We start from the raw sequence: 115,343 nt of genomic DNA on the forward strand, positions 1-115,343 counted from the left end.
GCGTGTTGACGTGCACGTGCATCGTGGCGGCGCAGCGCTGCCAGGACCCCGAGTGGGCCAGGAACTGCTCCAGGGTCCGCACCAGCTCCGAGCGGTGGTCGCGGTCGTAGGCCAGCAGCGGGCCCAGCAGCCGCTCGCGGTAGGAGGACTGCACCTCCTCGGGGACCGAGGCCAGCAGCAGTTCGTGGGAGTCGATCTCGGCTCCGGCGATCACCCGGGACCGGCCGCCGCGCAGCTCGGCCAGGCGGCGGGCGTGGCGGGCCTCCACGGCGGCGCCGCGCAGGTCGGGCACGCCCCGCACCGCCGAACTGAGGCCGATGGCCAGCCGGTGGTCGAGCAGGCCGCCCTCCAGGACGCGGGCGCGGTGCAGCAGCGCGGAGCGGACCTCCTCGGCGCGTGCGCGGGCGTCGGTCCCGGCCACCGGGACGACGGCCAGGGCGTCCTCGTCGCCGGTGACGACGGCGCCGGGGCGGTCGGCGACCAGTTCCAAGAGCACGCGCCGGGCCAGGTCGGGCACGCGCGGCTCGGGCAGCATGACGGCGCTGACCACGACGTGGCTGCCCTGGCCGCCGGTCGGGTCGGTGCCGCGCAGGAGTTCGGTGACCTCGTCGAAGCGCTGGGCGGCCAGCAGCCGGGGCAGTCCCTCCAGGTGGCGGGCGTCGGTCAGGGCGCGCTCCTCGGCGCGGCTGCGGGCGAGCCCGGCGATGGAGACGAGTTCGGCCACCGACTCGTGCTCCTCCTCGGTCCAGGAGGCGTGGTCGCCCTCGCAGACCACCAGCCAGGTGGCCAGGGGGTGGGACTCGCGGGCCTGGACGGGCAGGAGCGTGAGGGCGCGGTCCTCCCGCTGGGGGGTGCGGACGGTGTGGGGCAGGGCGGGGCCGGTCAGGGCGCGGGCGGCGATCCACCCGCGCTCGTCCTCGGGCAGGGGCCCGCCGGAGGCGGCGATGTGGCGGCCGGTGCAGGACAGGACCCAGGCGGCCCGCCCGGTCTGCGCGGCGGCCTCGGCGAAGGCCCGGGGGAAGTCGGCCCCGGCGGCGACGTCGGCCATGAGGCGGCGGTGGCGGTCGCGGGTCTCGGCGATGGTGGTGAAGCGGTGCTGGGTCAGGGAGCGCAGCACCTCCTCGGTGACCGCGCCGAAGGAGGTCTCCGGGGGCACCTCCACCAGGGGCAGGTCGTGCTCGCGGCAGGCCTCCACCAGATCGGCGGGGACCTCGCCCAGGGCGGTCCCGGCGCCGACGGCGACCGCCCCGGCCCCGGCGACGGAGGCCACGAAGGTGCGCGAGTCCTCGGGGCGGGTGCGCCACATCATCCCGGTGAGGACGAACTCGCCGCCGCGCAGGTAGCGTGCGGGTTCGAGCAGGTCGGTGGTGTAGGCCCACCGCAGGGTGCGGTGCGCGTGCTCGGCCCCCGACAGGAATCTCAGGTGCAGCCGTGTGACCGCGAGCAGCTCGCTGATCCGCATGAACGTCCCTCTGTCGCTCGTGTGGGCGGCGGGCGCCCGGGGTGGTGAGGCGGTGGATGTTACTCCGGTGACGCCACTTGTAGGAAACGCCCAACGATAACCGTTCGTTCCGCGGCCACTTCATGTCATCACTTGCTGGTAGTGACCGCGCTCCCAGTGGTGTACTTCACAGCATCGGCGATACCCACCAGGGAAGACGCGACCGACAGACCGCGCCGGGCCGCGAGCGAGCGGCGGCACGACCATGGCGACAAGAGGACCGAGCATGGAGTTCCTGAGCCCCTCCACACTGGAGGAGGCCCTTGAGGCGAAGAGCGCCCTGCCCGAGGCGGTGCCCATCATGGGCGGTACCGACGTGATGGTGGAGCTCAACTTCGACAAGAGGCGGCCGCCCGCCCTGATCGACCTGACCCGGATCCCGGAACTGGCCGACTTCGGACCGGACGGGGAGCACACCCGCCTGGGCGCGGGCGTGTCCTACACCAAGGTGATCGAGCACCTGTCGGAGCGGGCCCCCGCCCTGGCCAGGGCCTCGCGTTCGGTGGCCTCCCCGCAGATCCGCAACCGCGGCACCGTGGGCGGCAACCTGGGCGGCGCCTCTCCGGCCGGGGAGTCCCACCCGCCGCTGCTGGCCACCGACGCGGTCATCGAGCTGGCGTCGGTGCGGGGCAGGCGCCGGGTGCCCGCCCGCGAGTTCTACCTGTCGCTGCGCACGACCGCGCGCCGGGCCGACGAACTGATCACGGCGGTGCTGCTGCCCGAGCCGACCGGCCCCCAGCAGTTCGCCAAGATCGGCACGCGCAACGCGATGGTCATCGCGGTGACCTCCTTCTCCCTGGCCCTGGACACCGAGCGCCGGGTGGTGGGGACGGGCGTGGGCTCGGCCGGCCCCACGCCGCTGCGCGCGGAGGCCGCCGAGAAGTTCCTGGCGGCGGAGTTCGACTGGGAGGACGGCCGCCCGCTCGCGGAGCCGGTCGTGCGCGAGTTCGGCGCGCTGGTGGCCGCGGCCGCCCGCCCCATCGACGACCAGCGGGGCAGCGCCGAGTACCGCAGGCACGCGCTGTCGGTGATGGCGCGCCGCGCACTGAGCTGGTCGGTCACCGACTACCGGAAGGGAGCCACGCGATGCGCGTGAGTTTCAGGGTCAACGGCGAGGACGTCACCGCCGACGACGTGTGGGCGGGCGAGAGCCTGCTGTACGTGCTGCGTGAGCGGCTGGGGCTGCCGGGCAGCAAGAACGCCTGCGAGCAGGGCGAGTGCGGCTCGTGCACGGTCTACTTCGACGGCGTGACGGCGTGTTCGTGCATGATCGCCGCCGGGCAGGCGCAGGGGCGCGAGGTGCGCACCGTGGAGGGCCTGTCCGGGGGCGAGGGGGCCGAGCGCGAGCTGGGCACGGTGCAGGAGGCCTTCGTGGAGGCGGGCGCGGTGCAGTGCGGGTTCTGCACGCCGGGTCTGCTGGTGCAGACCGACGACCTGCTGGAGCGCACGGTGGGCGCGGGGCTGCCCGCTCCGGAGGACGCCGAGATCCGTGAGGCGCTGGCGGGCAACCTGTGCCGGTGCACCGGGTACGAGAAGATCCTCGACGCGGTGCGTCTGGCCGCCTCGCGGCGGATCGGGAGCGGCACGTGAACGCGGCGGAGGGCTTCGTCATCGAGGGCGCCCACGTGGTGACCGTGGACGGCGCGGAGTACGCCGACGGCCACGTGGCGGTGCGCGCGGGTCGCATCTCGGCGGTGGGCGCGGGACCGGCCCCCGGGGCCGAGGGGCTCCAGCGCGTGGACGGGCGCGGGTGCCTGGTCACGCCGGGTCTGGTCAACACGCACAACCACCTCTACCAGTGGGCGACGCAGGGGCTGTTCGCCGACGGCACGCTCTTCGAGTGGCTGGTGGGCTCCTACGAGATCTGGGGCCGTCTGGACGCCGACGTGGTGTCGGGGACGACCTCGGCCGGTCTGGCCCACCTGGCGCTGTCGGGGTGCACGACCGCCTCCGACCACCACTACGTCCATCCTTCGGGCCGCGGCGACGTCGTGGCCGCCGAGGTGGAGGCCGCCCGCGAGGTGGGCGTGCGCCTGGACCTGGCCCGCGGGTCGATGGACCGGGGGCGGAGCCAGGGCGGTCTGCCGCCGGACGCCGTGGTGGAGTCGCTGGATCAGGCCCTGGCGGGCACCGCCGAGGCCGTCGACGCCCACCACGACACCGCGCCCGACGCGATGACGCGGGTGGCGGTGGCCCCGTGCTCGCCGTTCTCGGTCTCGCGCGAGCTGATGGTGGAGAGCGCGGCGCTGGCCCGGGACCGGGGGGTGCGGCTGCACACCCACCTGGCCGAGACGCTCGACGAGGAGGAGCAGTGCCTGGAGGAGTTCGGGTGCACCCCCGTGGAGTACGCCGAGAAGCTCGGCTGGCTGGGCCCTGACGTGTGGTTCGCGCACGCCGTGCACCTGTCGGACGCGGCGATCGGGCGGATCGCGGCCACGGGCACCGGGGTGGCGCACTGCCCCACCTCCAACGCCCGCCTGGGCGCGGGGATCTGCCGGGTGCCCGAGCTGCTGGAGGCGGGCGTGCCGGTGGGTCTGGGCGTGGACGGCCCGGCCTCCAGCGAGCTGACGCCGCTGGCCGGTGAGATGCACCAGGCGCTGTTGATGGCCCGCGCCCGCAGGGGCCCCAAGGCGCTCAGCGCCCGCCAGGCGCTGGAGATGGCCACCCTGGGCGGCGCCCGGGTACTGGGCCGCGACGCCGAGCTGGGCTCCCTGGCGGTGGGCAAGCTGGCCGACATCGCCCTGTGGCGGGTGGACGGGTTCGGCTACGACGTGATCGGGGACCCGGTGGTGGCGGCGGTCTTCGGCCCCACCCCGCCCCTGGAGCGGCTCTGGGTCGGCGGGAACACCGTCGTCGACCGCGGTGAGCTGCGCACCCTGTCCGCGGAGACCGCCGCCGCGCGCGGCCGTGCGGCGCACCGCACCCTGACCCAGGAGGTGAGCCGCTGATGGCGGCGACGACCCGTACCGTGACGGAGCTGAGCAGCACGACCAGGGACGGGGTGGGCTCCAGCCCGCGCCGCCCCGACGGAACCCTGAAGGTCACCGGCGAGTTCGCCTACTCCTCGGACATGTGGATGGAGGACATGCTGTGGGGGGCGACCCTGCGCAGCCCCCACCCGCACGCCGAGATCCGCGGCATCGACGTCACCGAGGCGCTGAAGGTGCCCGGGGTGCACGCGGTGCTCACCCACGAGGACGTGCCCGGGAACAAGCGCTACGGGCTGGAGTACCAGGACCAGCCGGTGCTGGCCTTCGGCAAGGTGCGCTACAAGGGCGAGGCGGTGGCGATCGTGGCCGCCGACCACCCCGAGACCGCCCGGCGGGCGATGGAGCGCGTCCGCGTGGACTACGCGGTGCTGGAGCCGATCAGCGACCCCCGGCGGGCCGCGCTGGACCTCGACTGCCCGCCGGTGCACGAGCCGGGCACGGTCCCCGACCACCCCGAGTACAACCCGCGCGGCAACCGGCTGCGCTACCAGCCGGTGCGCACCGGCGCGTTCGCCGCCGTGGCGGGCTCGGCCGAGCGCGAGGGCGAGGTCCTGGAGCGGCTGCGCGCCGAGGCCCACGCGGTGGTGGCCTCCGAGTACGAGGTCGGTATGCAGGACCAGGCCTTCCTGGGCCCGGAGTCGGGTATGGCCGTTCCGGCCGAGGACGGCGGGGTGGACCTGTACGTGGCCACGCAGTGGCTGCACGTGGACCAGCGCCAGATCGCCCCGGCGCTGGGGCTGCCCGAGGACAAGGTGCGGCTGACCCTGGCCGGGGTGGGCGGGGCCTTCGGCGCCCGCGAGGACCTGTCGATGCAGATCCACGCGGCCCTGCTGGCGCTGCGCACGGGCAGGCCGGTCAAGTTCGTGTACAACCGCGAGGAGTCCTTCTACGGGCACGTGCACCGGCACCCGGCCAGGATGCGCTACGAGCACGGGGCGCGCGCGGACGGCACGCTGCTCTACGCCACGGCGGAGATCATCGTGGACGGCGGCGCGTACGCGTCGGCGACCCCCGCGGTGGTGGGTGTGGCCTCCTCCCTGGGCATCGGCCCCTACGAGGTGGAGAACGCGCTGGTGGACGCCTACGGGGTGTACACCAACAACCCGCCGTGCGGCGCGATGCGCGGGTTCGGCGCGGTGCAGGCCTGCTTCGCCTACGAGTCGCAGATGGACCGGCTCGCCGAGGAGCTGGGCATGCACCCGGTGGACCTGCGGATCAGGAACGCCATGTCGCAGGGCTCGCGGATCATCACGGGCCAGGAGATCGACATGCCGCTGCCGATGGCGGAGATGCTGGAGCGCTGCCGCGCCCTGCCGATGCCGCCCGAGCGCGACGCGCTGGCCGACCCCGCCGACCAGCGCACCCTGCCGGGCGGGGTGGCGGGCACCACGCGCGGCGAGGGCGTGGTGCGCGGTGTGGGCTACGGCCTGGGGCTGAAGAACCTGTGCTTCTCGGAGGGGTTCGACGACTACTCCACCGCGCGGGTGCGACTGGAGGTCGTGGGCGGCGAGCCGGTGGTGCTGGTGCACACGGCGGCGGCCGAGGTCGGCCAGGGCCTGGTGACGGTCAAGGGGCAGATCGCCCGGACCGAACTGGGCGTGGAGAGGGTGGTCATCGCCCCCGCCGACACCCGGGTCGGCTCGGCGGGCTCCTCCTCGGCCTCGCGGCAGTCGTACATGACCGGCGGCGCGGTCATGACGGCGTGCGCGTCGGTGCGCGCCGAGGTGTTCGCGCTGGCCCGCGAGCGCGGGATCGTGCCCGAGGCGCTGCCCGACACCGACCTGTCCCTGGACGGGGGCAAGCTGGTGTCGGCCACGGTCGGCGCGCTGGTGTCCCTGGCGGACCTGCTGGGGGAGTCGGCGCGCGGCGGCACGGTGGTCGAGCACACCCGCGAGTACCACCACCGGCCCACCGAGATGCTCGACCCCAAGCTGGGCCAGGGTTCCTCTCACAACCAGTTCGGGATGTGCGTGCACCGGGCCGTGGTGGACGTGGACGTGGAGCTGGGCCTGGTGAAGGTGGTCGCGCTCGACGCGGTGCAGGACGTGGGCCGGGTGCTGCACCCCCAGCAGCTGGCGGGGCAGATCCAGGGCGGCTCCACGCAGGGACTGGGCCTGGCGCTGATGGAGGAGGTACAGGTCAAGGACGGGGAGATCCGCAACCCCTCGTTCACCGACTACCTCATCCCCACCATCCTGGACACTCCGCCGATGCGCATCGACGTGCTGGAGCGGCCCGACCCGCACGCGCCCTACGGGCTGCGTGGCGCGGGTGAGCCGCCGACGCTGTCCTCGACCCCGGCCATCGTGGCCGCGGTGCGCGCGGCCACCGGCAGGGCCCTGACCCACGCTCCGGTGCGCCCGGAGGACATCGTGGGCATCGACCTGTAGCCGCGACCGGGCGACGCGGTCCCCCGCCGCGCCGCCCCCATGAACCGCCCGCCCCGGCCTCGTCGGCGCCCCGGCACCGGGGCGGGTGCCCTACGGCAGGACGGCGCCGTCCTGCGCACACCCTCGATTGAACACGAAGAGTTACAACCCCCCTACACATGGCGATGCCCGCCATGCTCATCTCCCTCCAGGAGGGGACATGACCCGACTCAAGGACTCCGGCCCGCACACGGGGGCGCGGAAGCCCACGGCTCGATCCTGGCTCGACCGCTTCTTCTTCGTCAGCGAGCGCGGATCCACCTTCGGGCGCGAGGTCCGCGGCGGACTGACCACCTTCATGGCGATGGCCTACATCATCGTCCTGAACCCGATCATCCTCAGCGGCGTCTCCGACGTGAACGGCGACGTCCTGTCGGCGGGCCAGCTGACCACCATGACCGCCCTGTCCGCCGGGCTGGTCACGATCATGATGGGGGTGGTCGGCCGGGCGCCGATCGCCTGCGCCGCGGCCCTGGGGGTGATGGCGGTCGTGGCCTACCAGGCCGCGCCCGTGATGGCCTGGCCCGAGGTGATGGGCCTGGTCGTGTGGCAGGGCGTGGCCATCATCCTCATGGTGGTGACCGGCGTGCGGACCGCGGTGATGAACGCGCTGCCGCACGACCTCAAGATGGCCATCGGCGTGGGCATCGGCCTGTTCGTGGCCCTCATCGGGCTGGACAACGCGGGCTTCGTCAGCGCCGGGGAGGGCGGCGGCCTGCTCCAGATCGGCGCGGCCGGGGCCGGCGGCCACCTCGACGGATGGCCGATCCTGGTCTTCGTGTGCGGCCTGGTGCTGGCCAGCGTCCTGCTGGTGCGCGGGGTGCCCGGCGCGATCTTCTACGGCATCGTCGGCGCGACGGTCCTGGCGATCGCCGTGCACTACGCGGCGGGCCTGGACGCCCGGGACTGGGGCGGGGCCAGCCCCGAGCTGCCCGGCAACCCGTTCGCGGCCCCCGACTTCGGCCTGCTGCTGCGGGTGGACATGTTCGGCGCCTGGACCTCGGCCGGTGCGACCACGGCGGGCGTCATCCTGTTCACCCTGGTGCTGGCCGGGTTCTTCGACGCCCTGGGCACCATCCTGGCCATCGGCACCAAGGCCGACATCGCCGACGCCGACGGGCACATGCCCCGGGTCAACCAGATCCTGGTGACCGACGGCGCGGGCGCCGTGGCCGGGGGTCTGACCAGCTCCTCGGCGACGCTGGTGTTCGTGGAGTCCACGGCGGGGGTGAGCGAGGGCGCCCGGACCGGTCTGGCGAGCGTGGTGACGGGGCTGTTCTTCCTCGCGGCGATCTTCCTGGCCCCGGTGTTCGGCGTGGTCCCGGCGCAGGCCGCGGCGGTGGCGATGGTGCTGGTGGGCGCCATGATGATGATGCACATCAGGGAGATCGACTGGTCGGACGTCGCCGTGGCGATCCCGGCCTTCCTGACCATCGCGATGATGCCGTTCACCTTCGACATCGCCAGCGGGATCGGCATCGGGATCATCTCCTACACGCTGGTCAGGTCGGCCCAGGGGCGCGTGCGCGACGTGGGCTGGCTGATGTGGGCGCTCTCGGCCGTGTTCGCGTTCCACTTCTCCATGCACGCGCTGGGGCTTTGAGCCGGATCCGCCACGGGGAGGCCGGGCCGCCGAGGGGCGGCCCGGCCTCCCCCTTTTTTCGCCGTGGACCGGCCGGGGCCGCGCGTGCCCGGAGCAGCCACGGAGCCGCCAGGGCCGCAAGTCGCGGCCGCGCGGGGCCCGGTGGCTCGTTGACAGCGTTCGGCGCCGCCCCTAAGTTGACAATGTCAACTTCACATCGAGGGAAGCCACCCCATGAATGTTCGAGTCAACGGCGTCTCCTCCCCCGCCCCCGACTCCCCCGACACCACGGCGGCCGAGCACATCCGCGACCGCCTCGGCCTGACCGGCACCAAGATCGCCTGCGGGACCGGGGTCTGCGGCGCCTGCACCGTCCTGGTGGAGGGCGCGCCCACCGCCTCGTGCCTGCTGCCCGCCGACCGGCTGGAGGGCCGCGAGGTCACCACCGTGGAGGGCCTGGGCGGCGACCACCCCGTACAGCGCGCCTTCGCCGCCCACGACGGGATGCAGTGCGGCTACTGCACGCCCGGGTTCGTGGTGGAGGCCTCCGCCTTCGTCGACTCCTGGCGCGCCGAGCACGGCGACGTCCGCCCCGGCCGCGACCGCGTGGCCGACGCCCTGGCCGGGCACCTGTGCCGCTGCGGCGCCTACGAGGGGATCTTCGCCGCCGTGGACGCCGCCTGCGCGGGTGAGTTCGACACCGAACCCGAGCAGGCGCCGCCGCGCGCGGACGCCCTGGCCAAGGTCACCGGCCGGGCCCGCTTCAGCGCCGACCTGGCCCCCGATGGCACCTGGGAGGGGGTGATCGTGCGCTCGGCACACGCCCACGCGCGGGTGCGCGCCGTCGACCCCGGCGGAGCGCGGAGCGCGGCCGCCCGCCGCCCCGGGCCCGGACAGCCCGTGGACCCGAACCCGGTCTTCACCGACCTGCTGGGCGAGGAGCGCACGGTGCGCTACGTCGGCCAGCCCATCGCCGCCGTGGCCGCGCCCACCGCGGCCCTGGCCCGCGCCGCCGCCCGTGCCGTGCGGGTGGACTACGAACCCCTGCCCTCCGTGCTCGGTGTCGAGGAGGCGCGCGCGCAGGACGCCCCGCGTGTCTACCCCACGCGCGCCGAGCGCCAGGCCGCCCCCTCCAACGCCGAGGGCCCCGGCCTCCCGGGCCGCTGGGACGGCAACACGCGCGGTCCCACCACCGTCGGCTGGCGCGGCGCGACCGCGGTGCGGCGCCTGCGCACGGCCGCCGAACGCCGGGATCCGCGCCTGGTGGCCCAGGAGTACACCACCGCCGTGCAGGTGCACAGCCCGCTGGAACCCCACGTGTGCGTGGCCTCCTGGGACCGCGACGGCTCGCTGACCCTGCGCGCGTCCACCCAGGCGGTGTCCAAGGTCGCCCAGAAGGCCGCCGAGCGCTGGAAGCTGTCGCCCGAGCGGGTGCACGTGCTCAGCGAGTACGTCGGCGGCGGATTCGGCGCCAAGGCCGGCCTGTCGGTCGACATGGTCGCCGCGACCGAACTGTCCCGGCTGGCCCACGCCCCGGTGCGCGTGTCCTTCGACCGCGCCGAGGAGCTCACCGACGCCGGGCACCGCCCCGGAACCCGCACCCGGGTGGCGCTGCTGGCCGACGACTCCGGGGACCTGGCGGCGCTGACCGTGGACTCCCACGGTGACGGCGGCGTCTCGGTGGGCTCCACCACGGCCGTCTTCGGGCTGTTGATGTACGGGCGCTCGCCGCGCCGGGCCCGCGACTTCGACGTGGTCACCCACCGCCCGCCGGGGGCGCCCATGCGCGCCCCCGGCGGCGCCCCGATGTCCTGGGCCGTGGAGCAGGCCGTGGACACGATGGCCCACCGGCTGGGCGAGGACCCCCTGTCCCTGCGCCGCCGGTGGGACGGCAACCACAGGCGCCGGGCGCTGTACGAACGGGCCGCCGCCCTGGAGCTGTGGCGCGAGCGCCCGCGCGGTGCCCGCACCGGCCGGTTCCGGCGCGGGGTCGGCGTCGCCGCCTCCAACTGGCTCTACCTCATGGGCCCGAGCGCGAAGGTCGAGTTGTCGGTCCGCGACGGCGCGGTGGTGGTGCGCTCCGCCACCCAGGACATCGGCACCGGGATCCGCACGGTCCTGGGCGAGGTGGTCGCCGAGCGGCTGGGGATGTCCGCCGCCGACGTGCGCGTGGAGATCGGTGACAGCTCCTCGGTGCACGGCACCGGTTCCTTCGGCAGCCGCACCACCACCTCGATGGGCCCCGCCGCCGCCGACGCAGCCGACCGGCTCCGCGCCGAGCTGCGCGAACGCGAGCCGGGGGTTCCCGCCTCGGGGCCCATCCCCGAGCACGCCCTCAAGGACGCCCTGGCCGCCGCCGAGGGGGTGCGGGTGGTCGGTGAGAGGGGCCGGGACCGCCGGGGCGCGCTCACCCCGAACATGGACGACCTGGCCGTGGGCCGGGGCATGACCGGCGCCGTGCACGTGATGGAGGTGGAGGTGGACACCCTGCTGGGCCGGGTGCGCCCCACCCGCTGCTGGGCGGGGCTGGCGGTGGGCCGCGTGTACGCCGAGCGGCTGGCCCGCAACCAGGCCGAGGGCGCCGTGGTGCAGGGCGTGGGGTACGCGCTCTTCGAGGAGCGCCGACACGACCCGGTCACCGGGGTGGTGCTCACCGACAACCTGGAGGACTACCGGCTCCCGGGGATGGGCGACGTCCCCGAGACCGAGGTGCACTTCCACCAGGAGGGCTTCGAGCACGCCGCGGGCGCGGGGGTGGGCCTGGGCGAGATCTCCCTGGTGGGCGTGGCCGCGTCCGTGGCCAACGCCGTGCACGACGCCACCGGCTGGCGCCCCCTGGACCTGCCCATCCGCCCGGACCGACTGCTGGAGGGACTGCGTTGACCGCGACCACACGCCCCGCGGGGCTGGAGGAGGCCCTGACCCGGCTGGAGGGCACGGGCGCCCGTCCGCGCGCCGGGGGCACCGACCTGACGGCGTGCCTGGCCTCGGGGGTCCTGGAGCCCGCGCCCGTGGTCGACCTGACCGGGGTGCGCGAGCTGCGCGGGGTGGAGTGGCGCCCCGACGGCTCGGCCCGGGTGGGCGCGCTGACCGGCGTCGCCGAGCTGTCCGCGGACCCCGCGCTGGCGGCGGCCTATCCGGCGCTGGCGGCCACGGCGCGGGCGCTGGCCACGCCGCAGGTGCGCAACGCCGCGACGCTGGGCGGCAACCTGCTCCAGCGCAACCGGTGCTGGTACCTGCGCAACCCGGCCTTCGACTGCTTCCAGACGGGCGGGGACTCCTGCCCGGCGCGCGGGGGCGACCACCTGTACGGGGTGGTCGTGGACCGGGGCCCGTGCGCGGCCCCGCACCCGTCCTCGCTGGCGGTGGCGCTGCTGGCCCACGACGCGTCGGTGCTGGTGGCGGGCGGGGGGCGGACCGAGATGGCGGTGGCCGACCTCTACGACGCCGCCGACCCGACCCGCGACCACGTGCTGGAGCCCGGCCGGGTACTGGTGTCGGTCGGGCTGCCGGTCCCGACCGCGGGTGAGCGGTCCGCCTACCGCCGTGCCACCGGGCGCTCGCGCGCGGAGTGGCCGCTGGTGGAGGCGGTGGTACGCCTGGCCCTGGCGGACGGGGGGTCAGGGCCGGTGACCTCGGCGGCGGTGGCCGTGGGCGGGGTGGCCCGCACCCCGCTGCGGCTGCCGGAGGTGGAGGCCGCCCTGGTGGGCGCGCGTACGGGCCGGGCGCTGGACGGGGGCGTGGTCGAGGCGCTGGAGGGACTGGCCGACCTGTGCTCCCCGCTGCCCGCGACCGGGTACAAGGTGGAGCTGCTGGGCGCCACCGTGCGCGACGCCCTGGAGCGGGCCCTGGACGCCCCGGGCGACTGAGTCCCCGGACGGCTGAGGCCCCGGATCGGACGTACGGCCCCGTTCCCGCACGACGCGGGGCGGGGCCGACGCCGTGTCCGGGACACACGCTTTTCGGATACGGATCCCTTCCAGGAAGACCATCCCTGCCGCGCATTTCGCGCATAAGGGATCACCGGGGAAATCCGTCGCCCCCGACCGCGACGAACACACAGGGGGCGCACGCGTCCGATGACGGCGCACCCTCCGAGGAAAATCGCATTCCCCCCATTTTCCGGAGAACCGGGCACCTCTTCTTTTCCCTCACGACCCAGAAGGGAGAAAGGGGACAAAAATACATTTTGACTCCGCTTTCCACACCAGCAACAACAGGGGGCAGCAGCGCCCGCAAACCGCCGTGAACAGCGCTGACACACTCCCCCACACCTCCCACGACCCTCGCGCGCGCACGTGTTCGCACATCCCCCACGGGATTCTTTTCCGACCTTCTTGACACAGAAGGGAACGGATGCAAAATTGATGCAGTCGGACCACGGAACACCGCCCTCCCGCGGAAATACCTCGCCATTCCCCCAGCGCCCGGTCGGCGGGAAACGAGAACGCCCTCCCACCCCCGGAACAGGACCAGCACGGCGATCCCCACGACGACCCGGCAGTCGTCCACCACCGAAGCGCGAATCACGGGTGACACTTTGACGCATGCGTTGTCCCAGGACGTGTCCGCGGCCGAGCGACGAGAGCGCTTCGCCGAGTCGGGGTACCTCGTCCTCCCCGGCCTCCTGCCCGAGAACCTCCTCCACCGGCTCCTCCCCGAGGTGGACCGCTGGGTGGACGAGGGGCTGCGCGACCGCTCGATAGCCGCCTGCCTCGACCCGGAGGGGGCGACCCCCGCCCGGCCCTGGAACTGGAGCTGCCCGCCCACGGCGAACTCCTCACCCACCGCCCGCTGCTGGAGGTGATCGCGGAGCTGCTGGAGGCGCCCTTCGTCTTCCACCACCTGCACAGCGCCAGGCACGACCCGGACACCGGGGGCAAGCCCTGGCACCACGACAACGAGCCCAACGACGTCGGGGACCCGGGCCTGATCATGGTGCACGCCCTGCACTACCCGGCGGGCCTGGACGAGAGCATGGGGAGTCTGGCCGTCCTGCCCGGGTCCCACCGTGAGGAGGCGGACAAGACCGCCCGCGCCCACCTGGGCACCTCGGAGCTGCCGGGCGAGGCCGTCCTCGACCGGCTCCCGCCCGGTTCGACCGTCCTGCTCAACTCGGCGCTGTTCCACGCGCGCAGGCCCGCCCCGCGGACGACCCGCCGCCCCCGCTACTTCGTCGACGCCTCCTACTGCCAGACCGGCGCCCGGTGGCGCCCGGTCAAGCCCTACTGGCGGCACATGCTCACCCGCGCCCGCGAACTCGGCCTCGACCGGGGCGGATGGCCGGAGCTGTTCTCACCTCGGCACTTCACCGACTACACCCCGGTATGAGGCTCCGGAGCCGGTCCCGGGCCCGACGGTGACGGACGCCCCCGCCACGGGGCCGCGCGAACCAGACAGCGGAGACGGAGCGGAGACGATGACGCACGTGTTGCGATCCACCCCCACACTGCCCGACATGCTCACGGAGGGGAGTCGGGCGCACCCGCTCCGTACGGCGCTGACCGACGGCGTGCGCTCCCTCAGCTACCGCGACCTCGACGCCGCCGCCGAACGGGTCGCCGCCCGCCTGGCCGCACGGGGCCTGGGCCGCGGCGACCGGGTGGCCCTGCTCGGGCCGCGCGACGCCCGGCTGTGCGCGCTCCTGCACGGGGTCCTGCGCTCGGGCGCGGCCGCGGTCGTGGTCGACCCGGAGTGGAGCGCCGCCGACGTCGCCGCGCGTCTGGACGACGTCGCGGTCGCCCACGCGCTCACCGCCGACCCGGACACGCGTGCTCCCGGTGAGCGCGACACCGAGGTCGTGGACCCCCAGACCCCGGCGGCGACCGCCCCCGCCCCCCCGCCGCGTCCCGGGCCCGGCCTCCGACCCGGCCTACCTCTCCTTCACCTCGGGTTCGAGCGGGCGGCCCAAGGCCGTCACGGTCACCCACGCCAACGCGGCGCACTACGCGCTGGCGCTGCGCGACCGCCTCGGCCTCACCCGCGCCGACGCCCCGGTGTTCGCGCACGTGACCACCCTGGCGGCGGACCTGGGCCACACCTCCTGGCTGCTCGCCCTGGCCACCGGGGGCCGTGTGCACGTCGTCCCCGACCGCGCAGCCCGGGACCCGCGGGCCCTCTGGGACTCCCTGCGCCGGGCCCGGGTCTCGGTGCTCAAGACGACCCCTTCCCACATGGCCGCACTGGTGGAGGAGCGTCCCTCCGCGCAGGAGCCGCTGCACACCCTGCTGCTGGGGGGCGAGGCGCTGCCCCGGTCGCTGGCCTCGGACCTGCTGGAGGGCGGTGTCGCGCACCGGGTGGTCAACCACTACGGGCCGACCGAGACGACCATCGGCGCCACCTGCCTCGTCGCCCGCTCACGCGCCGACCTGCCCGGCGACGAGCCGACGGTCCCCATCGGCGCCCCGATCGGCGGGGCGCGGCTGCACCTGCTGGACGCCGAGGGGCGGGAGGTCCCCGACGGCGCCGAGGGCGAACTCCTCATCGGCGGGCCCGGGGTCACGGCGGGCTACTTCGGTCGCCCCGAGGAGACCGCGCGCCGCTTCGTCGGCCGGGGCGGGGAGCGGGTGTACCGGACCGGCGACGTGTGCCGCCGCCGCCCGGACGGCGACCTGGTCTTCGTCGGCCGCACCGACCGCGAGGTCAAGGTGCGGGGGTACCGCGTGGACCCGGTGGGGGTCGAGCGGGTGATCGAGGGGTTCCCGGGGGTGGGGCTGTCCGCCGTGCTGGCCCGGGAGACGCCCGCGGGGACCGCCCTGGTGGCCGCCGTGCGCCCGACCGGCGCGCGGGAGGAGGCGGAGCTGCTCGACGCGCTGCGCGCCCACCTGCGCGAGCGGCTGCCCGGGTACGCGGTGCCCCAGCCCGTGGTCGCCCTGGACGCGTTCCCCACCGGCCCCAACGGCAAGCTCGACCGCGCGCGCCTGGCCGAGGCCGTGAACGCGGCCCTGGACGCGCGGGCACGCCGCACCGCCCCGGACGGGCCGGACCCGGACGCACGGCCGCTGGTCCGCGCCATCGCCGAACTGTGGGCGGGCGCGCTCGGACTGCCCTCCGTCGGCCCGGGCGCCGACGTGCTCGAACTCGGCGGGGACTCCCTCCTGGCCATGCGCACGGTGGCGTTCCTGCGCCGGTCCGGTCTGCGCGTGGCCTTCGAGGACTTCTACCGCCACCCCACGCCCGAACTCCTGGCCTCGGCCGCCCGCCCCGACGCGGGGGACCCGGCCGAGCGCGCACCGCACCCGGAGCACGCCCGGGCGCTGGCCCCCGCCCAGCGCTGGCTGCTGCGGCAGCCCCTGGCCGACACGCGCCACTGGAACCAGTCCGTCCTGCTGCGCTGCGCGGCGCCCGTGGACGCCCCGGCCCTGTCCGCGGCCGTGGGGGCCGTCCTGGAACGGCACCCGGCCCTGCGCACCCCCGTCGGCCCGGGCGGCCCCGGGCGTCCGCGTCCCGCGCGGGACCTGCACGCGGTGTCCTTCTCGCGGCTGCCCGGGGAGCCCGGCCGCGCTACGGGGGTGATCGGCGGCGCGTGCACCGAACTGCACCGGGGTCTGGACCCGGACTCCGGGCTCCTGCTGCGCGCGCACCTGTTCACCGGCCACCCCGACGGCGGGGACCGGCTCGCGGTGATCGCCCACCACCTGGCCGTGGACGGCCTCTCCTGGCGGATCCTGCTGGACGACCTCGCGCACGCCTACCGGTCGGCGCTGTCCGGGAAGGAGGAGTGCCTGCCCCCCACGGCCGACTTCTACCGGTGGGCGGCCCGGACCCCGCGCCCACCCGAGGCTCCCGAGACCGCGGCCCCGCCCCGGGGCGGGGCCGCGCCCGAGCGGGCACGGCCGACGGCCCTGGTCTGGGGCCTGGACGGGGCGGCCACCGACCGGCTCGTGCACCGCCACGGGCACGGCCAGGACCTGGAGGCGTTCCTGCTGGCGGCCTTCGCCGACGCCGTGCTGGGCCGCGGCGGGCACGCCCGGCTGGAGGTGGAGGTGGAGACGCACGGGCGCGACACCAGCGACGCGGGGCACGCCTACATGGACACCGTCGGCTGGTTCACCGCCGCGAAGCGGGTCGGACTCGACCGCGCCGACGGCGGCCCGGCCCTGCGGGCGCGGGCGGTCCGGCGCCTCCTGCGCGAGGCGCCCGAGCTGCCGATGGACTCCCCCGGGCCCAGGCCCGAGGCGGGGTTCAACTTCCTGGGGACGTTCCGGCCGCCCGGAGACCCCTCCCTCGGCTGGACCGTGGCCCCCGAACAGGCCGGGAACGCCCGCTGCTCCGGGGGCGACCCCCTCCAGCGCCTCCGGCTCACCGCCCGCGTCGTCGAGGGCAGGCTGGTGGCCGACCTGGTGTACGCCTGGCCCGACCTGTCCCACGAGGACGCGGCGGGCGTCCTCTCCGGCTTCGGCCGCCGCGTCGCGGCCGAGGCCCTGGCGAAGCCCCCGGCGCACAGCAGGTCGCCGGTGTCGACCTCGGGGCAGCCGATGCTCCACGGGGCTCCCCACCACGGCGCGGCCGTGCGGGTGCTCCGCGAACCCGCGCGGGTCCTGCTCACCGGCGCCACCGGCTACCTCGGCACGCACCTGCTCGGCGCGCTCCTGGAGCGGGGGGCGGAGGTCACCTGCCTGGTGCGCGCCGACAGCGACGCCGACGCCGTCCGGCGGGTCGGCGCCGGGTCGGGCGGCGTCGACGCCGTGGCCGGAGACGTCACCCGGGAGGGCCTGGGCCTGTCCGGGGACGGGCTGCGCCGCGTCAGGGGGGTCCACGCCGTCGTCCACGCCGCGGCGGACGTGCGCCTGGTGGCTCCGCCCGACGAACTCGAACGCGTCAACGCGACCGCGGTCCGCGCCCTGGTGTCCTGGATCGACGCCGAGGTCCCCGGGGCGCGCCTGCACCACCTGTCGACCCTGGCCGTGTGCGGCGGCGTCGAGGGGCCCGCGCGCCGCTTCAGCGAGGCCGACCTGCGCATCGGACAGAGCTTTCGCACCCCCTACGAGAGGACCAAGTTCGCGGCCGAGGAGATCGTCCGCTCCTGGGCCGCCTCGGGCCGCCAGTGCTACGTCCACCGCAGCGGCCACATCGCCGCGCACAGCCGTACCGGGGCGTTCCAGAGCAACGTCTCGGACAACCGGGTCTACCAGCTCGTGCGCGGTTACGTCCTGGCCGGGGCGGCGCCCAGGCGCCCGTCGACCTCCTTCGTCTTCTCCCACGTGGACACGGTGGCGGCGGGGATCGCGGCGATCGCCACGCACCCGTGCGCCGTGCCCGGCGCCTACCACGTCGAGTCGCCCCACCAGGTCCCCCACGACGAACTCGTGGCCTGGCTCGCCCGGCACGGCTACCCGGTCGCGCTGACCGGCGACGAGGCGTTCGCCGCGGCGCTGGCCCGGGCCGAGCCCGACCACCCGACGGAGATCCGCCTGGCGTCGGCGTGGTCGCAGCTGGAGGAGCGCAACGTCGTCGTCGACGGTTCGCGCACCGTGTCCCTGCTCGACCGCGCCGGTGTGCGCTTCGCGGCCCCCACCCCCCGGTGGTGGTCCGCGGCCCTGGGGTGGGCGGCCCGGACAGGTTTCCTGCCCCCGGTCGCCGTCCAGGACGGCGCCACCGCCCGCTGAACGCTTCGCGGCACTCCCCGCGAACCCGCCTGACGAAGGGAACGACCCATGTCCGATGACACCGTGACCGACCTGGGATGGAACACCGAGGTCCTGGAGGAGCGGCGCCCGCTCTGGTCGCTGCCGCTGGAAAAGGAGGACACGCGACTGCTTGCGGAGGCCGCGGCGGCCGACAGCTGGGACGGCGCCGAGGAGGTGCGCGACAGGCTCCGCGCCTTCGCCGTCGAGAGCGTGCGCTCGGTGGGGTTCGCGCACGTGCGCGGCCTGGTCTCCCCCGACGCGCCCTACGCCGTGAGCGAGGCGGTCATGCGGTTCGTGCTGCGCGAGCTGGGCGAGGTCATCCCGCAGAACGCCAAGGGCGACCTGACCCACGTGCTCCGCGACCAGGACGGCGACGGGGCCACCGAGCTGGGCTTCCACTGCGACACCTGCGACGTGCTCGTCCTGCTCTGCCTCCAGCCCGCGGTGGACGGCGGGGGCGACACCAAGCTCGCCAGCGCGCGGACGGTGCGCGAGACGGTGGCGGGCGAGCGCCCCGACGTGCTCGCCACGCTGGAGCGGGACTGGACCTTCGACCGGACCGGCCGCGCCGGTCAGCAGGTCGTCGTCTCGCCGATCCTCTTCGTCCAGGAGGACGGCTCCGTGGGCTGCTACTACCAGCCCCGCACGGTGCGGACCTCGCCCGAACGGGGCGGGCCGCCCCTGAGCGAGGAGCAGTGGGAGGCCCTGGGCTTCCTGGACGAGGTCCTCTACCGCCCCGAGATCGCCTTCCGCCTGCGCCTGGAGGCGGGCGAGCTGCTGCTCATCCGCAACAACCGGGTCATGCACGGGCGCTCGCCCTACGTGGACGTGCCCGGTCCGCGGGCCCGCCGCGTGCTCAGGGCCTGGATGAGCACGGAGGTGCTGTGACCCCCCGTCCGCGCGGCGGCGGGGTCGCCGTGGTCACCGGCGGCGGGAGCGGGCTGGGCCGGGCGGGCGCCCTGGCCCTGCTCGCGGACGGGTGGTCGGTCGCGGTGGCCGGACGGCGCGCGGGCGCGCTCGAGGAGACCCTGGCCCTGGCGGGGGCGGACGCGGACCGGATGGCGGCCGTCCCGACCGACATCAGGGACCCCGACGGGGTCGCGTCGCTCTTCGCGGCCGTGCGCGAGCGCTTCGGCCGGGTGGACCTGCTGTTCAACAACGCGGGCGCGGCCGTGCCGCGCAGGCCGGTCGAGGACATGCCCCTGGACGACTGGGACAGGGTGGTGGGCACCGTCGCCACCGGAGCCTTCCTGTGCTCGCGCGAGGCCTTCCGGGTGATGCGGGACCAGTCGCCGCGGGGTGGGCGCATCATCAACAACGGCGCCCCGTCGGCCCACGTGCCGCGGCCGTACACCATCGCCTACACCGCGGCCAAGCACGCCCTGCTGGGGATGACGCGCGCCCTGGCTCTGGACGGGCGCAGGTACGGGATCGCCTGCGGGCAGATCGACGTGGGCAACGTGGCGCCGGTGGACGGGGGGCCGCAGCCCGCGGCGGTCCAGGCGGACGGGACGAGGGCCGTGGAGCCGGTGATCCCGGTGGAGCGGTTCACCGAGTCGCTGACGCTGATGGCGTCGATGCCCCTGGACGCCAACGTCCAGTTCCTCACCGTCCTGCCGACCGCGATGCCCTTCGTCGGGCGGGGGTGAGGGGCCGGTGTTCGTCAGCTCCCGCTCCTTCGAGGAGTACCGGGCGATGTTCGCGCTCTCGGACCGGGACCTGTCGCTGCGGATCCTGGACTGCCCCGGCGGGGCGGCGGGGTTCGTGGCCGGGGCGCGGGGCGCGGACGCCGTCGCCGTGGACCCCGAGTACGCCGGTGACAGGAGGGCGCTGGGCTCGCTGGCCCTGCGCGAGGCCGAGCACCGGCACTCCCTCGTCGCGCGGGGGGCGGCGGATTTCGTGTGGACGTGGTTCGGCTCCCCCGAGCGGTACACGCGGTTGCGGACCCGGGCCGCGCGCGCCTTCGCCGCCGACCTCGCGGCGCGGCCGGAGCGCTACGTCGCGGGCGCCCTGCCCGACCTGCCCTTCGCCGACCGCTCCTTCGACCTGGTGCTCAGCTCGCACCTGCTGTTCTCCTACGGGGCGCGGCTCGACGAGGACTTCCACCGGTGCGCCCTGCTCGAACTGGTGCGCGTGGCCCGGTGGCAGGTGCGCCTGTTCCCCGTGGTGCTGCACACCAGCGGGGAGAGGTACGGTGCGCTCGACCGGCTGCGGGAGTGGCTGGAGGGGCGGGGCGTGCGCACCCGGCTGGAGCGGGTCGACTACGAGTTCCAGCCCGGGGGCGACGAGATGCTCCTCCTCGACGGCCTCTGCGGCGCCGCGGGACCGCGGACGTCCCGGGACGGGCGGGGTCGCGCCTTCGGCCTGGACCCGGTGCGCTGGCGCCACCTGGAGGCGGGGACGTAGCCGCCCGGGCACCGCCGCGACGGGGTGGGGCCACGGCGTCACCACGGCGCGGGGATTGCCCTGTCCCCTCTCCAGCGGCTCGAAGGGGTGGCCGGGGCTGTCAGGAGAGGCGCTCGGGCTCCCGGAATAGGACCGGGCCGGGGCCGCCGGGAACGGCGGCGCCCGGCCCGGACGCGTCGGCGGGGTCAGCCGCGCAGCAGCGCCTGGTGGGCCAGCTCCCGGCACGCGACCGCGAAGTCCAGCCCCGCGGCGGCGGCCCCCATCGGGAAGGTGGAGGTCTCGGTCAGGCCCGGGGCCACGTTGGTCTCCAGGAAGGTGACGCGGCCGTCGGTCCCCACGATGACGTCGGTGCGGGACAGGTCCCGCAGCCCCAGGACGCGGTGCGCGGTCAGCGCCACCTCGGTGGCCTCGGCGACCGTGGCGGGGTCCAGGCGCGCCGGGCAGAAGAACTCGGTGCGCCCGGCGGTGTAGCGGGCGGCGTAGTCGTACACCCCGCCGTCGGGCACGATCTCCACCGGCGGCAGCGCCACCGGCCCGTCGCCGGTGTCGAGGACGCCCACGGCCAGCTCGGTGCCCTGCACCTGCTCCTCGACCAGGGCCGAGTCGCTGTAGGCGAAGCAGGACACCAGGGCCGCCGACAGCTCCTGCACCGAGCCGACCGGCGCCGCGCCGAACGCGGAGCCGCCCCGGTCGGGCTTGACGAACAGCGGCAGGCCCAGCCGGTCGGCGAGCCGGTCCATCAGCGCCGGAGCGCCCAGGTCGTGGAAGGCCGACTTGGGCAGGGCGGCGCCGCGCGGCACCCGCACGCCCTCGGCGGCCAGCAGCGCCTTGGCGGCGGGCTTGGAGTAGGCCAGTCGGCAGCCCCCCGGCCGGGCGCCCACGTAGGGCACCCCGACCAGTTCCAGGACCTCCCGGATGGCACCGTCCTCGCCCGCGGCCCCGTGCAGGACGGGGAAGACCACCTGCGGCGGGTCCTGGACGAGGCGGTCCAGCAGGGTGGAGTCCACGTCGGCGACCTGGACCTCCACGCCGAGCCTGCGCAGCGCCTCGGCGACGCCGCGCCCGGAGTGGACGCTCACCTCGTGTTCGGGGGACAGGCCCCCGGCCAGGACGAGAACCCGGTCAAGGTCTGCCACGGCGCGGACCTCCTTCTGTGCTGCTGTCATGATGGGGTGCCCTCATGGGGTGTCAGGGCAGGTCCGGAGCGGGGGCCTGTGGGCCGTCTGCGCTCGGGGCCAGGGTGGTGCCGAACGTATCACGCAGGTCGATCTCACCCTCGATGGCTCCGACGAGGCGGCGCACTCCCTCGCGGATCTGCTCGGGTGTGGGGTAGCAGAAGCTCAGGCGCATGTTGGCCCGGCCGCGTCCGTCGGCGTAGAAGCCGGTGCCGGGCACGTAGGCGACCCGTTCGGTGACGGCCCGGGGCAGCATGGCCTTGGCGTCGATGCCCTCGGGCAGAGTGGCCCAGACGAAGAATCCGCCCTGGGGGCGGGTCCAGGTGCAGCCCGCGGGCATCATCGCGGTCAGCGCGTTGAGCATCGCGTCGCGGCGTTCGCCGTACATGGTGTTGAACGACTTGATCTGCTCGCGCCAGGGGAAGGTGTTGAGGTAGCGGCGCACCACCAGCTGGTTGAAGGTGGAGTGGCTGAGCATCGCCGACTCGGCGGCCAGGACGAGCTTGGCGCGCACCGCGGCGGGGGCGAGCGCCCAGCCGATGCGCAGGCCCGGGGAGAGGGTCTTGGACAGCGATCCCAGGTAGATGACGTTGCCCTCGCTCTGGGAGTAGAGGGTGGGCTCGGGGTCGCCGTCGTAGCGCAGCAGGCCGTAGGGGTTGTCCTCGACGATGAGCACGTCGTGGCGTTCGCAGGCCTCGGTCACCCGCGCGCGCCGCTCGGCCGTCATGGTGATCCCGGCGGGGTTCTGGAAGTTGGGGACGGTGTAGAAGAACTTCACCGGCCGCCCGTCCAGCTCGGCGCGGACGAGCGCCTCCTCCAGCTCCTCGGGGATCACGCCCTGCTCGTCCATGCCGACGTGGCGGATGTCGGCCTGGAAGGCGGCGAAGGTGTTGATCGCGGTGACGTAGGTGGGGGCCTCGGTCAGCACGATGTCGCCCGGGTCGACGAAGACGCGGGTGATCAGGTCCAGGGCCTGCTGGGAGCCGACGGTGACGATGACGTCGTCGGGGCTGGCGGTGATGCCCTCCAGCGTCATGTAGTCGCAGAGCTGCTCGCGCAGCACGGGGTCGCCCTGGGCGGAACCGTACTGGAGGGCCGCCGCGCCCTCCTCGGAGACGACGTCCTTGACCAGTTCGCCGATCTGGTCCAGGGGCAGAGCCGCGACGTTGGGCATGCCCCCGGCGAGGGAGACCACCTCGGGGCGCGAGGCGACGGCGAAGAGTGCGCGGACCTCCGATGCGACCATGCCCTGTGCTCGGCGTGCGTAGCGGCCGACGTGCGGGTCGATACGCGAACCCTGTTGGCTGGGCTGCTGCTCTCGGTGGTCAGCGGACACGGTCCACCTCCGAAGGAAGGTCGTTCTGTGGGGCAGGGCGGGGGGCCGCCCGGGAACTCCCTGCGTTCCCGGGTTCGACGCCCTCGCCGTCCCCGCGGTTCACACCCCGTCCACGGGAGCGGGCGCGGTGCCCGGGCTCGCGGGTGGGGCGGTCGGGTGGGCTGGGTCGCGGGTGAACACGACCCGGTAAATGCACCGAGTCTAGCCCAGCCTCGGAGGACGGGCACGGAACGGGCCCCCGCGTGCTGTTCGCCACACCGGTCACACCCGCTCCCCTCGTCCCTTCCGGTGGACTACCCGTCCGCGGCGGGTTCCACGGGGAGCGAGGCGAGAACATGGGCCGCTCTTTCCCCTGCCGTCGGCCGGCGCCCTCTGGGTGGAGGAGGTCGCGCGGACCGTGGGGCGGGGACTCTTCCGGGAACCGTCCCGGTGGAGCCCTGTCCGCCCACCGGGACGGCGGCTCACCGGGGGAGACATGGCGCGGGGGCGGGTCCCCCTGAACCCGCCCCCGCGCATCGGCACGCCCCGGGAAGCCGGGCTCCCGCGAGGGGCGTACCGTCGGCGCGATGGCCCCGGGGGTTCCCCCGAATCCCCGTGGTCGGCCATCCGAGCCCGGTGGCGCCTCTGCGTTACTCTCCCCCGGAACCCCCCTCAAGGTCCCAAGGCCGTGGAAGCGCCACGCGTTCCGTCCGCGGTCCGCCGCCGGGCCCTCTCTTGCCCCGCGGCGGCCACCGACGCCGGGCCGCGCACGCACAGTCCATCGCACGCCGCACGGCACGGCAACGGTTGCACTAGGTTGCGGTTCCGTCGCGCAGAGCCATGGGACAGTCGCCGTCGCGGAGCGCGTCCCGCAGCGCGCACACCCCGGGGGCCACCGACCCGGGCAGCAGGTCCACCGGTGAGGGGGGACGCACCACCCGCACCCGCACCTCCCCGCTGAACCGGTAGGGGCGGCTCTGGATGATGCCGCCCAGGTGGCGGCGCACGCGCGAGAGCTCGGCGCGCACCGTCACCACGTGCCCGCCCGCGCCGAACACGTCCTGGGACAGCTGCGCTCCGGTGCGCCCGGCCCGGTGCACGGCCAACAGCAGCAGCAGCTCCGCGTGGCGCGGGGTGAGCCGGTGCGCCCACTCCCCGCTGGGCCCGGCGACCACCATCCTGGGCGAGGGCCGGGTCAGGTCCAGGGTGACTGTGGAGGGCGCGCTCTCCGCCGCCGGACGCGGGCGCAGCAGCCATCCGCCGGGCAGGGGCTCCAGGGCGCACTCCCCCAGGGCGGGCAGCCAGGCGGTGCCGCTCCCGCGCTGTTTGGGCAGCAGCACCCTGCGGACCGGCTCCATGTGGACGGCGGCGGCGGTCCACCCGGCCTCGTCCACCACCAGCGCGCGTTCGCTCATCCCGGCCAGCAGGGGCGCGGCCACCGAGCGCAGCCGCTCCAGGTGGGTGTGGTGGAGGCTCTGCAGATGGGCTTCGGCCAGTTGGGCCACCGCGCTGACCAGGGCGAGGGTGGAGGGGTGGATGGTGGAGACGGGGCCGGTGACGTCGACGGCGCCGAGCAGGCGGCCGTCGCGGGGGTCGTGGATGGGTGCGCAGGCGCAGGTGAGGGCGTGCAGGCTGCGCATGAAGTGCTCGGCGGAGTAGACCTGCACGGGCCGCCCCACGACCAGGGCGGTGCCGATGGCGTTGGTGCCGGTGCTGCCCTCGTTCCAGAAGGCCCCCTCGACGAGCCCGACGCGGTCGCCGAGGGCGCGGACGCGGTGGGAGCCGTCGCGCCACAGGACCTGACCGGAGGCGTCGGTGACCAGCATGATGTGGTCGGCCTCGTCGGCGACCGAGACGAGGGAGCGGCGGATCAGCGGCAGGACCTCGGCGATCGGGGAGGCGTCCCGGTGCCGTTGGAGTTCGTCCAGCCGGGCCATGCGGGGCGGCGGGGCGCTGTCGGGGTCGATCCCGAAGCGTCGGCTGCGGGACCAGGAGTCCTCGATGACCGGCCGCAGGGCGGCCGGCGCCGGGCGCCCGGAGAGCGAGGCCTCGTGCACGCGCCGGAGCAGGCGGGCGTGCTCGCGGGCGTCGGCCCCGGCCGGCAGGGCCGTGTCCAGCGGCGGAAAAGACATGCGGTCCCCTGAGCTCGCGTTCGCAACGGCGTTCATCAATTTTCTCGGTTCGGCTTCGACAGGGTTGAGGGAACGGAAATACACACATGTTTCGGAGGCCGCTCTCGCTTCCACTTCCGTTTCATCACCGGATTATGCCCCATCGCGCACCCCGGGGCGGACGGGGATCCCGTTGCCGCGGGGAAGCCGCAAACCCCGTGGCGTCCGCGCGTATCCGGCGCGGTGCCCGCGTCCGCCGCCGCCGAAAGGCCGTGGACGCGTCCTCGAAAAGGGGACCGGGATCGAACGGAACAGCGGAATTGCCGAAAACGGCCGGTAATGCCGCAACGGCGCTTTCCCGGACACATGTCCGCGTCCCCGCGGGGGCCGCTCCGGGGTCGCGTCGGACTCGGGGCGGCGGAGCCCGGGTCAGTGCCGCCAGCGGGTGAGCGCGAACCACAGCCGCATGCGCTGCTCGGCGTCGGCCAGGTCCACGCCCAGATCGCGCTCGATCCGCCCGATCCGGTAGCGGACGCTGTTGCGGTGGGCGCCCAGGTCGGCGGCGGCCCGGTCCCAGTTGCCGTGCCGGGTGAGCCAGACCCGCAGGGTGCGGCGCAGCAGGCGCGCGGAGTCGGTGTCCTCGGCCAGCGGTCCCAGGACACGCCGGGCCAGGTCCTCTCCTCCCCCCGGCCCCAGGAGGGCGTCGAAGGGGTCGGCGGGCTCCTCCAGCAGCGGCCCGCCGACCGCGCGGGCACGGGTGAGCAGGGCGGCGGCCCGGCGGTCCGCGGCGGCCAGCTCCGCCGGGTCCACCGGCCCGCTCAGCGCGCCGATCCAGCCGTGGTCGAGCAGCCGGTCCAGGTGGGCCAGGTGCGCGGCCTCGCCCCGGTCGGCGAGGACGGCGCGCAGGTCCTCGCCGGGGCCCGCGTCCAGCAGCCGGGTGCCCAGGGGCAGCGCGGCGGGGGCGGTGTGGCGGCCCCGCCCGGCGGGCCGGGCGCGCAGGACCCGGTAGGCGGCGGGGTCCCCCGGCGCGCCCGCGGCGGCGGGGTCCCCCGGTGCGCCGGCCCTCGCGGAGGCCCCGGTCGCCGCCGGCCCCGCGAAGGCGTCCGTCGGGGCGGTGAGTTCGGCCAGCAGCGGCACGGCCGCGCCGGTGAGCCCGCCGTCCAGGAGCAGACCGGTGATCAGGCGGCCCGGGGCGGGCGGGGCGCCCCGGGAGGCGCGGGCGAGCAGGTCCAGCAGGGCGGTGGCGGTGCGCAGGACGGCCCGGTCGGTGACGTCCAGCGGCTCGGGGCGGCCGACCAGGACCACTCCGTGCTCCTGCGGCGGGGTGCCGACGGTGTGCAGGAAGACCTCGTCCCCCCGCACACGGGCCTTGGCGCCGCGCGGGCCGCGCGGCCGGGTGAGCCGGTCCGCGAGCCCGCGCAGTTCGGGGTCCAGCTCCGCCGGGGCGCCCGGCGTGCGGTGGGCGCCGCCCGGCACGGCGGGCGACGGGCGGGCCAGGACCGCCCAGCCGTCCAGGGCGTCGGCCAGGACCCGCAGGACCCGGTCCACGGGGGCGTCGGCGGTGACGGCCAGGGCCAGGGCCTGGTGCGCCTCGCCCAGGCGGCGCAGGTCGCGCAGGTGCAGCTCCTGGAGTTCGGCGCCCACGGCCTGGCTGACGGCGGCGAAGGGTGTGGGGCGGGGCACCTCCACCAGGGGCAGCCCCCGTGCGCGGCACTGCTCGACCAGCCCGGCGGGGACGGTGTCGTGCACCGGGGTCACACCGAAACCGAGGGCGCTGACCCCCGCGCCGACCAGGGAGTCCACGTAGCCGCGCAGCCCGGCGGGGGCGGCGGGCAGGTTGACGCCCGCGGTGAGCAGCAGTTCACCGCCGCGCAGGTAGGCGGCCGGGTCGGCCAGCTCGCTGGCCACCGCCCAGCCGATCCCCGGGTCCCCGGCGGCCACGAGGGTGGTCAGCCCCAGGTCGCGGCGGCCCACGACGGTGCTCAACGGGACCGTGTGGCCCTGCGCCCCGCTCTGTCCCGACACCCCTGACCCCCTTCGCGAACCGGCCCGCGTCCCCGCCCGGCGGACCGGAGAGGACAGATGCCTCCGGGTGCCCGTGTTCGGGAGCGCTGACCACGTGTTCTGGATACCTCATCCAGTACAACGCACCTTTGTGGATGGTTCGTCCACTGGAGGAGACCGCGTCGGCTGCCTAACCTGACCAGGGTTCGTGTGATCCGCCACGACATGGTCGCCTTCGTTCCCCCCACGCCCCTCCTCCCGCGCCCGGAGTGCCCGGACAGCCGCCGCGCGGCGGGACGGCCCCCGGCCCGGCCGCATGGGGGGCCGAACGCGGACGGCGCGACCGACGCGGGCCCGTACGCGCCCGCGGACCGTACCGAACACCGCACCGACGACGAGAAGGACACCTGTGAACGCACCGATCGGCCCCACCGACTCCAGCCTCGTACCGCGCTTCGCCGGACCGGCCACCTTCGCCCGGCTGCCCCGCATCGACCAGGTCGGGCACGCCGACATCGCCGTGGTCGGCGTCCCCTTCGACACCGGCGTGTCCTACCGCCCCGGCGCGCGCTTCGGCCCCTCGGCCATCCGCGAGGCCAGCCGCCTGCTGCGCCCCTACAACCCGGGCCTGGACGTGTCCCCGTTCGCCTCCGCGCAGGTGGTCGACGGCGGCGACATCGCGGTCAACCCCTTCTCGATCGGCGACGCGGTGGAGACCCTGGACCAGGGCGCCTCCGAGTTCGTACGGGCGGGCACCCGCCTGGTCACCCTGGGCGGCGACCACACCATCGCGCTGCCCCTGCTGCGCTCGCTGTACCGCCGGCACGGGCCGATCGCCCTGCTGCACTTCGACGCCCACCTGGACACCTGGGACACCTACTTCGGCGAGCCCTACACCCACGGCACCCCGTTCCGCCGCGCCGTGGAGGAGGGCATCCTGGACACCGAGGCCCTGTGCCACGTGGGCACCCGCGGTCCGCTCTACGGCAAGAAGGACCTGGAGGAGGACCGCCGCTTCGGCTTCGGCATCGTCACCTCCGCCGACGTCATGCGCAGGGGCGTGGACGAGGTCGCCGACGCGCTGCGCCAGCGCATCGGGAACCGCCCGCTGTACGTGTCGGTGGACATCGACGTGCTCGATCCGGCGCACGCGCCCGGCACCGGCACCCCGGAGGCGGGCGGCCTGACCAGCCGCGAACTGCTGGAGATCCTGCGCGGGCTGGCCTCCTGCAACCTGGTGGGCGCCGACGTGGTGGAGGTCGCCCCGGCCTACGACCACGCGCAGATCACCGCGACCGCCGCCTCGCACGTGGCCTACGACCTGGTCAGCGTCCTGGCGCTGAACCACGGGGGCTGAGTCCGCGCGCCGCGGCGGAGGCGCCCGGCCGGCGGCGGCGACCCGCCCCGCCCGGGGCGCCGGGGGTCAGACCTCGGCGCCCTCGCGGCGGGCGCGCAGGTGGGCCCAGGTCAGGTCGGTGACGTGCCGGGCCATGGTCTCGGGGCTCTCCTCGGGGTGCTCCAGGAACCAGTCGGCGAAGGCGTCGGCGGTGCTGACCGCGATGCGCGCCAACAGCTGGGCGTCCTTGGGGTCGAGGTCGCCGTAGCCCTCGCGCGTGCACGCGGTGACGAGGTCGGCCACCTCGGCCGTCACGCGGTCCCTGAGCCGCACGGCCTCCCCTGCGAAGGGCTCGCCCCGCAGGTCCGCGTGCCGGTAGAGCACGGTCCAGCTCGCGCGGTTGCCGGTGACGAAGACGAAGAAGGCGCGCATGCCCCGGTGCAGGGGGTCCTCCCCCGCCGGGGCGTGCGGATCGTGCGCCGCGGCGCGCACGGCCTCGATGAGCCGGTCGGTCTCACGGCGCACGCAGGCGGTGAAGATCCGTTCCTTGGAACCCAGGTACTGGTACACGGTGGGCTTGGAGGTCCCGGCCGCCTCGGCGATCTCCTCGACGCTCACGGTGTGGTAGCCGCCGCGCGAGAACGCGGTGACGGCGGCGTCGATCATCTGCTCTTCCCTGAGCTGACGCGGGAGTCTGCGCTGTGTGCTCTTCACCGTGTCTCCCGGAAGCTGCCCCGTCCTCCAGGGCTGGGAGGAATCCAGGGCACACGACCACCACATTTCCGTTCTGCCTTACCCATGATCTCCCTTGGTGTAATTTTTGCCGTATGCGGACGGCGTACAAGTGCCGGGCCTACCCGGACCCCGCACAAGCGGCCCAACTGGGTCGCACGTTCGGATGCGTGCGCCTGGTCTGGAACAAGACCCTCGCCGACCGCCACACCGCCTACCACCAGCACGGAGAGAAGACCTCCTACAAGCAGACCGACCAGGCGCTGACCGGGTGGAAGAAGACCCCTGAGCTGGCGTTCTTGTCCGAGGTGTCCTCGGTTCCCTTGCAGCAGACCCTGCGCCACCAACACAGCGCGTTCGCGAACTTCTTCGCCCAACGCGCCCGCTACCCCCGGTTCAAGAACCGGTCCGGTCGGCAGTCGGCGCACTACACCCGCAGCGCGTTTCGCCTCCGCGACGGTGCGCTGTTCCTGGCCAAACACCAGAGGCCGCTGAAGGTGGCCTGGTCCTGGCCCGAGACAGACCTGGCCGCCCTGGACCCGACCACGGTGGTCATCTCGCGTGAGGCGGACGGGCGCTGGTATGCGACCTTCTCCGTGGACACCGACGACCCCGACCCCGTACCGGACACCGGTTCTGAGGTGGGTGTGGACCTGGGAGTGAAGGACTTCGCGACCCTGTCCACGGGCGAGAAGATCGCCAACCCCCGCCACCTGGAGCGCAAAGCCCGCAACCTCAAGCGTTACCAACGACGCATGGCACGCAAGGTGAAAGGCTCGAACAACCGCCGCAAGGCCAAGCGCAGGGTCGCGGCCGCGTACCGCAAGGTCCGCCACGCCAGACAGGATTTCCTGCACAAGACCACCACCCGCCTGGTGCGCGAACACGACCTGATCGCGATCGAGGACCTGAACGTGCGGGGCATGACCTCCTCCGCACGCGGCACCGTCGTCCAGCCGGGAAGGAACGTCGCGCAAAAGCGTGGCCTGAACCGGTCGGTGCTCGATGCCGCTCTGGGTGAGTTCCGCCGCCAACTGGAGTACAAGGCCGAACGCTACGGTCGAACCCTCGTGGTGGTCGACCGGTGGTATCCCTCCTCGAAGACCTGCTCGAAGTGCGGGTACCTGCTGGATCGGCTTTCGCTGGGCACCCGGTCGTGGACGTGCCCTTCCTGTCGCACCCGACATGATCGGGACCTCAACGCGGCCAAGAACGTTCTTGCGGCTGGTCGAGTCGCAGCCCGAGAAGCAGTCTCGGGTGATGCCTGTGGAGCTGGTGTGAGTCGGCAAGGGGCCTCCCTTCCGCTGTCGGCTGCGAAGCAGGAAACCGGACCCGTGAGGGTCGCTGCGCGAGCGGCACCAGGCTTTTAGACTCGGTCGGAATCCCCCTTCTCCTTCGAGGAGAGGGAGGAAGTCAAGTACTCAGACTTTATTGCGGCGGGGCCGCCCGGCCAGGGGCGGTGGTCCCCCGTACGCGCGCCCGGGCGCGGTCCGCGGCGGGCCCGCGTGCGTGACCTGTGGCGTTAGCCTGATGAGCCCGTTTCGCGGTGGTATTTCCCACACCGGCCCGGCCCCGCGACGGGCCGAACGGCGGCGGGTCCACGCATCGGCGGGTCCGGGCGCCCCTGCTGCGGGCCTCCCTCACACGGGGGCGTCGCGCAACACCAGGGTGCAGCACTTGGCGCCGCCCCCGGCCCGGCGTAGTTCATCCAGCTCCACGGGGTGGACGGCGTAGCCCAGGGCTCGCAGGCGGTCGGCCAGGGCGGTGGCCTCGGCGGCGATGACGACGTTGCGGCCGTCGCACACGGCGTTGAGGCCGAGCACGGCGGCGTCCTCCTCGGTGGCCAGGAGCGCGTCCGGGAAGAGCGAGCGCAGCACCCGCCGGCTTCCGGCCGAGAAGGCACCGGGGTAGTAGGCGATCTGGTCCCCGGAGAGGGTGAACAGCGCGGTGTCCAGGTGGTAGAAGCGCGGATCGGTCAGCTGGAGGGTGACGACGGGGCGGCCCAGGAAGCGCTCGGCCTCCTGGTGCGCGGCGGCCTCGGTCCGAAACCCCGTGGCGGCCAGGACCACCTCGTCCAGGGTGAGGAAGTCGCCCTCGCCCTCGTTGACGTGCTTGGGCTCGCGGGTCTCGGTGTAGCCCGCCTGGCGGAACCAGTCGAGGTAGGCCGGGCCCTCGGGGGTGCGCTCCGCGCTGGCGAAGCGCGCCCCGTAGACCCTGCCGTCCACGACCAGGGCCCCGTTGGCGGCGAAGACCATGTCGGGCAGGCCGTCGACGGGGGCGATCTCGCTGACGCGGTGCCCCAGGGAGAGGTAGAGGTCGCGCAACCCCTCCCACTGCCGGATGGCGCGTGCGCGGTCGACGCCCGCCGCCGGGTCCATCCAGGGGTTGATCGCGTACTCGACCGCGAAGTAGGTGGGGCGGCACATCAGGTAGTGCCGCGGAACCGCTGCCGGACCGACCGGTCGAGCCATGGGACCTCCCGTACACCGTGCGGGACACTGGGCGGCCCCGGTGACGCGTGGGTTCACTGCGCCTCGGGTCCGCACGGACGAAAGGGGACATACCCCTCTGCGGCGCGAGTGCAACGCGGCGCGGCCCTTCCCGGAGGACCGCGCCGCGCCGGATCAGGCCGGGGAGCAGGCCGCGCCGTTGAGGGCGAAGCCGGACGGTCCGCCGGAGTCGCCGGTGTGCGTTGCCTGGTAGCCGATGCCCACACTGGCGCCGGGGGCGATGACGGCGTTGTAGGAGGCGTTGGCGGCGGTGACCGCGCCCTGGCGCGAGCCGTAGGAGGCGTTCCAGCCCGAGGTGATGGTCTGGCCCGCGGGCAGGGTGAAGTCCAGGGACCAGCCGTCGACGGGCTCGGCGCCGGTGTTGGTGATGGTCAGCGAGGCGGTCAGGCCGGTGTTCCAGGCGTTGGTGGTGACGGCGACGGTGCAGTCCCCGTCACCGGGCTCGGGGTCCGGGCCGGGTCCGGGGCCGGTGTCCTGGTCGAGGCCGAAGAAGGTGATCGCGTGGGCCGCCATGCCGTTGGCCATGAGGTTGTGGCCGACGCCCTGCATGCTGACGGCCTCCACCGGGGCCCGGTCGCCGGTGGCGCCGTAGCGGGTGCGGGTCCAGCCGGGCTGGGGGTGGTCGGTGGCTGCCGGGGTCTGGCCGAGGCCGTGGACGTCGGTCCACTGTTCGATCTCCTCGGTGAAGTTGGCGTAGCGCAGGACGTCGTCCTCGGTCCCGTGCCACAGCTGCATGCGCGGACGCGGTCCGGTGTAGCCGGGGTAGGAGTCGCGGACCAGGTCGCCCCACTCCTGCGGGGTGCGGTCGACGGTGCCGGTGGAGCAGGCGTTGTTCCAGCCGGAGCCGTCGGTGGTGGCGAAGCAGCCGAAGGGCACACCGCTGAAGGCGGCTCCCGCCGCGAACACGTCGGGATAGTTGGCCAGCATGACGTTGGTCATCATGGCGCCGGAGGAGACGCCGGTGACGAACACGCGCTCGGCGTCGGCGTCGTGGGCGTCGACGACGTGGGCGACCATCGAGCGGATGCCGACCGGGTCGCTGCCGCCGCCCCGGGTCAGCGCCTCGGGCGAGGACACGTCGAAGCACTGGCTGCTGCGCGTGGCGGAGGGGTAGACGACGATGAACCCGTACCGGTCGGCCAGCGAGGCGAACTCGGTGTTGGCGTGGAAGACGGGTCCGGTCCCGGTGCACCAGTGCTGGGCGACCAGGACCGGGGGATCGTCGGTGACGCTGTCCGGCACGTACAGGTACATGCGCAGACCGCTGGGGTTGGGGCCGAAGTCCTCGACCTCGGTCAGGGCGGCGGCCGAGGCCGGGGGCGCGGCGAACAGGAGTGCGGCCAGCATGGGCAGGACGACGGCGGCGAGCGCGCCGACCGTCCTGCCGACGGGGTTGGTGCGGGTGTGGGTCACGTGCGGGGCCTTCCCGACGGCGGGGGGTGGGGGCGCCCGGCCGACGGGTTCGGCCGACGGCGGGGCACAGGGCGCTCCGGCGGGGTCGCCGCCTTTTTTGGGAGCGCTCCCAACACTGTCCGTCCGCGCGCGGTATCCGTCAACCCCGGTAAACCCCCTCCGCGAAGGGCCGCCGCCGTGCTGGGCCGGGACGTGCGTGGGACGCGCACTGGTGGTGAGGCTCCGCCCCGGAGCCCCGGGGCCCCGGGGCGTCCGGGACGCTCCGTCCTGGAGCCGGGCCCCTCTCGGCGGCGAGGGACCCGTCCGGCGCGGTCCTCAGCGGCGGGCTTCGGCGCCGTTCAGCCCCACGGCCTCCTCCAGCTGCTCCCGGCTCATCTTCGACCGGCCCGGCACGTCCAGCTCCGAGGCCCGCTGGAGCAGTTCGCGCTTGGTGGCCCTGCCCTCGCCGCGCCGCTCGACCCGGGCACCGCGCGCTCCGGTCCCCCGGGGCTCGCGGGCCCTCCCGGCCCCCTCCGCCCCGGTGGACGCGCGCGGGCCGCGCGACCGCGCGCCCCGGGTGCGCTGGGCGGGCAGGCTCTGGCGCAGGGCCTCGCCGAGACCGTCCGCGTCCTCGGGGGGCACGGCCTGCTCGGGCCGGTGGGTGAACGTCCTGCCCCGGGCCTTGGCGCGCACCAGTTCGGTCAGGCGCTGGCCGTAGCTGTCGGAGTAGTCCTCGGGGTCCCACTCGATCGACAGGGACCTGACCAGCTCGCGGGCCAGTTCGAGTTCGCTCTTGGCCAGTGCGGCGTGGGCCACGGGCGGCATCACGTCGTCGGGTTCGCGGACCTCGTCGGGCCACCACAGGGTGGAGGCCGACAGTACACCTCGGTTCGGTTCGATCAGGACGGGGTACTCGCGGTCGCGCAGGACGATGGTGGCCACGCCCGTGCGGCGGGTCTGCTCCAGGGCCGTGTACAGCAGCTGGTAGGCCTTGGCGTCGGCCGCGGCCCTGGGCGCGACGTAGTAGGTGGAGGCGTACCACAGCGCGTCGACGGCGCCCTGGGACAGGAAGCCGGTCAGCTCCATGGTGCGCGAGCCGTGCGGGAGGATCTCCTCCAGCTCCTCCGGTTCCAGGACCACGTACTCGTCCTCGACCCCCGTGCGGGCCCCGCGCACGACGTCCTCGCCGGCGACCTCCTCACCCGTGCGCTCGTTGACGCGGACGTAGCGGATGCGGTCGGCCGTGCCCCGCTCGAACTGGTGCAGCACGGGCCCCCTGCGTTCGCGCGCGCTGTAGAGGCGCACGCCGACGGGCACCCTGCCGAACATGAGGGTTCCCACCCAGACCGGATTGACCATGACCCCCTCCTCTGCCCCCATCATTACCGTTACCAGGCAAAATGTCGGTCGATAACGGCAAAGGACCCCCAAGGCGGGAAGGACCGCGACCATCGGCGGGAACACGGGTCCGCACGCCCCGGGTCCTTGACCGACCGGTCGGTATTGCTACTGTCGCGGCAGTCCGTGATTGGAGCCTCCCATGAGTACGACCGTCAGGGCCGCCGTCTTCTCCGAGCGCGGCGCCCCTCCCCGGATCCGCGACCTGGTCCTGCCCGACCCCGGCCCCGGCCAGGTGCGGGTGCGCCTGGCAGCGGCCGGGGTGTGCCACTCCGACCTGTCCCTGTCCAACGGCACCCTGGCGCAGAAGTGGCCCGCGGTGCTGGGCCACGAGGGTGCCGGAACCGTCGACGCCGTCGGCGAGGGCGTCACGGAGGTGGTCCCCGGCCAGCAGGTGATCCTGAACTGGGCCCCCTCGTGCCGCGAGTGCTGGTTCTGCCGCCAGGGCGAACCTCACCTGTGCGAGCACGCGCTGGACCGCACCGTACTGCCCTACGCGGAGCTCGCCGACGGCACGCCCGTCTACCCCGGCCTGGGCTGCGGCGCGTTCGCCGAGGCCACCGTGGTGCCCGCCTCCGCCGTCGTGCCGCTGCCCGATGGGATCGACCCGGCGGTGGCCGCCGTGCTGGGCTGCGCGGTGCTCACCGGCTGGGGCGCGGTCCACAACTCCGCGGGCGTGCGCGAGGGCCAGTCGGCCGTGGTGCTGGGCCTGGGCGGGGTGGGCCTGTCGGTGCTCCAGGCCGCGCGTCTGGCCGGGGCCGACCCGGTGGTCGCGGTGGACGTCTCCCCCGCCAAGGAGGAGCTGGCCCGTTCACTGGGCGCCACCGAGTTCCTGCTCGCCGACGAGACCCTGGTCAGGGCCGTGCGCGCGCTGACGGGCAGGCGCGGCGCCGACCACGCCTTCGAGGTGGTGGGGTCGGCGAAGGCGGTGCGCTCGGCCTGGGACGTGACCCGGCGCGGCGGCACGGTCACGGTGGTGGGCGTGGGCAGGGTGGACGACGAGGTGTCCTTCAACGCGCTGGAGCTGTTCCACCAGGCGCGCACGCTGCGCGGGTGCGTGTACGGCTCCAGCGACCCGGAGCGCGACGTCCCGCTCATCGCCGAGCGGGTGCGTTCGGGGGAGCTGAAGCTGGCGGCGATGGTCACCGACGAGATCCCGCTCGAAGGCGTGCCCGAGGCCTTCGAGCGCATGGCCCGGGGCAGGGGCGGCCGGTCGCTGGTGCGCTTCGGGGCCTGAACCCGGCGGGCTCCGGCGGCACCGCGCTGACGCGGTACCGCCGGAGCCCGTGGTGTGCGGTCCGTGCACGACCGCGGCCGAGCCGGGAGGGTTTGTCACCTCCTGACAAATCCTGTGGCGCACGGCACACTTCGCCCTTGCCGCGCCGCAGCGGCGGCGGCACAGTCGTCACCATCGCGCACACCGTGCCCCGGGCACGGCCGACCTGAGGGGAACAGCATGGGTAGTAGCGGAGACGACCGCGCCGACGTCATCGTCGTCGGCGCCGGGCTCGCGGGCCTGACCGCGGCCGCCGAACTGGCCGACGCGGGCAGGAGCGTGCTCCTGCTGGACCAGGAGCCCGAGCAGTCCCTGGGCGGCCAGGCGTTCTGGTCCTTCGGCGGGCTGTTCCTCGTGGACTCCCCCGAGCAGCGGCGCATGGGCATCAGGGACTCCGCCGAGCTGGCCATGCAGGACTGGACGGGCACGGCGGGGTTCGACCGCCCCGAGGACGCCTGGCCCCGCCGGTGGGCCGAGGCCTACGTGGACTTCGCCGCCGGGGAGAAGCGCTCCTGGCTGCACCGGCAGGGGATACGGTTCTTCCCCCTCGTGGGCTGGGCCGAGCGCGGCGGCTACCTGGCCGACGGCCACGGCAACTCCGTGCCCCGGTTCCACATCACCTGGGGCACCGGCCCGGGCGTGGTCGCGCCGTTCGAGCGGCGGGTGCGCGCGGCGGCCGAGCGCGGCCTGGTCTCACTGCGCTTCCGCCACCGGGTGAACGAACTGGTGGTCACGGGCGGGACGGTCACCGGCGTGCGCGGCGCGGTCCTGGCCCCCAGCGGCGTCAGGCGGGGCGAGGCCAGCGGACGCGAGGCGGTGGGCGACTTCGAGTTCTCCGCCCAGGCGGTGATCGTCACCTCCGGCGGAATCGGCGCCAACCACGACCTGGTGCGCCGCAACTGGCCCGAGCGCCTGGGCACCCCGCCCGAGCACATGCTCTCGGGGGTGCCCGAGCACGTGGACGGGCGCATGCTGGCCATCACCGAGCGGGCGGGCGGGCGGATCGTCAACCCCGACCGCATGTGGCACTACACCGAGGGCATCCAGAACTGGGACCCCGTCTGGGCCCGGCACGGCATCCGCATCCTGCCGGGGCCCTCCTCGCTGTGGCTGGACGCGACCGGCAAACGGCTGCCCGCGCCCTACTTCCCCGGGTTCGACACCCTGGGGACCCTGGAGCACATCATGCGCAGCGGCCACGAGTACACGTGGTTCGTGCTCTCGCAGAGGATCATCGAGAAGGAGTTCGCCCTGTCGGGGTCGGAGCAGAACCCCGACCTGACCGGCAAGGACCTCGGGCTCGTCCTCAAGCGGGTGCTGCCGGGCGCGCCGGGGCCGGTGGAGGCCTTCAAGCGCAACGGCGCGGACTTCGCCGTCGCCGGCCGGCTGCCCGAGCTGATCCGGAGGATGAGGGAGATCGCGGGCGACGGCGTGCTCGACGCCGACACCGTCACCCGCGAGGTGGTGGCCCGCGACCGGGAGATGGTCAACACCTTCACCAAGGACCTCCAGGTGACGGCGATCCACGGGGCGCGCAACTACCGGGGCGACCGCCTGGCCCGGGTGGCGTCCCCGCACCAGATCCTGGACCCCAAGGCGGGCCCGCTGATCGCGGTGCGCCTGCACGTGCTCACCCGCAAGTCCCTGGGCGGCCTGCACACCGACCTGGACGCCCGCGTGCTGCGCGCGGACGGCACGCCGCTGCCGGGGGTGTACGCCGCGGGCGAGGTCGCCGGGTTCGGCGGCGGCGGGGTGCACGGCTACCGGGCGCTGGAGGGCACCTTCCTGGGCGGCTGCCTGTTCTCGGGCCGCACGGCCGGTCGGGCCGCCGCGGCGGCGCTGGGCTAGCGCGCTCCCCTCCCCGGGCCGTCGTCCCCCGCCCGGGGCCCGCGAATGGCGGCGCGGCCCGAAGCAGACGTCCCCGGGGCCGGCGCGCCGGGCGTACGCCGGTCCGGGCGCCCCACGGGCAGCCGGACCGGCGGCTCCGGCGGCGCCGTCACTTCCCCGGGCCGTCCTCCTGCTCGGGCTCCGGCTGCTCCGGCTCGGGTCTGCGCGGTCGGCCGCGGCGGGGGATGGCCCCCGCCTCCTTGGGCATCCGCCCCGCGTCGTCCAGCGCGCGGCGCAGCAGGAACTCGATCTGGGCGTTGGTGCTGCGCAGCTCCTGCCCGGCCCACCGCGCGAGCGCGTCGTGGACGGCGGGGTCGAGCCGCAGCAGCACCTTCTTGCGCTCGGGCACTGCCACCTCACGCGGTCACTGGTACAGGGTTCCGGCGTTGACGACGGGGCTGGCGGGGCGGTCGGAGCACAGCACCACGAGCAGGTTGCTGACCATGGCGGCCTTGCGCTCCTCGTCCAGCTCCACCACGCCCTCCTCCGAGAGGCGGGCGAGCGCGCGGTCGACCATGCCCACGGCGCCTTCGACGATCTCCTGGCGGGCGGCGATCAGCGCGCTGGCCTGCTGGCGCTGGAGCATGGCCTGGGCGACCTCGGAGGCGTAGGCCAGGTGGGTGAAGCGCGTCTCCACGATCCGCACTCCCGCCGCCTCGACCCGCTCGCCGACCTCCCGGGACAGCTGCTCGGTGATGAGGTCGGCGCTGCCGCGCAGGGAGCGGCTGGTGTCGGTGTCGTAGGAGTCGTAGGGGTAGTTGCCCGCGATGTGGCGCACGGCGGCCTCGGTCTGGATGGAGACGAACTCCACGAAGTCGTCCACCTCGAAGGAGGCGCGGGCGGTGTCCTCCACCTGCCAGACGATGACGGCGGCGATCTCGATGGGGCTGCCGGAGGCGTCGTTGACCTTCATCACGGAGGTCTCGTGGTTGCGGATGCGGGTGGAGACGCCCTTGCGGACGGTGAAGGGGTTGACCCAGCGCAGGCCGTCGGTGCGGACGCTGCCGACGTAGCGGCCGAAGAGCTGGACGACCTTGGCCTCGTTGGGCGCGACCATCTCCAGTCCGATGAAGAACAGGAAGCCGACCACGGCGAGGACCACGCCGACCGCCACCAGGGGCACGGGCAGTCCGACGATGGGCGACAGCGCGACGGCGACGCCGAGGAGGAAGAGCAGGATGCTGACCACCGCCATCACCATGCCGTTGATGCTGGCGGCGGGGTGTTCTCGGTACTGGGGCGCCGGGGTGGGGACCTGGCCGGTAGCGGTCATCTGAGGTTTCCGTTCTCTTCTGGGTGATGACGCGAGCATAGCATTGTGATATCACTTTTAAAAGACACCGGCCCGCCAGGGCCCCGAACCGAAGGAGGCGTGGACGCGATGAGCGCCGACACCCCCCGCCTGCGCCCACCCCGCCACCGGGTGGACGGGCGCGCCGTCCACTGGTGGACCACCCGGTCCCTGACCGTGACGGTCGTCCTCACCGCGATCCCCGTGGTGCCCGCGATCATCTGGGAGCCGCCGCGCGCGTGGTTCCTGGCCGCCGCCGCGGTGGTCGGCGGGATCGGACTCCTGATCACCGTGGTCATGCCGCGGTGGCGCTACCGCGTCCACCGCTGGGAGGTCACCGACACGGCCGTCTACACCTCCAGCGGCTGGCTCTGGCAGGAGTGGCGCGTGGCCCCGATGTCGCGCATCCAGACCGTGGACACCGCCCGCGGCCCCCTCCAGCGGGCGTTCGGGCTCTCCAGCGTCACCGTGACCACCGCCTCCGCCGCGGGCCCGATCGAGATCACCGGCCTGGACCACGAACTGGCCACGCGCGTGGCCGACCAGCTCACCGACACCACCCAGGCGACCCCGGGGGACGCGACATGAGCGACGGACACCGCCCCGGCCCCGAGGAGTTCCCTCCGGTGCCCGGGCAGAGCGAACCACCCGCCCCTCGGGCGGAAGGCCCCCTGGCCGGACCGGCCAGCGCGGTGCCGGGCCCCGCCCCGGCGGGAGCCTCGGCGCCCGCCGGACAGACCTTCGCCTCTCCCGCAGGGGACCCCGCCGCCTCCGCGGAACCCGTTCCCGCCGAGGAGACCCCCGTCACCGACTGGCAGCGGCTGCACCCGCTCAGCGTGTGGGCCAGCGCCGTCGTCGTCGGGCTGTTCCTCGTACCGAGCGCGATCGTGGTCGCCGTCGTGCTGGTGGTGGCCGGACAGTCCCTGTGGGCCCTGCTCCCGGTCCCCGCCGCACTGGCGTTCACCGCGCTCATGACCTACCTCGACCTGCTGCGCCTGCGCGCGACCCGTTACCGGGTCACCGACGAGCGCATGGAGATGCGTTCGGGCATCGTCGCCAAGTCCTACCGGTCCATCCCGCGCGAGCGCGTGCGCAGCGTCGACGTGGCGGCGCCGATCTACGTACGGATCTTCGGACTGTGCTCGGTCACGGTCGGCACCGGTGAGCAGGTCGGGGCCGGGGCCGACCAGCTCCAGCTGCTCTACGTCACCGCGGAGCAGGGCGAGTGGCTGCGCCGCGACCTGCTGCGCCGGGGCGCGCCCGCCGGCGCCGTGTCCGGTGCAGGTGAGGCCGCCGAGGACGGCGCGGGCGAGGAAGGCGAGACCGAACTGGCCCGCCTCGACCGCCGCTGGTTCGCCTACGCCCCCGCGACCACCGCGACCCTGGGCGTGGGCCTGGGCGCCATCGCCGGTCTGCTGGGCCTGAACGCCCAGACCGGCGGCGTGGGGTGGGACTGGCTCTCCGAGCGGGCCAACCTGCCCAGCGTGGAGGAGATGTCCTCGTTCGTGATGGGGCAGATCCTGATCGTGGTGCCCCTGACACTGCTGGGTCTGCTGGTGTCCGGTGTGGTGGTCCTGACCGCCGTCGCCGTGGAGACCTGGTGGAACTACCGCCTCACCCGAGAGGCCGACGGGACCGTGCGGCTGCGCCGCGGCCTGCTGACCAGCGTGTCGCTGTCGGTGGAGGGGCGCCGCCTCAACGGGGTGACCCTGCACGAGCCGTACGTGCTGCGGCTGTCGGGCGGGGCGGACGTGCGCGCGGTGGCCACCGGGCTGGCCGCGGCCGACGACCAGAAGACCAGCGCCAGGAGCCGCCTGTCCCCGGCCATGCCGCGGGAGCGGGCCCGGAGGCTGGCCGCCGACCTGATGGGCACGCCGGACTCGCCCCTGGACGTGGCGCTGGCCGTGCACCCCCGGGCCGCGCTGCGCCGCCGCTTCACGCGGGCCGCCGTGGTCGCCGTGCTGGGCGCGGTGCTCTCCGGCGCCCTGGCCTGGCTGCACACGCTGATCGCCGAGGCCTGGTGGGACGTGGTGCACGAGGTGGAGCGGGAGATCATCCCGGTGCCGCTGGCCACGAGCGCGGTGGAGGTCACGCCGAGCTGGGCCTGGGCGGTGCTGGCGGTGGCGATCGCGGCGGCGGCGTTCTGGTACGCCGTGGGCTCCTACCGGGGGCTGGGCCACGGGCTGCACCCGCGCTACCTGGTGGTGCGCAAGGGGATGGCGGTGCGCGACACGGTGACCCTGGAGCGGTCGGCGGTGATCGGCTGGCGGATCAACCGCTCGCCGTTCCAGCGCAGGCTGGGCCTGGCCGACGTGGCCGCCACGACGGCGGCGGGGCAGGGGATGTACGCGGCCAGGGACGTGGGGCTGGGGCAGGGCCTGGCCTGGGCGGACGAGGCCGTCCCCGAACTGCTGGCGCCCTTCCTGGTGCGCGACGGGCAGGAGGACGACGGCGGACGGGGCGCCGGGGGCGGGGCGTCCCGTCCCTGAGACGGGGGCTTCGCGCGGGCCGCGGTCCCGGTCCCCCCGTGCGGGGCGGGGACCGGGACCCGGTCACGGGAGTTCGGGCACCGTGTTGCGGATCGGGTCGCCGTCGACCCGCAGACCGCTGGTGTGCGTGAGCGCCATCTCCAGGAGGGGGTAGATCTCGAACACGCGCCCCATGCCCAGCGCCTCCAGCACACGCGCGGCGATGGGCGCGGGCTCGGCCAGGACCACGTGCCGCCCCTCGCGGGTGAGGCTCTTGTAGACCGCGACCAGGGCGCTGACGCCGCTCGCGTCGAAGAAGTCGAGCCCGGACATGTCCACCACCAGGCAGTCGCACCGTGAGGCGTGCGCGGCCTGGAGCAGCCGATCGCGCACGCGGTCGGCTGTGGCGAGGTCAACCTCGCCGTGGACGGGCACGACCGTCACACCCGTACAGGGGAAACGCTCCTGGGCAGAGAACCGGGCATTCCTCGCCACTCGGGCCACCTCTCACCGGACGTAACCTTTCCACTACGCAACCGCGTACGAGATCGTAACCTCTCCAGAGAGACCGTGGGAGCTTTTCGTGAGAAAAACCCGCGAAAACTCGCTGATGTGGCCGTAGGGACAGTCCCGTGTCACCCCGTCCGGCGGGTGGGCGGGACGCACCGCGCGCGACCGCGGCTTCGACCCCTCACTTCTCCTCTCGGACACTCCGGGCACGCCCCCGCGCGTGGCCTTCCGCGCCCGAGTGCGGTAGAAGCGGTACAGGTGGCACCCCCGCGTGCCCGCGCCCACGGGCCGGGCCCGGGACCGATCCCAGGGACAGCCCACGAGAAGGGAGGGAGCGGCGGGCCCCGGCCGACGGCCGCGGCGTTCCGCCGCGCACCCGATGACCGAAACCGCCGACACCCAGCCCGGCTGGTTCTCCCCCGAGGAGCTGGAGAGCATCCGCGGCCGCATGCCCGTCCTCTACGTCCAGGCGGTTCCCGTACGGGTGGACGAGGTGGGGCAGGTGACCCATGTCGGCCTGCTCATGCGGGCCGCGCCCGACGGCAGCTTCCACCGCTCGGTGGTCTCGGGCCGCGTGCTCTACCACGAGCGGATCCGCGACGCCCTCCTGCGCCACCTGGAGAAGGACCTGGGCCCGGTGGCCCTGCCGCGCGTCCCCGTCTCGCCGCAGCCGTTCACGGTGGCCGAGTACTTCCCCACGCCGGGGATCACCCCGTTCCACGACGCCCGCCAGCACGCGGTGGCGATGGCCTACATCGTCCCGGTCTCGGGCGACTGCCAGCCCCGCCAGGACGCCCTGGACCTGGTGTGGTTCACCCCGGAGGAGGCGGTCGGCGCGCACCTGCGCGAGGAGATGACGGGCGGCCAGGACGTGCTGGTGCGCCAGGCGCTGGCCCACGTGGGCCACGTCCCCTGACCGGGACCGCCGGGCCCGCCGGGGCCGCCGTCCCGGCGGGCCCGGCGGACACCGCCCCGGCGCGGGGCGCCCCGGGGTGCGTAGGCTCGTTCCATGTCCGAACCGCTCGTCGCCGACGCCCTCGCCCTGGCCGCCGCCACCGGCGGCCCCCGCCGCCGCGTACTCGGCCTGGTGGGCGCCCCCGCCGCCGGGAAGTCCACGCTCGCCCGCCACCTGGTGGCCGGGGTCAACGGCGTGCTGGGCCCGGGCGCGGCCGGGTACCTGCCCATGGACGGCTTCCACCTGTCCAACGCCCAGCTCGACCGGCTGGGGCGGCGCGACCGCAAGGGCGCGCCGGACACCTTCGACGCGCACGGGTACGCGGCCCTGGTGCGCCGCCTGCTCGCCGAGACCGACCACCCCGTCTACGTGCCCGACTACGACCGCGTGCTGCACGAACCCGTCGCCGCGCGGCACGTGATCGAGCCGCACACCCGGCTGGTCGTGACCGAGGGCAACTACCTGGCGGGCGGCGAGGAGCCCTGGGCCGGGCTGCGCGGGCTGTTCGCCCAGCTGTGGTACGTGGAGGCCGACGACGACCTGCGCGAGCGCAGGCTGCACCGGCGCCAGCTCGCGGGCGGGGCGACCGAGGAGGCCGCCCGGGAGTGGGTGGAGCGCAGCGACCGCCCCAACGGGGAGCTGGTCAAGCGCTTCCGGGACAACTGCACGCGGGTGGTGCGCCCGGGCCCCCTCCCCGAGGTCTGAGGGCCGCCCGCGCGGGATCCGCGCTTCCGGACCCGCGGAAAACCCCAGACGGACACAGAGAACGCATATGTCCATATAGTGAGACAAATGTTTCATACAGTGGCGAGCGGAGCTAGCATCCAGCCATCCGCACCCACTGACCTGGAAAGAAGTCCCATGACGGACGTCGCCCCACGCGTACCAGAAGAGGCCGAGCCACCGGCCAATCCCAAGAGGAAGGTCCTCACGGCCAGCCTCGTGGGGACGTCCATCGAGTTCTACGACTTCTACATCTACGCGACGGCCGCGGTCCTGGTCTTCCCCGCGCTGTTCTTCCCCGAGGGCGACATGCTGGCGGCGCGGCTGCAGTCGCTGGCCACCTTCGCCATCGCCTTCGTCGCCCGCCCCATCGGCTCCTGGGTGTTCGGCCACTTCGGCGACCGCGTCGGGCGCAAGGCCACCCTGGTGGCGTCCCTGCTGACCATGGGCATCGCCACCGTCGGCATCGGCGTGCTGCCCACCTACGCGCAGGTGGGCGTCCTGGCCCCGCTGCTGCTGGCGGTGTGCCGCTTCGGCCAGGGCCTGGGACTGGGCGGGGAGTGGGGCGGTGCGGCCCTGCTGGCCACCGAGAACGCCCCTCCCGGCAAGCGCGGCTTCTACGGCTCGTTCCCGCAGCTGGGAGCGCCGATCGGGTTCTTCCTCGCCAACGGCGTGTTCCTGGCCCTGAGCCAGTTCATGAGCGACGAGACCTTCCTGGCCTGGGGCTGGCGCGTGCCGTTCCTGCTCTCGACCCTGCTGATCGTGGTCGGCCTGTGGGTCCGCCTGACCCTGCACGAGACCCCGGCCTTCGCCAAGATCGTCGCCTCGGGCGAGCGGGTCAAGTCGCCGATGGCGGAGGTGTTCCGCACCAACTGGCCCGCCGTGGTGCTGGGCACGCTGATCATGCTCGCCACGTACGTGCTGTTCTACCTGATGACCGTGTTCTCCCTGGGCTTCGGCACCGACCCGGTGGCGGGCCTGGGCTACGACCGGTCGCAGTTCCTGGTGTTCCTGCTGGTGGGCGTGGTGTTCTTCGGGGTGTTCACCCCCGTCGCGGGCCTGCTCGCCGACCGGTTCGGCCGCAAGCCGGTCCTGGTCTGGGTCACCGTCGCGATCATCGTCTTCGGCTTCGCCATGGGCCCGCTGATGGGCGGCGGCGGCACGGTCGGCGTGCTGGCCTTCCTCATCGTGGGGCTGAGCCTGATGGGCCTGACCTTCGGCCCGATGGCCTCCGTGCTGCCGGAGCTGTTCCCGACCAAGGTGCGCTACACCGGTGCCTCGGTGGCCTACAACCTGGCGGGCCTGCTGGGCGCCTCGTTCGCCCCCTACATCGCGACGTGGCTGGCGGGCACCCTGGGACTGAACTGGGTCGGCGGCTACCTGGTCCTGGTCGGCGTGATCACCCTGGTGGCGCTGCTGATCAGCCGTGAGACGCGCGACGACTCCCTGGACGACACCCCGGTGCGGGTGACCGGCCGCTAGGGCGTCCCACCCCCGAGATACGGGCCGGGCGAGCGCATGCCGCCCGGCCCGTTCCCATCCTCACACGATCCGGTGCGGCAGCTCCCGGCCCCGGACGAAGGCCTCCACCGCGGCCGCCCACACCCGTCGGCGACGTTCCTGGCACTCGCGGGTGTTGGCGGCGAACCGGGAGCTGAGCACCAGGTTGTCCAGCGGCGGGTAGGGGTTGCGCTCGCCGACCAGGTCCAGCCCCGCGCCGCGCAGGCGCCCCGCGCGCAGCGCCTCCGTCAGCGCCCCGGAGTCGACGACCTCGTTGGGCGAGATGCTCACCAGGACCGCCGAGGGCTTCATCAGGGCGAGTTGGGCCGCGCCCAGCAGGCCGTGGGTGGCCGTGTCCAGCGGCAGGGTGAGGAAGACCGCGTCGGACACCGCCAGGAGCTCGTCCAGCTCCACCTGGACCGAGCCCTCGGCCCGGCGCGGACTGCGGTTGGCGTGGACGGCCGCCATACCCAGGCCGCGCACCATACGGGCCACCCGTGCGCCGATGCCGCCCATGCCGACGATCCCCGCGGTGCCGCCCGCGAGCTCCATCCCCTGCTCCCCCGCGCAGAGCAGGTCGCCCGACCGGACGCGGGCGTGGACGGGCACGACCCTCTTGGCCACGGCCATCATCAGCGCGACGGCGTGCTCGGCCACCGCCGCGCCGGTGTACCCGGCGGTGTTGCACACGGCCACGCCGCGCTCGCGGCAGTACTCCAGGTCCACGTACTCCACGGCCGTGGTGGTGGCCACCACCAGCTCCAGCTCGGGCAGCAGCCGCAGGTTCTCCGCGCCCAGGTCCGTGTAGGTGGTGACCAGGACCCGCGTGTCCGGGTGTCGCCGGAACTCCTCGGCCGGGTCCAGGCCGCCGTCGGCGGTCTGGACCCAGTGCGCCTCCAGCGCGTCGGACAGGTGGTCCAGGGTGTCGGTGGGAAGGGGGTGCCGGTCGTTGAGCACGAGACAGCGGACGGGCCGGGTCAAACCGTTCCTCCGGGGGGTGGTGGGGTGCGCGGTCGCGGCTCGGGCCTGGGCGCCGCCGCCGACCGGGTGTTCAGGGCCGGGGAGCCGACGCATCGTCCAGGACCTCCCCGACCTCCTTGTAGCGCTTCCAGGCCAGGCCGCGCAGGAACTCCTCGGCCCCCTCGCCGTGGGCCTCCCAGACGTCGGGGGCCCACTCCTGTTCCAGGTTGCGCCAGCCGGTGAGGGGATACAGGTGCTGGAAGGGCGGCGGCGGGGGCATCTCCGCCGCCACCCGCTCGGCCAGGGAGGCCAGACGCGGGCGGTCCACCTCCCCGACCAGGGCCAGCGCCTCGGCCAGGTCGGTGTTGCCGCCGCCCAGACCGTACCCGTGGAGGGAGCCGTCCACGAGGTCGAAGCCCGCCTCCAGCGCGATCCGGGAGTTGGCGACGGCGTGGCCGAGGTTGTCGTGGCCGTGGAAGCCCGCCAGGCCGGGCCAGGCGGCCCGTACCCCGGCGAAGAGCTCGGCGGCGTGCTCGGGCAGCAGCGCGCCGCGCGAGTCGGCCAGGTAGAGCCAGTCGGCGACGCCCGCCCGGGCGACGCGCTCGGCCGCCCCGGCCAGTTCCCCGGGTTCGTAGGCGGTGACGCTGATGAGGTTGAGCGAGCAGGTGACGCCGGAGGCGCGGACGGCCTCCGCCGCGGCGAGCACGTGGTCCAGCCTCTCCAGGAGGCAGGTCAGGCGGACCACGTCGAGCACCTCGGCGCGGGGCCGCAGCAGGGCGGCGACCTCGTCCGGACTCCTGCCGTTCACAGCGAGCATGGCGACGACGCGGGCCGGTCCGGCGTCCTCGCCGACCTGGCGCAGCAGGTCGGGCGCGCACCGGAGCGTGGGTTCGCGCCCGGGGTCGTCGCTGATGTAGCCGACCTCCACGTAGGGCACGCCCACCTCGCCGAGGACCTTGGTGTGCTCGCGCACGGTGGCGTCGGTGAAGCGCCAGTCGTTGAGGTAGCCGCCGTCGCGCAGGGTGACGTCCAGGATCCGGGGTCGCCGGGGTTCGGCGGCGGTGTGTCGAGCGGGCACGTCATGCCTCCTGACAGGCGCCGGGCATTCACCCTAAGTAAGTTGACCGATACCCAGGGGAATCAAACATCCCGCCCCGTCCGAGAACGCCCCGGGCCGCCCCTTCCGGCCCGGGAGGGGCCTCCCGGCTGTTTGCGCTGGTCGCCCCGGGGGGTAGTCGGGGAGCGGGGACCTTCGCCGACGGCGCGCGGGCCGCGTCCCCGGGCCCGCGAACCGCGCCGACGGCGGAGGGAGGACACGGGGGCACTCTTCTCGGGGGAGCTAGCGATGGCTGGATCAGAGGGCGCCGACCGGATGAAACCGCCGCCGGTGTCGGTCACGGGACCGGTCGCGCCGCCGGAGCAGCGGGGACCGTCCGACGAGTACGCGGGGACCGACCGCCTCGCCGACGAGCAGGAGCTGCTGGAGGGCGCCGACATCATCGAGGGCGACGACGGGGCCAGCTTCACCGTCCTGGAGCGCCAGACCTGCTTCAACCTGCTGGCCACGCGCGACATCGGGCGCGTGGCCTTCACCATCGAGGGGGACGCGGCGCCCACGGTCCTGCCGGTGAACTACACGATGGTCGACGGCGGCATCGTGTTCCGCTCCACGCTGGCCGGGGCCATCATGCGCCACGCGCGCGGGTACGCCGCCTTCCAGGTGGACAGCCTCGACGAGGAGCGCCGCGAGGGGTGGAGCGTGCTGGCCAGCGGGCCGTGCGCGTGGATCCGCGACGCCGCCGAGCTGGCGCGCCTGCCGCAGGGCGGCCTGCCCCGGCCCTGGGCCGAGGGGGAGCGCGACCAGGTCCTGAGGATCACGCCCGGCAGGCTGAGCGGACGGCGGATCCACCGGCGCTGACCCGGCGGCCCGACCCGGAGGGGTTCGGAGGCCGCCACAGGACCCGACGGGCACCGGGGCGGGCCCGGAACCCGCCGCCGCGCGGCCCGCGCGGCGGTCAGTCGGCGGGGCGGTGCAGCAGGAACGCCCCGGCGTAGACGGGCCGGTCCGCGCGCTGGCCGTCGGTGGCCACGTACTCGTCCAGGACGGCGACGATGCGGCGGTCCAGCTCCGCCACCTCCTCGTCCGACAGGTGCAGCACGAAGCGCGAGTAGGTGCGCACCGACTCCGGTCCGGCCTCGCTCAGCTCCTGCTGGAAGGCCTCCACCGGCGCGACGGCGGAACCGGCGTCGGTGTCCAGAAGGGGGCCGTCCAGCCACCAGGTCTCCCCGGTGGCGCGGTAGGGCTTCTCCAGCGCGCCGCTGGTCCCGGTACGCACGGGCGCGGGCAGCAGCAGGCCCGCGTCCACGAGCTGGCGGACGTGGTACAGGACCGTGCCCGGGGTGACCTCCAGACGGTCGGCCAGCTCCTTGTTGGTGAGCTCCCGGGTCAGGCAGAGCCGCAGGATGCGGACCCGCAGCGGGTGGGCCAGGGCCTTGGCCTCCTGGACCGTGGCCGGTCGTCGCGTGCGCGGGCGGCGGGCGGTCCCGCTCTGTTCCGGTTCTCCCATGTCCCGAGGGTAACAACGGTCGGCTTCCGGCAATCGATTGATTTTTATCAATCGATCTGTCATTCTCGACCGCATGACGGAAGCCGACCCCCCCGCACACCCCTCCCCCTCCGGTACCGCGCCCGCGCCCCGCGCCGATGGGCGCCGCCTTCTGGAACCTGTGGACCTCCTCCGCCCTGTCCAACCTCGCCGACGGCGTCCTGAAGACGGCGCTGCCGCTGGTGGCGCTGCGCTTCACCGACTCCCCCGTCCTCATCGCCGGGGTGACGTTCGCGCTGACCCTCCCGTGGCTGTTCTTCGCGCTCCCGGCGGGCGCCCTGGCCGACCGGCTCGACCGGCGCCGGACGATGCTCGGCGCCAACCTCGCCCGGGCGCTGCTGCTCGGTGTCCTGGCGCTGTCCCTGGCCCTGGACCTGGGCTCGGTCGGGCTGCTGTACGCGGTGGCGCTGTGCGTCGGGGTCACCGAGACCCTCTACGACACCTCGGCCCAGTCGATCCTGCCGCAGGTGGTCGGCCGCGACCGGCTCCCCCGGGCCAACGGGCGGCTGCACGCCGCCGAACTGACCGCGAACCAGTTCCTCGGGCCTCCCCTGGGCGGCCTGCTGGTGGCGGCGGGCGCGGCGGCGGCCTTCACCGCCCCGGCGGCGCTGTGGCTGGTCGCGGTGGGCGCGCTGCTGCTGGTGCGCGGCCGGTTCCGGACCGCGCGGACCGCATCCGCCACCCTGCGCGCCGACATCGCCGAGGGGCTGCGCTTCCTGTGGCGCGACCGGATCCTGCGCTCGTTCGCGGCGATGGTGGGCGCCAGCAACTTCGCCAGCAACGCGGCCTTCACCGTCTTCGTGCTCTTCGCGGTGGGTCCGGACTCGCCCATGGGCCTGTCCGAGCCCGCCTACGGCCTGCTCATGACCGCCGTCGCCGCGGGCAGCGTGGTGGGCGCCCTGTGCGCCGGGCGGATCGAGCGACTCTTGGGACGCACCCGGGCGCTGCGGACCTGCGCGCTGACCTTCGCCGTGCTCGTGGGCCTGCCCGCGGTGACCGCCGACCCCGTCCTGGTCGCGGCGGGCTTCTTCGCGGGCGGGGTGGGGATCGCGGTGTGGAACGTGGTCACGGTGTCGCTGCGCCAGCGGATCACCCCCGACCCCCTGCTCGGCCGGGTGAACAGCGCCTACCGTCTGCTGGCCTGGGGCACCATGCCGCTGGGCGCCGCGACGGGCGGCCTCATCGCGGAGTTCCTGGGACTGACCTGGGTGTTCGCCTCCATGGGGCTGCTGTGCCTGGGGCTGCTCGCCGGACTGGCCCGGTTGGACGACGCGGCCCTGACCGCGGCGGAGCACCGGGCCGACGAGAGCCGGCAAGCCCCCGGGGACCGGTGAAAACCGATGGACTCCCCCGACCGCGCGGTGGAGCATGGGGGACCATGACCCCACCCGAGGAAGAGGTGCTGGAGGGCGGCAACGTCGCCGACCAGGTGGTGCGCGTGGGACGGACCGTGCGCAAACCGTGGCGGCGCTCCTCCCCTTCGGTGCTGCTCCTGCTCACGTACCTGCAGGCGTGCGGCTACGAGGCGTCCCCTTCCGCGGTCGGCAGGGACGAGCGGGGCCGCCAGGTGCTCGGGTACGTGCCGGGGACGATGGCGGACCGGACGGCGCCGATGACGGAGGGGGAACTGCGTCGGCTGGGCGGGACGATCCGCCGCCTCCACGACCTGACCGCCGCGTACCGGCCCCCGGAGGAACCGGTGTGGGAGGCGCCCATCCCGCACGAGCGCGAGGAACTCGTCTGCCACAACGACCTGGCGCCGTGGAACCTGGTGCGCGACGGAGACGCCTGGACCTTCATCGACTGGGACAGCGCCGGTCCGGGCACGCGCATGGGCGACCTCGGATACGCCGCGCACGGGTTCGTGCCGCTGCACGAGGGCGGGGACCCCCGGCGCGACGCGCGGCGGCTGCGCGCCCTGGCCGACGGGTACGGGTGCGACGGGGCCCAGCGCCGTGAACTGCCCGACGCGGTCCTGGGGCGCGTGCGCGGCATGTACGACCTGCTGACGGAGGGCGCGCGGACGGGTGAGCAGCCGTGGGCGCGCCTGCACGCGGAGGGGCACGCCGACCACTGGGGACCGGCGTCGGAGTACGTCGAGCGCAACCGCCAGCTGTGGCGGGAGGCGCTGCTGCGCTGACGGGGGTCTCGCGCCGCCCGCCGACCCCCGCGGACGCGACGCCCGCAGACCCGCCCGCGCCTTCCACCCGGGCACCGTCCTCAACGGACGTTGGCGTACAGGCCCCCACCCGCCCTCCGCCCCGCCCCGCCCCGTGGACACGAGCACACCCCCGCGCCCGCCGTGTCCCGGCGGGCACACGGCGCCCCGGGCCCGCCGGGGTCGGGACCAGGGCGTCGGGTCTAGGACCCGGTCCACACGAAGGCCGCTGAGATCGGGTGGCCCCGGAACCTCTCCCACGTGGGCTTGGCCTCCACCCAGGTGTCGTCCACGGTGCCCTCCGCCATCTCGGCCAGCCGCCACCCCGCGGCCGAGGCGGCGCGGACGTGGTCGCTGATGAGGTGGACGTGGGTGGCGATGGCGATGTCCTCGCCGGAGGCGTCGGTGTAGTGGGTCGGCATCCCCGAGACCATCGAGAACTGCGGGTGGTAGGCGACCAGCACGCACGTCCCCCCGGGCCGGACGAGCCGCCGGGCCTCGGCGTAGAAGGGCGCCAGGTCCGGCAGGTGCTCGTCGATCAGGGAGGCGATGACCAGGTCGTAGGCGGCGCCGGGCAGGCCCGTGTCGCGCACGTCGCCCCGGGTGAGGCTGTCGTGGGCGCCGCGCCTCTCGGCCAGGGCCAGCATGCCGGAGCTGAGGTCGACGCCGTCCACGCGCCCGGCCCCGCGGCCGCGCAGCCACGAACCGGTGCGGCCGGTACCGCATCCCAGGTCGGCGGCGCGGGAGACCGCCGACCAGTCGGGGACGGTGAGGCCGTCCAGGAGGGCCAGGTCCATGGCGTCCAGGACGGAGTCCTCGTAGGTGCCGGACCAGCCGTCGTAGCCGGTGGCCACGTCGACGGTGCGGTAGTGGCGGGTGTCGAAGTCCGCGAAGTCGGGCATGGGGGCGAGTATGGCGCGGTCGGGCCGGGCGGGGCGAACCCTTTTCGGGCGGACCCGCCGACGGGAAAACCGGTTGCCGCCGCCGCGGGCGTGCTCCTAGGTTGGTCGCCATGTGCTGCTTCCAGGCGATCATCTGCCGGGCCCACGCCTGGCCGGTGAGCTGCCACACCCACGTCGTCCGGCCCCGGTCCCCGCACCTGGGCCGGTAGTCCGCCGTCCCGGCCGCCGCGGACCCCGCCCACGGGGTCCGTCCGGCCCGCCGGGAACCCCGCCCCTTCCTCCCTCCGCTTCGCGTGCGTACCCCGCCGCGTGTGCGGACGGTGCGGGAAGGGGCGCGCCGTCCGCCGCCGCTGGCGCGGGCGCGCCCACGCGCGCCCGCACGGCGGTCGGCCCGGCGACGACCGCGGACGACACCTCCTCCTTCCCGTGTGACCCTCCGGTCCAGGCACAGTCGCGTCCCTTCTTCCCTCGGACGGGCTGCCCGGACCTCCTTTCGCGTTGTCGCGCGCCGTGTGGCGCGCCCGTCCGTGCCGCCCGTCCTCGTCGGCCACCGCAGGGTGGCTGGAACGGACCTTCCGTGGCACGTACCGAACGCTCACGTCGCACGGGTGCCGGTGACAACCGGCGCCGCTTCTCCCAGAACTTCCTCGCCGACCCGGGCGCCGCACGCCGCGTGGTGGCGGTGTCCGGGATCGGCCCGGCCGACCTGGTGGTGGAGGTGGGACCGGGCGAGGGCGCCCTCACCCGCTTCCTGGCCCCGGCCGCCCGCCGGGTCCTGGCCTACGAGATCGACCCGCGCCTGGCCGAACGGCTCTCCGCGCGCTACCGCGAGCCCGCGAGCGGGGTGCGGGTGGTGCGGGCCGACTTCACCCGGGTGCGCCCGCCGCGGGGCGAGTTCCACCTGGTGGGCAACATCCCCTACGCGCGCACCGCCGACATCGTGCGCTGGTGCCTGGACGCGCGGGGCCTGGCCTCCGCCACCCTCGTCACCCAGCTGGAGTACGCGCGCAAGCGCACCGGCGGGTTCGGTCGGTGGAGCCGGTTGACGGTGCTGACCTGGCCGGAGTGGTCGTGGTCGCTGGCCGGGCGGATCGACCGGCAGCGGTTCCGGCCGGTGCCCCGGGTGGATTCGGGCATCCTGGTGTTGCGCAGGCGCCGGACGCCCCTGGTGGACCCGGGGCGGATGAACGGCTACCGGCGCCTGGTCGAGCTGGGTTTCGGGGGCGCGGGCGGATCGCTGGGCGCGTCGCTGCGCCGCGCCCACCCCGCCCGGCGGGTGGACCGGGCGCTGGCCCGGGCCGGGATCGCTGCCGGTACGCCCGTCGGGCACGTGGACCCGGGGCAGTGGCTGGAGGTCTTCCGGGCGCTGGAGGGCTGAGCCCGCGCGTCGCGCGACCGCCGTCCGCACGCCCGTCCTCGTCGGGAGGACGGGTGCGTTCCGCCCTATTCTGGGCGCATGCGCACCTCTCTCCTCCCCCTGTCCCTCGCCCTCGTCCTGTCCGCGCTCGGCTGCGCGGCACAGGAGTCGTCGGGGGCCTTCGACGAGTCGTACCGCGTCGCCCACCCCGTCGGCGCCTACGAGCACGAGTTCCGCGGGGAGGCCGACGTCGTCTACACCGTGGACGACGTCTCCTTCCCCGGGGGCGGGCGCGCGGACTTCACCCTGGAGGTGGAGGTGCCGGACCTGGGGCGGGTGCTCGGTTTCGGCGAGTTCGAGACCGTGTGCGAGGCGGGCGGAGCCGAGACGGCCGCCGAGGGCGAGATCGCCCTCGGCGAGACCGAGGCGGGCTCCTACGCGTTCCCGATGGGGTGCGACGTCGCGCCCGGGAGCGAGGAGCTGAGGATCGTCGTCCGCCACGACGGCGAGGAGATGGTGTTCACCGGGCCGGTCGGCTGACCGGCCCGGGCGCCCTCAGCCCAGGAAGTCCAGGAGGGCGGCGGTCAGTTCGGCCGGTGCGTCCTCCTGGACGAGGTGCCCGGCCCCGGGCAGGACGCGCAGTCGCGCCCCGGGGATCGCGGCGGCGAGCCGTCGGCCGCGGTCCAGGGGGAGCCAGGTGTCCTCCTCGCCCCACACCACCAGCACCGGCAGGTCGAGGTCGGCGTAGGCGTCCTCGACCTCGGCGGTGTGGCGCTCGTCCGCCTGCGCGATCTGCCGGTAGAACGCGGGCTGGCCGTCCGCGCCCAGCCAGGGGCGCACGAGCGCGTCCAGGACGTCGCCGCGGGGTTCGCGGTGCGCGGCGGAGGAGACGTAGGCGCGCACCAGAGCCTCGTGCAGGTGCGGGGGCAGCGCGGCGAACACGTCGGCGTTGGCGTTGACGAGGCGGAAGAAGTCGCTGCCCCAGGGGCGGACGCTGACCGCGTCGACCAGGGCGAGGCGGTCGTAGGCCGCCCCGTCCAGGACGGCCGAGCGCAGGGCCACGGCGCCGCCGAAGTCGTGCGCCACCACGGCGGGGCGCTCCAGTCCCCAGTGGTCGAGCAGGGCGGTGAACGCGGCCTGCTGGGCGGCCAGCGACACGTCCTGCCCCTCGTGCTTGGCCGAGGCCCCGTAGCCGGGCATGTCCCACACGTGGACGGTGTACCGGGCGCTCAGGGCGCGGGCGACGTGGCGCCAGACGTGGGAGGAGAAGGGTGTGCCGTGCAGCAGCACGACCGGGTCCCCGTCCCCGAACCGGGCCCAGCGCACGGTTCCGTTGGGAGCCTCGAAGCTCCGGTCGAGTGTCCAGGCGTCGCCGCTCATGTGCTGCCTTTCCGTCATGGGATCGCGGGCCGTACCGAGGTTAGGGGGCCGCGGTGACGTTCCGGCGCTCCCGGGCGGGCCCGCGCGCGGGAGCGCGCCACCGCGTCCCGCCCGGGCGGCTACACCCTCAGGACCGCGAAGCACTCCCCCGGCACGGTGACGGTGGACCCCGCGGTCCTGGGCTCGCCGTTGGCGAGCAGGAGTTCGCGCGGGGCCGCGTCCAGCTCCACCTCGGCGCCGTCGGCGTCCAGGTTGCACACCACGCGCAGGCTTCCCCGGGCCAGGACGAGCAGGCGTCCGCCGCCGCCCACCTCGACCGAGGAGCGGTCCAGGCGCGGGTCGGACAGCTCCGGTTCCACGCGCCGCAGGGCGATGAGCGCCCGGTAGGTGTCCAGGACCAGCCCGTGCGGTTCGCGTCCGGGCTCGGACCAGTCCAGGACGGCGCCGTCGCGGGTGGCCGGGTCCATGGGGTCGGGGATCTCCTCCTCGGCCCACCCCAGCGCGGCGAACTCGCGGCGGCGTCCCTCGCGCACGCCCCTGACCAGGTCGGGGTCGGTGAAGGAGGCGAAGAACGGCCAGGGCGTGGCGGCCCCCCACTCCTCCCCCATGAAGATCATGGGGGTGTAGGGGGAGCACAGCACCAGCGCGGCGCCGCAGGCGAGCAGGCCAGGGGAGAGGTGTTCGCCCATGCGGTCGCCCCGGGCCCGGTTGCCGATCTGGTCGTGGGTGCTCAGGTAGGCCAGGAAGCGGCTGCCGGGGACGCGCGCGGTGTCCACGGGCGCGCCGTGGGTGCGGCCGCGGAAGCTGGAGCGGGTGCCCGCGTGCCAGAACGCTCGGGTGAGCGCGGCGGGCAGCGCCCCCGGGTCGGCGAAGTCGGCGTAGTAGCCGTGCGTCTCCCCGGTGAGGGCGACGTGCAGGGCGTGGTGGAGGTCGTCGGACCACTGGGCGGTCATGCCCAGGCCGCCCGCCTCGCGGGGCAGGACGGTGCGGGGGTCGTTGCGGTCGGACTCGGCGACCAGGGACAGCGGCCGGTTCAGGGCGGTGGCGAGGGTGTCCACCTCCTCGGCGAGTTCGGCCAGCAGCGGGGTGGCGCGGTCGTCGCGCAGGGCGTGCACGGCGTCCAGGCGCAGCCCGTCCAGGTGGTAGTGGCGCAGCCAGTCCAGGGCGTTGTCCAGGACCGTGCGGCGGACCGGGTCGGAGTCGGGGCCGTCCAGGTTGAGGGAGGGGCCCCAGGCGTTCTCGCCGCGGAAGTAGGGGCCGAAGCGGGGCATGTAGGCGCCCGAGGGGCCGAGGTGGTTGTAGACCACGTCGAGCAGGACGGCCAGGCCGCGGCGGTGGCAGGCGTCGACGAGGGCCTTGAGGGCGTCGGGGCCGCCGTAGGGGTCGTGGACGGCCGCCCACAGGACGCCGTCGTAGCCCCAGCCGTGGGTGCCGTCGAAGGCGTTGACCGGCATGAGTTCGACGTGGGTGACGCCGAGGTCGGCCAGGTGGTCGAGGTGGTCGGCGACGGCGGCGAGGGTGCCCTGGGGGGTGAAGGTGCCCACGTGGAGTTCGTAGACGACGGCGCCCGCGAGGGGGCGCCCGGTCCAGTCGGCGTCGGTCCAGGCGAAGGCTGCGTGGTCGTGGACGCGGCTGGGGCCGTGGACGCCGTGGGGCTGGTGGAGTGAGCGGGGGTCGGGCAGGGGCTGGGGGTCGTCGTCCAGGAGGTAGGCGTACTCGGTGCCGGGCCCGGCGTCCTCGACGCGGACGCGCCACCAGCCGTCGTCGTCGGGCCGCATGGCGACGTCGCGCTCCCCCGTGCCGCCGTGCTCCGCGGTGCCGTACAGGCGCAGGCGGACGCGTTCGCGGTGGGGCGCCCACACGGCGAAGTCGCCGCGGACGCCGACCCCCGCGACGGCGGGGGCGGCGAGGGCGTCGGACGTGGTCGGGGTGGTCTGGGCTTCGCTCACGGAGGGTGGTCTACCCGGCTTGCGCGCCCGCCATCCGCGGCTGCCGGTGTTGCCCGGACCTGCCCGTTTCGGCCGCCGCGCGCCTGACGGCGGGTCCGGAGGGAACTCCTGCGACCGACCGTCCCCTGACCGGCCGCTCCCCCGGCCCCGGGGAGGGCTCGCACCCGGCAGGACTCTCCTGGGAGGGCCCCGCTCAGCGGAGCGGGCGGTAGAGGTGCAGGCGCACCGACGCCGTGACGGCCGCGGGTTCGGGCAGGGCGGCGATGCGGGCGCGCAGGTCCCCGGCGTCGATGTGGCGGGCGCTGGGCCCCATGCCGACGACGGTCGCGGCGTCGGCGTGGTCCAGGTCCATGGTGAAGCGCAGGTCCTCGGCCCCGGCGGGGGCGAAGTGGCCGTGCAGCGAGTCGGCGAGGCGTTCGTCCTTGCGCGGGTCCACCTCCAGCAGGCCCAGCGGTCCGCGCAGTTCGGCGAGGTGGTCGGCGGCGGGGACGAGGACCAGCAGTACCCCGTCGGCGCGCAGGACGCGGTGGAACTCGGCGGCGTTGCGCGGCGCGAACACGTTGAGCAGGGCGTCCGCGGAGCCGTCGCGCAGCGGCAGGCCCCGCCAGGCGTCGGCGGTCACGGCGCCGCCGCGCTCGTGCGCCCTGGCCGCCTTGCGTGCGGCGAACTTGGAGGCGTCGGCGGTCAGCCCCACGGCGTCGGGCAGGGCCTCCAGCACCCGGGTCAGGTGGTGCCCGGTCCCGCCGCCGATGTCGGCGACCAGCGGGGCGGGCGCGGTGAGCTCACGGGCCAGGGCGGCGGCCAGCGCGGCGGAGATCGGGTCGTGGTGTCCGGCCTCCTGGAACCGGAGGCGGTCGGCGACCATCTCCCGGCTGTCGCCGGTCCCGGGCGGCGTGGCCCCGGTGAGCAGGCTCGCGTACCCCTCCCTGGCCACGTTGAAGCTGTGCCCCGCGCCGCAGGAGAGCCCGCGCTCGCCCGGGTCGAGCCCGCGTCCGCAGGAGGGGCAGGCCAGGGCCGCCGCGACGGCCGCGGGCATGCGCAGCCTGGGGCCGGTGGTGTGTGGGGTGTCGGTACGCGCCATGATCGCGGCAAGCCTACCCGCGCTCCGAAGGGGCCGGGGCGCAGCGGCGCGACGCCCCGGTCTCCTCCGACGCGCCTCCCCGACCGCTCCACGCCGCCGTGCGGCGAGGCCCGCCTCAGGACGGCGCTCCTCACTCCCGTGTCAGGACCGCCACCGGGTACCGGTCGAGGACCCCGGCCAGGTGCGCCAGGGTGGGCCCGTCGGGGCTGTCGGACACCACGGCCCGGCCCGTGAGCCGGTCGGTCCACGTCCCCGGCCCCGAGGGCAGCGCCACGACCGTGTCCGCCCAGCCCCCCGCGTCGGCCAGCCCGACGGGCAGCCGGGTGGCGATCACCGCCAGGTCGGGCCGGTCGGCTCCGGCCGAGGTCCGCGCGAAGGCCAGCGCGTGGTCCCGGGCCGGGCCGGAGGCGGTGAGCGGCAGGTACCCCCGGGGGCGCAGCTCGCGGCGCGCGCGCAGGCACGTGCGGACCAGGTGGAGCTTGGCCGCGCCGGTGGCGTCCACCGGCGGGCGCCAGCCGTCCTCGATCCGGGTCAGCAGGTCCGCGCGGGCCTGGTGGTCCACGGGCCTGCGGTTGTCGGGGTCCACCAGGGACAGGTCCCACAGCTCGGTGCCCTGGTACAGGTCCGGGACGCCCGGGCCCAGCAGCTGCACGGCCTTCTGCCCCAGGGAGTTGCTCCACCCGGCCTCGCGCACCGACTCCACCACGGAGGCCACCTCCCCGCGCAGGACCCTGTCGCCCAGCACACGCGCTGGCCAGGAGCGGACGCGGTCCTCGAAGTCGGGGTCCGGCTCGGTCCAGGAGGTGCCCAGCCGCGCCTCGCGGGCGGCCTTGAGCAGGTAGTCGGCCAGGCGCTCCTCCCCGATGGGCCAGGCGCCGACCAGGGTCTGCCACCCCAGGAGGTTGAGCGCGGGTTCGGGCAGGGCGCACCGCCCGGTCCAGCGGCGCACGGCCTCGGCGAAGGGTTCGGCCACCTCCGACAGGGCGGCCAGGCGGGCGCGCACGTCCTCCGAGCGCTTGGTGTCGTGCGTGGACAGGGTGGTCATGGTGTGCGGCCGGGCGGCCTCGCGGCGGGCCGCGCCGTCGTGGAACTCGCGCGGCGTGACGGCGAAGTCGGCGGGGTCACCGCCCACCTCGTTGAGGGCGACGAACCTGGTGGTGCGGTAGAAGGCCGTGTTCTCGGTGCCCATGGCCACGACCATCCCGCTGGTCTGCTGGATGCGCCGCGCGGCCTCGCCCCGGGGGTCGCGCCGCACCCGCATGTCGAGGGCCTCCAGGTCGTGGGCCAGGTCGGGGCGGTGCCCCATGGCGGTCTCCACAGCCCGGGCCCAGTCGCGCTCGCCCTCGGGCAGGTAGGAGCGGTACACGTCGAAGGCGCACAGCAGCTCGGCCACGGCCTCCTCGCGGCGGCGCACCGCCTCGGGCGAGGGCGTCTCCCGCCCCCGTTCCGGCCGGGGCGGCAGCAGGGCGGCGATCCGCCGCACCTCGGCGCGCAGCAGCTCGGTGGCGGCGTGGCGGCGTGCGCGCAGGTCGGCCCGGGCGACGTCCACCTCCACCCCCTGGTCGAGGGCGAGGGTGGTGAGATCGGCCTCACCGGAGGGGTCGACGAACACGCCGCAGAGCTCGCGCAGGGCGTCGTACCCGGTGGTCCCGGCGACCGGCCAGGACTGCGGCAGGTCCTCGCCGGGGGCGAGGATCTTCTCCACCACGACCCAGCCGCCGAAGCGCTCGGCGAGGCGGCGCAGGTAGCCGCCGGGGTCGGTGAGCCCGTCCACGTGGTCCACCCGCAGACCGTCGAGCTGGCCGAGCTCGGCCCAGCGCAGGATCTCGGCGTGGGTGGCGTCGAAGACCCCCGTGTCCTCCACCCGCACGGCGGCCAGCTCGCTGACGTCGAAGAACCGGCGGTAGGTGAGCTCGCCGTCGCCGCGCCGCCAGGACACCAGCCGGTAGTGCTGGCGCTCGTGCACCGCCTCGACGGAGTCGCCGGGTTCGTGGGTGCCCGGGGCGAGCGGGTAGCGCTTGTCGTGGTAGGCCAGGCAGCCGTCGGCGAGGACGAGGTCGGCCAGGGCGGCCCGTCCGCCGTCGCCGTCGTCGCCCAGCACGGGGATGAGCAGGGGTCCGGCGTCGAAGTCGATGTCGAAGCAGCGCGCGTACACCGAGTCCCGGCCGTGGGCGAGGACGTCCCACCACCAGCGGTTGGCGTCGGCGCGCACCACGGACATGTGGTTGGGGACGATGTCGGCGACCACGCCCAGGCCCAGCTCGTGCGCCTTGGCGGCCAGGGCCTCGCGGGCGGCGTCCCCGCCCAGTTCGGGCGAGACCCGGGTGGGGTCGACCACGTCGTAGCCGTGCTGGGAGCCCGGCGCGGCGGCGAGCATGGGGGACAGGTAGACCGCCCCGGTTCCCAGGCGGTCCAGGTAGTCGAGCAGGTCCGCGGCGTCCTCCAGGGTGAACCCGGGGCGCAGTTGGAGGCGGTAGGTTGACGTCGGAGCGGTGGACGTGTCGTGCGTGCTCATCACGCATCTACCCGTGCCCGTACCGTCCGCGTGTCATGCACGCCGGTCCGCGTGAGCGCCATGCCACACGGGGCCGCCTTGGGGGTGGTGGTCCACCGATGGTTAAATTCTTCGGCGGTGCTCCATCACCAGCGACGACGCGCCCGTTCGGGGACGCGCGGCGGTGAACGCAGACCAGGACCACCGACACCGACGAAGGGGATAGAAGCAGTCGTGCTCCCGTCCAACAAGCGCACCAAGACCGGCGTCCTGCGCCACAGCGGGGCCTCCAGGGGGGCCGCGTCGGCCGCGCTGGCCGGCCTGCTGCTGGCCGTGACCGCCTGCGGCAGCGACCAGGCCGTTCCGGACAGCGCCGCGCCGGAGGTTCCCGAGGGCCTGGAGTGCTTCTCCGGCAGCCTGTCGGGTGCCGGCTCCAGCGCCCAGGAGAACGCGATGACGACCTGGATCGCCGGTTACCAGTCCGCCTGCGACGACGCGCGCGTCTACTACAACTCGATCGGTTCGGGCGGCGGGCGCAGCCAGTTCATCGACGGCGCGGTGGCCTTCGCCGGGACCGACGCGGCGATGGACCCGGACGAGAACGCCGACGCCGGGGAGCGGTGCGGCGGCTCGGACGTGGTCAACCTGCCCGCCTACGTGATCCCGATCGCGGTGGTGTTCAACCTGGAGGGCGTGGACTCGCTGAACCTGCGCCCGCAGACGCTGGCCAAGATCTTCAACCAGGAGATCACGCGCTGGAACGACCCCGAGATCGCCGAGGACAACCCGGACGCGGACCTGCCGGACATGGCGATCACCCCGGTCAACCGCTCCGACGACTCGGGCACCACGGAGAACTTCGCCAACTACCTCAGCGCCGCGGCGCCCGACGCCTGGCCGCACGAGCCGAGCGGGCAGTGGCCGCTCACCGCGCGCGAGTCGGCGCAGGGCAACAGCGGTATCGCCGACACGGTCGAGCGGGCCGAGGGGTCCATCGGCTACGTGGAGATGTCGCACGTGCACGGCATGTCCACGGTGGACATCGGCGTCGGCGGCGAGTTCGTGGAGATCTCCCCCGAGGCCGCCGCACAGGTGGTCGCCGAGTCCCCGCAGCGCGAGGACAACCCCAGCGAGTACGACCTGGCGCTGGACCTGGACTACGGCACGACCGAGGCGGGCAGCTACCCGCTGGTCCTGGTCAGCTACGAGGTCGTGTGCCTGGACTACCCCGACGACGCCCAGGCCGAGCGGGTCAAGTCCTTCCTGCGCTACGTGGTGAGCCCGGAGGGGCAGTCGGCCGCCTCCGAGGAGACCGGGTCGGCCCCGGTCAGCGACACCCTGCGCGAGAAGCTCCTGGAGTCGATCGACGCCGTCGGCTGAGCGGTCGCGGCGGTGACGCGGTGACGCGGCGGACTCGGGCCAGGCCCGGTCCGCGGTCGGGGACCGCGCGGCACTGAAGCGGCGGGGTCCGGCCGTGCGAGGCGGACCCGGACCGCGCGAGCTGCGGGAACGGACGTCACGGGCACGTCGCCGAGGCGGCGTGCCCGTCGCACACCCGGCGTCGGGTACCTTGAGTACCGGCCGCGTCGCCCTCGGTCATCCCCGGGATGCGGGGGCGCTCGGCGGGGTCCGCCCGCTCTCCGGGTCGATGTCTTCCCCCATCTGCCCGGTCGCGGTCGGACCCCGGGAGGCGGTCAGCCGCGCTCGCGGCGCAGCCGCTGGCGGGCCCGCGCCCATCCCGAGCGCAGCCACCCTCCGGACCGCGCGGCGCCGGTGCGCTCCTCCCCCGTCCCGCACTCCCACGTCCCGCACTCGCCCGCCGGGCGCTCCTCGGTCCCGGCCCGCGGGGACGGTGCGGCCAACTCCGCCGGTTCGGGTTCGGTGCGCGGGGGCGGCGGCACCGAGCGGTACAGCGACAGGTCGGTCAGCGTCTCCTCCCCGGCGTGGATCCGGTAGCGGCCGTGCAGCGCGGCGACCACGTCGCCCAGGTCCTCGCCCTCCTCGCGCACCCGCAGGGCCCGGGCCAGCGCCCGGGTGCGCCACAGCCTCACCCCGGCGTCGCGGGTGGGCGAGGCGGCCGGGAAGAGTTCGGTGAGTCCCGCCCGGGCGCGCTCGGCGCTGGCCAGCAGGCGCGACAGGGCCACCTGGCCCAGGCCCCAGGAGACCGGGACCTGGAGCAGGAAGGGTGAGGGGAAACCGGTGCGGGGCGCGGACGTGGCGAAGGAGATCCGGGGTTCGCGCAGGTAGTTGGCCTGGATCAGCCGCAGGTCCAGGTGGGGTCCGCCGACGTCGCGCCGGGCCCGGCCGTCCACCGCCCGCAGCCGCCGCGCCCCGCGCGCTCCCCCTCCCTCCTCGGCGCCCTCCCAGTCGGCGACCAGGGTCAGGGCCAGATCGGTCTCGGCGCTGTCCAGGAGCCGGTCCACACAGCCGCGGACCAGGTCGTAGGGCGCGCCGGAGACCTCGACCACGGCGTGCACGAGCGGGATGCGGCGCCGGTGGGCCGGTACCCGCTCGCGGTAGGCGTGCGGGTGCGGCATGAACTCGGCGAGGACCTCGGTGCGGAAGCGTTCGGAGGGCAGCCGGGTGCGCGCGGTGCCCGCGCGGCCCACGTGCCAGCCGGTGGCGGCGGGTTCGGGCAGCAGGACGGCGCCCGCCTGCCAGAGGCGGTAGCCGAACTCGGTGTCCTGGCCCAGGTCGAGGTCGGGGTCCACTCCCCCGGCGGCCTCGTACAGGCTGCGGCGCACGGCCGCCGCCGCGCCGACGTAGGCGTGGAAGCCCAGGTGGTCGGCGTCGCGCAGGCCGTCGCTCCCGGTGAGGACGCGCTCGACCCACGCGTGGTGGCGGCCGGTGTCCAGGGCGCCGTGCAGGGCGTCGGTGCGGGCCAGGGCCAGGACGTCGGTGGGGCTCTGGGGCCCGGTGTCGGCGAAGCGGACCCGGCCGAGCGTGACGGCCTCGGCGTGCACGTGGTGCCAGCGGGCCTGGGCCTCGACGAACTCGCGGCACACCACCATGTCGGCGTCCATCCACAGCAGGACGTCGCCGGTGCTGGAGTGGGCACCGTAGGCGCGGGCGTACCCGGCGCCCCAGCCGCCGTCGGGGACGGTCAGGACGCGGCAGTGCGCGGGGCGCAGGTCGGGCAGGCGCAGCGCCGGGGAGGAGTGGTCGTCCACGACCACGACCTCCATCAGGTCCTCGGGGTAGGTCTGCGCGGCCAGGGAGGCCAGGGCGAGGTCGAGGCGGCGCTGCCCGCCGCGCGCCGGGATGACGACGCTGACCCGCAGGTCGGGGGTCCAGCGTCCGATGTCGGGCGGTGTCAGCGCACTCCAGTCGTTGCGGAAGACGCGGGTGAGGACGCGTTCCACCCGGCCACGGTGCGACACTCCGTCAACATGAGACCCTACGTGCTTATTCAGTGACACATAGTAACCATACCCTCACTCGGCTCCACCGCGGAGGCCTTCGCCCATGTGTCAGGAAACGGGTCCGCGGCGAACGGACCGGGCACACGTGCGGGGACGCGCCGCACGGGTTCGGGCGGCGCGTCCCCGACAGGAGGTGCGCGGTCAGCGGTCCTGGCCGCTCTGCGCCCTGAGCATCCGGACGCCGAGGTAGACCACGCCCGCGAGCAGGGCGACCATCAGGAGCCAGACCAGGAGGCCGACCACGACGGACAGGATCCAGAAGAAGGCGATGACGACCGCGACCGCGGCCGCGACCCTGAACACGAGAGGTCCCATGGGCGGCAGAATACGCGGAGCGCACCGCCGTCCGGAACCCGCGTCCCCGACCCGCTCGCGAGAAGGATGCGTCGGCCGAACCCGTGCGGCGCGACCCTTGTACCCACAGCGCTTCTGGAGCTCCGGCACCGGCTGTGAGTACAGGACCACCGCGGGCCGGAGCCCTCGCGTCACACGAGTGACGGTTCCGGTCGGCCCACTAGCCGACGCGGACGGCGACGGTGAAGACGCTGTCCCAGTAGGCGGCCAGGGAGACCTCCTCCAGCGGCTTGGACGGGTTGGAGCCGTGGATCATGTTGCCGTTGCCGGAGTAGATCCCCACGTGGCTGGGCGAGGACTCGCTGTAGAAGAACAGCAGGTCCCCGGGCTGGACCTCGTCGCGCGAGATCCGGGTGCCGGCGTTGACCTGGTCGTAGGTCGTGCGGGGCAGGTTGACCCCCGCCTGGGCCCACGCCGCCTGGACCAGGCCCGAGCAGTCGTAGCCGTCGGGACCGGTACCGCCCCAGACGTAGGGCTTGCCGATCTGGGCGCGGGCGAAGTCCAGGACGGCCTGGACGTCACCGGAGGCCGCGACGGCCTCGCCGCCGCCCGTGGAGGCCTCGGAGGCGGTCGGGTCCTGCCCGTCCAGGCTCTCCAGGACCTCGGACTGCTCGTCCAGGGCGGCCTCGCCCTCCTCCTTGGCCGTCTCGGCCTCGGAGAGCGCGGTGGAGGCGTCCGCCTCCGACTCGGCCGCCTGGTCGCGCAGGTCCTCGGCGCGCTCCACCTGGGCGACGTAGTCGTCCAGGACGGCGTCCTGTCCCATGGACAGGAAGTTCAGGTCGGCGATGTTCTGCAGCGACGCGTCCGGGTCGCCGCGGAACAGGACCGTGAAGAGGCTGTGCGTGGACCCGGTATAGGCGGTCTGGGCGATCCCGGCGACCGTGCCGGACATGGTCTCCAGTTCCTCCTGGGCCCTGGCGAGCTGCTCCTCGACCTCCTCCAGTTCCGCCTCGGCGGCCGCGTGGTCCTCCTCGGCCTGGTTGTAGGCCTCGTTCAGGGCCGAGAGCTCCTCCTGGAGCTGCTCGTAGCGTTCGCGGGCCTCCTCTGCGGTGGGCTCGGCGAAGGCCACGCCCGAGGACAGGACGACGGCGCCCAGGGTGGCGCAGCCGACCGTCGCGACACGGCGCCTGCTGCGCCTTCCGGGCTCGGGGTTGCGAGTCAAGGGACCGACTGCCTTTCTCCCACACCCGTCTACCAGCGCAGGGCATCCCGAGGACGCGCCCGGGTGAGGACGCGTGGAATGCGGCGAGGGGGATCCCGGCGGGCGGCGCTCAAGGGGGCCGAGGGAGGTGTGCCGGAGTTCTGCGGTGGCCTCTGCTCATGGGAAAGGACTGCTCGTGAGCGAGAGTGCGACGGAAACCGGACGCCGTCACCCTTGTGGTGACTAACGGGGGCGTTCCGGCCTGAGGGAACACTAATTCACCACCGGGAGCGGTCGCGACCCTTTCGTTACCTTCCCTTGGGCAACCCTCTGACCAGCGGTTCCATAACAAGAGGCCCGGAAAGCCCGCCCGAGCGGGCGTGACGGGCCCTAGTTCTCCCCTCTGAAGACAGCCCAAAACGAGGCAAAGGCCGCAGAAAAAGTGGTGTGTATCACGCGAACCACTGGAAGGGGCGGGGGCGGTCCCCCGCCCCCGCGCATGTCACAGGTGTCGCTGCCACCAGTCCAGGACCGCCTCGAAGCGGGCGACGCGGTGGCTGGGCAGGCCCGAACGCGACAGCTCGTGCCCCTCAGCGGGGAAGAGCAGCATCTCCACCTCCTGACCGCGCAGCTTCAACGCCACGAACAGGCGCTGCGCCTGCTCCACCGGGCAGCGCCAGTCCTCCTCGGAGTGGATGATCAGGAACGGGACGTCGATCCGGTCGGCGTAGGTGAGCGGACTCTCCTCGGCCCAGGTCTGCGGCGGCCCGTACAGCGGCCCGGGGAAGAACGAGCCGATGTCGGAGGAGCCGTGGAAGCTGTCGATGGCGTTGACCGCGCGCTCGCTGATCGCCGCCCGGAACCGCTCGCCGTGGTGGGCGGCGATCCAGGTGGTCATGAACCCGCCGTGGGATCCGCCCATGACGCCCACCCGCGAGGAGTCCAGCCGCTCGTCCTCCAGCGCCGCGTCCAGGAAGGCCAGCACGTCGGTGGCGGTGGTCGCGCCCACCGAGCCGATGACGGCCCGGCCGTGCTCGTGCCCGTAGCCCGAGGAGCCGCGCGGGTTGCACATCACCACGGCGTACCCGGCCGCCGCGTAGACCTGCGTCTCGTCGAAGAGCTGGTGGCCGTACTGGGCGAAGGGACCCCCGTGGATCATCAGCACCACCGGGTGCGGGCCCTCGCCCTCGGGCACGGTGACCCACCCGTGCACGGGGTAGCCGTCGGCGGTGTGGGCCGTCAGCTCCCTCATCGGCAGGGGGTCCAGGGCGCCGGCGAACTCCGTGAGCGCCCGCGTGCCCCCGTCACCGACCAGGACCAGTTCACCGCTGCTGCGGCCGTCTGCGACCACCGCGACGGTGACGCCGCCCGCGCTGTCGAAGGACTGGACCTGCACCGGACCGCCGAGCACCGTCTCGGGCTCGCCGCCCCCGAAGGGCACCAGGACCAGGTCCACCGCGCCCCGGTTCTCCGCCAGACCGAGCAGGCCCTGCCCGGTGACCTTGGGACCTCCGGCCATCCGCGGGTTGTGGGAGGGGGTCAGCCGGACGGGCGCCGCCGAGGCGTCGGCGGGCACCGACCACAGGGCGCTGGTCTGGCCCACGAAGTCGTCCAGGTCCGGGCCGAGCTCGTCGCCGAGGAAGTAGACGGTGGCGCCTTCCTCGGAGAACTCGCCCCGCACGGCGTCCAGGTTCCCGGCGGTGACCCGGCGCGGCTCGGCGCCCTCCTCCGGCGCGCACGCCCACAGGTCCTCCACCAGATCCGTGTCACGGGTGGCGTGGCGCGCGGCCGCGAAGACCAGCTCGGTGCCGTCGGGTCTCCAGGACACGGACCGGTGCTCGAAGTCGCCCCGGGTCACCTGGACCGGTTCCCCGGCCTCGCCCGAGGGGTCCAGGGGCGCGGAGACGAACACGTGCGTGCGCCGGTCGTTGGCGAACCCGAGGTCGTCCAGCCGGTACTTGAGCTGCGTGATCCGCCGGGGCGGCTCCTTGCCCGGCTCCCGGTCCACGTAGCGGTGGGGCTCGGGGACACGGGCTGTGTAGGCGATCCGGGTGGAGTCCGGGCTCCAGCGCGGGGCGCCCGCGCCCAGCGGGTGGGAGGTGACCTTCCAGGGCTCGCCGCCGTCGGCGGGCAGGACGTGGACCTGCGGGCGCTTGTCCTCGTCGGGGCGCAGGAAGGCGATCCACCGCCCGTCCGGGGAGAACACCGGGCCGTTGTCCCTGGTGCCCCGGGTGAGCCGGGCGGGCGGCGCGGAGCCGTCGGTGGGCACGGACCACAGGGAGCCCAGGTAGGCGTCCTCCTCCAGGTCCGGCCGGGTCACGGCGAAGACCGCGCGGCGGCCGTCGGGGGACAGGGTGGGAGCGCCGATGCTGTGCAGGTGGGCGATGTCAGCAGGTTTCATACAACGGATGGCCGTCCCGGCGCGGGGAGCGCCGTGACCGCCCCCTCCTTTTCGCTTGGCGGTGGGACCGTCGTTGGGGGCCACCGCGTGCCGGGAACGGTCGGGCCGCGACGGACGCCGCCGTTCGAAGACGGGACGCGCTCCGGTCCGGAGAACACCCCAGGGGGACCCTATCCAGGCTTCTCTCCGGAAATCCAGGTGCTCTCCGTCCGGCGGAACCCGCGTCCGCGCCGGGCCCGGACGAACGGAGGACGCCCGCCCGCGGACCAGCCCACGGGACTCCGCGGGGAGGCGGGCGTGGGAAGCGGCGGCGACGCGGGCGGACACCGCCGGGCCGCGGGACCCGCGGCCCCGCGTTCGTCCCGCGGCCCGGCACGGGGCCTCACCCGGTCGGCTCGACGGGCATCCCGCCCCGGCCGCGCACGGCGCCGTCGGTCTCCAACCGGGTGCACACCCAGCGGCCGTCCGCCTCCCGCCGGGCCCGGAAGGCGAACACCCGGGAGCGGCGGTCGCAGCGGATCACGGCGTTGGCCTCCACGCCGTCGGCGTCCACGGGCTGGTGGTAGACCTGGGTCAGCCTCGGCGCCAGCTCGCAGGAGACCGTGCCCCGCAGACGGCGCAGCTCCTCGCGGACCGGGACGGTCACCTGGTCGCGCAGCGCCTCGGGGGTGCGGCGGCCGACCAGGACCTCCGCCACGCGCTGGGCCAGCAAATGCACGGGGCCGGGGGTGCGGTGGCCCGCCAGGAGTGGGGGCCCGCACCGGCGCACGGGCGCGTGGCGCGGAGGCAGGGGCGTGCGCGCGGGGGTGCGGACCGGCCGGTGGTACGCGGGAGCGCCGTGGGCGCACAGGGGCCGGGGGCAGGGGTGGCGGTGAGGGGTGTACGACATGAACAGGTCCCTTCCGGGAGGATGACGTTCCGCCTTCACCCTGCACAGAGGCGCCGCCACCGTCCCCGTGCCAGCTGGCATTCCAGGTTTCGGGAATGTTCCGCCGCCCCCGGGCGCAGGGCGCGCAGCCGCCCGAAACCGGCATACTGCATGCGTGACTTCCGCCTACCTCTCCTCCCCCGTGCCCGTGGCCCTCGCCCACCGCGGCGGGTGGCTCCCCGACGACCAGGGCGTGCGCCGCACCGAACTGGAGAACACGGCCGCGGCCTTCCAGTACGCCGTCGACCTCGGCTACACGTACCTGGAGACGGACGTGCACGCCACCAGCGACGGCGTCCTCATGGCCTTCCACGACCCCACCCTGGACCGCGCCACCGACATGCGCGGCGCGATCGGCGACCTGCCCCACCGCGAGGTGGCCCGCGCCCGGGTGGCCGGACGCGAACCGGTCCCGGTGCTGGAGGACCTGTTGGGGACCTGGCCGGAGGCGCGGTTCAACATCGACGTCAAGGCCGACGCCGCGGTCCTGCCCTTGCGTGAGGCGCTGCGCCGCACCAACGCCTGGGACCGGGTGTGCGTGGGCTCCTTCGACCAGCGCCGCCTGGACCGGGCGCGGCGGCTCTTCGACCGGCCCGTGGCCACCTCCTGCGGTCCCCTGGACGTGGTCCGGCTGCGGGCGGCCTCCCTGTCCCCGCTGCTGCGCTCCCTGGCCAGCCGGGTCCCGGTCTGCGCGCAGATCCCGCTGCGCCACGGCGCCATCCCGCTGCTCAGCCGGGACCTGATCGCCACCGCCCACCGCCTGGGCATGCAGGTGCACGTGTGGACCATCAACGAACCGGGGACGATGGAGCGCCTGCTCGACGCGGGGGTGGACGGCATCGTCACCGACAACACGAGCGCCCTCAGGGAACTCCTCGTCCGGCGGGGCCAGTGGCCCGGCCGCACCCCCTCCGACCCCACCGGCACCTCCAGCGACTCTCCCACCGACTCCCCCCAGCGGAACGGATAGCCCCCATGGCCACCACACCACCGGAGACGGACGCCACCGGCGCCCCCTCCGCCGATCCCGGCCAGCGCAGGCGCGAACAGCGCGGCTGGTACCTCTATGACTGGGCCAACTCGGTGTTCACCACCTCGGTGGTGACCGTGCTCATCGGCCCGTACCTGAGCAACCTGGCGTGTGTGTCGGCCGGGGCCCCTGACGCCGCGTCCTGCCTAGACCCCGCGCTGTCCATCAGCCCGCTGGGCCTGGACTTCCTCTCGCTGCACCCCAACGCGCTCTACCCGGCGCTGACCACGGTGGCGATCCTGCTCCAGATCCTGTGCCTGCCGATCGTGGGGTCGATGGTCGACCACTCGCGGCACAAGAAGCGGTGGCTGCTCTGGCTCGCCGTAGGCGGGTCGGCGTGCACGCTGGGGCTGTACTTCGCCACCGACGGCTACCTGGTGGCCTCGGTACTGTTCGTGCTGGCCAACCTGCTGTACGGGCTGGCGGGCGTGGTCTACAACGCGTTCCTGCCCGAGGTGGCCACGGCCGAGGAACGCGACCGGGTCTCGGTCACCGGCTGGGGCATCGGCTACCTCGGCGGGGCCCTGCTGCTCGCCGTCCACCTAGGCCTGGTGGTCGGCGCTCCGTCCCTGGGCCTGGGCACGGACGACGCCGCGCGCATCGCCTTCGCCTCCTGCGGCCTGTGGTGGGCGGGGTTCACCGTCCTGGCGGTGCGGCCGCTGCGCAACCGCTACGGCGCCCTGGCGGCGAGCAGCCGGGGGCGACCGAAGGTGGGACGGTCGCTGCGCCAGTTCGGGCACACGCTCAAGGACATGCGCAAATACCCGAACACGATTCTCTTTCTCCTGGCGTTCATCCTGTTCAACGACGGTGTGCAGGCGGCCATCCGCTACGCGGCGCCCTTCGCCACCCAGGATCTGGGACTGGACCAGAACGTCCTGATCGTCACCATCCTCATCATCCAGTTCGTGGCCTTCGGGGGCGCCTTCCTGACCGGCCGGGTGGCCCGGGTCCTGGGCAGCAAGAACACCGTGCTGGCCACGCTCGCGGTGTGGAGCTCGCTCGTGGCGGCGGCCTACTTCCTCCCGGTCGGGAACGTGCCGCTGTTCGTGGCCATGGGCGTGGGCATCGGCCTGGTGCTGGGCGGCACCCAGTCGCTGGCCCGGTCGCTGTACTCCCAGCTCATCCCCCGTGGGCGCGAGGCGGAGTACTTCAGTCTGTACCAGATCTCGGACAAGGGATCGAGCTTCCTGGGATCGCTGACCGTGACCGTGGCCGTCTCCCTCACCGGCGGCTACCGGATGGCGATCCTGTCGCTGATCGTGTTCTTCGTCATCGGCGGTCTGCTGCTGTGGCGCACGCGCATGCGCGAGGGGATTCTCGCGGTGGGCAACGAGGTACCGCGCAACCTGTAGACCGCCGAGGGGACGGGGTGTTGAGAGGTGCGGGGGTGTTGAGAGGGCGTAGGCGGCCACGTTTTCCACAGGTGGGTGTTGGGGGTGGCCGTGGGTGGCGTGGTGATGGTTTCCTGGAAATAGGGGGGATCCCACCCACGGAGGTTTTGGTGTGCCCTGAAACACTCGGCGACCAATAAGGATAATGGATCGAGGGGCAGGGAGGGGCCGTCCACAGGTCTCTCCCCTACGCCCTTCTTGTCGGGGGTTTCTGGCGGCAACGAAAGCGCGCCAGCTGCCGCGAAAGGGTACGGACGGCGGAGAGCGGTCGGGGCCGGTGAAGGGTTGGGCATCGGACGAACAGCGGCACCAAAGGAGGGAGCGACCACCGGAGGGCGACCAGCGCCCGGGGTGTAGGGATGGTCGGGCTCTGCTGCGTCGACACCAACGGCAAGCAGGCCCTCCAGCCTCGGGCAACGACCCCGGCCCCTGCGGCCGGGGAGGGCGACAATCGCTCTAACGTCGAGTGCTCATTCTGGCCGTGCCTTTTTGGACACCTTTTGAGCCCGCCCCAATTGCAGCCTTTCAGCCAAGGATGACCCCAGGAAATAAAGGCTTCTAATTCCGGCTGTGAATAGTGGAGAAATGGCGACCACTGGCCTATAATAAGAAGTATGGAGATGATGATCGCAGCACCCAAAGCGGCCCCCGGGGAATGTTCCCCGGCCGTGGCCGCGCTGGCCGGTGCGCGCAAGATCATCCACCAAGCGTTGAACGCCGAAGTCCCGCCCGGGGCCGACGAGACCGCCGCGGAGGAGATCGCGGCGCTGTGGGCCCAGCTGGAGAAGATCCGCTACCAGGCGTTGACGCAGATGGCGCGCCTGTACGCACGTGGTGAGGTCGCCCGCTACAGCGGCTACAGCACGTTGGACAAGTGGATCACCCATCGCTGCAAGGTCCCCACTGCCCAGGCCAAGGATTTGGCCCGTTTGGCCCAGCACGTGCAGGAGGAGACGCTGCCCGCCACTGCCCAAGCAGTAGCTGAGGGCAGGGTGGTGTTGGGTGAGGCGGTCGCGATCGCCAAAGCCACCGACAAAGCCGTCCAGACCCGCGATGAGGACCACTTTCCCGATGAGGGGGAGTACCGGGAGGGGTTCGAAGCGGCGCTGGTGGCGGCCAAGGCGGAGCGGCCCGCGTTGTCGGTCAACCAGCTCCAGTCGGTGGCCCGCCAGGTCGCCTACCGTTTGGACCCCCACCGCCTGGACCGCGACCACGAAGCCGCCCATGCCGCCCGTGGACTGACGGTCCATGACACGTTCCAGGGCAGCTACCAACTCCAGGCCTGGGGCGGGTCCGGGGATGCGTTGATCGTGCGCGCGGCCATCGACACCTTCACCACCCCACCCGGGGAAGGTGACACCCGGTCCCGGTCCCAGCGCGAGCACGACGCGCTCATCGCGGCGCTGCGTTTTGCCACCACCCACACCGGATGCGGCAACGCTCCGGCTCCGTTGGCGCAGATCCGCATCGTGGTGCCCGTGCAGACCTACCTGGACGCTCAGGGTCAGGAAAGGCCCGCGTTGGACGAGCACGGTCGGGTGATCCCGGTCGGGCTGGTGCACGAGTTGGCCGCCGATTCCGAGGTGGTGCGGATGCTCACCGCCCCGCCCACCGGGCAGGTGTTGGATGTGGGCCACAGCCGCCGCCTGGCCTCAACCCGCCAACGCACCGCCGCCTTCCACGGACACGCCACCTGCGCCCACCCGGGCGGATGCGAGGTACCGGTGGCGTTGTGCCAAGCCGACCACGTGCAGTCGTTCTCCCGAGGCGGACGCACCGTGGTCGCCAACCTCCAACCGCTGTGCGGGCCGCACAACCGGGCCAAGTACCAACGCGAACTCCGCACACACCACCACCAGGGACAAGGACAAGGGCGGGGATGGGGACGAGGACGGGGAGGAGACCACCCACCCGGCAGGGATCCGGATCCACCACCCCGGAAATGACTCCCGGGTCGTGCCGGCCCCCGGCATGCCCGCGCCCGACAGGCAGCCCGGGCCCCGCGCCCACCGTGGTCGCTGCCACCGTCGCCCACCCCCACCCCCGGGGGCCAGCACCGCTGCCCAAGGCCCGCCAGCCCCGCCGCCTTTGGCGCCAACGCAGCAAAGCCCCACCACCCCCGAACACCAACCGTTGATCGCCCTCCCGCACCACCTCGCGGCAGCTGACACCGCTACCTCGACCACCACCCGCAACCAGGTCGTTGATCGGAGCCCCCAGACACCCGCCGCCTTCGCTGCCACCGCAGCAGAGCCCCACCACCCCCGAACACCAACCGTTGGTCACCCTCCCGCACCACTACGCGGCAGCTGGTGCCACCGCCGAAGCGAGCAACCACCCCCGAACCCCCACCGTTGAACGCCCTCCCGCAGCGACACCTGTCACAGGCCCGGGGAACTTCCGGCAAGGGCCAGCCGCCGAGCGCGAGACGCTCCTCCTCCCAGGCGCGCGTCACGGTCTGTCGCCGCCCCCGGCCATACTGGGGCCGATGGTCAGCGAGGACGCGGGAGGTGCGGTGCGGGTTCTGCACGGCGTGTGGGCCGGAGACGCGCTGGCGGTGTGGGCCGAGTCCGACCGGGCCGGGTCCTCCCCCTCCACCCCTCCTCCGGCCGGGGGCGCGCACGGCCGTGCGCGCCCGCACCCGTTCGCCCTGGGGGCCCGCGACCTGAGCGCACTCCTGGTGGACGCGGGGATCGGGGCGGACTCCGCCGCGCACGGCACCCTGGACCTGTCCCTGCCCGGGGACACCTCCGCCCCCTTCCCCTCCACCCGCGCCCCCGGCACCGCACCGGCCGCCTTCCACCCCTGGCGGGTGCCCGCCCTGCGGCTGGACGCCGCCTCCGCCGAGGCCCTCCTGGCCGCACCCGCACGCGACATCCCCGGCACCGCCTCCGGTCCCTCGCTGGCCCATCTGCGCGCGGTCCGCGACTTCGCCGAACTCCTGGTCACCTCCGGGTGCGTGCTGCCCGACCTGGTGGGCGACCCCGCCCGGGCCCGCTGGCGGCCCGCGCCGCTGGACTGGGCGGAGGAGCACCTGGCCGCGCTCACCGGCGCCCTGCCGCCCTCCGCCCGCGCCCACCTGCCCGGGGAGCCGCCCGACGCGATCGCCCGGGCCTGCGTGCTCGCCCCCCTGGAACTGCTCACCGACGCGGCGGCCCGCCGCCTGGTCCGGCCCCGCCGCGCGCACCGGGCCCGGACCGACCCGGCAGACCAGGGCCGGACCGACCCAGTGGACCAGTCCCGGACCGACCCGGCAGGCCAGGGCCGGACCAGCCCGGAACAGACCTCCGACGACGGCGCCGCCCCCGGCCAGCGGCTGGCCGCCGCGCTCACCGGCGCCCCGGACGGGATCGGCGCCGACACCGCCGCCCGGCTGCGCGGACCCCTGCGCGAGTGGCGCTCGCGGGTGCGCGGCGCGGGGCGGGCGGCGCTGCTGTTCCTGCTGCGCGAACCCGACCGCGCGGGGCCGTGGGCACTGGAGTTCTGGGTGCGCTCGGTCAGCGACCCCGGCCTGCGCCTGCCCCTGGAACAGGTGTGGCAGGGCGAGGGCGCCGCCTGGCTGCCCGCCGACGTGGGCGCCACCGCCCTGGCCGATCTGCGCCGGGCCGCGCGCCACCATCCGCCGCTGCGCCGCGCGCTGCGCGACCTGGCCCCGGCCCGGCTGCTGATGAGCACGGAGGACGCCGAGCGGTTCGTGGCCGAGGGCGCCGCCCGGCTGAGCGGCGCCGGGTTCGGGGTGGTCCTGCCCGAGTGGCGCGGCAGGCCCGCCCTGGGCCTGCGGGTGGCGGTCGAGGAGGCGCCCCGCCGACGCGGGGGCGGCGGGGTGGGCCCCTCCGAGCTGGTCAACGTGTCCTTCGAGGCCCTGCTCCAGGGGCGCGACGGCGAGGAGTCCGTACCGCTCGGCGAGGACGAGCTGGCCGAACTCGCCGAGCTGGCCCACCTCAAGCGTTCGCTGGTGCGCGTGCGCGGCCGGTGGCTGGAGGTGGACCCCGAGCGGCTCAGCGCCACCCTGGACCTGGTCAAGCGGCGCGGCGGCCACTGGATGCGCACCGACGAGGCGCTGCGCACGGCCATCGGGGTGGAGGGCACCACTCCCCTGCCGGTGGCCGACGCGGTCGCCTCCGGTCCGCTGGGCGCGCTGCTGGACGGGGGCGCCAAGGCCGAGCCTCGCCCGATGGGCACACCGTCCGGTTTCCGGGGTTCGCTGCGCCCCTACCAGGACCGGGGCGCGTCGTGGCTGCGCTTCCTGGGCGAGTTGGGCCTGGGCGCGGTCCTGGCCGACGACATGGGCCTGGGCAAGACCGTGCAGCTGCTGGCCCTGCTCACCGACGAGCGGCTGCGCGAACCCGCTCCGGGGCCGACCCTGCTGGTGTGCCCGGTCTCGCTCGTGGGCAACTGGCGTCGCGAGGCCGAGCGGTTCGCGCCCTCGCTGCGGGTGCACGTCCAGCACGGCCCGGACCGGCCCTCGGGCAACGCCCTGGCCCGCCTGGTGGGCTCGTGCGACCTGGTCGTCACCACCTACGGCGTGGTCACCCGCGACAGCGAGGAGCTGGCGGGCATGCCCTGGCACCGGGTGGTGTGCGACGAGGCTCAGGCGCTCAAGAACCACGGCACCCGGCAGGCCCGCGCGGTGCGGTCGCTGCCCGCGGCCACGCGGATCGCGCTCACCGGCACCCCGGTGGAGAACAACCTGGGCGAGCTGTGGTCGGTGATGGAGTTCGCCAACCCGGGGCTGCTGGGCACGGCGGCGGCCTTCGAGCGGGCGGTCGAGGGCGAGGAGGGGCCCGACACCGCGCTGGTGCGCCGCATGACCGGGCCGTTCGTGCTGCGCCGCCTCAAGACCGACCGGTCGATCATCGCCGACCTGCCCGAGAAGCTGGAGATGCGCACCTGGTGCACGCTCACCCCGGAACAGGCCTCGCTGTACAAGGCGGTGGTGGACGAGATGGGCGAGCGGCTGGCCGAGGCGACAGAGAAGGAGCGCAAGGGGCTGGTGCTGGCGACGATGTCGCGGCTCAAGCAGATCTGCAACCACCCGGCGCAGTTCCTGGGGGACGGCTCGGCGCTGTCGGGGCGCTCGGGCAAGCTGGAGCGGGTGGAGGCGATCCTGGCCTCGGCCGCGGCCGAGGGCGACAAGGCCCTGTGCTTCACCCAGTACGCGCGCTTCGGTGAGCGCCTGGCCCCCTACCTGCGTTCGCGTCTGGGGGTGCCGGTGCTGTGGCTGCACGGGGGCACTCCGCGGGCGGAGCGGGAGGAGATGACGCAGCGCTTCCAGGAGATGGAGGGCCCGGCGGTGTTCCTGCTCTCGCTCAAGGCCGCCGGGACGGGGCTGAACCTGACCGCGGCCAACCACGTGGTGCACGTGGACCGCTGGTGGAACCCGGCGGTGGAGAACCAGGCCACCGACCGGGCGTTCCGGATCGGCCAGCGGCGGGACGTGCAGGTGCGCAAGATGGTGTGCGTGGGCACGGTCGAGGAGCGGGTGGACGAGATGATCGAGCGCAAGAGCGCGCTGGCCGACGGCGCCGTGGCCACCGGTGAGGCGTGGCTGACCGGGTTGTCCGTCCAGGACCTGCGCGAGGTCGTGCGGTTGTCCCCGGAGGCGGTGGCCGAGTGAGCGCGTGGTCGCCGCTGTTCGCGCAGGCCCTGGGGGAGCCGGGCCCGGCCTCCGGGAACGCGCGGGTGGAGCGGCTGTCGGTGCGTCCGGGCGAGGTCACGGGACGGGTGCGCGGCCCGGGCGCGCACGAGGTGAGCCTGATCCGCACGGTGCCGCCGGAGGCCGAGTGGGAGCGCCTGTGCGCCGCGCTGGCCTCCCAGCCGGTGTTCCGCGCCCGGATCCTGGCCGGTGAGCTGCCGGTGGCGGCGGCCCGGGTGTTCTCGCTGCTGGGGTGGGACCTGGTGCCGCGCGGGTGGGACGCGCTGGTGGCGACCTGCTCCTGTGACCGGTGGGACGCCAGGTGCGCGCACCTGGTGGCGGCGGTGGCGGAGCTGGGCACCGAGGCCGACCGCGATCCGTTCGTGCTGACCCGGTGGCTGGGCCGGGAGCGGCGCGCGCTCGTGGCGCAGGTCAAAGCGTTTTCCACGGCCACCGCAAAAGGATTTTCGGGCGAATATCCGACAATCGGGAGAAATGACGGAGAAGCGGTATTGGATACCGTCGACGAACCGCCTCCCCCGGCGAACACGGCGGATCCCGGCTCGGCCGCCGCGTTCTGGTCCGCGCCGCCGCTTCCCGCCCGGCCGAGCCCCCCGGAGGGCTCCGGCGAGCGCGTCAGGGCCGCGGCTCCCGGACTCGTGGCCGATGATCTGCCCGGTTTCGGACAACCGCGAACAGGGACCGGAACGTGAGCGTATGGGGTGCCGAATACGCACTTCGAACTTTGTTGTGGAAAACTCCACAAGGACGTGGGATCACGGTTACCATTCGGCCAGAGAACTCGCCTCGTCACTTCATCGGATGGGTATCCTTCATGGCCGATCACTTCCCCCCCAACATCGACATGGAAACCCCCAGCATCGCACGCATGTACGACTACCTCCTGGGGGGTAAGGACAACTTCGAGGCCGACCGCAAGGCCTGCGAGGCACTCGCGGACGGTATCCCCGAACTGGTCGCCTTCGCCAACGACAACCGCGCCTACCTCTCGCGCGCGGTGGAGTACGTGGCGGCCCAGGGGGTGGAGCAGTTCCTCGATCTGGGGGCCGGGCTGCCCACCGCCAACAACACGCACCACGCCGCCCAGCAGGCCAACCCGCGGGCCCGGGTGGTCTACGTCGACCACGACCCCATCGTGCTCGCGCACGGCCGGGCGCTGATCAGCGACAGCGGGCAGACCTCGTTCCTGCTGGCCGACATCCGCGACACCGAGGAGATCCTGAGCTCCCCCGAGACCACCAGGCTCATCGACACCGACCTGCCCGTGTGCGTGATGCTGGTCTCGCTGCTGCACTGCATCCCCGACGACAGCGACCCCTTCGGCATGGTGCGCGCCCTCATGGACCGCCTGGCCCCGGGATCGTGTCTGATCTCCTCCCACATCGTCTCCGACGATCCGGCCTCCGCCGTGTGGATGACCGACAAGATCCTGTCCTTCGGCACCCCGTGGGGCCGGGTGCGCAGCCCCGAGGAGGCCTCGGCGGTCTTCGACGGCCTGGACCTGGCCAGCCCCTGGACCGACGGGCGCGACGGGGGCCCGCGCGCGGTGGACTGCGCCACCTGGCGCCACCCGGACATCGACCCGGTGTTCCGTCCCGCCGACCCCAAGGTCAAGCTGTGGGAGCTGGCTGGCGTGGCCTTCAAGCGCTGACCCGGCGGCCCGGCGCGACGTGGCCCGCACCCGACCGGGTGTGTCCGGGTGGAGGACCCCGGTCGGCGTCGCGCCGTGGACCTCGCGTCCCCGGGCCGGATGCGCGAGGGCGCTGGTCAGCGCACGACCCTGACCAGCGCCCCTCACCTCTACCCGTCCTGTTCGGCGAGGACCTCCCGGGCGATGCCGAGGGCCCGGTCGGCGGCGGGCACTCCGCGGTAGACGGCGGACTGGAGGAACACCCCGCCGGTCTCGTCGGGCTCCAGCCCGTTGCGCAGGGCAGTGCGCACGTGCATGGCCAGCTCGTCCCAGTGCCCGTGCGCGACCAGCGCGGTGAGCACCACGCGGCTGCGGGTGCGGCGGTCCAGGCCCGGACGGGCCCAGAACTCGCCCCAGGCGTAGCGGGTGATGAGGCCCTGGAACGGTTCGGTGAAGCCGGTCGTGCGCGCCCGGGCCCGGTCCACGTGCTCGTCGCCCGGCACGGCGCGGCACACCTACGTCCCCGCTCCGTGGCGGTCGGCGGACGCGAAGTGCTGGGCGAGCAGGGTGTTGACCTCGGCGCTGCGCTGCCAGGACAGCAGGTGCGCGGCCTCCTCCAGGACCACCAGGCGCGCGCCGGGGACGCGCTCGGCGATCAGCTCGGCGTTCCCGGCGGGCGGCGTGGAGGGGTCGTCGGCCCCGGCGACGACCAGCGTGGGCGCGCTGATCCGGTGCAGGTCCTCACGCACGTCGTGGGTCTCGATGGCCTCGCAGCAGCCCGCGTACCCCTCCGGCGCGGTGGCGGCGACCTGGTCCCGCAGCACGGCGACCTCGGCCGGGCGGTCCTCGGCGAAGGCCGGGGTGAACCAGCGCTCCACCACCGAGTCCGCCACGGCCCCGGTGCCCTCGGCGCGCACCAGCGCGGCGCGGTCCCGCCAGTTCCGGGCCGGGCCCATGTGGGGGGAGGTGGCCAGCAGGGCCAGACGGTCGATGCGTCCGGGGTGGTGGACGGCCAGCCACTGGCCGACCATGCCGCCGATGGACAGCCCCGCGTAGTGGGCGCGTTCGATGCCCAGCCGGTCCATCAGCGCGATGACGTCGCCGCCCAGGTCGGCCATGCTGTAGGGCCCCTCGGGAACGGGTGAGTCACCGTGTCCGCGGTGGTCGAAGCGGATCACCCGGAAGACGGTCGAGAGGGCCTCCACCTGCGGGTCCCACATCCGCGTGGTGGTGCCCAGGGAGCCGCCGAGCAGCAGGGGCGGCGCGTCGGCCGGTCCGCTCTCGGTGTGGTGCAGGTCAACGCTCATCGAATCCTCGTGTTCCTTCGTCGCTGTGGGTGGTTCCCGTGCGGCCGGTGTCGGCCATGGGACCGCCGCCTCCCCCGTGGTCGGCACCCGCCGCGCGCTCAGTCCGCGCGACCGGTGCCGTCCCCGGGGCCGGTGTCGGCCGCCTCGCCGGTCCTACCCGATCCTGCGCGGGTGACCCGGTCGGTGAACACCGAGGCCGAGCCCAGGTACCGGGCCGTGCACGATGACGCGCCGGCCCGGGGCTCCCCCTCGTGCTGGCGGGCGGGGGCGTGGTCGAGACTGCCGGGCGGTCCTGGCCCAAGAGGGCGCGGTGATCCCGGTGGACGCGTGCGGGAGCGGGGTGGGCGGGCGCCGGGGTTGGCGCGGGGCGGTGCTCCCGTAGCCGGGGGAGTCCAGCGGCGGGTGGCCGTCGTGGTCGCGGATGTAGCCGGGCATGTACAGCCCGGGCGCCGGGCGAGCCTCGTCGGACGGGGTGGGGCATGGCGGTGTTCCGTCTCGTGCGGCTCCGGCCTCGCGACCGCCGCTGGGGGGCGGGGAGGTCTGTCCGGTCTGGAGGGCGGGCCGTCCCAGCCGGTCCCGGCGGCGCGGACGGGACCGGTGCCCGCGCGCGTCCCTCAGGCGGCCCCGGTCAGGGAGCGCACCACCGCCAGCTCCCCACCCGTGGGCTCGGGGGTGACGGCGAGGTCGTCGGCCACGGCGAGGTCCCAGCCGGTGGCCTCGCGGACCGCGTCCGCCTCCACGCCCGGGTGCACACCGGTCAGGACGAGTTCGCGGGTGAGGGGGTCGGGTTCGAGCACGCCGAGGTCGGTGATCACCCGTACCGGACCGGCGCCGCGCAGGCCCAGGCGTTCGCGGTCGCCGGGGCCCGAGCCGTGGCCGACCGAGGTGACGAAGTCGACCTTCTCCACGAGGGCGCGGCGGCTGTGCCGCATGATGACGACGACCTCGCGGCAGGAGGCGGCGATCTCGGGGGCGCCGCCCGCCCCGGGCAGGCGCACCTTCGGGTCTGCGTAGTCGCCGATGACGGTGGTGTTGATGTTGGCGTACCGGTCGATCTGGGCGGCGCCCAGGAAGCCGACGTCGATCCGTCCGGCCTGGAGCCAGTAGTTGAAGACCTCGGGGACCGAGACCACGGTGTCGGCGGTGTCGGCGAGGACGCCGTCGCCGATGGACAGCGGCAGGTGGTCGGGGACGGCGCCCAGGGTGCCGGACTCGTAGACCATCCACAGGCCCGGCGCGTGGGTGCGGCGGGCCACGTTCGCGGCGGTGCTGGGCAGGCCGATGCCGACGAAGCAGGACATCCCGTCGCGCAGCGAGCGCGCCGCGGTGACGGTCATGATCTCGTCGGAGGTCCAGGGCGCGGCGGTCACAGGCCCCTCCCGGCGGGCTCGACCGGGGCGGGGGCCCTGGTGAGCTCCTCCAGCCAGGCGGTGAAGGCTCCGCGGTCGCGGCCGACGGCGTCCCAGGCCCGGTAGGCCTCGTTGTCGCGCTCGTAGTAGCCGTGGGCGTAGGAGGGCGCGGCACCGCCGGGGACGACGCTGACCCGGTCGACCACGCGCGCGGGCAGGACGACCTGGCCGGGGACGGGGTCGAGGGTGTCCACGACCTCCTCGACGGTGGCCAGGGCGCGGTCGGCGGCCAGGACGGCCTCCTTCTGGATGCCGGTGATGCCCCACAGCTGCACGTTGCCGCGGCGGTCGGCGCGCTGGGCGTGCACGATGGTGACGTCGGGGTTCAGGGCGGGCACGGCGGCCAGTTCCTGTCCGCTGAAGGGGCAGGTGACGGACCTGATGTTGGGGTTGTCGGCGACCAGGTCGGTGCCGGAGTAGCCCCGCAGGATGGCGAAGGGCAGGCCGGAGGCGCCCGCGACGTAGCGGTTGGCCATTCCGGCGTGGCTGTGCTCCTCGATCTCCAGGGGCACGGGCCAGGAGGAGGTGACGGCGTCGCGGAAGCGGTGCAGCGAGCCGACCCCGGGGTTGCCGCCCCAGGAGAAGACGAGCTTGCTGGCGCATCCGGCGCCGATGAGCTGGTCGTAGACGATGTCGGGTGTCATGCGCACCAGCGTGAGGTCGCGCAGGCCCTGGCGGATGATCTCGTGCCCCGCCGCCACGGGGATGAGATGGGTGAACCCCTCCAGTGCGACGGTGTCGCCGTCGTGGACCAGCTCGCGTACCGCCTCGTCCAGGGGCACGATCATGGAGCACTCCTGTTCGGCTGCCGAATGGTTGTTCTCAGAGCGAACATCCCGGCTATGACGGTAACGCCGTTCCCGAGCGTGGTCAAGGCACGCGTGAGGACCGCACCGTGCGTGCGGTGGAGGGAATCACGAGGGGCCGGCCGTCCGACCCGGACGGCCGAACGGCCGCCTCCAGCGGCGCAGCAGCGGGGCGGCGGGCCCTCCTCGGACCGGGGGCGCCTGCGGCAGGAACCCGGCCGGAGTCCGGCGCCGCACCGGACGGACGGCTCGCCGAGACGCCACGAAGGCCAGGCGCCGGGACCGGGCTCAGGCGGCGCGGAGCCCGGCCAGAGGGGGCTTCCGGTCAGGTCGCGGGTTCGCCGCGGCGCCACCTCTCGTGCTTGGCGCGCATCTCCTCAGTGTCGTTGAGGCGGGGGAAGGGCTCGTCGGGGACGTCGGCGCCCAGGAAGGCGCACAGGCGCTCCCACCCCTCCCCTGCCCGGTACACCAGCAGCCGGTCGGCCGGGACCTCCGCGACCACACGGGCCGTGTGCCGCTCGAAGGCCGCCACCGCGGTCGCCTCATCGGGGTTCCCGCCGGAGGGGACCCCGAAGTGCGAGAGCCACATGCGGTCCAGAAGGGGGAGGATCGTGCCCAGCAGGGGCGGAACCCCCGCTCCGGTCGGCTTGCCTCCGGCCTCGCTCACGATCTTGAAGATGGTCGCGCGCATGCTCTCGTACCACCGGTGCGGGTCGCGGACGGTGAGCAGGATCCTCGCGTCCGGGAAGGCGTCGGCGAGTTCGCGCCAGAAGAACGACAGCGGCCAGTCCACGCCCGAGCGCCAGCCCTCCAGCAGGCGCGCCCAGTCCACCTCCCCGGCGGGGGTGTCCGCGATCCCGGCCCAGCGGGCCGCCAGGTCCGAGGAGTCCAGCACCTCGGACATGTGGTGGCAGGGGCCGAAGCCGAGCCGTTCCAGCGCGGCCTTCACCGACGTCGTCCCGGTGCGCGGGAAGCCCGCTCCGATCACGTCCACCGTCGTCCCCCTCGGTCGTCGCAGGGCTTGGCGCCCGGAGCAGGGGCGCCCCCTGGTCACTTTCCGTTGTAGCACGAACACGCCGGGCGTGAGGGGCTGTCGCCGATATCCGGTCGGGACGGCCCCGGCGGGAGGCTGGTGGCGACCCGGCGGGAGGACCGCCCGCGCCGTCCGGGGGCGTCGGGGCGCCGGACGCCCCCGCGGTGCCCCGGGAACGGGCCCCGCCGCTCCGTCCGACCGGTGTGAGAACCTTTCCGGGGGCCGCGGCCAGTCGCCCCCGCAACCGAACCGGGAAGAGCAGATGCCGACCGAAGAAGAAGAGGCCCGCGGCGCCCACTTCGTGCAGTCCCTGGAGCGCGGCCTGACGGTCATCCGCGCCTTCTCCGCCGAGCGGCGCTCCATGACGCTCAGCGAGGTCGCGCGCGAGACCGACCTGACCCGCGCCGCCGCACGCCGTTTCCTGCTCACCCTGGTGGACCTGGGCTACGTGCGCACCGACGGCAGGCTGTTCTCGCTCACGCCGCGCGTGCTGGAGCTGGGTTACGCCTACGTGGCCTCCGCCGGGCTGCCCGACGTGGCCCAGCCCCACCTGGAGGACCTGTCCGCCCGGGTGCACGAGTCCGCCTCGGTGTCGGTGCTGGAGGGAGACGACGTGCTCTACGTGGCGCGTGTGGCGACCTCACGGATCATGGCGGTGGCCATCCGGGTGGGCACCCGCTTCCCGGCCTCGGCCACCTCGATGGGCCGGGTGCTGCTGGCCGGGCACGACGACCGGAACCTGGACGCCTACCTCGCGCGGGTGGAGCTGGCTCCGCTGACCCGGTTCACCATCACCGACCCGGCCGAGCTGCGCGCCGAGCTGGAGCGGGTGCGCGAGCAGGGTTACGCCATCGTCGACCAGGAGCTGGAGGAGGGCCTGCGCTCGCTGGCCGCGCCCATCCGCGACGGCTCGGGCCGGGTGATCGCGGCCGCGAACGTGTCCGCGCACGCCAACCGGGCCTCGATCGAGGAAGTGCGCCGCGACCTGCTGCCCGCGCTGCTGGAGACCACCGCGCGCATCGAGGCCGACTTGGCCTCGGTGGCGCGCCGCGACGCGGGTTCCTGATTCCCCACCCTGCGGTTGCGAGCCGCCCGGCGACGCGGGAGCCCTCCCGGCGAGGGCCTGGCCGGTGGCGCCCGAATCGCATCCGCCGCGACGCGGGAGGCCTCGGCGAAGGTCTGGTGGCGCCCTGAACGTCCCCGCCGCGACGCGGGCCCCGGGGCGGACGGTCGGCCGGGCCGCGCGTCAGGTCCGGGCCGCCCGGGCACGGTGGCGCCGGACGGCGTCGCGGTTGCCGCAGGCGGGCGAGCAGTAGCGCTGGCGCCCGCCGCGCGAGAAGTCGGCGTAGACGCGGTCGCAGCCGTGCGCCGCGCACCGGCCGAGCCGGTCCATGCCCCGGCCGGTCAGGTGCAGGGCGGTGCCGACGGAGACCAGCGCGGCCACCTGACGGTGGGCGGGCAGCAGGTCGGGGCGGTAGTGCAGGTGCCACCCGGTACCCGCGTGGTCGGTCAGGCGCGGGGCGGCGGAGAACTCGATGAGCAGCGGGTTGAGCCGTTCTGCGCGGGCGGGCGCGTCGGGGGCGTCCACCACCCGCGTCCAGCGCCTCAGGAACTCACCGACGGCGGCCACGTCGTCCTCGCCCACGGGGCGTTCGAGGAGGAAGCCCACTCCCGCGCAGCGGCGCTCCAGGTCCGACACACCGCTCAGCGGCCGGTTGACCAGGTCCACGGCCAGGGTCACCGGATCCTCGCCGTAAGGGTTGAGATGCATAATGCCATTACACCAGACTGGCCCGATGCACACACGGCACGAACACCACTGGACCACCGAGTCGGACCACACCACCAGCGAGGGCGTCGTCGCCTACCAGCGCTGCGCGTGCGGGGGGCGCAGGGTGATCCTGACCCGGGCCTTCGGGCTGCTCCAGGACGACCTGGCCTCGGTCGGCCCCGCGCGGGGGTGAGCCGGCGCGGTGGCGTGGGCTCAGCAGCCCCCTTCGGAGCCGAGGAGGGCCCGCAGCACCGCCACCGCCCGCTCCCCCGCCTCCTCGGGCACGAACACGTGGTCGTGGTGGAAGCCGGACACCACGTCGCACGGCAGACCGGCTCCGGTCAGCGCGGCGGCCACCGCCGCCACCAGAGCCACCGCCTGGGCCCCGGCGGGGGCCTCCAGCGTGATCCAGGCGAGCGCGTCGTCGTGGGGCAGCCCGGCCGCGTCGGCCTCCTCACGCGGGCACACCACGGTCAGGGCCTCGTCCTCGGCCACCGTGACCACCGGGCGCACCCCCTCGGGCAGGGACGCGCGGTCCGGCACGGTGGTGAAGACGTAACCGCCCGGGCGCAGCCGGACCCGCGTTCCCGCCAGCAACCGCTCCAGCTCCCCCGCCACCCGGTCCCCCTCCCCGGCGCACCCGTGGCGCCTTGCGGGCGCGCGCCGCCTCCTGAGATCCTGCCCGCAACACCGCCGGGAACGCGAATCCACGCATATGGGAACCGTGCGGCGCCCCCCACCTGGAAGTTCTGAGCACACGGCCCCAGCGCCGTCCGGAAGGGACACCGTGACCGACCTACACGCCACACCACACATCGCCCGGGAGTCGGGAACCTTCGCCATCGGCGGCGACCTGCCGGTGCACCGCCTGGGCTTCGGGGCGATGCGCATCGTCGGCGAGGGGGTGTGGGGGCCGCCCCGCGACCGCGACGAGGCGCTGGCCGTGCTGCGGCGCGCGGTCGAGCTGGGCGTGAACTTCATCGACACCGCCGACTCCTACGGCCCCCAGATCAGCGAACAGCTGATCCGCGAGGCGCTCTACCCCTACGCCGACGACCTGGTCATCGGCACCAAGGCGGGTTTCGCGCGCACCGGACCGGCCCAGTGGCACATACTGGGCCGCCCCGAGTACCTCAAGCAGCAGGTGGAGCTGAGCCTGCGCAACCTGGGGCTGGAGAGGATCGACCTGCTCCAGCTGCACAGGATCGACACCCAGGTGCCGCTGGCCGACCAACTGGGCGCCCTGGTGGAGCTGCGCGAACAGGGCAAGATCCGCCACATCGGACTGAGCGAGGTGACGGTGGACGAGCTGTCCGCCGCCCGCGCGGTCACGCCGGTGGCGTCGGTGCAGAACCAGTACGCGCCGTCGTTCCGCCAGTCCGAGGACGTGCTGGAACAGTGCGAGAGGGACGGGACGGCCTTCCTGCCCTGGGCTCCGGTCGGGCGCGGCGAGCTGGCGGGGCCGGGTTCCCCGCTGACCGCGATGGCGGCTGAACACGGGGTGACCCCGGTGCAGCTGTCCCTGGCCTGGCTCCTGCACCGCTCGCCGGTCATGCTGCCGATCCCGGGCACGTCGCGGGTGGCGCACCTGGAGGAGAACACGGCCGCCGCCGCGGTGCGGCTGACGGAGGCCGAGACCGAGCGCATCAGCCAGTACCTGGGCACCTGATCCGGGTTCCTCCGGGACCGCGTCGCGGACTCCGGGCCCCGGGGGTCCGCGGCGGGGCCGCCCGCACCGGACGGGCGGCGGGCACCGGGCAAAAGCACCGTTGACGGACTTCCTCCCCCACGGGGGCCGCGCGGAGTCGGGATTGGGCTCCGACGCGCCCCGTGGTTGCTTGCGACCGGTCCCACCTGCTGAGATTCTTCCCGGGACACCGCCGGAGGCCCGGTCTCGCGCGTCCCCGCCCGGTTCCCGCCCCGGCTCCGCACGCTCGGCCCAGCGCCGTCCGGAAGGAACCCTCATGACCGACGTACACACCGCACCGCACACCGCCCGGGAGTCGGGAACCCTCGTGATCGGCGGCGACCTGCCGGTGCACCGCCTGGGCTACGGCTCGATGCAGCTCGTCGGCCCGGGGGCGTGGGGCCCGCCCCGCGACCGCGACGAGGCGCTGGCCGTGCTGCGGCGCGCGGTCGAGCTGGGCGTGAACTTCATCGACACCGCCGACTGCTACGGACCCCAGATCAGCGAGCAGCTGATCCGCGAGGCGCTGCACCCCTACCCCGAGGACCTGGTCATCACCACCAAGGTGGGCTTCGCCCTCACCGGGCCGGGTGAGTGGCACCCCCTGGGCCGCCCCGAGTACCTCAAGCAGCAGGCGGAGCTGAGCCTGCGCAACCTCGGCGTGGAGAGGATCGACCTGCTCCAGCTGCACAGGATCGACACCCAGGTGCCGCTGGCCGACCAGCTCGGCGCCCTGGTGGAGCTGCGCGAACAGGGCAAGGTCCGCCACATCGGAATGACGGGGGTGACCCTGGAGCAGCTCTCGGCGGCCCGCGCGATCACACCGGTGGCGTCGGTGCAGAACTGGTACGGTCCGATCTCGCGCAAGTGCGAGGACGTGCTGGAACAGTGCGAGAGGGACGGGACGGCCTTCCTGCCCTGGGCTCCGCTGGGACGCGGCGAGCTGGCGGGGCCGGACTCTCCCCTGGCCCCGCTGGCCGCCGAGCACGGGGTCACCCCGGCGCAACTGGCGCTGGCCTGGCTGCTGCACCACTCGCCGGTCATGCTGCCGATCCCGGGCACGTCGCGGGTGGCGCACCTGGAGGAGAACACGGCCGCCGCCGCGATCAGGCTGTCGGAGTCCGAGACCGAGCGCATCGCCAAGTTCCTGGACGGCTGAGCCCGTGAACGCGTGCGGCCCCGCCGGGAGACCGGCCGGGCCGCACGTGTCCGGAGCGGGCGGCGTCCGCCGCCCCACGGGGGCCGGCGGCGGGCCGTTCGCCCGGTTCAGCTCGGGCGCAGGCGAAAGACCTGGAGGCGCATGTCGTAGTACTTCTCGGTCTCGCCGACCCACTCCATGCCCAGTCTGCGCGCCACGGCCATCGCCCGCTCGTTGTTGGGACGCGCGACCGCGAAGACCTCCTCGATGCCCTGTTTGAACGCCCACGCGATGATGGCCTGGCTGGCCTCGGTGGCGTACCCCTGGCCCCACACGTCGGGACGCAGCACCCAGGACAGTTCGAAGTCCTCCTCGAAGGGCGGCAGGAGCTTGAGCGAGAGCCCTCCCACGAGCTGGCCGTCCTCCTCGCGGACGATGGCCCAACGCCCCGCGGGCGGAATCAGGTTGGGCCCCGCCTCGACCCAGGCGTGCAGAACCAGGCGCATCGCGTCGGTGTCGTGCACCGGATGCCATTCCGGCGTCAGCCAGTGCGCGACCTCGTCGGCCCCGTAGATGCGCAGGGCCTCCTCGGCGTCGTCCAGCTGCCACTCCCGGATGAGGAGTCGGTCGGTCGGCAACTCAAGGCTCATGTCACCACCGTAACCCGGGACAAACCACCACGACAGGGGGGAAGGGCAACAGACTCGGCATCCGGCCGGAGGGGCGCACCCCCGTCCGCCGACCCGTCCGTGTCCGCGGACGCCGAGCCCCGCGAACAGGACCCGAACCGGTCCGTCACGACCCCTTTACACCGCGTATCGCGGCCGTTAAGGTGACCAGCACGTCTGGGAGCGCTCCCAGACGGACGGCCCCGAAACGCACCCGCCGACCCGCCTACGACGCCCGCGGAGCCGCCCCCGACCCCCTGGGGCCTCATGCGCGGGACGCCGCCGGGAAGCACCATGCGCCACAAGACCCGGGCTGGTGCTTAAAGGATTCGCGACGCCCGACTCCCGTTGCGATACTGACCAGTCCGGACCGGACCCCGCCGCCCACGCGGCGGGGTCCGCTCACGTGTCAGCACCCCGCAGCCCAGGAGCCGCCCCATGAAGTTCGTCCGCGACCCCCACCACGACGGATCCCCCGACCACGTCAGCGTCGGGGAGGGCCGGGCGCGACTGCGCGTGCGCGTGCCCGGAGGCGCGGACGCGGTGTACGCCCGCGTGGTGGAGGACGGCGAGGGCGTCACCTTCCGGGCGGAGAGGACGCACGCCTCGGACGGCGCCGTCTGGTTCGAGGCGAGTGTGCCGCTGCGCCCGGTGGTGACCAACTACCGGTTCGCGATCGTGCGCGGCACCGAGTACACCTGGCTCAACCAGGAGGGCGTCCACGGACACGAGGTGACCGACGCGGCGGACTTCCGGCTGATCGACGGTCCCCCGCCGCCCGCGTGGGTTCCGGGCACGAGCGTCTACCAGATCTTCCCGGACCGCTTCGCCCGCGACGACGACTCCGTCGAGCCCCCGGCCGAGCACCCCGACTGGGCGCTGCCCCGCTCCTGGGACGACGAGCCCTCCGCCTTCGGGCTGACCGCGACCCGCGAGTACTTCGGCGGCACGCTCGACGGGGTCCGCCGCCGCCTGGACCACCTGGCCGCGCTGGGCGTGGAGGTGGTCTACCTGACCCCCGTCTTCCCGGCGCGCTCCACGCACCGCTACGACGCGGCCACCTTCTCCGAGGTGGACCCGCTGCTGGGCGGGGACCGGGCCCTGCGGGAGCTGGCGCGGGCCGCGCACGAGCGCGGCATGCGGGTGATGGGCGACCTGACCACCAACCACACCGGGGACGCCCACGAGTGGTTCCTGGCGGCTCGGGCCGACGCGGACTCCGCCGAGGCGGGGTTCTACCACTTCACCGACCACCCGGACGGCTACGTGGGCTGGCTGGGTGTGCCCAGCCTGCCCAAGCTGGACTACTCCTCGGCCGAACTGCGGCGCAGGGTCTACGGCGCCGACGACTCGGTGCTCGTGGGCTGGCTGACCGGGCCGGACGCGCTGGACGGATGGCGCGTCGACGTGGCCAACATGACCGGGCGCAACGGCGCGCAGGACCTCAACCGCGAGGTCTCCGGGGAGATCGCGGCGCGGATGCGCGAGGTGGACGACCGGCGGGGCGGCGACGGTTCGTGGCTGCTGGCCGAGCACTTCCACGACGCGGGCCCCGACACCCACCACGACGGGTGGCACGGGGTGATGAACTACGCCGGGTTCACCCGGCCGGTGTGGACCTGGCTGAACACCGCGCCCGAGCACGTGCGCTACCTGCGCACGGACTCGCCGCTGCCGCGCAGCGGCGCCGAACAGGCGGTGCGGGCGATGCGCGCGACCAACGCCGGGCTGCCGTGGCGGGTGCTGACGCACAGCGTGAACGCGCTGAGCACGCACGACTCGACGCGCTTTCGGACCGTGGTGGGCGGCGACGCCGACCGGCACGAGGTCGGGGTGGCGGCGCAGGTGACCCTGCCCGGCGTGCCGTTCGTGTTCGCGGGCGACGAGATCGGCATGGAGGGCGTGGACGGGGAGAACGCCCGCAGACCCATGCCCTGGCACCGGCCCGAGGCGTGGGACACGGGGACGATGGAGGCGCACACCCGGCTGCTGGCCCTGCGCCGGGAGCTGCCCGCGCTCCAGACCGGCGGCCTGCGCTGGTTGGACGCGGGGCCCCATCACATGACGTTCCTGCGCTCGCTCGAAGGCCGGGTGGTGCTGGTGCACCTGGCCGACGGACCGCACGAGGGACTGTCCGCGGCCCTGGCCGACCTGGACGTCTCGGACCTGGAGGTGCTCGCCCGGGGCGGCGGGGCGCGGGCGGCCCTGGAGGGCGCGGAGCGGGTGGAACTGGCGGCGGACGGGCCCGGCTACGTCATCGCGGCCGGGAGCTGACGCACCGGACCGGGGCGGCGTGACGGGTTCCGCGCCGCCCCGGCAGGAGTTGGGGAGAGGGATGGAACGGGTGGCGGGGCGACCGGGCTCGGGAACGGGCGGCGATGACGGCCGTGCGTGGGACGCGCGGTTGGGCTGGGCGTACGGACTGACGGCGGACGATCCCGCCGAACGCGCCGCGGCCCTGCTCCGCCTCGCTGAGGCCCGGGAGAACGTCAGGGCGGCCGTCACCCGGTTCAACGAGTGGTTGCGGACCCCGGTCCCCGGGGACCGGGAGGGGCACCGGAAGGCGGAGTACCTCAAGGCCTACGCGCCGGTCCAGGAGTCCCAGGGGTACTTGCTGCCCGATGCGTTGTGGAACCGTCCCCGGGGGGACGTCCGGGCATGGCCCGGCCTCCCGTACGCGCTGCTCTACCTGGAGTGGGAGGCGAAGTACCCGCGGGAGTGGACCCGGCACGCCAAGAAGTGGGGCACGAAGGAGCGCCTCGTGCGCGACGTGGCGGTGGCCGGGCACGACGAGGCGGTCAGGGCCAGGCTCAGCGACCTGGTCGAGACCGTCGTCCGGCGGCGTTACCGCTGCAAGGACCGCGAGTACGTGCGGGTGGCCCGCGTCCTGGACGGTGAGGACCTGCGCGCCAGGCTGACGGCGGCCGCCGGGTCGGACCATCCGTGGGCGCGCCGCCACGCCGCCTACGTCCTCTGGCTCCTCGACCGCCCCGGGGTACCCGACACGCGCAGCGTCTGGCGGACGTGGAACACCGAGGAGTTCCGGGGCTGAACCGGCGACGCACGCCGCGGGACAGCGTGTCTAGACCTCCTGGGGCAGGGCGGCCTGGACGTCCTTGACGATCCGGGCGACCACGTCGCCGGTCCGGCCGACGAAGTAGAAGTGCTCGCCGGGCAGGATGTGGCGCTCCACCGGCCCCGAGGCGCGGCCGTCCCAGGCGGCGAGGCGCTCGGGCGTGACGCCGGGGTCGTCCCGGCCACCGAAGACCGACAGCGGCGTCCGCAGCGGCGGGGCGTCCGGATCCGGGCGCCAGGTGTCGACGAGTTCGAGGTCGGCGCGGATCAGCGGCTCCACGAGCTTCCACTGCTCGGGGTCGTCCAGGGAACCGACGGCGGTCCCGCCCATGCGGGCGATGCTCCGACGCAGCCGCTCGGAGGACAGCAGGTGCCGGGGATCGTCGTGTTCGGGCCCCGGGGCCGGACTCCACGCCGACACCCCGAGCCAGGCGGGGTCGGCGGGGCCGTCGGCGGCCAGCAGGGCGGTCAGTTCGTGCGCCAGGAGCGCGCCCATGCTGTGGCCGAAGAACCCGAAGGGGCGGTCCAGTTCGGGGGCCAGGTGCGCGCGCAGGTGGCGGGCGAGTTCTCCGGCGTCGCGGAAGGGCTCCTCCGCCGCCGTCCGGCCGCGTCCGGGCGCCTCCACCAGGCACACCTCCCAGTCGGCCGGGAAGTGGCGCACCCAGGGCCGGTAGCCCAGGGAGGATCCGCCCGCGTGGTGCAGCAGGAAGATCCGGAAGCCTGCCCGGGGAACGGGTCGGGGCCGGATGAGGACGCCCTCGTGCACTGCCTGTTTCCTCGCTGTCCGTGTCCGGGTGCGGCCGTACGGCCACCGCAACAGAGCAAAGCTACCAGTCGGTAGTACCAGTGGGTAACAACGCGCCCCGTCCCGGGCACGCTCCCCCCGCCCTGGAACACGCCCCCCCTACCCGCGCAACACGCGGGAACACCCGGCTCCTCCGCCGCCGGAGAGGCCGCGAAGAACACCGTCACCGTCCCGCGTCCGCCGGAAAACCACTCGCCGGGACACGGGGGCCACCGGCACACTGGGGGCTTTGTCACAAGGAGGCCCCGATGGGTACGCGTGCGCTGCCCCCGACCCTGCGCCACCGGGGGTTCGGCCTCCTCCTCGCGGGCAGGGGCTCCGGCGAACTCGGCTCGGCGATGCTGCCCGTGGCCGTGGTCGGCCTGGTGCTGGCCGGACACGGACCGCTGCTCCTGGGCCTGGTCCTGGGCGCGCGGTGTGGCATGCCCGCCTGGCTGCTGCTGACCGGCTACGCCGTCACCGGCACGGGCTTCATGCTCCTGGGCGTGTACTGGCACACCGCCCTGCAACGGGCGATCCCCCAGGACCTGCTCAGCGTGGTGATCAGCGTCGACGAGGTGGGCAGCTTCGCGCTGGAACCGGCCGGGTACGCGCTGGCCGGGGCCCTGGCCCAAACCGTGGGGCCGCGCCCCGTGCTGGTCGGCGCGGCCGTGGCCGGGCTGGTGACCACGCTCGTACCGCTGGCCGTTCCCGGCGTCTCCCGCCTGGCCGACCCGGACCGACCGGCCGCCGCGCTCTGACGACACACGGGACACACCGGCCACACGCTTTCCCAGCCCGCCGCGGGGGGAGGCTCGACGCCGGTCCTCCCCCGCCGGGCCGCCTCAGACCGAACGGTCGACGCGGCCCCTCACCAGCCCCAGGGCCGCCGCCGCGGAACGCCGCACCCCGGCGGCCAGCCCGGACAGCCGACGGCGCCACACGGGCACCCCGAGGTCCTCCCCCGGCTCCACGGCCGTTCCGGCCGCCTCGTCCGTCCCGGCGGCCCCGGCCTGGGCGGCGCGCTCACGCAACCGGTCCCTGACCTGTTCGGGGGTGTAGGCACGGCGCTGCCGCTGGTCCCGCGCGATCACCGCGCCGGTCGCCGCGACGCCCACGAAAGCGGCCACTCCAAGGGCCTTCCACCAACGCATGTTCCCTAGGCTAGTGGGTGTGGCAGACACGAGCATGTCCCTGAACGAGGCGCTGGAGCTCACCCGGACCGGTGACGTCTGGGTCTTCCGCGGCACGAGCGCGGCCGACCGCGCCATCCAGATCACCACGAACAGCCCGGTCAACCACGTCGGCATGTCCATCGTGGTCGAGGACCTGCCGCCGCTGATGTGGCACGCCGAACTCGGCCGGTCCCTGCCCGACGTGTGGACCGGCAGGCACCAGCGCGGCGTACAGCTGCACGACCTGCGCGACGCCGTCCTGGTGTGGGGCCGCAAGTACGGCCAGCGCGGCTGGCTGCGCCAGCTCGACCCCCTGGCGGACGGCGCGATGGAGGACGCCGCCCTGCGCACGGTCGCCCGGCTCAACGGCACCCCCTTCCCCTCCACCACCCAGATGGCCGCCCGCTGGGCGCGCGGACGCCTGCCCCTGCGCAAGCTGCCCTTCGGGAGGGGCGCGCGCGAGCGCGCGCTGGAGACCGCCTACTGCGCCGAGGTGATCGCCCTGACCTACGAGGCCATGGGCCTGCTGCCCTCGGGGCGCCTGCCCGGGTACTACGACCCGGGGCGGTTCTGGAGCGGCGACGACCTGGAGCTGGAGGGCGGCGCGTCGCTGGGCGGGGAGATCCGCGTGGACCTGCCCGCCGAGTGACCCCGAACGCCCGGAGGGAGGGGCCCGGCACCGGGCCCCTCCCCGTCAGGCGAGGTGGAAGACCTCGGTCAGCGGCACCATGCCCTCGTCGGGACGGCCGGGCAGGCCCTCGAAGAACGGCGCCATCTCGGCCTGCCAGCGGGCGTTGACGTCGGTTTCGGCCATCGCGGCGCGGGCGGCCTCGAAGTCCTCGGTCTCCAGGTAGCCGACGACCATGCCCTCCTCGGTGCAGAACAGCGAGTAGTTGTGCCAGCCGGTGGCGCTGAGGGCCTCGCGCATCTCCGGCCACACCTCGGCGTGCCGTTCCCGGTACTCGGCGAGGCGTTCCCGGCGGACCTTGAGGATGAAGCAGACGCGCTGCACGGACGTCCTTCCTGTGGGACGGATACGGATGAGGCGCGACAGACCATGACGGTTCTGTGCGAAGTGGTACGGATTGCGGCACGTCGGGCCGGGCGGAGTCGCCCGGGCCCGGTTTCCGTGTGCCGGACGCCCCCCGGAACGGCTCCGGGACCGGGGAGCGCGCCCGACCGCGGAGGCTCCCCGTGTCCGGGGTGCCGCCCTCGGGGGCGGCACCCGGGGACGGGGTCAGAAGTCGAAGTCGTCCACGTTCCCGGCGTCGAAGACCTGCGGCGGGCCGAGCACGATCTCCCCCTCGGTCTCGAAGGTGAACTCGCCCAGGCGTCCGGCCGTGAAGGTCTCGCCCTCGGCGCCGGTGATCTGTCCGGCCCTGAGCGCCGCGCCGGTGTACCCGGCCAGGTAGCCCAGGTCGAGCGGGTTCCACAGGGCGAACCGCCCCACGGTGCCGTCGTGCACGAACTCGCGCATCTGGTTGGGCGTGCCCAGGCCGGTGACGGCCACCTCGCCCCGGTACTCGGAGTCGCTGACGTAGCGGGCCGCCGCGGCGATGCCGACCGTGGTCGGCGAGACCACGCCGTCCAGGTCGGGGTGGGACTGCATGAGGCCCTGCATCTCCTGGAAGGACTCCAGGTCGTCGTCGTTGCCGTAGACGGTCTCGACCAGCTCCAGGTCGGCGTACTCCTCCTCGGCCAGCACCTCCTCCATCGCCGCGATCCAGGCGTTCTGGTTGGTGGCGTTGGGGGTGGCCGACAGCACCGCGAAGGTACCCTCGCCGCCCAGGTCCTCGGCGATCATCTCGACCAGGGTGCGGCCGATGAGCTCGGTGGAGGACTGGTTGACGAACACGTCGGTGCAGTTGGCGTCGGAGTCGTAGCCGACGATGGCCGCGCCGTTGTCGCGGGCCTCGTTGAGCGCGGGGCAGACCGCGTCGGGGTCGTTGGCGGCGATCACGATGACGTCGCTGCCCGCCTGGCTGGCCGCGTTGACGTACTCCACCTGGGAGTCGGCCGTGGCCTCGGTGCCGCCGCGCTCGGTGGCCGTTCCGCCGACCTCCTCGACGGCCTCGGCGCCGCCCTGGTTGACGATCTCGAAGAAGGGGTTGTTGAGCTGCTTGGGCAGGAAGTCGATCTTCAGGCCCTCGGGGATCCGCGCGTCCGGGTCGGCGGTCCCGGTCGGCCCGGTCTCGTTCTCCTCCTGGGCGTCCTCGATGGTGGTGCCCCCGCCGCAGGCGGCGGTCATCAGCACCGCGAACGCGGACGCGGCCAGGAGCAGGTGGCGTGGGCGGCCCTGGGTCATGAGTGTTCTCCCTTGGTGGGGGCGGACGCGGCGGACGGTGCCGCGTCCGGGGGTGAGGAGGGGCTGGGTCCGGACGCGCGTCTGGCGCGCATCCGGGCCACGAGGTTGGGGGTGACGACGGAGGCGATGAGGATGAGGCCGGTGACGATCTGCAGGACCTCGCTGCTGATGCCGAACAGCTGGAGGGCGTTGCGGATGGCGCCCAGCAGCACGACGCCGCTCAGCACGCCCAGGACCGAACCGACCCCGCCGAAGATGGACACCCCGCCGAGCAGGACGGCGGCCACGACCTGGAGTTCCAGGCCGAGGGCGGTGTCGGCGCGGGAGGTGCCGTACTGCAGGGTCCAGAAGACCCCGGCCCCGGAGGCCACCGCGCCGCTGAGCGTGAACAGCCAGAACTTGGTCCAGCGCACCGGCACCCCGGTGAAGCGGGCGGCCTCGTCGTTGTTGCCGATGTCGAACAGCGAGCGGCCGACGGCGGTGGCGTGCAGCAGCACCCCGAACAGGACGGCCAGGGCCAGGATCGCCACGGCGATCCACGGCAGGCCCTCCACGCCCAGGAAGGGCGCCCGGGCGCCGCTGACCCAGCTCCGGGGGTAGCTGGCCACGGCGCGGTCGCCGAGCATCACGTAGGCCAGACCCCGGTACAGGGCCATGGTGCCGATGGTCACGGCCAGGGACGGCAGCCCGCACACGGTGACCAGGAACCCGTTGAAGGCGCCCAGCAGCGCGCCCGCGGCCAGACAGATCCACAGGGCCGTCTCGATGGCGACCCCGGCCTCCCACAGCACGCCCAGGGTGGCGCTGGTCAGCGCCAGGGTACTGGCCACCGACAGGTCGATCTCGCCGGTGATGACGATGAGCGTCATCGGCAGGGCCATCAGGGCGATGGCTGCCACGCTCAGCACCAGGAAGTCGATGTTGCGCGCGGTGGCGAACATGTCCACGAACAGCCCGGCGGCCAGCAGGGTGACCACGAGCGCGCCCACCACGGGCGCCTCGCGGGCCGAGAGCGGCGACCGGATCCGGCCGGGGCCGCCGGGGCCCCGCGCCGGGGCGCCCCCGGGAGCCCGGTCGGGGGCGGGGGCGGTGACGATGCGTTCAGGCGCCACGGGCACCTCCTCCTCGAAGCCTGCTCGCGGTGCGCACCGCGAGCAGCCGGTCCAGGCCGATGGCGGCCAGGATGAGCGCGCCCACCACCGCCTGGTGCCAGAACTGGTCGACCCGCCAGATGGGCAGGGCGGCGGTGATGGTGGTGAGCAGGACGGCGCCGAGCGCGGCGCCGTAGACGGTGCCCACGCCGCCCGCGATGGCCACGCCGCCGACCACGGCCGCGGCGACGACCTGGAGTTCCATGCCGGTGCCCACGGTGGAGTCGACGGTGCCGTAGCGGGCGGCGAAGAGCACCCCGGCCAGCCCGGCCAGGGCGCCGTTGGCGGCGAAGGCCCAGGTGACGCGGCGCGCGGCGGGGATGCCGGAGAGCCGAGCGGCGTCGGCGTCGGAGCCGATGGCGTACAGCTCGCGGCCCGAGCGGTAGCTGGCGAGGTAGAAGCCCACGACGGCGACCACGACGATGGCGACCGCGGCCGGCAGGGGCACGCCCAGGACGCTGAAGCGGCCCAGGAGCAGGAAGGAGTCGGGCATGTCGTGGGCGTTGACCTGCCCGCCCCCGGCCCACCAGTGGTTGAGGCCGCGGTAGGCGTACAGGGTGCCCAGGGTGACGACCAGGGCGGGAACCCGCACGGTGGTGACCAGCAGGCCGTTGAGCAGACCCGCGACCAGGCCGACGCCGACCCCGGCGAGCATCGCGACGGGCACGGGCAGGCCCGGGAAGGTCACGAACAGCAGGCCGGTGCCGAAGGCCGACAGGCCCATGACCGAGCCGACCGAGAGGTCGACGTTCCTGGTGATGAGGACCAGGGCCTGGCCGACGGCGAGGACGGACAGGACGGTGGCGCCCAGGAACAGGTCGCGCACGCCCTGGCTGGACAGGAAACCGGGGTTGTACAGCCAGGTGGCGGCCACGAGGACCACCACGGCCAGGAGCACGCCGAGTTCGCGGAACTGGAGCCCGCGGCGCGCGGCGGGAGCGGGGGTGGGGGCGGTGCTGACCGTGTTCGTCATGCGGCCTCGCTCGGCCGCTGTCCGGTGGCCGCGTACATGACCGACTCCTCGTCGGCCTCCGCGCGGTCCAGGTGGGCGGTGATCCGGCCCTCGTGCATGACCAGGACCCGGTCGGCCATGCCCAGGACCTCGGGGAGTTCGCTGGAGACCATGACGATGGCCAGCCCCCGGCCCGCGAGGGCGGACAGCAGGCGGTGGACCTCGGCCTTGGTGCCCACGTCGATGCCGCGTGTGGGCTCGTCCACGAACAGCACGCGGGGATCGGTGGACAGCCACTTGGCCAGGACGACTTTTTGCTGGTTGCCGCCGGAGAGGGTGGAGACGGGGTCGGTGAGGCGGCCGAACCTCAGGTTCAGGCGCTCGCCCCACTCGCGGGCGGAGTCGCGTTCGGCTCGGGGGCGCAGCAGCCCCAGGCGGCTGAGCGCTCGGCGGCGGGTGGCGGTGGCGTTGCGCTCGATGGAGGACTCCATGACCAGGCCCTGCTGGCGGCGGTCCTCGGGGACCAGGGCCAGCCCGGCGGCCATGGCGGCCCGGGGCCGCCCCGGCGCCAGCGGCCTGCCCTCCACCCGCACGGTGCCCGCGTCGTAGCGGTCCACGCCGAACACGGCGCGGACGACCTCGCTGCGTCCGGCGCCGACCAGCCCTGCCAGGGCGACGATCTCCCCGGCGCGCACCGAGAAGGACACGTCGGCGAACACGCCGTGGCGGGTCAGGCCGTCGACCTCCAGCAGGACCTCGCCGCGCTCGGCCTCCTCCTTGGGGTAGAGGCTGCTGACCTCGCGGCCGACCATGCGGCGCACGACGGTGTCCACGTCCAGGTCGCCGGTGGGGTCGCAGGAGACGAACGCGCCGTCGCGGACCACGGTGACGCGGTCGCACAGGGCGAAGACCTCGTCGAAGCGGTGGGAGATGAACAGCAGCGCCGCACCGGAGTCGCGCAGGGTGCGGGCGACGGTGAACAGGCGTTCGGCCTCCACACCGGACAGGGCGGCGGTGGGCTCGTCCATGACCAGGACCCGCGCCTGGCGGGTGAGGGCCTTGGCGATCTCCACGAGCTGCTGGTCGGCGATGGACAGCCCGCGTGCGGGGCGGTCGGGGTCCATGTCCACGCCCAGGCGCGCGAAGACCTCCCGGGTGTCGCGGCGCATGCGGCCGCGGTCGATGGTGCGCAGGCGGGTGCGGGGCTGGCGGCCGACGAAGATGTTCTCGGCCACCGACAGGTCGGGGAACAGCGTGGGTTCCTGGTAGATGACCGCGACCCCGGCGCGCTGGGCGTCCACGGGCGCGGCGAACTCCGCGGGGCGGCCGTCCACGAGCACCTGCCCGCCGTCCGGTCGGTGCACCCCCGCGATGGTCTTGACCAGGGTGGACTTGCCCGCCCCGTTCTCGCCCACCAGTGCGTGGATCTCTCCGGAGCGCAGTTCCAGGGACAGCCCCCGCAGGGCCCGGACGCTTCCGAAGGACTTGGTGACGTCGACCAGGGCGAGCGGTGGGGGGACCTCTGCTGGGTCCACGTGCGCCCTCCTTCTCCGTGCCGTGTCCGGCGTGGCGACCCCGAACATGGCAAAAACGTTTTAATATGAAGTGGATGTTAAGTGCCCCACATCACACCGTCAAGAGGATCACCCGAGAATTCGCAGGTCTCGCCCCGATAACGCCCCCCTTGAGGTAAGCCCTTTCCAGCACGCCACGGACCCCAGAGCACCTCGTCTCGGACAACGGATTGACACGTTTCAATCGGAGTGTGAGTACGATGCTTCGCATCGCCCTCCGCACACGCACGGGAGAAGCCCCTTGTCCACCAGGTCCCCCAACGCACGCCGAGGCGTGGGTATCACCGAGGTCGCCCGGCGCGCCGGGGTCTCGCCCGGAACCGTGTCCAACGTGCTCAACCGCCCCGAGCGCGTCGCCGAGGCCACCCGCCTGCGGGTCGAGGCGGCCATCACCGAGCTCGACTACGTGCGCAACTCCTCCGGCAGCAGCCTGCGCTCGGGCCGCAGCGAGTCCGTGGGGCTGCTCGTGCTGGACGTGACCAACCCGTTCTTCACCGAGGTCGCCCGGGGCGTGGAGGACGAGGCGGCCGGATCCGGGCTCGCCGTGGTGCTGCTCAACTCCGCCGAGAAGCGCGAGCGCCAGCAGCGCAACGTGCGCCTGCTGGCCGAGCAGCGCGCGGCCGGGGCCGTGGTGATGCCGGTGGACGACGACCTGTCGGACCTTCTGTGGCTGAGCCGCCAGGGGACCTTCTGGGTGGCCCTGGACCGGGGCGACGTCGCCGAGGACGTGGGGTGCAGCGTCAGCGTGGACAACCACGCGGGCGGGATGGCGGCCGGGAGGCACCTCATCGGGCTGGGGCACGAGACGGTGACCTTCCTGACCGGGCCGTTCGCCATCGAACAGGTCAGGCGCAGGCACGAGGGGCTGCGCGACGCCTTCACCGAGGCCGGGCTGGACCCGGACTCCTGCGTGCGGGTGGTCGAGCAGCCGCTGCTCAACCCCGAGCAGGGCGAGCGGGCGGTGGACGCGATCCTGGGCGGGGGGCCGCGGCAGCGGCCGCGGGCGGTGTTCTGCGCCAACGACCAGCTCGCGCTCGGCGTGATGAAGGGCCTGGGCCAGCGGGGCCTGCGGGTGCCCGAGGACATGTCGGTGGTGGGCTACGACAACGTGGACTTCGCCGACCTGGTGCACCCGGGGCTGACCACGGTGGCCCAGCCCAAATACGAACTGGGCCGGGCGGCGATGCGCCTGCTGGAGTCGGAGCTGAACCACGGCGAGCACGTCCACGAGCGGGTGCTGTTCACGCCGGAGCTGGTGGTGCGGGGTTCGACGGCGGTGTACCGGGACTGACCCGTGTTCCCTCGGTCCTGGGTTCTCCGTGCTTGCGGCCGTGGGAAAGCCCGGGCAAAAGCCCTGCTCAGGGTTGTAGCGGTCCGGCGGGAGGGGTAGTCGGCCCACATGGGCAAGGACGCGGACGACTACCGCAGGGACTACACCGACCCCAAGTTACGGGAGAGGCTCAAGGAGCGGATCAAGGCCTCGGACAAGGGCGGGGCCGCCGGGAAGTGGTCGGCGCGCAAGAGCCAGCTGCTCACCCAGGAGTACGAACGCGAGGGCGGCGGCTACCGGCACCCGGACCGCAGGAGCGGCGAACAGCGCGACCTTCGGAAGTGGACCGAGGAGGAGTGGCAGACGGCCTCCGGCGACGCGCGGGCGCGCGACAGCGGTTCCGAGGAACCCGGGGGCACCGACCGCTACCTTCCGCGCCACGCCTGGGAGCAGCTCAGTCCCCGGGAGCGGCGGCAGGCGCAACGCACCAAGCGCCGTGACGACGGACAGGGCAAGGGGCGTTCGCCGAACCCTCCGGCCGCGGAGTCGGCCCGCAGGTCCGTCGAACTGGACCGGCTGCCCGCCGCCGAGGCCGCCAAGAAGGCGCGGGGTATGTCCTCGAAGCAGGCCCGCAGCGCAGCCGAGCACGAGCGCGGGCACAAGGCCCGCAAGACCGTGCTACGCGTGCTCGACAGGCGCGCCGAGGGCTGACCGCGCAGGCGCGGACACAGGCGGAGGCACAGGCGGAGGCACAGCCGCGCCGAGGGCTGGCCGGGGAACGGACAACGGGGAGACGGGGGCGGGGACATGGACGAGAAGCAGCGGCGGCAGGTCCGGCAGGAGTTCGGCGAGGCGGTCAACATGACGCCCAAGGAGCTGGAGCGGTGGCTGGAGACCGACGAGTCGAAGTCCGTGGGCGAGGGCGACGGGGAGTCCAAGGGCCACCGCTCGGGGCGGCGGATCGTGGACATCCTGCACGCTTCGCAGGGTGATCTGAAGGAGGAGGACTACGAGCACATGCGCAAGGTCACCGGTTACGTGCACCGGCACCTGGCGCAGAAGCCGTCCGGGGACCCGAGCGAGACCCCGTGGCGGTACTCGCTGATGAACTGGGGGCACGACCCGCTCAAGGGCTGACGCGCCGCGCTGAGTGGCCTGTAGGTGCGAGACCCCCGTTCCAGGAGGCGGAACAGGGGTCTTGCCGTCTCGGGGGGAGAGCGCGGGGAAACCAGCTGCGGCCGCGAGGCGCGCAGTACCACCGCCCCGACAAGGGGTGGTCGGAATCTCCCTCGTTCACGAGGGAGAGGCAGTCAAGCGCCGGATCAACATGACCCGGAACCCGGCCGACGACTTCGACGACCCCACCGTGCCCGAGGGGCCGCTGCGCCCGAACGTGCTGTACCGCATCCACCCGTCCGCCCCTCGCGCGGGGAACTGACGTTCTCCACCGGACGATGACGGGCCCCTCCGCGCCGAGGATGACAGGAGAGGCCAGACCTCAGGCCGGGTACGCCTCCGCACGGCGCAGCAGCTCGGAGGGGTCGGCCCCGGGATTGAGCCCGGCCACGACCTCCTCGGTCAGCGGCCGTCCTTCGAACACCGCGCGTACCGCGTCGAGGTCCAGGGAACGCCCGTAGTAGTCCTGGAAGTGATCGTGGTGGTAGCGCGCGGAGTCGGCGGCGTACACGCCGCCCAGCAGCCAACCGGACCCGTCTCCCCGGTCTCCGGCGACACCGGTGCGCCAGGAGGCGTCCGCGGACAGGCGCCACAGCAGAGCGCTCACCGACAGCGCGTCCCCGCCGTTGAAGTCGGTGTCCGCCATGAGGAACACGAGTTCCCCGGGCAGGGCGTCGACCGTCCCCGGCCAGTGCTCCTCGTCGTTGGCGTAGGGGCTCATCTCCGACTCGTGGTCGAAGCAGCGGATGAGACCGGCCGTGTCCGAGAGCGCGATGGCGTACTCGTCCCCTCCCCCGTTGCTCATCGTCGCCAGGTCCCACCCCGGCCGCCAGTCGGGGGTGAAGTCGTACTTGCGATAGCGGTTGTCGGGAGCGATGAGGAACTCCAGCAGCGCCGTCCTGCGGGACAGGACGCGCAGGGCAGCGGGTTCGGGCAGGCGGAGGGCGGTCTCGGGCGCGTTCATGCCGGTATCGAAGCACACGCCTGTGACAGCGCCCGCCCGGGGAATCGCCCCCGCAGGCCCGGCGGCCCGGCCGTGCTCCTCCGGGCAGCCGCGGCACGCCGCGGAACCGCCGGCGTTCGACGGGCTAGCGTTCGACGGGCTCCGGCCCCGCGGACTCCGTCTCCGTCCCGTCCTGCTGGGGAACTCCTCCCGCCGCGCTCCGGCGCCGGGCCAGGAGCACGAACACCCCGGCCGTGGCGACCAGCGACAGCGCCGCGACGCCCCAGGACGTGGCGTCCCAGGCCGCCGTGAGGTGACCGGCCAGGGCGTCCGACCCTCCCACGTCCCCGGCGGTCGCACGGGCGGCGGCTTCGGACGATCCCGTGCGGGCGGCGACGATGCTGGTCAACGCCGCTCCGAAGACCGCGATGACCAGGGCTTCGGCACCACCGCGGAGCGTGTTGAGGAAACCCGCCGCCATGCCCGCCTTCCCGGGTTCGATGACGCCCATCGCCTGGCCGTCGGTGATGCCGAACGACAATCCCATGCCGGTACCGATCAGCACCAGGGGAAGGGCCAGTCCCAACGCGGTGATCTGCGGGTGGAGCACGGTGAGCAGCGCGTTGCCCCCGGCCACGAGCAGCAGCGCGACGACGATCGTCCCGCGTGCCGACACGCCCCCGGCGACCATCCACCCGCCCAGGGACGGGGCCACCAGCACCGGCGCCGTGAGCATGAGCATCATCAGACCGGCGGTCTGGGCGGACACCCCCTGCACCCCCTGGAGGTAGGTCGGCAGGAAGACCAGCACCCCCAGGAAGCCGATCGAGGTGGTCAGCGTCGCCAGGCACCAGGCCATGAACCGTCCGTCGCGGACCAGGCTCAGGTCGAGCACCGGCCGGGCCACCCGGCTCTCGACGACGAAGAAGAGCGCGAGGAGGACCGCACCGGCCGCCAGCGCGCCCACCACCGCCGGGGTCCCCCAGCCCGCCTCGGGCGCCTCGATGACCGCGTACATCACCAGCGTCAGGCTGACCACGAAGGTCACCGAGCCGACCCAGTCGACGCGCGGGCGCTCGGAGGCCCGCGACTCGGCGACGAACGCCGATCCGACCAGGATGAGCAGGCCGACCGCGGCGTAGACCAGGAACGCCGTGCGCCAGCCCACGGCGCCGACCAGCAGACCCGACAGGGTCGGGCCGATCGCGATGCCGACCCCCGCCATGGTGCCCATGGCGGCGAAGGCCCGAGTCCGCGCGGCACCGTCGAAGCCCATCGCCAGCAGGGCGCCGCCGCTGGCCATGATCGCCGCGCCGCCGACACCGGTGAGCAGGCGTGCCGCGTCCAGGAGGAGGATGTCACCGGCCAGGGCGCTGGCCAGGTTGCCCGCGAGGAAGACGACCGCGCCGACCGCGAACAGCAACCTTCGCCCGAACAGGTCGGCCAGGGAACCGCAGACCAGGGTGAACGCGGCGAAGGTGAGGTTGTACCCGGCCACCACCCAGTGCAGCGCGGCGCCGGAGGCCTCCAGGTCCGCCCCGATGTTCGGGACGGCCACGGCCGTCCCCGAGATCGACATGGCCACGACCAGAACGCCCAGCATGACGCTGGCGAGCAGCACCCCGGGGCGTGGCACCGCCCGCGAACCCGGACTCCGCCGCCGACTACGCGTCGTACGCACGCGCATCTCCTTCGTGTCGTGAGTGTTGGACCCCATTCTGAAACCTCAACTTTTATTGAGGTCAAGGGGTTCGCACAGAGCCGGGGAACGGGAACACGGTCCTCGGCGCGCCCCTCCCCCGGGTCCCCGGAACAGCCGCTCCGGCACCGGAGCACGGCCCGCGGGGCGGAAGCGGGGTCACCGCCGCCGCGGCTCCCACCTGCGCCTAACCTGGACGACGTGGTCAGACCAGACACCCGGCCGAGTCCCGCCGGGCCCCCGCGGCGCGAGGCGATCGACAGCCGCAGGCTCCCCTCCTACGCCGCCGGTGAGATCGAGGTGCCCTTCGTCGTCATGGGCAGCGCCGAGATCATCCCCCGGGACACGTTCTGGGAGGAGCACTCGCACCCCACGCACGAACTGCTCTGGAACCAGCGGGGCGCCTCCTCCGCCACCGTCGGCACGCGGGTCTGGACGATCACCCCCACGGTCGGCCTGTGGCTCCCGGCCGGGACGCGCCACTCCGGGTGGACCCCCGCGGGGACCTGGCACCGCGCCGCGCAGTTCGGCGTCCACGCGGTGCCCTCGATCTCCGACGGGCCCGTGGCCATGGAGATCACCCCGCTCCTGCGGCTCCTGCTCGACCGGCTCGACGCCGAGGGCCTCACCGCGGACGAGCGTTCACGGACCGAGGCGATGGTGCTGGACATCCTCGCCCCGGCCCGCCGCGAGCTGATCCTGCACATCCCCGAGTCACCGCTGCTGGCCCCCATCGTCGCCGCCGTGCGCGAGGACCCCGCCGACACCACCACCCTGGCCGTGTGGGCGGCGCGGCTGGGCGTGAGCACCCGCACCGTCACCCGGGCGTTCCGCGCCGAGACGGGCCTGGGGTTCAGCCAGTGGCTGACCACCGCGCGCGTGCAGCACGCGGTGACGATGCTCGCGCGGGGGGACGAGATCGACGAGGTGGCGGTGTGCGTGGGCTACCACTCGGCGAGCGCGTTCGGCGCGGCCTTCCGGCGGGTCACGGGGCTGAGTCCGGGCCGCTTCCGCGCCCTGTGAGGCCCGCGGGGACACCGTTCCAGCTCCCGCGACGGGATTAGTAACACGGGCCCCAACAAGCCCTCCAGACTCCCCCGCCACACCCCGGTTGTCCGTTTCGCTATAAAAAATGTCGCATCTACGCGATTGCGAACCCACCAAGGACACCCTAAATTCGGTTAGGCAAACCTAATCTCTCGGCATCGCCGCGGTCGGGTCGGCGTCGCGCACCCCCGGGCCCCTGTCCCCACGCGACCCGACCCCGACCGGTCCCCTCCCGGACGCACACCCCCGTGCGCGCGCCGGGGCGGTGCGGGAGCCGGACCATGGCACCGCCATGGCTGAGGCCCCACGGCCACAATGGGAAGGAAACCATGCCCCGCGTTTCAAGGCTGGCCGCGCTCTCCGGCGCCGCGCTGCTCACCGTCGCGCTCGCCGCCTGCTCCTCCGACGGCTCCTCCGACTCCTCCGGCGGGGAGGACGGCGGTTCCGGGGACTGGACCCCCGTCACCATCGAGCACGCGCTCGGCACGACGACCATCGAGTCCAAGCCCGAGCGGGTCGCGACGGTGAACTGGGCCAACCACGAGGTCCCGCTGGCCCTGGGGGTCGTGCCGGTCGGCATGGCCTCCGCCGACTTCGGCGACGACGACGGCAACGGCGTGCTGCCCTGGGTCGAGGAGAAGCTCACCGAACTGGGCGCGGAGACCCCGGTCCTGTTCGACGAGACGGACGGCATCGACTTCGAGGCCGTCGCCGACACCGCGCCGGACGTGATCCTGGCCGCCTACTCCGGGCTGACCCAGGAGGACTACGACACGCTCAGCGAGATCGCCCCCGTCGTCGCCTACCCCGAGACCGCCTGGGGCACCCCGTGGCGGGAGATGATCGAGCTCAACAGCCAGGCCCTGGGCATGGCGGCCGAGGGCGAGGAGCTCATCGCCGGCCTGGAGCAGGAGATCGAGGAGTCGGTCGCGGAGTACCCGCAGTTCGAGGGCCGGTCCGCGATGTTCCTGACCCACGTGGACACCACGGACCTGAGCGAGGTCAGCTTCTACACCACGCACGACACGCGCGCCATGTTCTTCGAGGACCTGGGCATGGAGACCCCGGAGAGCATCGCGACCGCCTCGGCCGAGACCGACCAGTTCTCCCTGAGCCAGAGCGCCGAGCAGGCGGACGCGTTCAACGACGTGGACATCATCGTCACCTACGGCGGCGAGGAGCTGGTGCGGACCCTGGAGGGCGACCCGCTGCTGTCGCAGATGCCCGCCGTGGAGAACGGCTCCGTCGTCAACCTCCCCGGTGACGACCCGCTGGGCACGGCCGCGAACCCGACCCCGCTGTCGATCTCGTGGGTCCTGGACGACTACCTGTCGCTCCTCGCCGAGGCCGCTGACGAGGCTCAGTAGTGACGACGGACACCTCGACCGCCGTCTCGGGCGCCGCCGTCGTGCGGCGCCCGAGGCGCGGCAAGACCCTGTGGCTGCTGGTGGTACTGGGCGCACTGGCCGCGCTCATGTTCGCCTCGGTCGTGGTCGGCTCGCGCGACGTGCCCTGGACGGCCGTCGTGGCGGCCTTCGGCGGAGCGGCCGAGAACTTCGACCAGGCGGCGGTGGCCAAGCGCATCCCCCGCACGCTGCTGGCCGTGCTCGCCGGAGCAGCCCTGGGCGTGGCGGGGGCGGTCATGCAGGGCGTGACCCGCAACCCGCTGGCCGACCCGGGCATCCTGGGCGTGACCATGGGCGCCTCGCTCGCCGTCGTCGCGGGCATCGCCTACTTCGGCCTGGCCTCCGCGACCAGCTTCGTGTGGGTGGCGATCGTCGGCGCGGGGCTGACCACGGTGTTCGTCTACACGATCGGCTCCCTGGGGCGGGGCGGGGCCACACCGCTCAAACTCGCCCTGGCCGGGGCCGCGACCACCGCGGCGCTGGCCTCCTTCATCAGGGCCGTCGTGCTCCCGCGCGCCGACATCGCCGACGGGGTCCGGTCCTGGCAGATCGGCGGCGTGGGCGGCGGGACCTTCGACAGCGTCACGCAGGTGCTGCCCTTCCTCATGGCCGGATTCGTCGTGTGCCTGCTGTCGGCACGCGCGCTCAACCTGCTCGCCCTGGGCGACGAACTGGCCGCGGGCCTGGGCGAGCGCGTCGCCCTCGCGCGGGGCGCGGCCTTCGTCGGCGCGGTCGTGCTGTGCGGCGCGAGCACCGCCGTGACCGGCCCGATCAGCTTCGTCGGCCTCGTCGTCCCGCACGTGTGCCGCCTGCTCGTGGGCGTGGACCACCGGTGGCTGATCCCGTTCTCGGCGCTCACCGGCGCCGCCCTGCTGACCGCGGCGGACGTGGCCGGCCGCATCGTGGCGCGCCCCGCGGAGATCGACGTGGGGATCGTGACCGCGCTGATCGGCGCCCCCTTCTTCATCTACATCGTCCGCCGTCAGAAGGTGCGTGAGCTGTGAGCGCCTCCACCGTCGAGACCGTCGCCCGCGGCCGGACGCGCCGCGCCTACCGGCGGCGCGTCGTGATCGCCGCCCTGGCCGTGGCGATCGTCCTCGTGTTCGCCCTGTCCCTGATGGTCGGGCAGACCTTCTACCCGCCCGGCGACGTCGTGCGGGTGGTCCTGGGCCAGGACGTGCCGGGCGCCTCGTTCACCGTGGGGCGGCTCCGGCTGCCGCGGGCCGTGCTCGCGGTGGCGGCGGGGCTGTGCTTCGGACTCGCGGGCGTGACGTTCCAGACCATGCTGCGCAACCCCCTGGCCAGCCCGGACATCATCGGCATCAGCGCGGGGGCCAGCGCGGCGGCCGTGTTCGCGATCGTGGTGCTCTCGCTCGGCGAGGCCGGGGTGTCGGCCTTCGCGATCGCGGCGGGCCTGCTCGTGGCGCTGGCCGTGTACGCGCTGTCCTTCAAGGACGGGGTCGCCGGGACGCGCCTGATCCTGGTCGGCATCGGCATCGCGGCCATGCTCACCAGCGTCACCGACTACATCCTGGACCAGGCCGCCCAGTGGGACCTGCAGGAGGCGATGCGGTGGCTGACCGGCAGCCTCAACGGCGCCAGCTGGGACCAGACCGTCCCGGTGCTGGTCGCGCTGGTCGTCCTCGCCCCCGTGCTCCTGTCCCAGTCGGGCAACCTGTCCGCGCTCCAGCTCGGCGACGACACCGCCTCGGCCCTGGGCGTGCGCGTGGACCTGACCCGGCTCGTCGCGATCGTCGGGGCGGTGGGACTCATCGCCTTCGCGACCGCGGCGGCGGGGCCGGTGGCCTTCGTGTCCTTCCTGTCGGGGCCGATCGCGGCGCGCCTGGTGGGGCCGAACGGCTCGCTGCTGGTGCCCTCGGCGCTGGTCGGGGCGCTGCTGATCCTGGTCGCCGACCTGTGCGCGCAGTACGCCTTCGGGACGCGCTACCCGGTCGGGGTCGTCACCGGCGTGCTCGGCGCCCCCTACCTCGTCTACCTGATCGTCCGCACCAACCGCGTGGGAGGCTCGCTTTGACCACGGCCCATTCGCTGCTCGTCGAGGACCTGACGCTCGGCTACAAGGACCGCGTCGTCATCGAGTCGCTGGACCTGACCATCCCGCCCGGCAGGATCACCGCGATCGTGGGCGCCAACGCGTGCGGCAAGTCCACCCTGCTGCGCTCGATGTCGCGGCTGCTCGCGCCCCGGGTCGGGCACGTGCTCCTGGACGGCAAGGAGGTGCACCGCCTGCCGTCCAAGGAGCTGGCGCGCACGCTCGGGCTGCTGCCGCAGTCGCCGATCGCCCCGGAGGGCATCACGGTGAGCGACCTCGTCGGGCGGGGCCGCCACCCCCACCAGAGGATGCTCTCGCGGTGGAGCCGGGAGGACGACGAGGCCGTGGCCGAGGCGCTGGAGGCGACGCGGACGGTGGACCTGGCCGACAGGCCCGTGGACGAGCTCTCCGGCGGGCAGCGCCAGCGCGTGTGGATCGCGATGGCCCTGGCCCAGCGCACGGACCTGCTGCTGCTGGACGAGCCCACCACGTTCCTGGACGTCAGCCACCAGGTCGAGGTGCTGGACCTGCTGACCGACCTCAACCGTTCGCTGGGGACGACGATCGTGCTGGTCCTGCACGACCTCAACCTGGCCGCGCGCTACGCCGACCACCTCATCGCGCTCGCGGGCGGGCGGCTGCACGCCGCGGGCACGCCCGAGGAGGTGCTCACCCCCGAGACGGTGCACGCCGTGTTCGGCCTGCGCAGCGAGGTGATCACCGACCCCACGTCGGGCAGGCCCCTCATGCTGCCCCTGGGCCGGTACCACAGCACCGGGGCAGAACTCGGGGAGGAGCAGCTGGCGGAGTGATACCTCCGCCGCCCTGAGGCCGGTGTCGCGTGCCCGGTCACGGAGGCGCCGCGCGCCTCACAGTGCCCACGCGGCTCGCGTGCCTCGCGGTCCCCACGCGGATCCCCCGCGCCCCCGCCCCCTCCGGGCGGGGGCGCGGCTGGGTGTGCACCCGGGTCCTGTCCGTCCCGGCCCGGGCCCCTCCCGGACGCCGACCGTGCCGACCGCGCCGCGCTGACGCGAGGATGTACCGGCGGGCACCGGCACCGGCCTCCACCGGTGCCCCCTCACGGAACGTCCCCCGTACACCGGGTGAACACCGTCGGCCAAGGCGTGCTGCCGAGCGTGCCACGACCTCGGGAAAGGCACTCACCGGAGCCGCCCGTGGACCCGGGTCTATTGGATGACCGGACTCCACCTATTGCGACCTGCACCGACAACTTCTGCTTGACGATCGACATAAGCCCGACGTACGGTTCGAGGCAGCAGGTGAGGCAGGTCACAGGAGTTGGGCGATGTGGCGTCTTCGGACCGTCGGCATGGCCTTTCCCGGTTACGAAGAGCTGCCCCGCCCGCACCAAGTGAAGTCCGGCGGCGGCGACCCGCCGGGCCTCCCCCTCCGAGACGTGGACGGACTGACGGGCCCGGCGGCCCCGATCCCCGGCCACCGCGTCGTCCGCCTCCGGCAGGACCAGCGAGGAAAGGAGCCGGTATGGGCTGAGACCGATGAGGCGGCACCCCCCGCTTCCCGCACCTGATAGCAGGAACTCCCCGTCAGCCCACCGGTCGCAGCCGCTCGGCCCCCACCGGGCCGCACGACCACCGGGCCGCCCCTGCCGTCGGCGCCGGCACGCCGCACGGACTCATCGCTTCGCTCCCACCCCCAGGTGAGGTTCCGTATGAAGAAGAGACCCCTGCTGACACTCGGCGCGCTCGCGTCGGGTGTCGCCATGGCGCTCACGCTGACCGCACCGGTCGCGTACGCCGACGAGACCGGCGAGGACGCGTTCAACACGCTGATCTTCTCCAAGACCACCGGCTTCCGGCACGACTCGATCCCCCACGGCGTCGCGCTCATCGAGGCGCTCGGCGAGGAACACGGCTTCCAGACCGCGCACACCGAGGACTCCTCGGTGTTCAACGACGAGGAGCTGGCCGCCTACGACGCGGTGATCTGGCTCTCCACCACCGGCGACGTGCTCAACGAGGAGGAGCAGGGCGCCTTCGAGCGCTACATCCAGGGCGGCGGCGGCTTCGTCGGCGTCCACTCCGCCTCCGACACCCACTACGACTGGGAGTGGTACGGCGACCTCGTCGGCGGCTACTTCGCCAGCCACCCGCCCGGTACGCAGGACGCCCAGGTGGTGGTCAACGACAGGGTCCACCCCTCCACGGAGCACCTGCCGGCCAGCTGGCAGCGCCACGACGAGTGGTACGACTTCGACCTGTCCCCCCGCGGCGACGTGCACGTCCTGGCCGGGCTCGACGAGGACTCCTACGCCGACCAGGTCGATCCCGGCGGCCAGATGGGGTGGGACCACCCGATCGCCTGGTGTCAGGCCTACGACGGCGGCCGGTCCTGGTACACCGGCGGCGGCCACACCGTGGAGTCCTACTCCGAACCGGAGTTCACCCAGCACCTGCTCGGCGGGCTGCGGTGGGCGGCCGGGACCGCCGAGGGCGACTGCGGCGCCACGCAGTGGGACAACTTCGAGAAGGTCACCCTCGCGCAGGGCGAGGACTCCGTGGGCGAGCCCATGGGCCTGGCGGTCCTGCCCGACGGCCGCGTGATGCACATCACCCGCGGCGGCGACGTGCGGCTGTGGTCCCCCGACACCCACACCACCGAGCTGATAGCCCGGGTCCCGGTGTACAACCACGACGAGGACGGGCTGCAGGGCGTCGCCCTGGACCCGGACTTCGAGGAGAACGGGTGGGTGTACCTGTACTACGCGCCCGTGATCGAGGGCGTCCCGGCGGGTGAGGCGCCCGCGGACGGCTCCCCGGAGGACTTCGAGCCCTACGAGGGCCACAACAACCTCTCCCGCTTCCAGTTCACGGACGGGGAGACCCCCGCCCTGGACCTGGACAGCGAGCAGGTCCTGCTGGAGGTCGGGACCGACCGGGGCATGTGCTGCCACGTCGGCGGCCACATCGACTTCGACGCCGAGGGCAACCTCTACCTGGCCACGGGCGACGACACCAGCGCGTTCGGGTCGGACGGCTACACGCCCATCGACGAGCGCGAGTCGCGCAACCCCGCCTTCGACGCCCAGCGCAGCTCGGCCAACACCAACGACCTGCGCGGCAAGCTCCTGCGGATCACGCCCACCGACGACGGCGGCTACGAGATCCCCGAGGGCAACCTCTTCCCGCCGGAGGAGTACAGCGGCGAGCAGACCCGGCCCGAGATCTACGCCATGGGCCTGCGCAACCCGTTCCGGTTCACGGTGGACAAGGAGGACGGCACCGTCTACCTGGGCGACTACGGGCCCGACGCCAACGAGCCCGACCCCGAACGGGGACCGCAGAACACGGTCTCCTGGCACGCCATCACCGAGCCCGCCAACATCGGCTGGCCCTACTGCATCGGCGACAACAGCGCGTTCGTCGACTACGACTTCGAGGCCGGGGCCTCCGGAGAGGCGTTCGACTGCGCCGCGCCGGTGAACGACTCCCCGCGCAACACCGGCCTGGCGGAACTGCCCCCCGTCACCCCCGCCTCGATCTGGTACAGCTACGAGGAGTCGGAGGAGTTCCCGCAGCTGGGCACGGGCGGCGGCGCCCCGATGGGCGGCCCGGCCTACCAGTTCGACCCCGAACTGGAGTCGGACACCAAGTGGCCCGAGTACTACGACGGCATCCCGCTGTTCTACGAGTGGGACCGCGACTGGATCAAGCAGGTGCACCTGGGCGACGACGGCGAGGTCCTGGACATCACCGAGACCGTCCCGAACATCAGCCTGGCCAACCCCATGGACATGGAGTTCGGCCCGGACGGCTCCCTGTACGTGCTGGAGTACGGATCCGGCTACTTCGGCGGGGCCGACGACTCGGCGCTGTCGCGCATCGACTACACCGGCGGCGGGACCACCCCGGTCGCCGACATCAGCGCCTCCACGACCTCGGGACCGGCCCCGCTGGAGGTGGAGTTCTCGGCGGAGGGCTCCAGCCACCCCGGCGGCCTGCCCCTGGAGTACGCGTGGTCGTTCGGCGACGGCCAGACCTCGACCGAGGTCTCGCCCACCCACACCTTCGAGGAGGCGGGCCAGTACACGGTCGTGCTGACCGTCACCGACCCCGAGGGGCGCACGGGCACGGCCACCACGACGGTCACCGCGGGCAACACCGCGCCCGAGGTCTCCTTCCAGACCCCGCGGGACGGCCAGTTCTTCCACTGGGGTGACCAGATCCCCTTCAGCGTGGACGTGGCGGACGCCGAGGACGGCTCCGTGGGCGAGGGCGTCGACTGCGGCGACGTCGCGGTCACGGCCTCGCTCGGCCACGACAGGCACGCCCACCCGTGGACCCAGTACGACAGCTGCGAGGACGTCAGCATCACCGAGGTCGACGGCGGCCACGGGCACGACATGAACATCTTCTGGGTGCTGGAGGCCGAGTACACCGACTCCGGCGGGGACGGGGCCCCCGGCCTCACCGGAAGCGACGGGGTCACCCTCAAGCCCGCCCGGACGCAGGCCCAGTACTTCACCGACAGCGAGGGGGTCCGGACCGAACCCACCACGGACGCCGAGGGCGGCCTGGTCAACGTCAGCCACATCGGCCACGGCGACTGGACGGCCTACGACACGACCAACCTGGTCGGGGTCGAGCAGATGGAGTTCCGGGTCGCCTCCGCGGGGGCGGGCGGAACCATCGAGGCGCGCATGAACGCCCCCGACGGCGAACTGCTCGGCAGCGTCGACGTGCCCACCACCGGCGGCTGGCAGGAGTGGACCGACGTGACCATGGACGTCACCGACCCCGGGGAGACCTTCACGCTGTACCTGGTCTTCGACGGTGAGGGCCCCGCGGTCGAGGACGGCCTGTTCAACGTCAACTACTTCGAGGCGGTCCTGGACGGCCACGGGGAGCACGGCCCCCAGACCGAGCTGACCAGCCCGCAGGACGGCGCGGTCTTCGAGGAGGGTGCGGACGTCCCCCTCTCCGCCGAGGTCACCGACCACGCCGAGGCCGGTGTGGAGAAGGTGGACTTCCTCGTGGGCGGGGAGGTCGTCGCCACGGTGACCGAGGGCCCGTACACGGCCACCTGGCAGGGGGCCGCGGCGGGCGAGTACGAGGTCAGCGCCGTGGCCACGGACGGCGACGGCAACACCGGCGCCTCCGACACCGCCACCATCACGGTCGAGGCGGGCGGCACCGAGCCGCCCGAGTGCGCCCCGGCCGGGGCCGAGGACGGCTACACCCCCCTGTGGGACGGCCGGACGCTCGACGGATGGAACATGGCGGGCCCGGGCGGGTTCGGCGTCGTCGACGACGGCGAGGGCTGCGCCCTGGAGACCCAGGGTGGCATGGGGCTGCTCTGGCACGAGACGGAGCTGGAGTCCTACCGGCTGAAGCTGGACTTCCTCGCCGCCGAGGAGACGGACAACTCCGGCGTCTTCGTCGGCTTCCCCGGGCCCGGGGACGACCCCTGGGTCGCCGTCGACGAGGGCTACGAGATCCAGATCGACGGCTACGGGGCGCCCGACGGCGACCCGATCCACCAGACCGGCGCCGTCTACGACTTCCAGGCGGCCGACTCCCACCCCGCGCGGGTCGGCGAGTGGAACGAGATGGAGATCGAGGTGGCCGACCCGATGATCCGCGTGTGGATCAACGGGGAGCTGGTGAACGAGTTCGAGAGCACCGACCCGGCGCGTGACCTGTCCTCGGGCCACATCGGGTTGCAGAACCACGGCGACGCCGACCGGGTGCTCTTCCGCGACGTCCGGGTCCAGGAGCTGGACGCGGTCGAACCGGTCACGTTCGCCGAGGTCCAGGAGCGCGTCGACGCCCTGGAGGCCGACGGCGCGCTGACCGTGTCCGAGGCGCGCCGGCTGACCCCGCAGCTGGAACTGGCCGAACACCATCTCAACGTCGGCCGGACCGGGCAGGCCGCGCTGGCCCTGGACCGGTTCGTCGGGGTGGCCGAGGCGGTGGCCGACGAGGCCGCCAGGGAGGAGTTGCTGGAGCTGGCCGACAGGCTGCGCCCGCTCATCGACGACGAGTGACGGGACGCCTCCGGCGCGCGCCCGCCCCCGGTGGGGGCGGCGTCCGCCGGGGGTCCCGTGACCACGGCGGGGCCGGTTCCGGCCGGCCCCGCCGCCCCCCCCGCGGTGGCGCCCCGCCGGAAAGGAGCGCGACGTCGCGGCGTCCGGCCCCCAGGTACGACGAGAAGAAGGTGTCACGGTGTCCGCCAAGAAGGCCCCCTCCTCCCCCGACCCGTCCCGCGGGACGCAGGCTCCCCCGCCCAGGCTCACCTGGTGGCTGACCGCCGGATCCCTCCTGGTGGTCGCCGCCCTCGTCGGCGTCCTCGTCCTCACCTTCACCGGTGACGACCACACCGCCCCCGACCCGGCGCGAGTCGCCGAACTCCAGGCCTCCGCGCAGCAGCGCGACCGCGCGCAGGTCGACCAGCTCGTCGAACGCACCACCGCCGCGCACGGGCAGCTGGTGCCCGTGGTGGAGAGCCTGGACGCGGCCGTGCCGCCCGACGGCTCCACCCCCGCCGGGGAGGCCCCCGACGCCGGGGAGGTCGACTCCTGGCTGGAGACCGTCCAGGAGGCGGCGGTCCACTTCGAGGACGCCCCCTCCGGCAGCAGCGGCCACAACGTCGCGCACGCGGGGCTGTCCAACGCCGTGGACCTGCTGGGGTCGGCGGTGGTCGCCTACTCCAACGCCGAGCGCGCCCAGGACGGACAGCGGGCGGAACTGCTGGAGCTGGCCGGCGACCTGCGCACCCAGGCGGTGCGCGGCTGGTCGGTGGCGGCCACCCAACTGGACATGGTCAGCGTCGAGTCCGGCCACGGCCACGTCCACCTGTACCTGCCCGCGGCGCCCGGCAGCGGCGCCCTGGGACCCGACGGGGCCGAGCCCGGCGAGGGCGGCGGCGACAGCGGCGACCAGTGACCAGTGACCACCCGGTTCCGGAACACCC

General features: G+C 74.0%; 94 protein-coding genes and 1 pseudogene (1 of these 95 only partly in view). 53 read left to right on the forward strand and 42 right to left on the reverse strand.

The annotated features are described in order from the left end of the window. Positions 1-1,462: the 5' portion of a PucR family transcriptional regulator gene (locus UIS43_RS04785; RefSeq protein WP_013153252.1), read on the reverse strand. The gene continues 101 nt to the left of window position 1, outside the view; the window shows 1,462 of its 1,563 coding nt (coding positions 1-1,462); its start codon is at positions 1,460-1,462; its stop codon lies beyond the left edge, outside the window. Between the two features lie 265 nt (positions 1,463-1,727). Here UIS43_RS04785 and UIS43_RS04790 point away from each other — a divergent pair, with 265 nt between their 5' ends. The 14 genes and pseudogenes from UIS43_RS04790 to UIS43_RS04855 all read left to right on the forward strand — a co-directional run bounded on the left by UIS43_RS04790 (position 1,728) and on the right by UIS43_RS04855 (position 20,537). Next, entirely contained in the window at positions 1,728-2,597 is an 870-nt protein-coding gene (locus UIS43_RS04790) for a xanthine dehydrogenase family protein subunit M (protein WP_013153253.1), read from the forward strand. After that, complete coding sequence (locus UIS43_RS04795) at positions 2,588-3,091, forward strand: (2Fe-2S)-binding protein (protein WP_019607128.1); 504 nt, start codon at positions 2,588-2,590, stop codon at positions 3,089-3,091. The genes UIS43_RS04790 and UIS43_RS04795 overlap by 10 nt, the downstream gene beginning before the upstream one ends. Continuing rightward, positions 3,088-4,449 (forward strand): 8-oxoguanine deaminase, encoded by a 1,362-nt coding sequence (locus UIS43_RS04800; protein WP_013153255.1) that lies wholly within the window; start codon positions 3,088-3,090, stop codon positions 4,447-4,449. The genes UIS43_RS04795 and UIS43_RS04800 overlap by 4 nt, the downstream gene beginning before the upstream one ends. Then, entirely contained in the window at positions 4,449-6,881 is a 2,433-nt protein-coding gene (locus UIS43_RS04805) for a xanthine dehydrogenase family protein molybdopterin-binding subunit (protein ID WP_370012580.1), read from the forward strand. The genes UIS43_RS04800 and UIS43_RS04805 overlap by 1 nt, the downstream gene beginning before the upstream one ends. 199 nt (positions 6,882-7,080) lie before the next feature. After that, a complete protein-coding gene (locus UIS43_RS04810) occupies positions 7,081-8,523 on the forward strand; it encodes an NCS2 family permease (RefSeq protein ID WP_071622142.1) in 1,443 nt (480 codons plus the stop codon). 213 nt (positions 8,524-8,736) lie between these two features. Next, positions 8,737-11,385 (forward strand): molybdopterin-dependent oxidoreductase, encoded by a 2,649-nt coding sequence (locus tag UIS43_RS04815; protein WP_117199219.1) that lies wholly within the window; start codon positions 8,737-8,739, stop codon positions 11,383-11,385. After that, positions 11,382-12,371 (forward strand): xanthine dehydrogenase family protein subunit M, encoded by a 990-nt coding sequence (locus tag UIS43_RS04820; protein WP_013153259.1) that lies wholly within the window; start codon positions 11,382-11,384, stop codon positions 12,369-12,371. Before UIS43_RS04815 ends, UIS43_RS04820 begins: the two co-directional genes overlap by 4 nt. A gap of 671 nt (positions 12,372-13,042) precedes the next feature. After that, positions 13,043-13,309, forward strand: coding sequence for a hypothetical protein (locus tag UIS43_RS04825; protein ID WP_370012582.1), 267 nt, complete (start codon positions 13,043-13,045; stop codon positions 13,307-13,309). Then, a complete protein-coding gene (locus UIS43_RS04830) occupies positions 13,306-13,833 on the forward strand; it encodes a phytanoyl-CoA dioxygenase family protein (RefSeq protein WP_370012584.1) in 528 nt (175 codons plus the stop codon). The genes UIS43_RS04825 and UIS43_RS04830 overlap by 4 nt, the downstream gene beginning before the upstream one ends. Before the next feature lie 127 nt (positions 13,834-13,960). Continuing rightward, positions 13,961-14,221 (forward strand): annotated as a pseudogene (locus tag UIS43_RS04835) (AMP-binding protein); the annotation flags it as partial. A gap of 61 nt (positions 14,222-14,282) precedes the next feature. Beyond that, positions 14,283-18,110, forward strand: coding sequence for an AMP-binding protein (locus UIS43_RS04840; RefSeq protein WP_370012586.1), 3,828 nt, complete (start codon positions 14,283-14,285; stop codon positions 18,108-18,110). Between the two features lie 48 nt (positions 18,111-18,158). Further along, positions 18,159-19,019 carry a TauD/TfdA family dioxygenase gene (locus tag UIS43_RS04845; protein ID WP_013153262.1) on the forward strand — a complete coding sequence of 287 codons (861 nt, stop codon included), beginning with the start codon at positions 18,159-18,161 and terminating at the stop codon, positions 19,017-19,019. Beyond that, positions 19,016-19,780, forward strand: a complete 765-nt coding sequence (locus UIS43_RS04850; RefSeq protein ID WP_013153263.1) for an SDR family oxidoreductase — start codon at positions 19,016-19,018, stop codon at positions 19,778-19,780. The genes UIS43_RS04845 and UIS43_RS04850 overlap by 4 nt, the downstream gene beginning before the upstream one ends. A 7-nt stretch (positions 19,781-19,787) precedes the next feature. Next, a complete protein-coding gene (locus tag UIS43_RS04855; protein WP_013153264.1) occupies positions 19,788-20,537 on the forward strand; it encodes a methyltransferase domain-containing protein in 750 nt (249 codons plus the stop codon). 185 nt (positions 20,538-20,722) lie between these two features. Here UIS43_RS04855 and UIS43_RS04860 read toward each other — a convergent pair whose 3' ends face one another. The 4 genes from UIS43_RS04860 to UIS43_RS04875 form a co-directional block, all read right to left on the reverse strand. Continuing rightward, positions 20,723-21,673 carry a D-alanine--D-alanine ligase gene (locus UIS43_RS04860; RefSeq protein WP_019607117.1) on the reverse strand — a complete coding sequence of 317 codons (951 nt, stop codon included), beginning with the start codon at positions 21,671-21,673 and terminating at the stop codon, positions 20,723-20,725. A 52-nt stretch (positions 21,674-21,725) separates the two neighbouring features. After that, positions 21,726-22,958: a PLP-dependent aminotransferase family protein gene (locus tag UIS43_RS04865; RefSeq protein WP_117199022.1), complete on the reverse strand. Its 1,233-nt coding sequence runs from the start codon at positions 22,956-22,958 to the stop codon at positions 21,726-21,728. Between the two features lie 881 nt (positions 22,959-23,839). Further along, positions 23,840-25,159 (reverse strand): GAF domain-containing protein, encoded by a 1,320-nt coding sequence (locus UIS43_RS04870; protein ID WP_013153268.1) that lies wholly within the window; start codon positions 25,157-25,159, stop codon positions 23,840-23,842. 408 nt (positions 25,160-25,567) lie between these two features. Continuing rightward, complete coding sequence (locus UIS43_RS04875) at positions 25,568-27,163, reverse strand: PucR family transcriptional regulator (RefSeq protein ID WP_370012588.1); 1,596 nt, start codon at positions 27,161-27,163, stop codon at positions 25,568-25,570. 388 nt (positions 27,164-27,551) lie between these two features. On the opposite strand from UIS43_RS04875, the gene speB reads away from it, so the two are divergent. Beyond that, the gene (gene speB / locus UIS43_RS04880) at positions 27,552-28,499 is read left to right on the forward strand and encodes an agmatinase (protein WP_013153270.1); all 948 of its coding nucleotides are present in this window, start codon (positions 27,552-27,554) and stop codon (positions 28,497-28,499) included. A gap of 66 nt (positions 28,500-28,565) precedes the next feature. On the opposite strand, the gene UIS43_RS04885 is transcribed toward speB, so the two are convergent. Next, positions 28,566-29,192 (reverse strand): TetR/AcrR family transcriptional regulator, encoded by a 627-nt coding sequence (locus UIS43_RS04885; RefSeq protein WP_013153271.1) that lies wholly within the window; start codon positions 29,190-29,192, stop codon positions 28,566-28,568. 113 nt (positions 29,193-29,305) lie between these two features. Here UIS43_RS04885 and UIS43_RS04890 point away from each other — a divergent pair, with 113 nt between their 5' ends. Beyond that, positions 29,306-30,580 carry an RNA-guided endonuclease TnpB family protein gene (locus tag UIS43_RS04890; RefSeq protein ID WP_013153272.1) on the forward strand — a complete coding sequence of 425 codons (1,275 nt, stop codon included), beginning with the start codon at positions 29,306-29,308 and terminating at the stop codon, positions 30,578-30,580. Positions 30,581-30,850: 270 nt separating this feature from the next. Here the strand turns inward: UIS43_RS04890 and ddaH are convergent, their stop codons facing one another. The 3 genes from ddaH to UIS43_RS04905 all read right to left on the reverse strand — a co-directional run bounded on the left by ddaH (position 30,851) and on the right by UIS43_RS04905 (position 34,471). Beyond that, positions 30,851-31,681: a dimethylargininase gene (gene ddaH / locus UIS43_RS04895; protein ID WP_013153273.1), complete on the reverse strand. Its 831-nt coding sequence runs from the start codon at positions 31,679-31,681 to the stop codon at positions 30,851-30,853. A gap of 153 nt (positions 31,682-31,834) precedes the next feature. Beyond that, positions 31,835-33,133 (reverse strand): PHB depolymerase family esterase, encoded by a 1,299-nt coding sequence (locus UIS43_RS04900; RefSeq protein ID WP_370012590.1) that lies wholly within the window; start codon positions 33,131-33,133, stop codon positions 31,835-31,837. 315 nt (positions 33,134-33,448) lie between these two features. Next, complete coding sequence (locus tag UIS43_RS04905; RefSeq protein WP_013153275.1) at positions 33,449-34,471, reverse strand: Ku protein; 1,023 nt, start codon at positions 34,469-34,471, stop codon at positions 33,449-33,451. A 181-nt stretch (positions 34,472-34,652) separates the two neighbouring features. Here UIS43_RS04905 and UIS43_RS04910 point away from each other — a divergent pair, with 181 nt between their 5' ends. Beyond that, a complete protein-coding gene (locus UIS43_RS04910) occupies positions 34,653-35,747 on the forward strand; it encodes a zinc-binding dehydrogenase (RefSeq protein WP_013153276.1) in 1,095 nt (364 codons plus the stop codon). Between the two features lie 219 nt (positions 35,748-35,966). After that, entirely contained in the window at positions 35,967-37,634 is a 1,668-nt protein-coding gene (locus UIS43_RS04915; RefSeq protein WP_370012591.1) for an FAD-binding dehydrogenase, read from the forward strand. Between the two features lie 148 nt (positions 37,635-37,782). Here UIS43_RS04915 and UIS43_RS04920 read toward each other — a convergent pair whose 3' ends face one another. Next, complete coding sequence (locus tag UIS43_RS04920) at positions 37,783-38,022, reverse strand: hypothetical protein (RefSeq protein ID WP_013153278.1); 240 nt, start codon at positions 38,020-38,022, stop codon at positions 37,783-37,785. A 15-nt stretch (positions 38,023-38,037) separates the two neighbouring features. Further along, complete coding sequence (locus UIS43_RS04925; protein WP_013153279.1) at positions 38,038-38,946, reverse strand: SPFH domain-containing protein; 909 nt, start codon at positions 38,944-38,946, stop codon at positions 38,038-38,040. A 108-nt stretch (positions 38,947-39,054) separates the two neighbouring features. On the opposite strand from UIS43_RS04925, the gene UIS43_RS04930 reads away from it, so the two are divergent. Continuing rightward, a complete protein-coding gene (locus UIS43_RS04930) occupies positions 39,055-39,552 on the forward strand; it encodes a PH domain-containing protein (RefSeq protein WP_013153280.1) in 498 nt (165 codons plus the stop codon). Continuing rightward, positions 39,549-41,453, forward strand: coding sequence for a PH domain-containing protein (locus UIS43_RS04935; RefSeq protein ID WP_013153281.1), 1,905 nt, complete (start codon positions 39,549-39,551; stop codon positions 41,451-41,453). The genes UIS43_RS04930 and UIS43_RS04935 overlap by 4 nt, the downstream gene beginning before the upstream one ends. Positions 41,454-41,516: 63 nt before the next feature. Here the strand turns inward: UIS43_RS04935 and UIS43_RS04940 are convergent, their stop codons facing one another. Continuing rightward, positions 41,517-41,876, reverse strand: a complete 360-nt coding sequence (locus UIS43_RS04940) for an STAS domain-containing protein (protein ID WP_019607103.1) — start codon at positions 41,874-41,876, stop codon at positions 41,517-41,519. Between the two features lie 445 nt (positions 41,877-42,321). Between UIS43_RS04940 and UIS43_RS04945 the strand changes: the two genes are divergently transcribed. From UIS43_RS04945 to UIS43_RS04955, 3 genes are all read left to right on the forward strand, one after another. Beyond that, a complete protein-coding gene (locus UIS43_RS04945) occupies positions 42,322-42,858 on the forward strand; it encodes an NUDIX hydrolase family protein (RefSeq protein ID WP_071622153.1) in 537 nt (178 codons plus the stop codon). Between the two features lie 93 nt (positions 42,859-42,951). Continuing rightward, entirely contained in the window at positions 42,952-43,602 is a 651-nt protein-coding gene (locus UIS43_RS04950) for a nucleoside/nucleotide kinase family protein (RefSeq protein WP_013153284.1), read from the forward strand. A gap of 156 nt (positions 43,603-43,758) precedes the next feature. Further along, the gene (locus UIS43_RS04955; RefSeq protein WP_370012593.1) at positions 43,759-45,102 is read left to right on the forward strand and encodes an MFS transporter; all 1,344 of its coding nucleotides are present in this window, start codon (positions 43,759-43,761) and stop codon (positions 45,100-45,102) included. 60 nt (positions 45,103-45,162) lie between these two features. On the opposite strand, the gene UIS43_RS04960 is transcribed toward UIS43_RS04955, so the two are convergent. Together UIS43_RS04960 and UIS43_RS04965 are read right to left on the reverse strand one after the other, a co-directional pair. Continuing rightward, positions 45,163-46,101, reverse strand: coding sequence for a 2-hydroxyacid dehydrogenase (locus tag UIS43_RS04960; RefSeq protein WP_210746439.1), 939 nt, complete (start codon positions 46,099-46,101; stop codon positions 45,163-45,165). Between the two features lie 70 nt (positions 46,102-46,171). Beyond that, positions 46,172-47,158 (reverse strand): pyruvate carboxyltransferase, encoded by a 987-nt coding sequence (locus UIS43_RS04965; protein ID WP_013153287.1) that lies wholly within the window; start codon positions 47,156-47,158, stop codon positions 46,172-46,174. A 267-nt stretch (positions 47,159-47,425) separates the two neighbouring features. On the opposite strand from UIS43_RS04965, the gene UIS43_RS04970 reads away from it, so the two are divergent. Beyond that, positions 47,426-47,998, forward strand: a complete 573-nt coding sequence (locus UIS43_RS04970) for a pyridoxamine 5'-phosphate oxidase family protein (RefSeq protein ID WP_013153288.1) — start codon at positions 47,426-47,428, stop codon at positions 47,996-47,998. A gap of 97 nt (positions 47,999-48,095) precedes the next feature. Here UIS43_RS04970 and UIS43_RS04975 read toward each other — a convergent pair whose 3' ends face one another. Further along, positions 48,096-48,647, reverse strand: coding sequence for an ArsR/SmtB family transcription factor (locus UIS43_RS04975; RefSeq protein ID WP_370012594.1), 552 nt, complete (start codon positions 48,645-48,647; stop codon positions 48,096-48,098). 137 nt (positions 48,648-48,784) lie between these two features. Between UIS43_RS04975 and UIS43_RS04980 the strand changes: the two genes are divergently transcribed. Next, positions 48,785-50,020 (forward strand): MFS transporter, encoded by a 1,236-nt coding sequence (locus tag UIS43_RS04980; RefSeq protein ID WP_370012596.1) that lies wholly within the window; start codon positions 48,785-48,787, stop codon positions 50,018-50,020. A gap of 44 nt (positions 50,021-50,064) precedes the next feature. Next, on the forward strand, positions 50,065-50,826 hold the full coding sequence (locus UIS43_RS04985; protein ID WP_013153291.1) for a phosphotransferase: 762 nt from the start codon (positions 50,065-50,067) through the stop codon (positions 50,824-50,826). A 221-nt stretch (positions 50,827-51,047) separates the two neighbouring features. On the opposite strand, the gene UIS43_RS04990 is transcribed toward UIS43_RS04985, so the two are convergent. Further along, positions 51,048-51,746, reverse strand: coding sequence for a class I SAM-dependent methyltransferase (locus UIS43_RS04990; protein WP_013153292.1), 699 nt, complete (start codon positions 51,744-51,746; stop codon positions 51,048-51,050). Between the two features lie 577 nt (positions 51,747-52,323). On the opposite strand from UIS43_RS04990, the gene erm reads away from it, so the two are divergent. Both erm and UIS43_RS05000 read left to right on the forward strand, forming a co-directional pair. Continuing rightward, complete coding sequence (gene erm / locus UIS43_RS04995) at positions 52,324-53,124, forward strand: ErmE/ErmH/ErmO/ErmR family 23S rRNA (adenine(2058)-N(6))-methyltransferase (RefSeq protein WP_013153293.1); 801 nt, start codon at positions 52,324-52,326, stop codon at positions 53,122-53,124. Positions 53,125-53,202: 78 nt separating this feature from the next. Beyond that, complete coding sequence (locus UIS43_RS05000) at positions 53,203-53,643, forward strand: hypothetical protein (protein ID WP_071622158.1); 441 nt, start codon at positions 53,203-53,205, stop codon at positions 53,641-53,643. Positions 53,644-53,658: 15 nt separating this feature from the next. On the opposite strand, the gene UIS43_RS05005 is transcribed toward UIS43_RS05000, so the two are convergent. The 4 genes from UIS43_RS05005 to treY all read right to left on the reverse strand — a co-directional run bounded on the left by UIS43_RS05005 (position 53,659) and on the right by treY (position 60,028). After that, the gene (locus UIS43_RS05005; protein WP_071622159.1) at positions 53,659-54,483 is read right to left on the reverse strand and encodes an alpha/beta fold hydrolase; all 825 of its coding nucleotides are present in this window, start codon (positions 54,481-54,483) and stop codon (positions 53,659-53,661) included. Between the two features lie 119 nt (positions 54,484-54,602). Next, entirely contained in the window at positions 54,603-56,432 is a 1,830-nt protein-coding gene (treZ, locus tag UIS43_RS05010) for a malto-oligosyltrehalose trehalohydrolase (protein WP_370012597.1), read from the reverse strand. Between the two features lie 193 nt (positions 56,433-56,625). Then, positions 56,626-57,468, reverse strand: a complete 843-nt coding sequence (locus UIS43_RS05015) for a putative RNA methyltransferase (protein ID WP_071623204.1) — start codon at positions 57,466-57,468, stop codon at positions 56,626-56,628. Between the two features lie 175 nt (positions 57,469-57,643). Beyond that, a complete protein-coding gene (gene treY / locus UIS43_RS05020) occupies positions 57,644-60,028 on the reverse strand; it encodes a malto-oligosyltrehalose synthase (RefSeq protein WP_117197992.1) in 2,385 nt (794 codons plus the stop codon). Positions 60,029-60,241: 213 nt separating this feature from the next. Here treY and pstS point away from each other — a divergent pair, with 213 nt between their 5' ends. Then, positions 60,242-61,387, forward strand: coding sequence for a phosphate ABC transporter substrate-binding protein PstS (pstS, locus tag UIS43_RS05025; protein ID WP_370012598.1), 1,146 nt, complete (start codon positions 60,242-60,244; stop codon positions 61,385-61,387). Positions 61,388-61,701: 314 nt separating this feature from the next. Here pstS and UIS43_RS05030 read toward each other — a convergent pair whose 3' ends face one another. From UIS43_RS05030 to UIS43_RS05050, 5 genes are all read right to left on the reverse strand, one after another. Beyond that, complete coding sequence (locus tag UIS43_RS05030; protein ID WP_370012599.1) at positions 61,702-63,369, reverse strand: glycosyltransferase family 2 protein; 1,668 nt, start codon at positions 63,367-63,369, stop codon at positions 61,702-61,704. Positions 63,370-63,570: 201 nt separating this feature from the next. Beyond that, entirely contained in the window at positions 63,571-63,744 is a 174-nt protein-coding gene (locus UIS43_RS05035; protein ID WP_041552714.1) for a hypothetical protein, read from the reverse strand. 199 nt (positions 63,745-63,943) lie between these two features. Next, on the reverse strand, positions 63,944-64,945 hold the full coding sequence (locus UIS43_RS05040; protein WP_013153302.1) for a C40 family peptidase: 1,002 nt from the start codon (positions 64,943-64,945) through the stop codon (positions 63,944-63,946). Positions 64,946-65,426: 481 nt separating this feature from the next. Then, complete coding sequence (locus tag UIS43_RS05045; protein ID WP_370012600.1) at positions 65,427-67,325, reverse strand: alpha/beta fold hydrolase; 1,899 nt, start codon at positions 67,323-67,325, stop codon at positions 65,427-65,429. A 382-nt stretch (positions 67,326-67,707) separates the two neighbouring features. Next, a complete protein-coding gene (locus UIS43_RS05050; protein ID WP_370012601.1) occupies positions 67,708-68,043 on the reverse strand; it encodes an Rv3235 family protein in 336 nt (111 codons plus the stop codon). A 325-nt stretch (positions 68,044-68,368) separates the two neighbouring features. On the opposite strand from UIS43_RS05050, the gene UIS43_RS05055 reads away from it, so the two are divergent. The 6 genes from UIS43_RS05055 to UIS43_RS05080 all read left to right on the forward strand — a co-directional run bounded on the left by UIS43_RS05055 (position 68,369) and on the right by UIS43_RS05080 (position 77,984). Then, complete coding sequence (locus tag UIS43_RS05055; RefSeq protein ID WP_358170762.1) at positions 68,369-69,223, forward strand: glycerophosphodiester phosphodiesterase; 855 nt, start codon at positions 68,369-68,371, stop codon at positions 69,221-69,223. 5 nt (positions 69,224-69,228) lie between these two features. Continuing rightward, positions 69,229-70,638, forward strand: a complete 1,410-nt coding sequence (locus tag UIS43_RS05060; RefSeq protein ID WP_071622164.1) for an MFS transporter — start codon at positions 69,229-69,231, stop codon at positions 70,636-70,638. A gap of 662 nt (positions 70,639-71,300) precedes the next feature. After that, a complete protein-coding gene (locus UIS43_RS05065; protein WP_370013229.1) occupies positions 71,301-72,623 on the forward strand; it encodes a DUF222 domain-containing protein in 1,323 nt (440 codons plus the stop codon). 542 nt (positions 72,624-73,165) lie between these two features. After that, positions 73,166-76,294 (forward strand): SNF2-related protein, encoded by a 3,129-nt coding sequence (locus UIS43_RS05070; RefSeq protein WP_370012603.1) that lies wholly within the window; start codon positions 73,166-73,168, stop codon positions 76,292-76,294. Continuing rightward, the gene (locus UIS43_RS05075; RefSeq protein WP_013153309.1) at positions 76,291-77,025 is read left to right on the forward strand and encodes a hypothetical protein; all 735 of its coding nucleotides are present in this window, start codon (positions 76,291-76,293) and stop codon (positions 77,023-77,025) included. Before UIS43_RS05070 ends, UIS43_RS05075 begins: the two co-directional genes overlap by 4 nt. 122 nt (positions 77,026-77,147) lie before the next feature. Beyond that, positions 77,148-77,984, forward strand: a complete 837-nt coding sequence (locus UIS43_RS05080) for an SAM-dependent methyltransferase (protein WP_013153310.1) — start codon at positions 77,148-77,150, stop codon at positions 77,982-77,984. Between the two features lie 149 nt (positions 77,985-78,133). Here UIS43_RS05080 and UIS43_RS05085 read toward each other — a convergent pair whose 3' ends face one another. The 5 genes from UIS43_RS05085 to UIS43_RS05105 all read right to left on the reverse strand — a co-directional run bounded on the left by UIS43_RS05085 (position 78,134) and on the right by UIS43_RS05105 (position 82,479). Continuing rightward, entirely contained in the window at positions 78,134-78,466 is a 333-nt protein-coding gene (locus tag UIS43_RS05085) for a carboxymuconolactone decarboxylase family protein (protein WP_370012604.1), read from the reverse strand. Between the two features lie 12 nt (positions 78,467-78,478). Continuing rightward, complete coding sequence (gene pcaD / locus UIS43_RS05090) at positions 78,479-79,270, reverse strand: 3-oxoadipate enol-lactonase (protein ID WP_013153312.1); 792 nt, start codon at positions 79,268-79,270, stop codon at positions 78,479-78,481. Between the two features lie 614 nt (positions 79,271-79,884). Further along, positions 79,885-80,640 carry a 3-oxoadipate--succinyl-CoA transferase subunit B gene (locus UIS43_RS05095; protein ID WP_013153313.1) on the reverse strand — a complete coding sequence of 252 codons (756 nt, stop codon included), beginning with the start codon at positions 80,638-80,640 and terminating at the stop codon, positions 79,885-79,887. Beyond that, the gene (locus tag UIS43_RS05100; RefSeq protein WP_013153314.1) at positions 80,637-81,467 is read right to left on the reverse strand and encodes a CoA transferase subunit A; all 831 of its coding nucleotides are present in this window, start codon (positions 81,465-81,467) and stop codon (positions 80,637-80,639) included. Before UIS43_RS05100 ends, UIS43_RS05095 begins: the two co-directional genes overlap by 4 nt. A 343-nt stretch (positions 81,468-81,810) precedes the next feature. Beyond that, the gene (locus UIS43_RS05105; RefSeq protein ID WP_013153315.1) at positions 81,811-82,479 is read right to left on the reverse strand and encodes a sulfotransferase family protein; all 669 of its coding nucleotides are present in this window, start codon (positions 82,477-82,479) and stop codon (positions 81,811-81,813) included. A gap of 301 nt (positions 82,480-82,780) precedes the next feature. On the opposite strand from UIS43_RS05105, the gene UIS43_RS05110 reads away from it, so the two are divergent. After that, on the forward strand, positions 82,781-83,584 hold the full coding sequence (locus tag UIS43_RS05110; RefSeq protein ID WP_370012606.1) for an IclR family transcriptional regulator C-terminal domain-containing protein: 804 nt from the start codon (positions 82,781-82,783) through the stop codon (positions 83,582-83,584). Between the two features lie 180 nt (positions 83,585-83,764). Here the strand turns inward: UIS43_RS05110 and UIS43_RS05115 are convergent, their stop codons facing one another. Further along, entirely contained in the window at positions 83,765-84,289 is a 525-nt protein-coding gene (locus UIS43_RS05115; RefSeq protein ID WP_041552717.1) for a CGNR zinc finger domain-containing protein, read from the reverse strand. A 25-nt stretch (positions 84,290-84,314) separates the two neighbouring features. Here UIS43_RS05115 and UIS43_RS05120 point away from each other — a divergent pair, with 25 nt between their 5' ends. After that, complete coding sequence (locus UIS43_RS05120; protein ID WP_019611479.1) at positions 84,315-84,482, forward strand: hypothetical protein; 168 nt, start codon at positions 84,315-84,317, stop codon at positions 84,480-84,482. A 20-nt stretch (positions 84,483-84,502) separates the two neighbouring features. On the opposite strand, the gene UIS43_RS05125 is transcribed toward UIS43_RS05120, so the two are convergent. Then, positions 84,503-84,907, reverse strand: a complete 405-nt coding sequence (locus UIS43_RS05125) for an ACT domain-containing protein (protein WP_013153319.1) — start codon at positions 84,905-84,907, stop codon at positions 84,503-84,505. A gap of 169 nt (positions 84,908-85,076) precedes the next feature. Here UIS43_RS05125 and UIS43_RS05130 point away from each other — a divergent pair, with 169 nt between their 5' ends. Both UIS43_RS05130 and UIS43_RS05135 read left to right on the forward strand, forming a co-directional pair. Next, on the forward strand, positions 85,077-85,958 hold the full coding sequence (locus tag UIS43_RS05130) for an aldo/keto reductase (RefSeq protein WP_370012607.1): 882 nt from the start codon (positions 85,077-85,079) through the stop codon (positions 85,956-85,958). Positions 85,959-86,253: 295 nt separating this feature from the next. After that, entirely contained in the window at positions 86,254-87,135 is an 882-nt protein-coding gene (locus UIS43_RS05135; RefSeq protein WP_013153321.1) for an aldo/keto reductase, read from the forward strand. Positions 87,136-87,242: 107 nt separating this feature from the next. On the opposite strand, the gene UIS43_RS05140 is transcribed toward UIS43_RS05135, so the two are convergent. Further along, entirely contained in the window at positions 87,243-87,764 is a 522-nt protein-coding gene (locus UIS43_RS05140) for a GNAT family N-acetyltransferase (RefSeq protein ID WP_013153322.1), read from the reverse strand. A 456-nt stretch (positions 87,765-88,220) separates the two neighbouring features. Here UIS43_RS05140 and UIS43_RS05145 point away from each other — a divergent pair, with 456 nt between their 5' ends. Both UIS43_RS05145 and UIS43_RS05150 read left to right on the forward strand, forming a co-directional pair. Beyond that, complete coding sequence (locus UIS43_RS05145) at positions 88,221-90,056, forward strand: glycoside hydrolase family 13 protein (protein ID WP_370012608.1); 1,836 nt, start codon at positions 88,221-88,223, stop codon at positions 90,054-90,056. Positions 90,057-90,117: 61 nt separating this feature from the next. Beyond that, complete coding sequence (locus UIS43_RS05150; RefSeq protein WP_370012609.1) at positions 90,118-90,834, forward strand: hypothetical protein; 717 nt, start codon at positions 90,118-90,120, stop codon at positions 90,832-90,834. Between the two features lie 30 nt (positions 90,835-90,864). Here UIS43_RS05150 and UIS43_RS05155 read toward each other — a convergent pair whose 3' ends face one another. Next, complete coding sequence (locus UIS43_RS05155) at positions 90,865-91,623, reverse strand: thioesterase II family protein (protein ID WP_071622168.1); 759 nt, start codon at positions 91,621-91,623, stop codon at positions 90,865-90,867. A 287-nt stretch (positions 91,624-91,910) separates the two neighbouring features. Between UIS43_RS05155 and UIS43_RS05160 the strand changes: the two genes are divergently transcribed. After that, the gene (locus tag UIS43_RS05160) at positions 91,911-92,402 is read left to right on the forward strand and encodes a hypothetical protein (protein ID WP_370012611.1); all 492 of its coding nucleotides are present in this window, start codon (positions 91,911-91,913) and stop codon (positions 92,400-92,402) included. 84 nt (positions 92,403-92,486) lie between these two features. On the opposite strand, the gene UIS43_RS05165 is transcribed toward UIS43_RS05160, so the two are convergent. After that, positions 92,487-92,771, reverse strand: coding sequence for a hypothetical protein (locus UIS43_RS05165; protein ID WP_117198823.1), 285 nt, complete (start codon positions 92,769-92,771; stop codon positions 92,487-92,489). 58 nt (positions 92,772-92,829) lie between these two features. Between UIS43_RS05165 and UIS43_RS05170 the strand changes: the two genes are divergently transcribed. After that, complete coding sequence (locus tag UIS43_RS05170) at positions 92,830-93,465, forward strand: hypothetical protein (protein ID WP_041552720.1); 636 nt, start codon at positions 92,830-92,832, stop codon at positions 93,463-93,465. Between the two features lie 45 nt (positions 93,466-93,510). Here the strand turns inward: UIS43_RS05170 and UIS43_RS05175 are convergent, their stop codons facing one another. The 5 genes from UIS43_RS05175 to UIS43_RS05195 form a co-directional block, all read right to left on the reverse strand. Then, on the reverse strand, positions 93,511-93,828 hold the full coding sequence (locus UIS43_RS05175; RefSeq protein WP_013153329.1) for an L-rhamnose mutarotase: 318 nt from the start codon (positions 93,826-93,828) through the stop codon (positions 93,511-93,513). Positions 93,829-94,053: 225 nt separating this feature from the next. Continuing rightward, positions 94,054-95,121, reverse strand: coding sequence for a rhamnose ABC transporter substrate-binding protein (gene rhaS / locus UIS43_RS05180; RefSeq protein ID WP_013153330.1), 1,068 nt, complete (start codon positions 95,119-95,121; stop codon positions 94,054-94,056). Next, on the reverse strand, positions 95,118-96,239 hold the full coding sequence (locus UIS43_RS05185; RefSeq protein WP_370012613.1) for an ABC transporter permease: 1,122 nt from the start codon (positions 96,237-96,239) through the stop codon (positions 95,118-95,120). Before UIS43_RS05185 ends, rhaS begins: the two co-directional genes overlap by 4 nt. Beyond that, positions 96,223-97,245 (reverse strand): ABC transporter permease, encoded by a 1,023-nt coding sequence (locus UIS43_RS05190; protein WP_013153332.1) that lies wholly within the window; start codon positions 97,243-97,245, stop codon positions 96,223-96,225. The genes UIS43_RS05185 and UIS43_RS05190 overlap by 17 nt, the downstream gene beginning before the upstream one ends. Beyond that, on the reverse strand, positions 97,242-98,759 hold the full coding sequence (locus UIS43_RS05195; RefSeq protein ID WP_013153333.1) for a sugar ABC transporter ATP-binding protein: 1,518 nt from the start codon (positions 98,757-98,759) through the stop codon (positions 97,242-97,244). The genes UIS43_RS05190 and UIS43_RS05195 overlap by 4 nt, the downstream gene beginning before the upstream one ends. A gap of 280 nt (positions 98,760-99,039) precedes the next feature. Between UIS43_RS05195 and UIS43_RS05200 the strand changes: the two genes are divergently transcribed. The 3 genes from UIS43_RS05200 to UIS43_RS05210 all read left to right on the forward strand — a co-directional run bounded on the left by UIS43_RS05200 (position 99,040) and on the right by UIS43_RS05210 (position 101,205). Then, positions 99,040-100,089, forward strand: a complete 1,050-nt coding sequence (locus tag UIS43_RS05200; protein ID WP_013153334.1) for a LacI family DNA-binding transcriptional regulator — start codon at positions 99,040-99,042, stop codon at positions 100,087-100,089. Positions 100,090-100,197: 108 nt separating this feature from the next. Next, positions 100,198-100,779, forward strand: coding sequence for a hypothetical protein (locus UIS43_RS05205; RefSeq protein WP_358170749.1), 582 nt, complete (start codon positions 100,198-100,200; stop codon positions 100,777-100,779). Positions 100,780-100,875: 96 nt separating this feature from the next. Continuing rightward, positions 100,876-101,205, forward strand: coding sequence for a DUF3140 domain-containing protein (locus tag UIS43_RS05210; protein WP_071622173.1), 330 nt, complete (start codon positions 100,876-100,878; stop codon positions 101,203-101,205). A 361-nt stretch (positions 101,206-101,566) separates the two neighbouring features. Here the strand turns inward: UIS43_RS05210 and UIS43_RS05215 are convergent, their stop codons facing one another. Together UIS43_RS05215 and UIS43_RS05220 are read right to left on the reverse strand one after the other, a co-directional pair. Continuing rightward, complete coding sequence (locus UIS43_RS05215; RefSeq protein WP_071622174.1) at positions 101,567-102,208, reverse strand: hypothetical protein; 642 nt, start codon at positions 102,206-102,208, stop codon at positions 101,567-101,569. Positions 102,209-102,332: 124 nt separating this feature from the next. Then, a complete protein-coding gene (locus UIS43_RS05220; protein ID WP_232832969.1) occupies positions 102,333-103,823 on the reverse strand; it encodes an MFS transporter in 1,491 nt (496 codons plus the stop codon). Between the two features lie 264 nt (positions 103,824-104,087). Between UIS43_RS05220 and UIS43_RS05225 the strand changes: the two genes are divergently transcribed. The 7 genes from UIS43_RS05225 to UIS43_RS05255 all read left to right on the forward strand — a co-directional run bounded on the left by UIS43_RS05225 (position 104,088) and on the right by UIS43_RS05255 (position 115,315). Then, entirely contained in the window at positions 104,088-104,909 is an 822-nt protein-coding gene (locus tag UIS43_RS05225) for an AraC family transcriptional regulator (protein WP_071622175.1), read from the forward strand. A gap of 353 nt (positions 104,910-105,262) precedes the next feature. After that, positions 105,263-106,300 carry an iron-siderophore ABC transporter substrate-binding protein gene (locus UIS43_RS05230; RefSeq protein WP_013153346.1) on the forward strand — a complete coding sequence of 346 codons (1,038 nt, stop codon included), beginning with the start codon at positions 105,263-105,265 and terminating at the stop codon, positions 106,298-106,300. Further along, positions 106,300-107,343, forward strand: coding sequence for a FecCD family ABC transporter permease (locus UIS43_RS05235; protein WP_370012617.1), 1,044 nt, complete (start codon positions 106,300-106,302; stop codon positions 107,341-107,343). The genes UIS43_RS05230 and UIS43_RS05235 overlap by 1 nt, the downstream gene beginning before the upstream one ends. Continuing rightward, positions 107,340-108,374 (forward strand): iron chelate uptake ABC transporter family permease subunit, encoded by a 1,035-nt coding sequence (locus tag UIS43_RS05240; RefSeq protein ID WP_071622176.1) that lies wholly within the window; start codon positions 107,340-107,342, stop codon positions 108,372-108,374. Before UIS43_RS05235 ends, UIS43_RS05240 begins: the two co-directional genes overlap by 4 nt. Beyond that, complete coding sequence (locus UIS43_RS05245; RefSeq protein ID WP_013153349.1) at positions 108,371-109,204, forward strand: ABC transporter ATP-binding protein; 834 nt, start codon at positions 108,371-108,373, stop codon at positions 109,202-109,204. The genes UIS43_RS05240 and UIS43_RS05245 overlap by 4 nt, the downstream gene beginning before the upstream one ends. A gap of 878 nt (positions 109,205-110,082) precedes the next feature. Beyond that, entirely contained in the window at positions 110,083-114,417 is a 4,335-nt protein-coding gene (locus UIS43_RS05250) for a ThuA domain-containing protein (RefSeq protein ID WP_370012618.1), read from the forward strand. A 178-nt stretch (positions 114,418-114,595) separates the two neighbouring features. Beyond that, positions 114,596-115,315, forward strand: coding sequence for a hypothetical protein (locus UIS43_RS05255; RefSeq protein ID WP_013153352.1), 720 nt, complete (start codon positions 114,596-114,598; stop codon positions 115,313-115,315). Positions 115,316-115,343 lie beyond the last annotated feature (28 nt).

The sequence above is a fragment of the Nocardiopsis sp. LDBS0036 genome, assembly GCF_041228755.1.
Taxonomy (GTDB): Bacteria; Actinomycetota; Actinomycetes; order Streptosporangiales; family Streptosporangiaceae; genus Nocardiopsis; species Nocardiopsis dassonvillei.

Bases quoted from the DNA above. Each gene is read 5' to 3' on its own strand.
- UIS43_RS05070 (WP_370012603.1), top strand. From the start codon at position 73,166: ATGGTCAGCGAGGACGCGGGAGGTGCGGTGCGGGTTCTGCACGGCGTG.
- UIS43_RS05005 (WP_071622159.1), bottom strand. From the start codon at position 54,483: ATGAGCGGCGACGCCTGGACACTCGACCGGAGCTTCGAGGCTCCCAAC.
- UIS43_RS05145 (WP_370012608.1), top strand. From the start codon at position 88,221: ATGAAGTTCGTCCGCGACCCCCACCACGACGGATCCCCCGACCACGTC.
- UIS43_RS05190 (WP_013153332.1), bottom strand. From the start codon at position 97,245: ATGACGAACACGGTCAGCACCGCCCCCACCCCCGCTCCCGCCGCGCGC.
- UIS43_RS04935 (WP_013153281.1), top strand. From the start codon at position 39,549: ATGAGCGACGGACACCGCCCCGGCCCCGAGGAGTTCCCTCCGGTGCCC.
- UIS43_RS05205 (WP_358170749.1), top strand. From the start codon at position 100,198: ATGGGCAAGGACGCGGACGACTACCGCAGGGACTACACCGACCCCAAG.
- UIS43_RS05120 (WP_019611479.1), top strand. From the start codon at position 84,315: ATGCACACACGGCACGAACACCACTGGACCACCGAGTCGGACCACACC.
- UIS43_RS05170 (WP_041552720.1), top strand. From the start codon at position 92,830: ATGTCCCTGAACGAGGCGCTGGAGCTCACCCGGACCGGTGACGTCTGG.
- UIS43_RS04990 (WP_013153292.1), bottom strand. From the start codon at position 51,746: ATGCCCGACTTCGCGGACTTCGACACCCGCCACTACCGCACCGTCGAC.
- UIS43_RS05135 (WP_013153321.1), top strand. From the start codon at position 86,254: ATGACCGACGTACACACCGCACCGCACACCGCCCGGGAGTCGGGAACC.
- pcaD (WP_013153312.1), bottom strand. From the start codon at position 79,270: ATGAGCGTTGACCTGCACCACACCGAGAGCGGACCGGCCGACGCGCCG.
- UIS43_RS05110 (WP_370012606.1), top strand. From the start codon at position 82,781: ATGCCGACCGAAGAAGAAGAGGCCCGCGGCGCCCACTTCGTGCAGTCC.
- UIS43_RS04975 (WP_370012594.1), bottom strand. From the start codon at position 48,647: ATGGGAGAACCGGAACAGAGCGGGACCGCCCGCCGCCCGCGCACGCGA.
- UIS43_RS05045 (WP_370012600.1), bottom strand. From the start codon at position 67,325: ATGAAACCTGCTGACATCGCCCACCTGCACAGCATCGGCGCTCCCACC.
- UIS43_RS05160 (WP_370012611.1), top strand. From the start codon at position 91,911: ATGGGTACGCGTGCGCTGCCCCCGACCCTGCGCCACCGGGGGTTCGGC.
- UIS43_RS05150 (WP_370012609.1), top strand. From the start codon at position 90,118: ATGGAACGGGTGGCGGGGCGACCGGGCTCGGGAACGGGCGGCGATGAC.
- UIS43_RS04810 (WP_071622142.1), top strand. From the start codon at position 7,081: ATGACCCGACTCAAGGACTCCGGCCCGCACACGGGGGCGCGGAAGCCC.
- UIS43_RS04870 (WP_013153268.1), bottom strand. From the start codon at position 25,159: ATGTCTTTTCCGCCGCTGGACACGGCCCTGCCGGCCGGGGCCGACGCC.
- UIS43_RS05210 (WP_071622173.1), top strand. From the start codon at position 100,876: ATGGACGAGAAGCAGCGGCGGCAGGTCCGGCAGGAGTTCGGCGAGGCG.
- UIS43_RS05060 (WP_071622164.1), top strand. From the start codon at position 69,229: ATGGCCACCACACCACCGGAGACGGACGCCACCGGCGCCCCCTCCGCC.
- UIS43_RS05065 (WP_370013229.1), top strand. From the start codon at position 71,301: ATGATCGCAGCACCCAAAGCGGCCCCCGGGGAATGTTCCCCGGCCGTG.
- UIS43_RS04950 (WP_013153284.1), top strand. From the start codon at position 42,952: ATGTCCGAACCGCTCGTCGCCGACGCCCTCGCCCTGGCCGCCGCCACC.
- UIS43_RS04910 (WP_013153276.1), top strand. From the start codon at position 34,653: ATGAGTACGACCGTCAGGGCCGCCGTCTTCTCCGAGCGCGGCGCCCCT.
- UIS43_RS04795 (WP_019607128.1), top strand. From the start codon at position 2,588: ATGCGCGTGAGTTTCAGGGTCAACGGCGAGGACGTCACCGCCGACGAC.
- UIS43_RS04790 (WP_013153253.1), top strand. From the start codon at position 1,728: ATGGAGTTCCTGAGCCCCTCCACACTGGAGGAGGCCCTTGAGGCGAAG.
- UIS43_RS05000 (WP_071622158.1), top strand. From the start codon at position 53,203: ATGCGCACCTCTCTCCTCCCCCTGTCCCTCGCCCTCGTCCTGTCCGCG.
- UIS43_RS04815 (WP_117199219.1), top strand. From the start codon at position 8,737: ATGAATGTTCGAGTCAACGGCGTCTCCTCCCCCGCCCCCGACTCCCCC.
- UIS43_RS04945 (WP_071622153.1), top strand. From the start codon at position 42,322: ATGACCGAAACCGCCGACACCCAGCCCGGCTGGTTCTCCCCCGAGGAG.
- UIS43_RS05215 (WP_071622174.1), bottom strand. From the start codon at position 102,208: ATGAACGCGCCCGAGACCGCCCTCCGCCTGCCCGAACCCGCTGCCCTG.
- UIS43_RS05230 (WP_013153346.1), top strand. From the start codon at position 105,263: ATGCCCCGCGTTTCAAGGCTGGCCGCGCTCTCCGGCGCCGCGCTGCTC.
- UIS43_RS04985 (WP_013153291.1), top strand. From the start codon at position 50,065: ATGACCCCACCCGAGGAAGAGGTGCTGGAGGGCGGCAACGTCGCCGAC.
- UIS43_RS05115 (WP_041552717.1), bottom strand. From the start codon at position 84,289: ATGCATCTCAACCCTTACGGCGAGGATCCGGTGACCCTGGCCGTGGAC.
- treY (WP_117197992.1), bottom strand. From the start codon at position 60,028: ATGAGCACGCACGACACGTCCACCGCTCCGACGTCAACCTACCGCCTC.
- UIS43_RS05140 (WP_013153322.1), bottom strand. From the start codon at position 87,764: ATGAGCCTTGAGTTGCCGACCGACCGACTCCTCATCCGGGAGTGGCAG.
- UIS43_RS05080 (WP_013153310.1), top strand. From the start codon at position 77,148: ATGGCCGATCACTTCCCCCCCAACATCGACATGGAAACCCCCAGCATC.
- UIS43_RS04970 (WP_013153288.1), top strand. From the start codon at position 47,426: ATGGCTGGATCAGAGGGCGCCGACCGGATGAAACCGCCGCCGGTGTCG.
- UIS43_RS05100 (WP_013153314.1), bottom strand. From the start codon at position 81,467: ATGATCGTGCCCCTGGACGAGGCGGTACGCGAGCTGGTCCACGACGGC.
- UIS43_RS05015 (WP_071623204.1), bottom strand. From the start codon at position 57,468: ATGCCCGCGGCCGTCGCGGCGGCCCTGGCCTGCCCCTCCTGCGGACGC.
- UIS43_RS04915 (WP_370012591.1), top strand. From the start codon at position 35,967: ATGGGTAGTAGCGGAGACGACCGCGCCGACGTCATCGTCGTCGGCGCC.
- UIS43_RS04980 (WP_370012596.1), top strand. From the start codon at position 48,785: ATGGGCGCCGCCTTCTGGAACCTGTGGACCTCCTCCGCCCTGTCCAAC.
- UIS43_RS04805 (WP_370012580.1), top strand. From the start codon at position 4,449: ATGGCGGCGACGACCCGTACCGTGACGGAGCTGAGCAGCACGACCAGG.
- UIS43_RS04865 (WP_117199022.1), bottom strand. From the start codon at position 22,958: ATGGTCGCATCGGAGGTCCGCGCACTCTTCGCCGTCGCCTCGCGCCCC.
- rhaS (WP_013153330.1), bottom strand. From the start codon at position 95,121: ATGACCCAGGGCCGCCCACGCCACCTGCTCCTGGCCGCGTCCGCGTTC.
- ddaH (WP_013153273.1), bottom strand. From the start codon at position 31,681: ATGGCTCGACCGGTCGGTCCGGCAGCGGTTCCGCGGCACTACCTGATG.
- UIS43_RS04955 (WP_370012593.1), top strand. From the start codon at position 43,759: ATGACGGACGTCGCCCCACGCGTACCAGAAGAGGCCGAGCCACCGGCC.
- UIS43_RS04845 (WP_013153262.1), top strand. From the start codon at position 18,159: ATGTCCGATGACACCGTGACCGACCTGGGATGGAACACCGAGGTCCTG.
- UIS43_RS04905 (WP_013153275.1), bottom strand. From the start codon at position 34,471: ATGGTCAATCCGGTCTGGGTGGGAACCCTCATGTTCGGCAGGGTGCCC.
- UIS43_RS05035 (WP_041552714.1), bottom strand. From the start codon at position 63,744: ATGGGACCTCTCGTGTTCAGGGTCGCGGCCGCGGTCGCGGTCGTCATC.
- UIS43_RS04890 (WP_013153272.1), top strand. From the start codon at position 29,306: ATGCGGACGGCGTACAAGTGCCGGGCCTACCCGGACCCCGCACAAGCG.
- UIS43_RS04930 (WP_013153280.1), top strand. From the start codon at position 39,055: ATGAGCGCCGACACCCCCCGCCTGCGCCCACCCCGCCACCGGGTGGAC.
- UIS43_RS04925 (WP_013153279.1), bottom strand. From the start codon at position 38,946: ATGACCGCTACCGGCCAGGTCCCCACCCCGGCGCCCCAGTACCGAGAA.
- UIS43_RS05250 (WP_370012618.1), top strand. From the start codon at position 110,083: ATGAAGAAGAGACCCCTGCTGACACTCGGCGCGCTCGCGTCGGGTGTC.